The organism is Asaia sp. A2 (genome assembly GCF_057319415.1).
Window position 1 is genome coordinate 172,004 of record NZ_JBXWTO010000002.1, and the last position, 83,853, is coordinate 255,856.

Consider the following 83,853-nt stretch of genomic DNA (forward strand, 5'->3'; position numbering starts at 1 on the left):
CTCTTCACGACGCTCTCTCTGCCTGCGTGCCAACTGCTGCTCTGCGCATCAAATGGCCCAATGATATTCTGAGTGATGGGGCCAAGCTGGCTGGCGTACTGATCGAGCGTGGTGGCGTGGCAGATCATGAGTGGATTGTCATCGGCGTTGGCGCCAATCTGAAGACCGCGCCGGATATTGCAGGACGCCGCACGGTCGCACTCGCAGCGCTGGGAGGGCAGGTCGACCCTGCCGCTCTTGCCCGCCAGATACTGACGTGTTTCTCATTCTGGTTCGATCTCTGGCAGCGTCGTGGCTTTGCGCCCATTCGGCAGGCCTGGCTTGATCGGGCGCATGAGCCGGGTTCGCGGCTTGCGGTTCAGAGGGGTGGGGATTATATAGAGGGTTTCTTCGCGGGTCTCGATGAGTGCGGTCGGCTGGTCTTGCAGACCGACCAGAACGAGGTTCAGACGGTCGCGGCGGGGGATATTCTACTGCTTGGGTGAAGGACGGTCTGTGCTCCTCGTTGTCGACGCCGGTAACACGAACATTGTTTTTGCTGTCCATGACGGCAAGGAGTGGCGCGGGACCTGGCGTATATCGACAAATGACCAGCGGACCTCTGACGAATACGCCGTCTGGCTTCTTGGCCTGATCAAATTATCCAATCTCAATCATCGTGCGATATCGCGGGCGATCATTGGCACGGTTGTGCCTGCCGCCCTCTATCATCTGCGTCGTCTGTGCAGGGAATGGCTCGATATCGAGCCTCTGATCGCGAATAATGCGCTCGACTGGGGATGTCCCGTCAAGGTCGATACCCCGGCCGAAGTTGGCGTGGATCGGCGGCTCAACGGTCTGGCTGCACAGCATTTCTTCGGCGGCCCGCTTGTGGTGGTCGATTTCGGCACAGCGACGACTTTCGATGTGGTGGATAGCGAGGGCGCCTTTTGTGGAGGCGCGATTGCACCCGGTGTCAATCTCTCGCTCGAGGCCCTGCATCAGGCGGCAGCACGTCTGCCCCGCATCAGTGTCGGGCGTCCGTCTTCTGCTATCGGGCGCAGCACGACGGTTGCCATGCGTTCGGGTCTTTTCTGGGGTTATGTCGGTCTGGTGGAAGGGATTGTCTCGCGGATTGCGCTTGAGATGGCCACACCGATCAAGGTGATTGCCACAGGGGGACTGGCCCCGCTCTTCTCTGAGGGAACGGATCTGTTCCAGCACGTCGCACCAACTCTCACGCTGGATGGCCTGCGCTTGCTCGCTGCGCGCAATGCCATTGGCGAATTTATTCCGGCACCAGGATGAAGGTGTATTTTTTGTCTCTATCTAGGATTAATTTATGAGCATTACTGAAAAAGGTCTGGCCTTCCTGCCATTGGGTGGGACGGGCGAGATCGGAATGAACTTCAATCTCTATTGCCTTGACGGCAAGTGGCTTGCCATCGACTGCGGTATCGGTTTTTCGGGTAATGATACGCCCGAGGCCGAGATTCTCATGCCTGATCCGCTTTTCATTGCCGAGCGGTACAAGAGCCTGTGTGGCCTTGTGATCACGCATGCGCATGAAGACCATCTGGGCGCTGTGGCCCATCTCTGGCCGCAACTGCGCTGCCCGATCTACGCCACGCCTTTTGCCAGCGCCGTGCTTCGACGCAAGCTGGGGGAAGCGCATCTGCTTTCGCAGGTAACGATCCACACCATCCCGATGGGCGGGCATTTTACGGTTGGGCCGTTCGATCTTCAGTTCATCAATGTCACCCATTCGGTGCCCGAGGCGCAGTCGCTCGTTCTGCGCACGCCTTACGGAACGATCGTACACACCGGCGACCTCAAGCTCGATCGTGAGCCGGTGGTTGGCCCTCTGACGGATCTCGACGCCTTCAAGGCGGTGGGCGATGAGGGTGTTCTGGCCATGGTGTGTGACAGCACCAACGTCTTCCGTGACGGGATTTCCGGTACGGAAGGCCAGGTACGTGATTCCATGGCCGATCTGATCAAGACGTTGCACGGCCGTGTCGCCATTACCTGTTTTGCCAGCAACGTGGCACGTGTGGAGAGCATAGCGCGTGCGGCCAAGGCGGCCGGGCGCCAGGTCATGGTGGTCGGACGCTCGCTGCGCAATCTTGAGGTTGCGGCCCGCGAGTGCGGCTATCTGAGGGATATCCCGCCCTTCCTTGATGAGCGCGAAGCGAATGCGGTTCCGGATAACCGCCTGCTGATGATCATCACAGGCAGCCAGGGCGAACCCCGCTCGGCGCTGTCGCGCATTGCCTCGGATGTTCATCCGAACATTTCGCTGGGTGAGGGCGACACGGTCATCTATTCCTCACGCATGATCCCCGGCAACGAGCAGGCGGTCATGGCGGTGCAGGATAATCTCACCCGTCGCGGCGCTACTGTGCTGACCGACAAGGACCATCTGGTTCATGTGTCGGGCCATGCCACGGCAGATGATCTGCGTCATCTCTACAGCCTGGTACGTCCCAAGCTGAGCGTTCCGACGCACGGCGAATGGCGCCACCTGACGGCTCATGCAGCCCTCGCCCGTGAAACCGGGGCCGAGGCGATCCTGCTTGAGGATGGTGACCTGCTGCGCCTTGGCCCGGATCACGCCGAGGTGGTGGATACCGCCCCCACGGGTCGTCTCGCGCTCGATGGTGGGCGTCTGCTGCCCATGACCGGCGGCGTTCTGGCGGCGCGTCGCAAGATGCTGTTCAACGGCATGGTCATCGCGAGCTTCGCGGTTGACGATGAGGGCTATGTGATTGGCATGCCCAAGATCAGCGCGCCCGGTCTGCTGGAATCGGAAGATCCCGAGAGCACCCGCATTTCGGAAGAATTCGCCGATGCCATCGATGAGATCCCTGATGATCTGCGTCAGGATGACGATGCTTTCCGCGATGCGGCCAAGACGGCGCTGCGTCGCGCGCTGGGGCGCAAGTTGCAGAAGCGTCCTCTGGTCGATGTCCATCTGCTGCGGGTCTGATCCCGCAGCGTCTGCCACGAACGCGCCATAACAGGCGCGCCATTTTTCTTTTCTAGAACGGTCACACACGATGCGTCTGTCCCGCGGTTTCCTGCCCACCCTCAAAGAAGTCCCTGCCGAGGCCCAGATTGCCTCGCATCGACTGATGCTGCGCGCTGGTCTTGTGCGTCAGACGTCGGCGGGTATCTATGCCTGGCTGCCGGCTGGTCTGCGCGTGTTACGCAATATCGAGCAGATCGTGCGGGAAGAGCAGAATGCCATCGGCGCGCAGGAATTGCTGATGCCGACCGTCCAGTCTTCCGAGCTATGGAAGCGCTCTGGCCGTTATGACGCTTACGGCCCCGAAATGCTGCGCATCCGCGACCGTCAGGACCGCGAGTTGCTCTACGGACCGACCAATGAGGAAATGATCACTGATCTTTTCGGTCAGGTCATCAAATCCTACCGTGAGCTGCCTCAGGCGCTGTATCACGTGCAGTGGAAGTTCCGCGATGAGCTGCGTCCGCGCTTTGGCGTGATGCGCGGCCGTGAGTTCTTCATGAAGGACGCCTATTCCTTTGATGCGTCTTATGAGGACGCTGTTGCTGCCTATCGTCGCATGATGCTGGCCTATCTGCGCACCTTCCAGCGTCTGGGCGTGCGCGCGGTCCCCATGAAGGCCGATACCGGGCCGATCGGTGGCGATCTGAGCCATGAATTCCTCGTGCTGGCGCCGACAGGCGAGAGCGGGGTGTTCTTCGACGCAGCGCTTGAGGAGCAGGACTGGCTTCATGAGGCCGTCGATATTGCCGACCATGCCAGCCTTGAGTCGTTTTTCAGCGGCGTTACGAAGTTCTATGCCGCGACTGACGAGATGCATGACGAAAAGGCGTGGGAAGATGTGCCTGCCGATCGTCGCCGGGAAGGGCGCGGTATCGAAGTCGGACATATCTTCTATTTCGGCACCAAATATACCGAATCCATGGGCATCTCGGTCAGCGGTGCTGATGGCAACCAGTTCTTCCCGGAGATGGGGTCGTACGGCATCGGTGTGTCGCGCCTCGTCGGCGCCATTATCGAAGCCAGCCATGACGAGGCCGGTATCATCTGGCCGGACTCGGTCGCGCCCTATCGCGCTGCCATTCTGAGCCTCAAGCCCGGCGATGAAGCGGTGGATGCGCTGTGCGAGCAGCTCTATGCCGCAGCCCCCGACGCATTCCTTTATGACGATCGCGGCGAGCGCGCTGGCGTGAAGTTCAACGATGCCGATCTGATGGGCCATCCCTGGCAGATGATCGTCGGTCCGCGTGGTGCGAAGGAAGGCAAGGTCGAGCTCAAGCGCCGTGCGACAGGCGAGCGCTTCGAGCTGACAGTGGAAGAAGCGCTCGCGAAGGTGCTGGGCACTGATGCAGCAGGCAAAGGCGCTGCCTGATCATGTTCAACCGCTTCGAGCGCGTGGTGGCGGGGCGCTATCTGCGCGCCCGTCGCGGAGAACGCTTCGTTTCCATCATCGCGATTTTCTCGCTCATCGGTATCGCACTGGGGGTCGCCACCCTCATCATCGTCATGGCGGTGATGAACGGGTTTCGCGCTGATCTGATGGGCCGCGTGCTTGGGCTGAATGGCGATCTGAACATTTTCAGCGCAGGGCACAGCATCACCAATTATCAGGATGATGTTGTTGCCATACGTGAGGTCAAAAACGTCACCCGTGTCACGCCCATGACCGAGGGGACCGTGCTCATCGATGCCGGGAATTATTCGACGGGCGGCGTGGTACGCGGGATTTTGCCTTCCGACCTTCGCGATCTGCATGCCCTGAGCGATAATATCACCGACGGCAAGCTGGATGATTTCAAGGGTGACGATGCCATTGCGATCGGCACGACTCTGGCCGCACGTGCCGGATTGAGTGTGGGCAGCAAGCTGACGGTTGTTTCGTTGAATGGCCGTGCGACACCGTTCGGGAACATGCCGCGCGTCAAGGCCTATCATGTCGTCATGATTTTCGATGCGGGCGTCAACGACTACGATACCAGCGTTGTCCTCATGCCAATGGAAGCCTCACAGCGCTATCTGATGATGCCCGGCGCGGTATCGCTCATTCAGGTGGCGACCCGCGACCCGCTCGAGGTTACGCCTGTCACACGCGCCATTGCCCAGCGACTGGATGATCCCAGGCTGCGCGTGATGGACTGGACCCAGAGTAATAACGCGTTTCTGGGCGCTCTGACCGTGCAGCAGAACGTGATGTTCCTCATTCTCACGTTGATCATTCTGGTGGCCGCATTCAACGTCATTTCCTCCATGATCATGATGGTCAAGGACAAGACGCGCGACATCGCGGTGCTGCGTACGTTGGGCGCCAGCCGCGGTGCCGTCATGCGCATCTTCCTGATGTGCGGTGCCTCGGTCGGTGTGTCCGGCACGCTGATCGGTTTCGGAATCGGGGTCGTATTCTGCCTGAACATCGAGCGCATCCAGCACGGTGTGGAGCATCTGACCCATACCAGCCTGTTCAACCCGGAATTCTATTATCTCGAACATCTGCCAGCCAAGCTGATCTGGTCGCAGGTCATCGAGGTTATGGTCATGGCGCTTGCCCTGTCTTTTGTCGCAACGCTTTACCCGTCCTGGCGCGCGGCCAAGACCGATCCGATCGAGGCGCTGCGCCATGAGTGAGACACCCCCCCCAGCCGCTCCGGTCCTTTCCCTGACGGATGTCACGCGTCGTTTCCGCTCCGGCGAAGAGACGCTCGAAATCCTGAAGGGCGCGTCTTTCGATCTGTTCCCCGGAGAGATCGTGGCTCTTGTTGCGCCCAGCGGTACGGGCAAATCGACACTGCTTCATATTGCGGGTCTGCTGGAAGGCCCGCAGGAAGGCAGGGTGCGCATTGCCGGGCACGACACGGCCTTCCTGTCGGACACGGCACGCACGCAGATACGACGCGACGAAGTGGGTTTCGTCTATCAGTTCCATCATCTGCTGGCCGAATTCACGGCGCTGGAGAACGTGGTACTTCCCCAGCATATTGCAGGCGTTTCCCTCCGCGATGCGACAGCACGCGCGACCGATCTTCTGACGCGTTTCGGGCTGGCGCATCGGCTGCATAATTTGCCAGGCAAGCTCTCGGGTGGAGAGAAGCAGCGCGTGGCTATCGCTCGTGCTCTGGCCAACCGGCCGAAGCTTCTTCTGGCTGACGAACCGACTGGCAATCTGGATGTGCATACTTCCGATGCCGTGTTTGACGAGTTGCTGCATGCGGTTCGTAGCGAGAATGTGGGCGCGTTGATTGCAACCCATAACGAGGAGCTTGCATCGCGTATGGATCGTGTCGTGACCCTGCGTAATGGGCGCATCATCTCGCGATAAAGAAAGAGATGAAGGGGGCGTTCGGGTCTGATAAACCATGACCCATGTCCCATGCCCCCTTTGTTCATCTTCGTAATCACTCTGCCTATTCGCTGAGCCAGGGGGCGATACGCATACCCGATCTGGTGGCTCTGGCTGCTGAATCCGCCATGCCTGCCGTGGCGTTGACGGATACGGGCAATCTCTTCGGGGCGCTGGAATTCTCGCAGTACTGCACGGGCAAAGGCGTGCAGCCCATCATCGGCTGCCAGCTCGCATTGCCATCGCGCAGCGACAAGCCCGGCGCTCCATCAGAGCCCATGGTGGCGCTGGCCCGCAATGAGGCGGGGCTTGCCAATCTGCAGTTCCTCTCATCCGAGGGATTCCTCAAGGGCGATCCTTCCGACCCAGCCATTCTGCTTGAGACTCTCTGCGCTCATGCAGACGGGCTCTTTCTGCTGACCGGCGGGACGCGTGGGCCATTATTCCGCCTGCTTGCCGAGGGGCAGGAAGACCAGGCCATGACGCTGCTGCGCCGTTTGCAGGAGAGCTTCGGCGCTCATATGGCTGTCGAGCTGCATCGCCATGGTCTGCCTGAAGAGAAAGCCGTTGAGCCCGGCATGATCGCCGCTGCTGACCGTCTGGGGCTACCTTTGGTCGCCACCAATGAGTGCTTTTTCTCCAAACCGGCCATGCATGAGGCCCATGATGCGTTGCTCTGCATCGCGCAGGGACGCACCATGGCGGAGCAGGAGCGCTGGCGGGTTACGCCGGAGCACTGGTTCAAATCGCCCGATGCCATGCGTGCGCTTTTTGCCGATCTGCCGGAGGCCTGTGACAATACGCTCATGATCGCGCAGCGCTGCGCGGTGAAGGTCTCGACCCGTCCGCCGCTCTTGCCGGTCTGTCCCAAGGTCAATGAGGGAGCGACCGAGGAGGAAACCCTCCGCGCGATGTCAGAGGAGGGGCTACGCCAGCGCCTGTCCCGTATGGAGGTCGATGACGACACGCGCAGACGCTATGAGGAGCGTCTGGAAATGGAACTCGGCATCATCGGGCGTATGGGCTTTCCCGGTTACTTCCTGATTGTGGCCGACTTCATCCAATGGGCGAAGGAACATGATATCCCGGTCGGGCCGGGGCGTGGGTCGGGGGCAGGCTCTCTCGTGGCCTGGGCGCTCACCATCACCGATATCGATCCGCTGCCGTTCAACCTGCTCTTCGAGCGCTTTCTGAATCCCGAACGCGTCTCGATGCCTGACTTCGATATCGATTTCTGTCAGGACCGGCGCGACGAGGTGATCCGCTACGTGCGCACCGAATATGGTGGCGAGCGCGTGGCGCAGATCATCACCTTCGGTAAGCTTCAGGCGCGCGCCGCCGTGCGCGATGTGGGGCGCGTGCTCGGCCTGCCTTTTGGTATGGTCAACCGCGTGGCTGAGTTGATCCCGAACAACCCGGCCAAGCCTGTTACGCTCAAACAGGCGATCGATGGCGAGCCGCGCCTGCAGGAAATGCGCGAGAACGACGAGGCGCTGCGTCGCCTGATGGAAATCGCGTTGCAGCTCGAAGGGCTCTATCGCCACGCGTCAACTCACGCGGCGGGTGTGGTGATCGGCGATCGTGAACTGGTCGAGCTTGTGCCGCTCTATCGCGATCCCAAAAGCGATATGCTGGTCACGCAGTACAACATGAAATTCGTGGAGCAGGCCGGGTTGGTGAAGTTCGACTTCCTCGGCCTGACCACGCTCACCATTCTCAAGCGCGGGATCAATTTCATCGCGCAACAGGGCATCGAGGTCGATCTGGCCACCCTGCCTCTGGACGACGCGCCTACCTACGACATGCTGGCCCGTGGCGATGCGGGCGGCGTGTTCCAGTTTGAAGGCGCAGGCATGCGCGACGTGCTCAAGCAGATGCGCCCGACAAGGCTTGAGGACCTGATTGCGGCTGTGGCGCTCTACCGTCCGGGGCCGATGGCCAATATCCCCGATTACTGCGCGCGCAAGCACGGTGCTTCATGGGAGCCGCCCCATGAGGAAATTCGCGATATCCTGTCCGAGACCTATGGCATCATGGTCTATCAGGAACAGGTCATGCAGATCGCGCAGAAAATGGCCGGGTACAGCCTGGGCGGCGCTGATCTGCTGCGTCGCGCCATGGGCAAGAAAATCCGCGCCGAGATGGACACGCAGCGCGAGATCTTCGTCAAGGGTGCGACCGGACGCGGGATCACCCCTGAAAAGGCTGCCGAGGTGTTCGACCTCATGGCGCGTTTTGCCGATTACGGCTTCAACAAATCCCACGCCGCCGCCTATGCGCTTGTCTCGTATCAGACGGCTTGGATGAAGGCGAACCATCCGGTGGCGTTTCTTGCCGGATGCATGTCGCTCGCCCGCGAAAAGACGGACAAGCTGGCCTCGCTATGTCAGGAAGCGCGTCGGATGAAAATCAAGGTGCTTCCCGTCGACATCAATCGCTCGAAGGCTGATTTCTCGCTCGAAAAGCAGGAGGACGGAAGCTGGGCCATCCGCTACGCTTTGGCTGCCGTCAAGCGCGTCGGGTTCTCGGCCATGCAGGCCATTGTGGAGGCACGTGGCGACAAGCCTTTTGCCAGTCTTGCCGATCTGGCTGCACGTTGTGATGCCAAGCAGCTCAACAAGATCCAGATCGAAAATCTGGCCAAGGCGGGAGCTTTCGACTCCCTCGACAAGCCGCGTCATATCGTCTTTGCCAGCTCTGAAATCATCATGCGTCGTGCGCAATCCGACGCGCAGGAGGCGGCATCCGGCCAGATCGGCCTGTTCGGTGCCTCGGCCGAGCCCGAGGAGCTGCGCCTGGCCGAAGCCCCATACTGGCCCGAATTCGAACGTCTGGCCGCGGAGGCCGAGGCGATCGGATTCCACATGTCCGCGCACCCGCTGGATGCCTATCGCTCGGTCCTCAAGCGGGCCAATGTGCTGACGTCACAAAACCTCATGACCGCTGCCGAAAACGGGTCCTATCGCGTGCGTATTGCGGGCTGCGTGGTCGACAAGAAGGAGCGCCCTACCAAGAGCGGTAGCAAGATGGCGTGGGTACGCCTCTCCGATGCGACGGGTGGTTGCGAAGTGACCCTGTTCTCGGAAGTGCTGTCGCGTTGCCGCGACCTGCTGGTGGCCGGTCAGGCCGTGATGGTGACGGCTGATCTCAAGCTTGAGGGCGATGCACTACGCATAACGGCCAATGACGTGATGGATCTGGAAAAAGCAGCAGCGCAGGAAAGCTCGGAGATGCGCGTATGGATCAGCGAGGCTTCAGCGGTGACGAAAGTGCGCGACTTGCTAAGCAGCCAGGGCAGGGGGCGCGGCAAGATCGTGTTGGTGCCAGCCGTGGACGAGACCAAGGCTGTGGAGGTGACCCTGACCGGACACTTCCCGGTCACGCCACGACTGGGCGAACAATTGCGCACCATTCACGGGGTATCGCGTATCGATCATCTCTAGGGTAACGGTAAAAAGGCAGTTGTCATCCTATTGAAATCGATGCCTGATCTTGCTGGGGCAGGCACGAACTTTACACGAACTCGATATGGACATCTGGATTTGTTTGAAACGATAATATCCTTATCGTGAAATCTTTACTTCCAATCGATCTATTCGGTCTAAGTTTGCGATCATGACGGGGATATCAGAAGGGCCTGTTGGTCACTTTTCTGCAAAGAGGTTCGGCATTGTCTGAAAGATTGACCTACGAACAGGCGCGGGGTCTCGCGCATGAGCGGCTCACAAAACGCGTCCAACAAAGTGCCGAGATGAGAGGAAAAGAGGTCCTTCTGGATGAGTATTTCATTTCATCCGACCGATTTTGGGTCTTTTTCTGGAAAAAAGAAATCGAAGTTCCACCGGGCTTGCATTCTTTAGGCGCGGGATGCGGTTGCCTTATCAACGATCGGGGCGAGATGCGCGATGTCATTGATCTGCGATTGAGTCCCGACCGGTTCGAGCAGACCTTGCGTGATATGGCGGCCTGGGCTGGTCGGCCTGAGTGACAAGCAACACGACTCAATCGAGAATGGCGCGCCGGAGCTGAGTGTCGAATCTCCCGCTGGGGTCGGTCTGTTTCGCTAATCGCTTCTATAAATCGCCCACCCAACGGATCTGGATCACTGGTTGGAATTACCGATGCCGGTCAGGTGCCGGGATACAGATCATCTTGTTCCTTGCCTTTTGTGGCAAAAAAGGCGATACCGCGCCCGTCTGGCTTTTCTGACGGCGGTGTCGGCTGGGGAGTGAGGCAATTCGCACGTATGACGACAGACTCTCTGGTGCCCGTGAAAACGCGCAATGTCATACGGAGGCACAACCAGAAGAACAGGAATTTGCATCATGGCGATGCCTGAATTCACCATGCGTCAGCTGCTCGAAGCCGGCGTTCACTTTGGTCACCACACGCGTCGCTGGAACCCGGCGATGGCACCGTATCTGTTCGGTGTCCGCAACCAGGTTCACATCATCGACCTGCAGCAGACCGTTCCGATGCTCGATCGCGCCCTGCAGGCCGTTCGCAACACGGTGGCCGGTGGCGGTCGCGTGCTGTTCGTCGGCACCAAGCGCGCTGCTGCCGAGCATGTGGCTGAAGCTGCAACACGTTGCGGTCAGTACTACGTCAACCATCGCTGGCTCGGCGGTATGCTGACCAACTGGAAGACCATCACGGGTTCGATCAAGCGCCTGCGCCAGATCGACGAGATGCTCTCCGGCGACACGCATGGTCTGACGAAGAAGGAAATCCTCGACATCACCCGTGACCGCGAGAAGCTTGAGCGTTCGCTCGGCGGCATCAAGGAAATGGGCGGTCTGCCGGACATCCTGTTCGTGATCGACACGAACAAGGAGAAGCTGGCGGTTGAGGAAGCCAACAAGCTTGGCATTCCGGTTGTTGCCGTTCTCGACAGCAACTCCAACCCGGCTGGCGTGACCTACCCGATTCCGGGCAATGACGACGCCATCCGCGCCATCACCACCTATTGCGACCTCGTGTCGCAGGCCGTGCTCGATGGTATCTCGGCTGAAATGGCTGCTTCGGGTGCCGATTTCGGCGCGTCTGAAGAACTGCCGGTCGAGACGGTTGTTGAAGAGACCACGGCAGAAGCTCCGGCTGAAGCCTGAGATGCGTGCGGGAGATCGTGAGGTCTCCCCAGGCATTCGGAATTTCTGGCGTGCCCGGCTGAAAAGCTGCGGCGCGCCGTTTCGTTCCTAGAGCCTGCCCCGCGCTTTCGGGATGCGGGAAGGGGCTCAGGTTCTTTATTGTGGCGAGTATTGTCATCCGGTCAGCCGATCGGGTCTGACGGGACAATGCTCAAGAGGAGTTTTGAACATGGCGGAAATCACTGCTGCCCTCGTCCGTGACCTGCGCGAGAAGACTGGCGCTGGCATGATGGACTGCAAGAAGGCTCTCACGGAAGCTGCTGGCGACATGGATGCCGCCATCGACTGGCTGCGCGCCAAGGGTCTGTCGCAGGCTGCCAAGAAGTCGGGCCGCACCACGGCTGAAGGCCTCGTGGCCGTTGCTTCGGGCAAGAACAAGGCCGCCATGGTCGAAGTCAATGCCGAGACCGATTTCGTGGGTCGTAACGAAGCCTTCCAGGCATTCGTTGAGTCCGTGGCTCATGCTGCACTCGATGCCGGTGACGATCTCGACACCCTGTCGCAGGCCAAGCTGCCTACGGGCCGCACGGTTGCCGAAGAATTGACCCACCTGATCGCCACGATCGGTGAGAACATGTCGCTGCGTCGCGCCAAGGTTCTGACCGTTCCTTCGGGCATCGTTGCTTCCTACGTGCATGGCGCGCTGCGTCCGGGCGTTGGCAAGATCGGCGTTCTCGCTGCGGTTGAAGCCCCGTCGGAATCCGAAGCCCTGCTGACTCTGGGCCGCCAGATCGGCATGCATGTTGCCGCAACGCGTCCGGCTGCTCTGGAAGTTGCCAGCGTCGATCCGGAAGCTCTGGAGCGTGAGCGCCAGGTTCTGATCGAGCAGGCTCGTGAGTCCGGCAAGCCGGAGGCCATCATCGAGAAGATGATCGAAGGCCGTATCCGCAAGTTCTACGAAGAAGTCGTTCTTCTGGAGCAGGTCTGGGTGCATGACGGTGAAACCCGCGTGTCCAAGGTTGTCGAGAAGGCCGGCGCCAAACTGATCGCTTTCGAGCGCTTCCAGCTCGGCGAAGGCATTGAGAAGGAAACCAGCGACTTTGCTGCCGAAGTGGCCGCTGCCGCTGGCGCCTGATCGGTCATACGATCACGGGACTGGTTGCAGCACATGAATTTCGAATGTGCTGCAATCGTCCTCTCCGCCCGGCGCTACGGCGAGGGCGGCGCTGTGGTCCATCTCTTCACGGAAGAGTATGGACGCATTGCCGGTCTGGTGCGTGGCGGCTCGTCACGACGTCAGGCCGTGCTCTGGCAGCCGGGTAATCTGATACTTGCCCGTTATGCCTCCCGCCTGTCCGATCAGCTCGGGCATCTGAGCGGTGAAATGGTTCAGGAAACAGCCGTCAGGCTACTGGACCGCCCTCTGCAACTCGCTCTGGTTCAGTCAGCCGCCGAACTGGCCGATGCTGCCTTGCCGGACCGCGAGCCTCATCCGGATTTCTTTCTCCAGACCGTGCGCGATCTCGCGGCCTTCTGTGTGCTGTCCGATCCTGCCCCGGTGGTGGATTATGTGCGCTGGGAAACCGCGTTGCTTGCGACGCTAGGTTATGGACTGACGCTCGATTGCTGCGCGATCTCAGGTGCAACGACTGATCTCGCCTTTGTCTCACCGCGAACGGGACGCGCTGTAAGCCGCGATGCCGCCGGGCAGTGGGTCGATCGTCTCCTGCCATTGCCTCATTATCTGACCCCGCACGGGGTTGAGGATGATGGCGATGATCCCGCCCTCTGGGCTGAGGGACTGGCGCTGACGGGGCATTTTCTCTCACGCCATCTTTTCGGCTCCCAGCACAAACCTGTTCCCGGTGCGCGCGAGCGTTTGGAGATGCGTGTCAGGGCACTGGCCGATGCACGTGGGGCCGTGCAGAAAAATCCCCCGGCATAGGTATTCGCGCTTCGCTAAGCGCCGGGGCCCTTCCGATCAGATAATCGAATATCATGTGAGGCAGGGTCAAAGCGGCCAGAAGCTGGAAGGTCACAGCCACCAGTCTTGGCACCAACGGTCCTGTGTAGAACGGCACCATGACCGCCCCGATGCCCAGTGAGGCGAGTGTGAGTGGCAGGCTGCGATAGAGAGCGTCACACGGTGAACCGAGACGGCTCCAGCGATAATCTGCCACCAGTGAGGCGATATGCGCAGGCGCATGCTGGAACACGAAGTAGATCATGAACGCCTGCAGCGGTGGCAATATTGCGAATGGGGCAATCAGCCCGAGCAGCGACCACAAGCGTGTCATACGCATTGCGGGAGGGCTTGCACCCAGCCACGCACTCGCGCAGAGGGCCCAGACGGGAAACAGGACGATCAGCCATGATGGCGGCACAACGAGATGAACAGGCGGTGCCATGGCGTTCAGTAGCGCCGCCGTAGCTTCTGGCTGGAACACGCAGGGCAGGATCAGGGGGGCGCCCCCAAGAACAAAACCACTCAACAGCGAAGCACCGTCGTCACGCATCTCACTGCCAAAATGCCAGATGGACAGAGCCAGAAACAGATTGAGCGTGATGAAGGGCACGACATGCCAGGCGACGAGTACGAGCTCGACGAGCACGAGATAAGGTAACGCAAAAACGGGAAACCAGAGATACTGGAAACGGGGGCGCAGCGCTTGTCGTGCCATCTCTCCATCAAGTGCACCATGCGGCAGCCCAAAGATAATGATGGTGACGAGACCGACCAGCACATTGCCGGTGAGGAGCGCCGCAGCGGCGCTGAAGCCCGCACTGCCCCAATAGAACAGGGCAAAGAGATTGCGTGGCCCGGTCAGTGTCATGAGTGCCATGCCGGGCCAAGATCCATCAGATGGTGGTCAGTTTGCGATCATCAGACAGGCTAAGGAAGCCAAACCCGACCTTCGCCAGAACATCCGTAACCGCGATGATAAGCACGCTTGCCGAGTCCGGTACGATTCCAAGGCCATCAGGAGAAAGCGCGAGAATGATCGGATAGACCATCCAGAGCACCGAGAGGATTGTGGCGCTGCGGATGTAGGCCGTCTGCACCTCGGGCCGTTCGAGGCGGTTGGCCTGAAGCTGCGAGACCCAGATGACATAATATACACCGAGAAACGCCACGCAGGAGAGCACGAACCAGATCCAGCGGCTGACCACATTCTCCGAGGCACTGAAAGCAAACGCGGTGATGATCATGATGACATCCGCAGCGACCGCGCCCAGCAGCAGATCGCCACGTTTGCGTCCGCGGAACATGCCGAGAAACCCGAGTGCGACAAGCAGGAGCGGCGTAGTGAACACCCAGTCAATGTAGCGGCCGAACCAGAAAATACGGGTCGTGTTTGCGGCGCCGGCGAGTGTGGCGTCTGTCGGCAGAAGCATTGCCCCCTGACCTGTCGCCATGGCGACATACAGGCAGCCTGCGATGATGGGGACGATGCCGTGAGCAAGACTCATCACCCCTTCGGTTTCGGTGCGCCGCTTGCCAAGCAGCAATAGTGCCGTCCCACCGGCAAACATGATCAGGGCCGTCAGCCAGAGAACCGTCAGGGTCATTATCGCTGTCTTTCACGAGATGAGGAGAGCGATGAACGGTGCTTGACACATAAAGTTGTAATTCGTCTGCCTTGACAGCAATCTTTTTAAGATCCGACGGTGCCAGGACCTTTCCATGGGCAAATGAGACAGGGTGGCCACCCGACGGAACGGGTCAGGCGAGACCGGGAACAAAAACGGGGTATTTGTACTGGACAGGCTGCATCGCGCCGCCTTATCTGCCCTCAAACGAAAGGGCGTGGCATGAGTCAGGATCTGGCAGGACATATCGAGGATACCAAACTCGCAGACGCATTGAGCGAGCGCTATATCGCCTATGCCATGTCCACCATCATGGCGCGTTCGTTGCCCGATGTGCGCGATGGTATGAAGCCTGTGCATCGGCGCATCCTTTACGCCATGCAGCAGCTCAAGCTCGACCCGACGTCGGGTTTCAAGAAATGTGCCCGCGTCGTGGGTGATGTGATCGGTAAGTTCCATCCCCATGGCGACGCTGCCGTGTATGAGGCTCTGGTACGCCTCGCACAGGATTTCGCGGTGCGTTATCCGCTGGTCGAGGGACAGGGTAATTTCGGCTCGATCGACGGCGATAACGCGGCCGCCATGCGTTACACGGAATCCCGATTGACCGCTGTGGCCAAGGCCCTGCTGGAAGGCATCGAGGATGACGCGGTCGATTTTCGCCCGACCTATGACAATGAAGACGCCGAGCCCGTGGTCCTGCCCGGCGCTTTTCCGAACCTGCTGGCCAACGGTGCAGCTGGCATTGCGGTGGGCATGGCGACCAGCATTCCGCCGCATAACGCTGCCGAAATCTGCCGCGCTGCACGTCATCTGATCGAGAACCCACAGGCGCCCGTTGAGGCCTTGATGCAGTTCATGCCGGGACCGGACTTCCCCACAGGCGGCGTGCTGATTGAAGACCCTGCCAGCATGGTCACGGCTTACGAGACCGGACGCGGCAGTTTTCGTACCCGCGCACGATGGGAAGTCGAACAGGGGCGTTTTGGTACCTGGACCGTGATCGTGACCGAGATCCCCTATCAGGTGCAGAAATCACGCCTGATCGAGCAGATTGCGGAGTTGATGGAGCAAAAGAAACTACCGCTCCTTGCCGATATACGCGACGAAAGCACGACCGATATCCGCCTTGTCCTTGAGCCCAAGACCAAGGGGATCGAGCCGGAAGTGCTGATGGAAACACTCTTTCGTGTCACGCCGCTTGAAAGCCGGTTCAGCCTGAACATGAACGTGCTGGACGCTAATCGCGTGCCACGGGTCATGGGGCTGCGCGAGGTCATCCAGTCATGGCTGGACCATCGCGAGATCGTTCTCGTGCGCCGTTCGCAGCATCGTCTGAACGCGGTTGAGCGCCGTCTGGAAATCCTTGAAGGGTTTCTGGCCGTTTATCTCAATCTCGATGAAGTCATCCGTATCATTCGCGAAAGCGACGAGCCCAAGCCCGAATTGATGCGTGTGTTCAGCCTCACGGATCTGCAAGCCGAATATGTGCTCAATATGCGCCTGCGCTCGCTTCGTCGCCTTGAGGAAATCGAGATACGCAAGGAGCGTGACGCGCTTCTGAAGGAGAAATCCGGTCTTGAGGGTCTTCTTGGCAGTGAGCGCAAACGCTGGACCCGTATCGGCAAGGAACTCGACGCGACGGCGGCCAGTTTTGGCGACGGCGCTCTTGGTACCCGGCGTACCCGGATCGCGGCGCCGCCAGCGCCGATCGATCTGAGCGCCGCCATACAGGTTGATCGTGAGCCCCTGACGGTATTGCTCTCACGCGAAGGCTGGGTGAGGGCGGTCAAGGGTCACGGGATCGACCCCGACAGCCATAAATTCAAGGAAGGCGATGCGTTCGGGCTGGCGCTCGAGTGTCAGAGCACCGATCGTCTTTGCATTCTGGTCAGCGGTGGCCGTGCCTTTACGCTCAAGGCGGCTGACCTGCCGCGTGGGCGTGGCTTTGGGCAGCCCATTCGCGTTCTGGTCGATCTGCCTCAGGATGAGGATATTGTCTCTTTCTTCGTGATCGATGAGTCCGGTCGGCACGTTCTGGCCAGCGAAAGCGGACGTGGCATGATCGTGCGTGACGCCGATATGGCCGCTGAAAAACGGACGGGCAAACAGGTCCTGACGCTGCGTGACGGTGACCGCGCCGGGTTCTGTGTGGCCGTTACAGGTGATCAGATCATCACCATGGGCAGTAACCGCAAGGCGCTGTCCTTTGCTCTTGATGCCTTGCCCGAAATGACAAAGGGCATGGGTGTCACGATCCAGAAGCTCTCACCGGGTCAACGCCTTGTCGATCTGCGTGTCTTTGCCTCGGAAACAGGTCTGGTCTGGCATGAGGGGCAAAAGCCGCGCAGTGACGCCGATCTTGCGTCGATCGTTGGCAAGCGAGCGGATCAGGGCAAGGCTGCCCCGCAATGGATGACCAGAAAGCCCGCAACCCGGAGTTAAGTTCTCAGGCTGCACCGGCGGGAGGGGTGTCGGCTTTCTGGCTTGATACCGCGACTGCCGGGGTCGGGGATACCCCAGAGGGCGCGCCTGCCAGTCGGAGCCAGTGGCCGTTGCGAAGAATTTCCGCCGGGTTGAAGCGTGATTTATAGCCCATCTTTGTGCTGCCTGGCACCCAGTAGCCGAGATAGAGATAAGGCTTGTGGCGTCGGGCGGTTTCGGCAATCAGCCATAGAATGGATGCCGTGCCGTAGGAACGATGGCTTTCTGCCGGATCATAGAATGTATAGACTGCCGAGAGACCGTCAGAGAGCATATCGACAAGAGAGACACAGACCAGACGACCGTCGCGTGAGCGGAACTCGAACAGGCTGGTTTCGACCGGGCTGGTCTCAACCATGGACTGGTAATCATCAAGCCCCATCAGGGCCATATCACCATCGCCATGACGATGCGCCTGATAGGCTCGGAACAGGGCATATTGTTCCTCGGTTGCGACGATGGGACGTTCAGCCACAACGAGATCGGCGTGGTCCCGGCGCGCCCGGCGCATGGTGCGATCCGGCACGAATTCCGCGACAGGAAGCCGGATGGGGATACAGGACTGGCAACCATGACAGACAGGGGCATAGACAATGCCGTGGCTGCGCCTGAAACCGGCGCGGGACAGGCGATCGTGAAGCTGGTCGACATCACTGCCAGTCAGCTCGGTCATGACCTTGCGCTCTGTCCTGCCGGGGAGATACGGGCAGGGCGACGGCTCTGTCGTGTAGAAGAGCTGGGGACGATGAGCTGACATAACCATCCTTTCTCTCCTCTGCCTGAAAACGCTTCATGGTGACGCCCTCTCACGGAAAGGCCATCGATTGTATAAGCCTGACTTGCCTGACCGCCGGTTGCTCCCGTTGGACCCCGCAGGGCCGGTCCAATGCCACAGAGCGGTTCAGTCCCATGCGCAGAGCGCTGCATTGAGCTTGCCTCAGACCCTTGTCCAACCGGTATCCTGACCCGGCACGAAAGACCGTCCGTGAGAGCGCCGCGCGCCTGCCCGAGCGTGTCAGCAATGCGCCCTGCGGTTGGCGCCAAGCCCTACACGCCGAGTCCGGCCGGATCCGACTTGCGATCATCCTCCCATATTTTACGATGATTTTCCCGGTTGCAAGATGTCTCTCTTTGAATTCCGGACGAATACGCTAACGTTGTGTGAAATGAGCTGGCCCATTACCCTTCTTGACGTTTTCCTGATCCTGCTGCGGCTCTGTCTTGCTGTTGCGGTCACCTTGCATGTTCTGCGGACGAAACAGAACACGGCGGCCTGTGCAGGCTGGATCGGTGTGAGCTGGCTTATGCCGATTTTCGGCGCGCTGCTCTATCTGATGTTCGGTATCAATCGTGTCAGGCGTTTGGCCCGACGTCTGGTGAGTGACCATCACTGGCGGGGGCGGGGCCCCGCTTTTCGTACTCGTCACCGCATGGGGGGTGATTTTGCCCCCCTGGCGCGGATGATCGGCAAGTTGACCGAGCGGCCCCTGCTGGGCGGCAATTCCGTCGATTGCCTCCATGATGGCGACAACATCTATCCGCGCATGCTGCACGACATTGCTTCGGCACAGGTCTCGATTCTGCTGTGTTCCTACATTTTTAGGGCGGACAGGATTGGCGAGCAGTTTGTGGATGCCCTGGCGACCGCGCAGGCGCGGGGTGTCGCGGTTCGTGTGCTGGTTGACGGTATCGGGGGCGGGTATTTCCGCAGCGGTATTCACAAGGCCTTGCGCACGCGTGGCATCCCTTGTGAGCGGTTCATGCACTCGCTTCTTCCGTGGAAGATGCCATTCATCAATCTGCGCAATCACCGCAAGATCCTGGTTGTCGATGGGCATACCGGGTTTATGGGAGGGCTGAATATTGGTGAGGAAAACCTGCGTCGCCTGCGCACCAAGCATCCGGTGGCGGATACACATTTCCGGCTTGAAGGGCCGATTGTTCACCAGTTGACCGAAGCCTTTGCGCGTGACTGGTCCTTCACCTGCGGCGAAGAGCTTGACGGTGAAATCTGGTTTCCCGAGCTTGACCGGGCCGGTGATATCCCGATGCGTATTGTGACGTCGGGACCAGATAACGACCTTGAGAAGATCGAATTCTCCATGTTGCAGGCGATCGCCCTGTCACGCCGCTCGGTTCGCCTGATGACGCCATACTTTCTGCCCAATGAGCGACTAGTGTCGGAGCTCTGCCTCGCCGCCCTGCGTGGTGTGCAGATCGATATCATCCTGCCACGTCGCAGCAATCACAGACTGATCGATTATGCCCGCGATGCCAGCCTTGCACCGTTTCTGAAGGCAGGGTGCCATGTCTGGATGAACAGGCCGCCTTTCAATCACGCCAAGTTGCTTGTCGTTGATGAAGAATGGTCTTTCGTCGGCAGCAGCAATATCGATGCGCGCAGCCTGCGCCTGAATTTCGAGATCAATCTCGAAATCTATAGTGCGTCGGTGGCGCAGTCGCTCAATAGTTTCATGGAACGGCATAAGGCGGGTCGGCTCACGCATCATGCGCTTGACAGCCTGAGCGCCTGGCGCAAGACGCGTAATGCTGCAGTTAGATTGTTCATGCCCTATCTGTGAGCGCCCTGACCTGCCGGCGATCTGCCAGGCGCTGAAAGAAGGCGCGGTGCCTGTCGGGCGCATCGAGCCGCAGCGTTACCGTGATAGGGTGATGGTCCGAACTGCGATTGGGGAGAACCCCGGCATTGAGGGGCGTCATGCCACGCACGAGGCAACGGTCGATCCGTATCGGCAGCATGTCGGCCATGCGATGCGTGGCTGCCCTTGGGCCAACATCGCGGAAACCGGGGAGCAGGGTCGGCCCAACAAGATTGAAGTCGCCCATGACGAGCGCATGATGGCGCAGGATTGGTGCGATACGACGAAGCTGGCGGCGATTCAGGATCTGCCCGTGAGACAGGTGCACGTTTGCGATCGAAAACGACCCGAAATCGATGAGCTGTGCCGTGCGCTTGACCATCAGACCTGATGGCAGGGCGCAGGAGACTGGCGGTCGTGCGAAGGAAAAGCGGCTCCAGCACGCTGTGCCGTGGATACGGTCTGGCAGTGGGATTCTAGCGTAATGTCCACCCAGTATGGCGGGCAGCCTGTCGAAACTGCTCACGGCCTCCTGCATGAGAAAGATGTCGGGCTGGAAGGTGCGCGCCAGCTCGACGACCTCATCGAGGGGTGCCCCCACGGCACGAAGCAGGTTCCAGCTTAGAATAGTGAAGTTCTGGCCAATGCCGGGAACAGTGCGATCAGCTAACGGGGCGGACGGGGCGTCGTGGGTTGAAGACGAGTTCATTAAAGCATTTTCTTTTCTGTCTGATAGGCGCCACGTGCGAATTCAGTCGTCAGAGTATAGCCGACACCCAGCAGGACCGGACCCAGAAAAATACCTAGTCCGCCCAATGTGACCACGCCGCCCAGCACTCCCAGTACGGTCAGCAGATAGGGAAGCTGCGCCCCTCTGGCGATGAAAGCGGGCCGGATGATGTGATCGGCCCCCGAGATGAACACGATGCCGTAACCCGCGAGAAACAGGCCCCAGCCGAGATGATGATGAAGGGCCAGCCAGATGGCGGCAGGCGCCCATACCAGTGGGGCACCGATTGGAAAAACCGCCACAAAGGCCGCGACACCGCCGAGCAGCACCGGGGCGGGTACGCCTGAAATGAACAGGCCGATGGAGGTGAGCACACCCTGAACGATGGCGGTACCAAGAATGCCGTAGACCGTACCCCGTATGACGCTGCCGATGATGGTGATCAGACGATCGGCATAGGTGCCGGTAATGCGGGTCAGGACAGCCGTGATGATACGCCCCAGCGAATCACCACTGATCCAGAAAAACAGCGCGATAAAAAGCGCCATGACCAGTTCGGCCAGACCGCTTGCCATCTGCATCAGGGCCTTGAGAGCGTATCGGGCGATCTGTCCGGCGTACGGGTGAAGGGCCTCTCCCACGCCGCGGACGTCATGGCTCCAGTGCTGATAGGCGTTGGTCAGCTGTGGGCCTATGCCGGGTATCGTGGCCAGCCAGTCCGGCGCCGGATGCGTGCGACCAAGGGCTTCGATTTCAGTGTTGATACCACCGATGATCAGCGGGAGATCCGCGATGCCGGTCGAGGTCAGGAGCGCGAGCGGCATGACAATGGCAATGGCGCTGCCGACCATCATGACCACAGCGGCGAGAGGCGGGCGCATGTGGCGGCGCAGGCGCTTGAACAGGGGCCATGTCGTGAAGGTCAGAATCGCGCCCCACAGGATGGCGGAAAGGAAGGGCCACAGCACCACGCCGCAACCATAAGCGACCCCCAGGAGGAGCATTCCAAGCATGATGCGTTCGGTTGTCACATAATCTCCCCCGGCTGTGGCTGCCGCCAGTTGACCACGGGGTCATTCCGGCTGCTATCGTGCGGTTCCTGATCCGTTTCTGCGGTCCCCGTCAGGTCGGGCCATGCGTGATCCATCATGTTCCGGAGCGTGCCATCCATGACGACATCCCCTCTGATCGATGCACAAACCCTGATGTCGCTTCCTCCCGGCCGGTATCGCTATCTCGATGCCTCGACGCTCCTCCCCGGGCAGGACGGTGACCCGGAAGCAGATTTCCACAAATTAGCGCTTCCCGGGGCAAATCGTTTCCGTATCAACGACATATGTGATCGCCTGGACCTGCTTCCCCACACCGTGCCCGGTGCGGCCACATTTGCACAAGCCATGATGGCACTGGGCATAGGCTCTGATACGGGACTGGTTTTCTATGACCGCAGGGGGAGTATCGGCGCCTGTCGGGCGCACTGGATGGCCTCACTGTTCGGGCACGAGCCTGTGCATGTGCTTGATGGTGGCCTTGCAGCGCTTGAAGCCCTTGGTCTTGCGCCCGATGCCGCGCCAGCCCCGGCGGCACCCCGCGAGCAGCCTTATCGGCCGCGCACGCGCTATGCGCTCCTAGCAGGCAAGGGCGATGTGCTCGATGCGCTCGATGATCCTGACCGCGTGATCCTTGATGCACGCAGTGCAGCGCGGTTTCATGCCCAGGCCGCCGAGCCGCGGCCCAATATGCGTGGTGGGCATATGAGGGGCGCGGTAAACCTGCCCTTCACCGAGGTGCTCGACCCCCTGGGCTGCTTTCTGCAGCCTCAGGCGCTGGTCGAGCGTTTTGCTGGCTGTGCCATAGGCTCGCGTCGGGTCATTACCACTTGCGGGTCAGGTCTGACCGCCGCAACGCTGACCATGGCCCTGCGGGTGGCCGGGCTGGCGCCAGGGCAGCTTTATGATGGGTCATGGGCCGAGTGGGGAAGCGATCCTGCGACCCCCATCGAGACCTGACAGGAGAAACGAGAGAGTGGAAAACACCGCCAAACAGGTCACTTCCGGCTGGAAGCGCTTGTCATCCCTGCTGGTACAAGGCGGGCGACCGGAGCCTACCCCGCCCGAGGGGGCCTATGTCAATGCGCCGGTGACGAGGGGCTCGACCGTCCTTTTTCCCTCGCTGGACGCGATGCGGGAACAGGGGCTGCGCAGCCATGAGCACGAACTGATCTATGGGGCGATGGGTTCACCCGTTCAGCATGAGCTTGAAAAGCTTCTCGCGCTGATTGAAGGCGGGATCCATACGCAGGTCGTTTCCTCGGGGCTGGCGGCCTGCACCCTGCCTCTGCTCGCTTTCCTGAGTTCTGGTGATCACCTGCTTCTGCCAGACTCGGTCTATGGGCCCACACGCCGTTTCGCCGGCACCATGCTGGCGCGTATGGGGATCGAGACCACCTATTATGCGCCCCTTGCGGATGAAGAGACCCTGATCGGGCTGATGCGAGAGAATACGCGTGTCGTGTTTGCCGAGAGCCCGGGCAGCCACACATTCGAGGTGCAGGACGTCCCCATGCTGGCGCGTGTGGCCCATGAGCATGGCGCACTGCTTATGCTCGACAATACCTGGGGGATCGGCATTTTTCAGCCTTTCCGTCACGGGGTGGACGTCTCCATCCAGGCGCTGACGAAATATCCCGCCGGACATTCCGATGTGATTGCCGGCGCGATTACGGTGGCAGATGGCGTGCTCTGGAAGACACTGCGCGATTCCGCGATTCAGATTGGCCAGCTGGCCGGACCGGATGAATGCTGGCTGACCCTTCGCGGACTCCGGACGATAGCGGTGCGGCTCGAGCGTCAATCGGCCTCGGCTTTGCTGGTGGCGCAATGGCTGCGTGGCCGACCGGAAGTGGCGCGTGTGCTGCATCCGGCGTTCGAGGAATGTCCCGGCCATGAATTCTGGCGGCGCGATTTCGAGGGCGCAAGTTCGCTTTTCGGTGTGGAGTTGCGCGCCGATCTGTCTGTCGCGGCCATGCGGGACATGATTGATGCGCTGGCCCTGTTCGGCATCGGCGCGTCCTGGGGCGGATATGAAAGTCTCGTTTTGCCAACGACGGGGGGCGTACGTCGCTCGCTGCCCAACGCCATGCCTGAGGGGCCGAGCTTTAGACTGCATATCGGGCTTGAAGACCCCAACGACCTCATTGCGGATCTTGAAGGGGGGCTTGAAGTCCTCCGCGCTTCACTGGCGGGGTGAGGCGCGGCTCTAGCGCATTCTGAAACCGAGCGCCTCGCGCAGATGCGGGGCGCCGACATCTGTTGCGTGGTCCAGATCCGCAATACTGCGTGCAACGCGTAGCAGGCGTGTAAGCCCGCGCGCTGAAAGCCGCAGCCTGGTACCCGCCTCACTGACGAGATGGCGTGATTCTGGCGTCAGAACGATATTCTGAGCCCCCACCTGCGCGTTGGGGACCCCCTGACGCGCAATCTGGAATTGTCGTGCCTTCACGACGCGGGCGCGCACGGCAGCACTGTTCTCACCTGCCGGTGCGGTGATCATGTCGAGGGGCGAGACCGGGGTGACGAACAAGGATAGATCGATCCGGTCGAGCATGGGGCCGGACAGGCGGGCAAGATACTCCTCGCCGCATTGAGGGGCCTTTCGGCAGGCGCGCTCAGCATCGCCCAGATAGCCGCACCGACAGGGATTCATGGCCGCGACGAACTGAAAGCGCGAAGGATAAAGCACCGTCTGTCTTGCCCGTGCGACCGTGATCGCGCCCGTCTCCAGAGGTTGACGCAGGGATTCGAGGCAGCTTCGCGAAAACTCCGGCAGTTCGTCGAGAAAGAGAACGCCATTATGGGCAAGACTGACTTCGCCCGGGCGGGATCGTGAGCCCCCGCCGACAAGCGCAGGCAGGGTGGTCGAATGATGCGGCGCCCTGAAAGGCGGTTGGGTGATCAGGGTACTCCCGCTGGCCTGACCGCCCAGACTGTGAATCCGGCTGCACTCGAGTATCTGTTCATGCGTCAGATCGGGAAGGATAGAGGGCAGGCACTGCGCAAGCATGGATTTGCCAGCACCTGGCGGCCCTGACATCAGCAGGGAATGCGCCCCGCAGGCTGCGATCTCAAGGGCGCGTCGCCCCATATCCATGCCCTTGACCAAAGCAAGATCGTTCAGCGGTGCTGAGCGCGCCACGGGTTCGAGTTCGGGGGAGGGCAATACATGCTCGCCGTTGAAATGCGACAGGAGGGCGCGCAACGTGTCGGGGGCAAGAATATCGAGCGTGTCACTTGCCCATCGTGCCTCCTGTGCCTGGGGGCGGGGACAGATCAGGCCAAGTTGATGCCGAACTGTCTCGAGTGCGGCAGAGAGCACGCCGCCCGTCGCCTGCAAGCGTCCGTCAAGCGAGAGTTCGCCAATGGCGCTGTAGGCCGCCACGGCCTCATGCGACAGAATGCCCATGGCCGTCATGATGGCCAGAGCGATCGGCAGGTCGAAATGCGAGCCTTCCTTGGGCAGATCGGCCGGGACCAGATTGATCAGGATGCGTTTGGGGGGCAGCGCGAGTCCGAGTGCTGCCAGGGCAGCGCGGACGCGCTCGCGTGATTCACCGACTGTCTTGTCGGGTAGGCCTACGATAATGAAGGCGGGCAGGCCGGAGGCGACCTGGATTTCGACCGTGACCGGGATGGCATCGATGCCCGCAAAGGCAAAACTCTGGATTCGGGCAATGGAAGAGGATGAAGCGGTCACCGGCACCAACGAATAATCAGGAACAGGCGAATCTGTTCCTGATTATTATTAGTGCAGTGTTAATAATTCATCAAATTACTTTACCGCTGATAGATCAGACGCGCGCGCATCGTTCCTTTGAGCGCGCGGAGGCTGTTGAGCAGGCGGTTATCGAGTTCCGAGTCGGGGCTCGCATCGGTCTCGACCACAACATACCCGACCTCGCCATCGGTCTGTAGGTATTGCGCAACGATGTTGCAGTCTTCGCTGGAGAAGATCTCGTTGATCTGGCGCATGATACCGGGGCGGTTTTCATGCACATGCATGAAGCGGGTGCCACGCGGACGTTCGGGCAGCTGTACGGGCGGAAAATTGACAGCGCCCAGCGTCGAGCCGACATCGGAATATTCCACAAAGCGCTTGGCAACTTCCACGCCGATACGCTCCTGCGCTTCCATGGTCGAGCCACCGATATGCGGTGTGAGAATGACGTTGGGCAGTCCCTGGAGGGGGGAGGCAAAGCTCTCGCCTGCGCCTTTCGGCTCCTTGGGGAATACGTCCACACCGGCACCCATGAGGTGCCCGTCACGCAGTGCAGCAGCGAGGGCATCGATATCGACCACAGTGCCGCGTGCATTGTTGAGCAGGATGGAATTGGGCTTCATCGCGCGGATTTCGGCCTCGCCAATCATGTCCTTCGTCTGCTCCGTCTGCGGAACATGCAGGCTCACGATATCGGACTGAGCAAGAAGCTCTTTGAGCGTGGCAACCGGTGTGGCATTGCCATGCGGAAGCTTGTCCACTGTATCGTAATAGATCACGCGCAGGCCAAAAGCCTCGGCCAGCACTGAAAGCTGCGAGCCGATCGAGCCGTAGCCCACGATGCCGAGCGTCTTGCCGCGCACTTCCCACGCGTTCACAGCCGATTTGTCCCAGCCGCCTGCATGGCATTGCTCGGAGCGTGAGGGAATACGACGCAGCAGCATGACGATCTCGCCCATGACGAGTTCGGCCACAGAGCGCGTATTGCTGAAGGGAGCGTTGAAAACCGGAATACCTGCCATGCGTGCTGCGTTGAGATCGACCTGGTTGGTGCCAATGCAGAAGCAGCCGATTGCCATGAGCCGGTCGGCTGCCTCGATCACGGGGGCAGTGAGCTGTGTCCGTGAGCGGATGCCCACCATATGCACACCCTTGAGCGCTTCTGTCAGCGCCTCGCCCTCAAGCGCGGTCTTGAGGCACGTTACCTGCTTGTAGCCCTGCGCGGCGAGATGCTGGGCGGCACTTTCATGAATGCCTTCGAGCAGAAGGATGCGAATGCGGTCTTTGGGGAGAGAAAACGAGGCTTCCATGTCGGCTCCTGTCAGCAGCGCAAATCCGAAACGCGGTGCTAGCTCATACGTGGGTCAGGGGGAAGGGCGAAGGCTCGCGATGGCCTCGGGCAGGAGCGCCCTGTCACCACAGGCCAGAACCGTGCCATCGCTCTCAAGCGTAAGGGGAGCGCCTTGCCAATCCGTGACAATGCCGCCCGCACCATTTACGACAGGCACCAGAGCGGCCCAATCCCACGGCTTCATGGTACATTCAGCAATCAGGTCAATCTGCCCGAGTGCCAGCAGACCATAGCCATAGGCATCGCCACCCCAGCTTGTGCGACGTGCGGCTTTCTTGAGCTGTGCGAAACGCTGGTCAAAAGGGGCGATGAGCATATCGGGCGAGGTGCAGGACAGCTCGGCGGCGCCGAGCGTCGGGCAGTGCCGAGTGCCCGCAACGCCGGGAAGCGTGACGGATTCAAAGACGGTTTTACGTCCGGCAACCCCAACCCAGCGCTCACGGGTGAAGGGCTGATCAATCATGCCGAGCACAGGCGTACCCTTGTGGAACAGGGCAATGAGTGTCGCAAAACTCGGCCTGCCGGTGATGAAGGCGCGTGTGCCATCTATGGGGTCCAGTACCCATATGTAATCTCCCTCATCACCGGAGAAACCATATTCCTCGCCCAGAATGGCATGGTCGGGATGGGCCTGCCTGATGAGGTCGCGCATGGCAGATTCTGCCTCGCGATCGGCGCGTGTGACGGGGGATTCATCGCTCTTGTCATCCACGTCCAGACCAGCGCGGAAATGGGGTGTGACCGCCCGACCCGCACGATCGGCACAGAGCCGTGCTGTTTGCAGGCAGGCATCGAGATCGGGCGGAAGCGTCATGGCGGTAACTCACAATCCGTAAATCAGCCCCGAGCGGGCAGCGCAGCGTCGAACAATCTGAAGGCATATCCGGCAGTGCGGCCACGATCGCAAGGGCACATGAGGGCTGAACGACAGTATCGGACCGAAAAACAGAATTTTCAGCCATGATGGCGATGAATCGGTACGGGCTGACGCAATGAAAACGCGCAGCCTGCAAGGAAAGATTGACGCGTCATGGGGGGTGCGGCATGTCTGGCGTCGCGCTGCGGCCCTTCACAAGACAAGCGGAAAGCCTGCCTCATTCCCATGAATCCCATCATCGTCATTCCATCGCGTCTTGCCTCGACGCGCTTGCCAAACAAGCCGCTGGCAGAGATCGACGGCAAGCCCATGATTCTACAGGTGGCGTTACGGGCGCTCGCATCAGGCCTTGGCCCTGTGCTTGTTGCCTCTGGCGATCAGGCCATTCTCGATGCCCTGTCTGGCCATGATGTGGCAGGCGTCCTGACCGATCCGGCCCTGCCCAGCGGATCTGACCGCGTTCATGCTGCCCTGCAAAGCCATGATCCGGAGGGGCGTCATGATGTGGTGATCAATCTGCAGGGTGATCTGCCTCTGATTGCGCCGCACAGTCTGTCCGCCGCCTTGCGCCCAGTGGCTGAAGGTTTCGATATTGGTACGCTGGTTGCACCGGTGGAGACAGAGGAAGAGGCTCAACGGGCCTCCGTCGTCAAGGCTGCCTGCGCTTTCGCGTCGGGTGCAAGCGTAGCGCGTGCGCTTTATTTCTCCCGGCAGCCGATCCCCTGGGGTGACGGCCCGCTCTGGCATCATGTCGGGGTCTATGCCTGGCGACGTGAGGCGCTGGCGCGGTTTGTGGCGCTGGCGCCTTCGCCTCTCGAGCGTCGTGAGTCGCTTGAGCAATTGCGTGCGCTTGAAGCAGGTATGAGCATTGGCTGCGCTTCTATTGCCGAGGCACCGCTTGGCGTCGATACGCCCGAGGATCTTGTGCGCGTACGTCAGGTGCTTGCAGCATGACCCACATAATTGCTTTTCAGGGGCGTCCCGGCGCTTATTCCGATCTAGCCTGCCGCACGGCGCGACCAGGCTGGAAAACCTTGCCATGCTCCAGTTTTCAGGCGGCGATCGATGCTGTGCGCGAGGGACGGGCAACGCTTGGCATGCTGGCTTGCGAGAATTCGCTCGCGGGCCGTGTTCCTGAAATTCATGCCCTTCTGCCGGAAGCCGGTCTGCCGATCATTGGCGAGCATTTCCAGCGTGTGGAACACTGTCTGATTGCCTTGCCCGGTACCAGGATCGAGGAAGTCAGGCGGGTTCATACCCACCCTGTGGCACTCGGGCAGATCAGGAACCTGATCCAGGAACTCGGTGTCGAGGCCTGCTCGGCCTTCGACACGGCGGGGGCGGCCGAGATGGTCGTCAAATGGCAGTCCCGCGAGGACGCGGCCATTGCGTCATCACTGGCCGCCGAACTTAACGGCCTTGAGGTATTGCGGGCCAATGTCGAGGATGCCGCTCATAACACGACGCGGTTCTATCTGGTGGCGCGACAGGCTGCCTGGCCTTCGCCGCAGGATGAGCGCGTGATTACGACGCTTGTGTTCCGTGTGCTCAACCGGGCTGGGGCGCTTTACGAGGCTCTGGGTGGTTTTGCTGCAAACGGCGTCAACATGACGCGTCTCGAAAGCTATATGAGCCCCGGCACGCTGACTGCGACAGGCTTTCTGCTGGACGTGGAAGGGCATCCCGAGCAGGCGGCGCTAGGCAGGGCTCTGGCGGTATTGCGAGGATGCAGCGAGAAAATTGCCATACTCGGCGTTTATCCCGCGAGTCCCTCCCGTTATCCGGAGTAGCGCGCAGGGGCAGGGCTTCCACGCGATATCCATTTGACAGGGGCGGCAGGAGTTCTATTTAGCAGCAGGTTCTAAAAACGGGGCAGGTGAACAGGCATGGCACGGAACAAGGATTTCAAAGGGTCTCTGACCGCGCTGCTGACCCCGTTTCGTGAAGATGGCACGGCTGATCTCGCGGCTCTCGGTCGCTTTATCGACTGGCAGATCGATGAAGGGACGGCGGGACTTATCCCCGCCGGCACAACGGGCGAGAGCCCGACCCTGACACATGATGAACACGCGCTTGTCGTCGCCCATACCGTCAAGGTTTCAGGGGGGCGTGTACCAGTCATGGCCGGCGCGGGGTCGAACAGCACACACGAGGCCATCGGCATGGCACGTCACGCCAAGGCGGTCGGCGCGGACGCGCTGCTTGTGGTCGCACCCTATTACAACAAGCCGACCCAGGAAGGCCTGTACCAGCATTTCATGCTCGTTGCCGATGCGACCGATCTGCCGCTCTATGTCTATAATGTGCCTGGTCGCTCCGTGGTTGAAGTTCTGCCGGAAACGATGGCGCGCCTTGCGCAGCACCCGAATATCGTCGGGACCAAGGATGCAACGGCCAATTTGTCCCGCCCGCTTCAGCTTCGTGCCTTGCTTGGCGATGCGCCATTTACCCAGCTGACGGGCGACGACGGCACAACGGTCTCGTTCCTTGCTGCGGGCGGGACGGGTTGCATCAGCGTCACAGCCAACATTGCGCCGAAGCTTTGTGCCGCGATGCACGAGGCATGGCAGGCAGGTGACGTGACGAAGGCGATGCAGATCCAGCAACGTCTGACGCCGCTCCACGACGCGATGTTCTGCGAGAGCAATCCCGGACCGGTCAAATACGCTGCGTCACGTCTGGGGCTATGCACCCCGACCGTGCGTCTGCCCCTATGTGAACCCAGCGCGGCTTCCTGCGCTGTGATCGACGAGGCGTTGAAAAAAACCGGCCTGTCAGGATAAATTGTGGCTGAAAAAAAGAAATCCGGTCTGATCTCGCACGGTATTGCCGCGCAGAACAGAAAAGGCCGGTTCAATTATACAATCCTCGAAACCGTCGAGGCTGGCCTCGTCCTTAAGGGGCCGGAGGTGAAGAGTCTTCGTATGGGTCGCGCAGCGATCAACGAAGCCTATGCTGGCGAGCGGGACGGCGAGATCTGGCTGTTCAATTCCTATATCCCTGAATATCAGGGCGGAGTGCTCTCCCGCTTTGACACACGCGCGCCGCGTAAGCTGCTCTTGCACAAGAAGCAGGTTGCCCACTTGCTTGGCGCCGTCTCGCGGGCGGGGGCTTCGCTCGTTCCGCTGGACGTACACTTCAATGCGCGTGGTCGTGCCAAGCTGACACTTGGCCTTGGTCAGGGGCGCAAGAAAGAGGACAAGCGCCACGCTATTGCCGAGCGAGACTGGCAGCGTGACAAGGCCCGCTTGCTACGCAGCAAGGGTAAAGATTACTGATAAGCGCCTCGGCAGGAGATAATCCTGCCGCAAGCTGAGTCCGGGTGCCCCCACCGTTTGTCCTGCAATAAAGGCTTTTCCGGTGCCGATGCGCTTCTTCGCCAGAAAGTGCGGGTAGCGAAGTCTGGATAATTACAGACGATTACTGCTCACCATGTGATATGATTGTGCCGCAGGGAAGCAGTCCCATAGCCTGGAATGGGCTATGCTCGACCAAGTACAAAAAAACCCGGCGCGAGGCCGGGTTTTTTCTGGATCAGATGATCGCTCAGGCGATGTTGATGTCAGCTGCTTCCGGACCCTTTTGGCCCTGCACAACCTTCACATCGACTGCCTGGCCTTCGTTGAGGCCGGAAAGCCCCGAACGCTCAAGAGCCGAGGCGTGGATAAAGATATCCTTGCCACCGTTTTCCGGCGTGATGAAGCCAAAGCCCTTCGTGGCGTTATACCACTTCACGATGCCGCGCAGGTCTTGTGCGTGCGACAGGTCAGGCGCCGGACGGGCTGGACGACCGCCACCACCAAAAGCCGGGCGCGGGCCAGCCGGGTTGAAAGCAGCGCGGGGACGCGGTGCTTCGGCCGTGCTGGTGTCGACGGTGAGAACCTCAGCGACCTGACGGCCCTTGGGGCCCTGGCCAATGCGGACGTTCAGCGTCGTGCCGGGGTTTACGCTGGTATGGCCAGCGGTGGAGAGGGCGTTTGCGTGAAGGAAAACGTCGCCTGATCCATCAGCGAGCTCGACAAAGCCGAAACCCTTTTCGCTGTTGAACCACTTGACGCTGGCGCCCACTTCCGGGCCTGACGCCAGAACCTGTGGGCCGCCCGAAGGGGGACGACGGCTTTGCATCCCACCGCGGTCGCCGAAGGAGGAGGGTGCCATAAAATCGTCGTCGAATCCGCCGCGGCGCGGGGAACGTGGGCTGCGGTCGGTACGGTTGCTTCTCAACGGTCTAATCCCGAGATCTGTACGGTGATCCATCATACTGAGAATCACCAGTGGAGTAAGTCGAAACGGTGTGCACGAGCCTGCCGGCTGGTACGGAACGGGCAATGTCCACAAGGGGTTTCATCAAGACCCTAGCACGGTTTTTTCGGGTTATGCCACCAGAAAACGTGACCTGATTACCACGATCTTCTTCATATCGCGTTTTTATGAGAGGATAGTCCTGGTGTTCCGGGTGGTCACTGTTTCCTGTTACGTGAAATCGGCTATGGTGGGCGCCTGTTATTTCGGAAGGGGATGGATTTGCGCAGTTCGAAGTCGCGCTGGCAGGGTGCCAGAAAGGTCAGGGCCGGATCGCTTTCGGTTCTCGGTCTCGCTGTGATGGGTGCGACGGCTCACGCCACGCCCAAACAGGACCCTTATGGTACCTGGACGCTCCAGGGCGAGAATGACGCAGTATCGACCCTCAAGGGAACTTCCGACCAGTATTACACCTCTGGCCTGCGTTTCAACTGGACGTCGGGCACAGATAATCTGCCCAAGCCGTTTGCGGATGTGAATCGCTTTCTGCTGGGTAACGGCATGCAGCGCGTAAGCCTTGGCGTGCAGCAGCTTATTTATACCCCACGAGATACCCAGACAGCACAGCCGGCCTCGGGTGATCGTCCCTACTCCAGTCTGCTGCTCGGAACAGTCAATTTCATCAATGACACCGATCTTTCACGCAGCGTAGCCGGTATCCAGTTCGGTGTCATGGGACCAGCCGGGCTTGGGCGTCAGTTGCAGAATGGCTTCCACGGGGCCATTGGCGATACCAAAAATCGCGGTTGGCGTACGCAGTTGCAGAATCAGCCGGTCTTCCAGATCCAGGCGGGTCGTATCTGGCGGCTGCCCGTGGTCAATCTCTACGGAATCAGCGCCGATGTGCTGCCAGCCATTTCCGGCGCTGCCGGCGATTATCGTACCTATGCCGATGCCGCAGGAACCTTCCGTATAGGGCAGGGTCTAGACAGCGATTTCGGGAATGCGACGATTGGGCCGGGCCTTGACGGCACAGACGCTTTTGTTGCGACACGTCCGGTCGCCTGGTATCTCTATGGTGGTGTGGAAGGTCAGGCGGTAGCCTATGACTCAACGCTCCAGGGGAACACGCTGCGCGATAATTCGCCTCATGTCAGCAAGACCTGGGATGTAGGTATGATTCATGCTGGCGTTGCCGTGATGTGGCATGGCGTACGCCTGTCATACAGTCAGAACTGGCAGACCGCGCAGTTCAAGACGGCCAAGGCTGGCCTGTTCAATTATGGTTCGCTCAAGCTTTCGGTCAAGTTCTGACATTAAGGGCTTTGAAATGACCCGGTGCTTCCGGGTCGTCACGGCCTGACAAAAAAAGGGCCCGTGTCAGTTTGCTGCTGATACGGGCCTTCTTATTGTTTGGTGAAGCGATATGTCAGCAGCCCCGACCGATCAGAGGTAGTCGGGAGTAGGGATTCCGAGCAGATACCCCTGAACTTCTTCACAGCCATAGGAGTCGAGGAAGGCCATCTGACGCTCGGTCTCTACACCCTTGGCACAACAGGAAATGCCGAGTCGGCGCGCCATTTGGATGGTCTGGCCCATCACCTCATTCACGCGGCGATCATCGTTGAGACGCAGCATGAAAGAACGATCGAACTTGATCTGGTCTACGGGAAAATTCGCCAGTCTTTCCAGCGAGGAATACCCCGCGCCAAAATCATCGAGTGCAACGTGCACGCCAAGGGCGCGGAGTCGGGAGAGTTCCTGATAGGCAATATCACGCGGTCCGAAAGAACGTTTCTCCGAAAGTTCGATCTGGAGGCGCTCCGGGGCGAGGCCTGTTTCTTGCAGAACCGACTCTACCAGCCCTGAGAGCAGGCGCCGTGCGAGCCATGTCGGAGAAATGTTCACGCATACTCTTAGAGGGTGACGCCAGGTTGCGGCGGCTTCACAGGCTTTTTGAAGGCTCCATTGATCGATCTTTTCGATCATCCCGCCATTCTCGGCACATTGTATGAAGATATCTGGCGGAATCGGCCCTACACCGGGGCGTTCCCATCGTAGCAAAGCCTCCAGTGCCACGACGGTCTGGCTCCCGGAAGCGATAATGGGCATCCAGTTAAGGGAGAGTTCATCGCTGTCGACGGCCCTGATCAGATCGCGCTCAAGTCCTGATGAACCGAGCAGCGCTGCCGTACCGGATGGGGTGGCGCGCCTTTCATGGGCACCGCCATTTTTGCGGATGTCGTTCACCGCAGCATCAACAGCATGGAGGAGCGAAGCCGATGTCTCGCCATCCTGCGGAAACAAGGCCCAGCCTATCGAGAATGATGGGTTAATTTCACCACGATCGATCCGGATGATAGGCGAAAGGGCCTCGCGAATGCTGGCGATCAAGGTCCGTGAGGTCACAACGGACAGACCGGGCGGGGAGACAACCAGTATATTTCCACCGCCTGCATAGGCGAGGTAGGCGTGACCCGGAAGGATGGCCTTGATGCGCGTGATGCTCTCATCAATCACCCGGTTCGATGTTTCCCAGCCATAGCGCAAATTGAGCGTGTTAAGGTGATCAAGATCGATCCCGATCACCGAGAAACTGGCTTTGCGGCTTTCGCCTGACGTCGCCTCGACGAGTCTTGCGATATGGGCCGCACACAGGCCACGATCCGGCAGATCACGCCTGCGGGTCTGCAAGGTTTGATTGTTCAGAATCGTTCTCGCGCATACTGCGAGATAGGGCGCGAGTTCACGAAGTTCCGTCTCTGGTGTCGAGAGCGGAACATGAGCCATCAGGGTCAGGTCGCCATCAAGGGCTATGCCCATATCGAAGCAGGAGGCTTTTCTTTTCAGGTATAGCGCGTCAGTGGCGTTGGAAATGGCTTCAAGGCATTCGGATGTGATGTCGGCCGCGATGGCACCATCGCTGGCGATTTCTATGAGGTCTCCCGATCTGTCAAATCCACATATGCAGATGGATGAGGCGCCCAACAGCCTACGCGCGATTTCAAGTATCGCGAGATGGGGTTCGGGCTGATGGATCGGTGACATATCGCCTCTCTTTGACGGGATGACCTCGGTTATGGAATACGACGACGAATTGAGCAAGTCTGGTCTTGATCAGTAGTGGTGGCACATCAGTCAATATGTCAAAAGATTGAGCAAGTATTTCTGGGGGCGGCGGCTAATCTGTTTACCCTGCTCGATTTATCCTGTTTGGATCGTGGCGATCAAATAGAAGGAACAAGAACATAAAAATTGATTCAACTTCATTCTTGGCCGAAAAATTGTCCGTAATCAAACGCGTTTCATGGTGTGCCTCGCTCAGTAGTGATTCTGCATCGACACCTTCTGTAAGACGGAATGACGGCAGGCCTGACTGTCTGACTCCTGTCAGGTCGCCACCACCGCGTAACTTGAAATCACGTTCGGCGATGATAAAGCCATCCTCCGTCTCGCGTAGCAGGGCAAGGCGTTCCTTACCGGTGGCACCGGTCGCGCCATCATCATAGATCAGCAGGCAGAACGATGATGCCGCACCACGTCCGACGCGGCCGCGCAGCTGGTGCAGCTGGGCAAGCCCGAACCGCTCGGCGTGCTCAATCACCATGACAGAGGCATTGGGGATATCGACACCCACTTCGATGACCGTCGTTGCCACGAGCAATCGCGTCTCACCCAGCCGGAAACGGTCGAGCTCGGACTGTCTTTGAGCGATTTCCTGCCTGCCATGAGCCAGTCCAACCGGTGCGGTCAGGCGCTGCGAAAGATCGGCCCAACGTGCTTCGGCTGCGGCCACGTCGAGCACCTCACTTTCTTCAACCAGCGGGCAGACCCAGAAAACCTGCGCCCCTCGTTCGACAATGCGCCTGATCCCACCAATGACCTCATCAAGCGTTGAGAGGGGATGCAGCGATGTCTGGATGGGTTTGCGTCCGGGCGGTTTCTGATCCAGCCGGCTCACGCTGAGATCCCCCCATTGAGTGAGAAGCAGCGTGCGCGGGATGGGGGTCGCCGTCATGACCAGAATATCGGTGCAGTCGCCCTTTCCACCCAGCATGGCGCGCTGCTGCACACCAAAGCGATGTTGCTCATCGATGACGGCAAGACCCAGATCGTGAAACACCACGGCCTCCTGAAACAGGGCATGGGTGCCAATGACGAGTCGTGCCGTGCCGTCGGCGATAGCCCTGAGCGCAATAGAGCGCGCCTTGCCCTTTACGCTGCCGGACAGATAGACGCAGGTCACACCAGACAGACGCGACAAGGTCTCATAATGCTGGCTGGCCAGAATCTCGGTCGGGGCCATGAGGGCGGCTTGCGCCCCGGCCTCGACGGCACGGAGCATGGCCATCAGCGCCACGAGCGTCTTGCCCGCGCCAACGTCGCCTTGCAGCAGGCGCATCATGGGCACAGGTGCGGTCATATCTGCGTCGATCTCGGCCAGAGCCCGTGTCTGCGCGCCGGTCATGACATGGCCGAACCGGGCCAGAGCAGCCTCGCGAAGGGTGCCGTCGCCTGTCAGGGCGCGACCGGGCAGAATGCGTGCCTCCTGACGCGCGAGCGCGAAAGAAAGCTGATCGGCCAGACATTCATCGAATGCCAGCCGTTCGCGCGCCATCAGGGCCAGACGCGACCAGTGCCGGTCGGGCTCGGCTCTTGGCCGGTGGAGGGTTTCGAGCGCCGCGCAAAAGGGGGGCCAGTCATGGCGCGCCAGTACCGCTGGCGGAATCCACTCCGGTAAGATGGGCAGGAGATCGAGCGCCTTGTGCATGGCGCGACGCATGACGGAGGGAAACAGGCCGGCGGTCAGCGGCCAGACCGGGTCGATGGCGGGGATGGTGTCATGGCGCAGCCAGTTCACCATGTAATCCGGGTGCAGCATGGTGAGCGACAGACCGTACCGCTCGAGCTTGCCCGAAACCGCGAGTTCGTCACCCGGTGCGACGGAGCGGACGAACGCCTTATGAAAGAACAGAATCTCCACCTCATCAGTGTCATCGGTTGCACGGATGCGAAAGGGCTGGCGGGCACGACTGGGCTGGACGATGTCGAGCACGCGCAGCTTTGCAGTCAGCGTGGCGCCAGGCATCAGCTGCTCTCTGGCCTCACGCAGGGTCATGATCGTGCGTCGGTCGACGTAGCTGCTGGGCAGGGTGAAAAGAAGGTCCATGACCCTGTTGCCACCGGCAACCTTGCGCAGCAGCCCGTCATAGCGGGGGCCAATGCCGGGCAGGGTGGCGAGGGGCGCCAGAAGCGGGGTGATCGGCGATAGCTCTGGAGACATGACCTTCATGGAACATGGGCTGACATCGGGAGTTTCACAGGCTATAGGATAGAACCGTCATGGAACAAAACGAAACCATCGCCTGGCAGCACGCCTGCATTGTGGCGCGCGTGCTTTGGATTTCTGTATGACCGATACCCCCGACCGGCCGACCCTCTACGGCGTGCCGGAGGCCTATACGGCCTTTCTCCTGCGTCGCCGCCTGAGCGAGCATGACGGCCCGCTCATCCATGTGGCGCGTGACGATGCCGCTGTCGCCGCGCTGGCGGATATGCTGGCCTATGTCGAGCCCGGCGTGAGCGTGTTGCGCTTTCCCGCCTGGGATTGCCTTCCCTATGATCGTGTCTCGCCCAATCCGGCCCTGACAGCGGAGCGCGCCGCAACGCTGACGCGTTTGCTGGAACCGGCAGGGGCGACGCGACGCATCGTGCTGACCACGGTTCATGCCCTTGTTCAGCGCGTACCGCCACGCGATGCATTCCGGAACCAGGCCATTTCCGTGAAGAAGGGCGAGGCCCTCGATCAGGCCATGTTGATCGATCTGCTGGTCGCGAGCGGCTACACGCGCACCGATACGGTGATGGAGGCCGGTGAGTTTGCCACACGCGGGGGCATTTTCGACCTGTTCCCTGCCGGCGAGAGCGAGCCGATCCGCCTCGATCTGTTTGGCGATGAGGTCGATCACATCAGGCGCTTTGATGTGTCGAGCCAGCGCTCGACCGACACGCTGGACGCTTTCAACCTTCGTCCCGTCTCCGAATACGCGTTGAGCCCTGAGGCCATAAGCCGCTTCCGCTCCGCCTGGCGCGATCTTTTCGGGCCATCCTCAGCTTCGGATGTGCTGTACGAAAACGTCTCGGAAGGACGGCGTTTTCCGGGGCTCGAACACTACATCCCGCTTTTCCATGAGCATATGGACACGCTGGTCGATTATCTGCCCGATGCCTCGATCAGCATGGACCATCAGGTGCCGGATATTCTCTCAGCCCGTCTGGAAATGATTGCCGATCATTTCGAGGCCAGAAAGGCTCCCGCGCGCGAGGGAGAGGCCATCTATCGCGCATTGCCCTCGCACCTGCTTTATCTCAATCGCGCGGGCTGGGATGCCATGCTGGCCCGTGTGCCGAGCATTGCCCTTAATCCTTTTGCCAAGCCCGATACGGTTCAGGGTTTGGATGCCGGGGGCAGGCCGGGGCCCATTTTCGTCCGTGGCAAGGATGGCACACGCGAAGGGGCTTTCGATGCCCTGCGTACTCAGCTTGAGGCGTGGGAGAAGGCCGGACGGCGCTGTTATGTGACGGCATGGACCAAGGGCTCACGCGAGCGCATTGCCTCGCTGCTGAAGGAGCACAAGTTTATCACCGAGTCCCACGATAGCTGGGCTTCGGCAGCAGGAATCTCGCCGGGAACGGTCGGGCTCATTGTGCTTGGGCTCGAACGCGGTTTCGTGGCGGACCGCATGGCGTTCATCTCCGAGCAGGATCTGCTGGGTGAGCGGATCGCCCGTCCGCCCCGTCGCAAGCGTCGGGCCGAGCAGTTCATTACCGAGGCGTCCGAAATTGCCGAAGGTGATCTGGTTGTCCATGCCGATTATGGCATCGGGCGCTATGAGGGGCTGGAAACGGTCAGTGATGGCGTGGCGCCCCATGATTGCTTGCGTCTGCTCTATGACGGGGCGCAAAAGCTCTTTCTGCCGGTCGAGAATATCGAGCTTCTGAGCCGCTTTGGCTCGGAGCAGGGCGGTGTGGCGCTGGACAAGCTGGGCGGTCAGGCCTGGCAAGCCCGCAAGGCCAAGATGAAGGAGCGCATTCGCGACATGGCGGGCGAGCTGATACGCACCGCCGCGGGTCGCGCCATGAAGGAAGCGCCGTCGCTTATACCTGCCGAAGGGATGTGGGACGAGTTCTGTGCCCGCTTCCCTTTTGTCGAGACAGAGGACCAGTCACGCGCCATTGCCGATGTGCTTGAGGATCTGACCTCCGGGCGCCCCATGGACCGTCTGGTCTGCGGAGATGTCGGCTTTGGCAAGACGGAGGTTGCCCTGCGTGCGGCCTTCGTGGCGGCGCTGTCGGGTGTGCAGGTGGCCGTGGTCGTGCCCACCACGCTGCTCGCACGACAGCATTTCCGCAGTTTCTCGACCCGGTTCGAGGGCTTTCCTGTCCGTATTGCCCAGCTGTCCCGCCTCGTGACAGCCAAGGAGGCTGCCGAGACGCGACGTGCGCTGGAAGAAGGGCAGGTCGATATCGTGGTCGGCACGCATGCGCTGATCGCCAAATCAGTCAATTTCGCCAATCTGGGCCTGCTGATCATCGATGAGGAGCAGCATTTTGGCGTGGCGCACAAGGAGCGCCTCAAGTCCATGCGCGAGGATGTGCATGTGCTCACCCTTTCTGCCACGCCCTTGCCGCGCACCTTGCAGCTTTCGCTGACTGGCGTGCGCGAGATGAGTCTCATTGCCACGCCGCCAACGGACCGGCTTGCCGTACGGACCTTCATCACCCCGTTTGACAGTGTGATGATTCGCGAGGCGATCCAGCGCGAGCGTTTTCGTGGTGGACAGATTTTCTGCGTCGTGCCGCGTATCGAGGATATGGACCGCATGGCGGACCGCCTGCGCGACATCGTGCCCGATGCAAAAACCGTTCAGGCGCATGGGCGTCTGACCCCGGCAGAACTCGAGCGCGTCATGACGGAATTTTCTGACGGGCGCTACGATATCCTGCTCTCTACCAATATTGTGGAGAGTGGTCTGGACATGCCTGCGGTCAATACGCTGATCATCCATCGCGCCGACATGTTCGGCCTGGGCCAGCTCTACCAGCTTCGCGGGCGCGTGGGGCGCGGCAAGCAGCGAGGTTATGCCTATCTCACCTGGCCGCAGAGCCATCGTCTTTCTCCGGCATCCGAAAAGCGTCTTGAAATCATGCAGACGCTCGATACGCTGGGGGCGGGCTTTACCCTGGCGTCACATGATCTGGATCTGCGCGGCGCGGGGAATCTGCTGGGTGATGAGCAGTCGGGTCATATCAAGGAGGTCGGGATCGAGCTTTACCAGCAGATGCTGGAAGATGCCGTCACCACCATGCGCCTGCAGAAGGACCAGAAGCGCGCTGAGGACAAGGACTGGACGCCCAACATCATTCTGGGTCTGCCCGTGCTTATTCCCGAAACCTATGTGCGCGACCTTCCTGTGCGGCTTGGTCTCTATCGCCGTATTGCCGGGCTGGAAGGTGAGGCGGAGCTTGACGCAATGCGCGCCGAGCTGGTCGATCGTTTTGGTTCGCTGCCGCAGGAAGTGGAGAACCTGCTTGATGTGGTTGTCATCAAGCGTCTGTGCAGTGCGGCTGGCGTGGATCGGCTTGAGGCCGGCCCCAAGGGCATGGTCATCCAGTTCCGTAACCGGAAGTTCCGCAACCCTATGGGTCTGCTGAAATGGGTAGAGCGACACAAGGATCAGGGCGTGAAGCTACGTCCCGACCAGAAGCTTGCCGTCGTGCGCGAAATGACCAACGCGCAGAGAATCACCATGGCCCGCAAGGTAATGGGGGCGTTGAAGAAGCTGGCTGACAAGGCTGACGCCTGAGTCGTGCTTCGAGGTAAGAGCCGAGGGGAATGTTGGTTTTTGGGGGGAGGGCTCGAGTATTCCCCCTTTGTCTCACCCCGAGACCGGGGGATAATGAGCGGGGTGGAGGCAACTTAATTTGCTTTGGTTTGTTCGATTTGTATCGAATGAATGGAGACATATCATGCTTGCACTCGATCTTTCGGGAAAAAAGGCGCTGGTGACCGGTTCGACCAGCGGTATCGGCCTCGCGATTGCAAAGCGTCTGGCGGAAGCCGGAGCCCATGTGATCGTGAATGGTCGTGGCGAAACACGCACAACTGCGGCCATGGAGGCGATCCGTCGGGAGGTCAGCGATGCCTCTATGAGCGGATTTGCGGGTGACGTAGCGCAGCCTGAAATTATCGCCCAGTTGATTGCAGCGCATCCTGAAGTCGATGTGCTGGTCAACAATCTGGGTATTTTCGAGGAAGTCCCATTTGCCGAGATCAGCGATGCGGAGTGGCAGCGGTTTTTCGACATCAATGTCATGAGCGGGGTACGGCTCTCCCGTGCGTATCTTCCAAAAATGGTCGAGCGAAAGGATGGCCGGATTGTCTTTATCTCGAGTGAGTCGGGCCTCAATATCCCGGCAGAGATGATCCATTACGGGTTCAGCAAGGCGGCCCAGATTGCGATTGCCCGTGGCCTTGCCGAAAGCGTGGCCGGGACCGGCGTGACAATCAACAGTGTGCTGCCGGGCCCCACCCGTACCGAGGGTGTGATGAGCATGATCGACAAGGCTGCCGAAAAATCGGGGCGGACGGCGCAGGAAGTCGAAGCGTCTTTTCTGAAGGAAAACCGGCCGACCACGTTGATCAATCGCCTGGCCGATCCGCAAGAGGTCGCAAATATGGTGGCCTATATCTGCTCGCCGCTTGCCTCAGCAACGTCGGGTGCGGCGCTGCGTGTTGAAGGTGGCCTGCTGCGTCACCCCGGCTGATTGCTTTTCCCTTTGTGTTCGGGGAGGCGGGAAAGCCAGTTCTGGCCGGGTCATGACCCTGGACGGCCTCCCCGGCGGCAAGGCTGAGCATCGCTTGGAGGTGCTGCCCCTCAAAACCTTGCGGCCTGGCGTTCCTCCCCGAGAGCAGTCGTGACAGAAAGCCGCCCGCGGGCGCAAGCAAGATCAGATGGATTATTCTGCCCTACAGGTTGATCCTTCAAGAGACGCTTTCCTGACGGGGCAGAAATCGCGCTTCAGTTCACAGGAATGGGGATCGAGTTGACCTTGAGCACGCCACCGCCCAGCGTCAGGTCCCACAGAACCTGATTGCCATCGCGATGGCCCATGAACTGGGCCACAGCGAGCGCGGTTGATACGCCACCTGGCAGGACGGGGCGGATGGTCGCCAGCAGATCGCTCAGGTCGGTGATGGCGACATGCAGTTCGCCTGCACTTGTGGCCGTAGTCCGACCGGGGGTGATCCAGCCATGACCGTCGAGACGACCTTTCGCCCACAAGGCCTGGAGGGAGGAGATCGTGATCCTCCCTTCGGGTGATTTTGTGCTGTCGAGTATCTGCTCAGGAATGGTCAGGGTCGTGCTCAGCTTGCCGGGGAGGGCGGAGCCCCCAGGCGCACTGACACCGGAGGCTGCAAAGTTGATATCCACACTTCCCGGTGTCTGGCCTGACCGCAAGGTGACATTCACCCGATCAGCCGTGTAGCGGTTCTTGCCATCAGATAATGCGATGCCCGTCCAGACGAGTTCGGCTACGGCCCCCTGATGCAGGGCGTCGCGCAAGCTCTTGAGGGCAGGCCTGCCATCGACGCCACGGCACCCGGCGGGAGATCCGTTATGGACCAGTTTGAGCAGACCAAACGAGATCAGGGCATTGGCATCACGCAGGTTGGGCAGGGTCAGATGGCCTTGGCGGTCCTGCGCCATCACCTGACCGACCCCCAGTGTGGCGCCACCACCAGAAAGTGCGGCGCTGTAGCCAGACATTGTGAGGCTCGCCGCGCCCATTGCGCGCGATGCGGCCTGCGAGGCCATGCAGGATGCCGGGATGGCATCAGCATGCGCGTGACGGGCGGCCCCTCCCAGAGCGAGGAGGGCAAGAAGGGAGGCTGCGGCTTGTTTCATGGGGGCGAGGATGGGGCTGTTCATGCCCTCTTACAACCCGAATTTTGCGGCAGGAGTTGGGCGCAGGCTCGTAGCCCGCTAGAAGAGATCACCTGCCTGACAGGCGCAATGCAAACACGGATGAGGAATGGCGATGAGTGGACTGGACCCGCAGGACTGGACCGGGCTGCGTGCCCTTGCCCATCGTATGCTCGATGATGTCTTTGATCGGGCCGAGCAAATGGGGGAGGGGCCTGTCTGGCAGCCTATGCCAGCCGCACTGCGGGCCGGATTCCGGGCCGAATTGCCGCGCGAGGGGCAGGAGGCGCAGGCCCTTTATGACCGTTTCCTGAGTGAGATCCGCCCTTATTCAAATGGCAATCCGCATCCCGGTTTCATGGGATGGGTTCAGGGTGCGGGCACGCCAATCGGTATTCTTGCCGAGATGCTGGCTGCCAGCCTGAACGATAATTGCGGCGGTCGCGATCATGCTGCCATCGAAGTGGAGCGTCAGGTGATACGCTGGGCCGCCGAGATGGTGGGTATGCCGACCGCTTCGTCCGGTTGTCTCGTGACAGGGTCGTCGCTCGCGAACTTCATCGGAATCATCACCGCCAGCCGCGCTGCAATGCCGGGGCTACGTCAGACCGGGGTATCGGGCGCAAAGCTCGTTGGTTATGCCGCCGAAACCGCTCATGGCTGTGTAAGCCGCGCTTTCGACATGGCGGGGCTGGGTAGTGACGCCCTGCGCCTCATCCCGGTTGATGAGCTGTACCGCATGGATGACGTGGCTCTGTCACGACGCATCGCCGAGGATCGTGCAGCAGGGTATCAACCGTTCATCATCATCGGCACGGCGGGCAGTGTGGATTGCGGCGCGGTCGATCCGTTGGAGGCCCTTGCCGATATTGCCGCAAAAGAAAAATGCTGGTTTCACGTCGATGGTGCCTTCGGGGCGTTTGCCCGACTCTCCCCTGAGCACGCCATCATGCTTGATGGCATCGAAAGAGCCGACAGCCTTGCCCTCGATTTCCATAAATGGGGCCAGGTTCCTTACGATGCAGGGTGTATTCTGGTGCGGGATCCTGCCTTGCATGCGCAGGCATTCGCCCAGTCACTGAGCTATCTCACCCGGGCGGATCGCGGGCTCGCGGGTAATGCCCCCTGGCCCTGCGATTTCGGGCCGGATCTGTCACGCGGGTTTCGGGCACTCAAGGTGTGGATGACGATCGCCCATTATGGTGCCGACCGCCTGGGGGAAATGGTGGAGGAATGTTGCGCCGTCGCCCGTTATCTGGCTGAGGCCGTGGAGGCAGATGACCACTTTTTGCTTATGGCCCCGGTAGCCCTGAACATCGTTTGCTTTACAGTGGGTGGTCTCGATGATGAGGCGATCGATACGCTGGTGAAAGACCTGCACGAGAGCGGCGTGGCTGCGCCCTCGACAACGCGTATCGGCGAGCAGCTTGTCATACGCGCGGCAATCGTCAACCATCGCACAACACGTGGCACGATCGACGCAATGCTTTCCAAAATTCTTGAGTTGGCAGAGCGATAACCGCGGATATGAGGTATTGGACCCGCTATCTGAAGTGAGGCCGCCCATGGAGGGCGGTCCACGCCGGAACGGATGATCGGGTTATCGCGCCACGAACAGGTCAGAAAGCTGCTTGATCATGGTTCCGCCAAGCTCTTCCGCATTGGTGAGCGTAACCGAGTTACGGTAATAGCGGGTCACGTCATGCCCGATCCCGATGGCGAGAAGCTCCGTCTCGGGTGAGGCTTCGATACGCGCAATGACCGAGCGCAGATGGTCTTCCAGATAAGAGCTTGGATTGGTCGAGAACGTGCTGTCATCAACAGGCGCACCATCTGAAATCACCATCAGGATACGCCTGTGCTCAGGGCGGCGGCGCAGGCGCTTCCATGCCCAGAGCAACGCCTCGCCATCGATATTCTCCTTGAGTAACCCTTCGCGTAGCATCAACCCGAGATTGTTGCGGGCCCGGCGCAAGGGCGTGTCGGCATCCTTGTAGATGATGTGGCGCAGGTCATTCAGGCGACCCGGATCTGGTGGACGACCCGCTGCCACCCAGCGCTCTCGGCTCTGACCGCCTTTCCACGCACGCGTAGTAAAGCCAAGAACTTCCGTCTTGACACCACAGCGTTCGAGCGTACGGGCGAGAATGTCACCACACATGGCGGCAACCGAGATCGGACGACCACGCATCGACCCGGAATTATCGATCAGCAAGGTAACAACCGTGTCGCGAAACTCCGCCTGACGTTCCGTCTTGTAGGACAGCGACAGGGTCGGATTGGCCACGACGCGCGCCAGACGTGCCGCGTCCAGTATGCCTTCTTCCTGATCGAACGCCCAGGAACGCTGCTGCTGCGCCATCAGCTTGCGCTGCAATCGATGTGCCAGTCGCGACACGACGCCTTGCAGGCTGCTGAGGTGCTGGTCCAGCTGTTGCCTCAGCCGGGCCAGCTCATCCGGGTCGCACAGATCGGCAGCATCGGCTTCCTCGTCGAAAGCGTTGGTAAAGACCTTGTAGGCCGGGGGCGCTGCGCTGGCTTCGGCTTCCTTGCCATTTTCGTCTTCCAGAGTACCGGCAGGCTGTTCTGCGCCTTCGTCCTGCAGCTCCGAGTCACTGGCATCACGGCTGTCGGGCTGCTCGGTCGGCTCCGGCTGGAAGCCGTGCGTCTCGCTGTCATCCTGATCCTGCGGCGAAGGATCATCCTCGGGCTGATCGGATTCGGTCTGACTGTCATCATCCTGATCCGGGTCATCTGCCTGACTTTGATCGTCCGGCTCGGGCTCCTCGGTCAGGTCGAATGCCTTGAAAAGCCCGGAGCAGGCTTCGGCAAAGCGCTGCTGGTCCATCTGCGTCGAGGCAAGGCCCGAGAGCGCACGTTTGGCTTCGGGCGAGAGCGTTTCGCGCCATGCCTTGAGCGCCGGACCGGCCTGCGAGGGAGAGGGCAGTCCTGAGAGGGCTTCGCGCACAAGAAGGGGCAGGGCGACATTGGCAGGCATATCGTCGCGCGCGCTCATGCGGGCGTAGCCGTTCTCGCTGCAATCGAGGGCCAGTTTCTGGTTCAGATTGGCTCGTACGCCCGCCATGTGACGCGAGCCATAGACCTCGCAACGCACCTGCTCCAGCGCGTCGTACAAGGGGCGGGTCTCGGCGCTGTCCGCCTGCTGCGGCAGGGGGGACAGTTCTGAATTGTGGTGCTTCAGTCGCAAGGCAGCTGCGTCGGCAGCGCCACGGACGCGGGTCATTTCCTGAGGCGTGAGCGCCCGGGAGACATAGGGAAGCTGGACGCCCGTACCCGGTTTGGCACTGGCCGACGCCGCAAAGCTGATTTCGGTCTCGGGCTCGCCTGACATTGCCCGCAGCGCAGCGCTCGTGGCGCGGCGGAAGGCGTCCGTGCGCTCACTGCCCGGCAGGGCAAGGTCTGTCTGGTTCCTGTCCGGTGCCTTGGCTCTGGAGGTGGCCATGCGCTTGCCCCCGTCAGGCGTTCAGCGGCGACTGGTTGAAGCAGCGCTGATAGTATTCCGCGACAATGCCGCGCTCGGCCTCATCGCATTTATTGAGGAAGGTCAGGCGGAATGCAAAGGCCAGGTCACCAAAGATACGCTCGTTCTCAGCCCAGGTGATGACAGCACGGGGTGACATGACTGTAGAGATATCGCCCGCCATGAAACCGGCGCGGGTCAGGTTCGCGAGGGCGACCATGCTTTCGAGGCGCGTTGTAATGGCGGGCTCGTTACCAAGTCCCAGTTTGGCCCGCACGATTCCCACTTCCTGCTCTAGCGGCAGGTAGTTGAGCGATGCGACGATGTTCCAGCGATCCATCTGTCCCTGATTGATCTGCTGCGTGCCATGATACAACCCGGTCGTGTCGCCCAGACCCACCGTGTTCGCCGTGGCAAAGAGCCGGAAACCGGCATGGGGACGTATCACGCGATTCTGGTCCAGCAGGGTCAGGTGGCCTTCGGCTTCAAGCACACGCTGGATGACGAACATGACGTCCGGACGACCGGCATCGTACTCGTCGAAAATCAGGGCGACCGGGTGCTGCAGACACCACGGCAGGAGTCCCTCGCGAAACTCGGTGATCTGCTTGCCATCACGCAGAACGATGGCGTCCTTGCCGATCAGGTCGATGCGCGAGATATGGCTGTCGAGATTGATGCGGACTGTGGGCCAATTCAGCCGTGCCGCAATCTGCTCGATATGGGAAGATTTGCCCGTACCATGGAAGCCCTGCACCATGACGCGGCGGTTATTGGCAAAGCCCGCCAGAATGGCCCGGGTCGTGTCGCAGTCGAACTGGTAGCTCGGATCGATATCGGGCACATGCTCGGTCCGGATCGAGAAAGCTGGCACTTCCATGTCACATTCGATCTTGAACACGTCACGCGCTGAGACGATCCGATCCGGCGCGCCAAGAACATGAGTCGGCACCGCGTTCTGTTCGGCAGTGACAACCGTTTCCGGTGCATCGATGGAGGCGAGATCGCTCATGGTTTCAATCCGTCTTTCACTCAGTCATGTCAGGTTTCGGCCAAGGATATGGTCATGTTTCCTCTCAAGGCCAGAGGGAAACGCGCAATAATCGGGCCTACAGGCTGATGAGATGAGCGCGAATCGTGCTATAGGCCACGCTCACCGTCTTGAATCTGTCCTCTGCTGCGGGGTCTCCGGCATTGGCATCAGGATGATGCTTGCGAGCCAGTTCCTTGTAACGTGTCTTGAGAGCCTCGATCGTCACGGGCCAGTCCAGCGCCAGCGCGCGCAGATGATCGCGCAGGGGCGGGGGCGCGGCCTCACGGGCGGCATTGTGTCGCTGGCGGGCGGCCTGAGCACGCCGCGCGCGTGTGGAGGAAAGAATATCCAGCGGGTCGAGAACCTCTTCCTCATCGAAATTCTGTCCACCACGTGTGCCCAGTTTCCATGAGGGGCGCTGCCATGAGACGTCGGCTCGAAGCTGCGCCTCGATCTGGCCCGGTGTCATGCCTTTATAGAAGTCCCAGCGCGCATTGTACTGACGGACGTGCTCGAGGCAGAACCAGAAATATTGCCTGAGTTGCGTACGGTCCTTGGGCGCACGATATCCCGCATGCTCGGTGCAGCCGGGCATGTCACAATAACGTTCGGGCGCGTCGGGGTCCGGGTCGAAGGCCCTGTGTCGTGTGGATTTGCGCTGCATGATCGGGTTTATGTGCGTTGTAAGGCACATTGATGCAAGGAGGGAGTGGACATGACCGAGTTGAAGGAACGCGCAGCCCGCATGAGCCGGCAATTGCAGGACGCTTTGGCACCCGCTGAGTTGACCATTCGCGATGACAGCAAACGCCACGCCCATCACGCCGGGCGCAATGGAGTCGAGGGTGACGAGACCCATTTCACCATGACGATTGTCAGCAACCGCTTTGCGGGCATGAACCGCGTGGCACGGCATCGCCTCATCAATGAAATGCTCAAGCCGGAATTCGAGAGTGGCTTGCACGCACTGTCGCTCAAGCTGCACGCGCCGGAGGAGGTATGACGGTGCGGCGCGGCCTTGCGGCGACAGGCCTAGCGATTGCTCTGGCCGGATGCGCTGTCAGCGGGACTGATGGCCTGACGGCGCAGCAAAAGGCGCAGGTGAAGCGTGTCGAGGTCTGTCTGAACGATCCGACCCCGGTTGAGGGCAGCTTCATTCAACATGGACCGCAGCAGAATAGCGGGGCAGGGCATTTTCGCTACGCCCCGGGGTCGCTTGGGCTGGATTACACCGTTCCTCACGCCATGACGCTGCGTGCAAGTGGCGCCCATCTCGTTCTTGACGACTCGCAGACGGGTGCGGTGACGCGTCTCAACCTCTCACGCAACCCGCTCGGTCTGCTGCTCCATGTTCCCGTGCGTTTCGATGGCAAGATACGTGTCACGGACATCCAGACTGCGCCGGGGGCAAGCCAGATTTCGCTCGCCCAGGCAGATAATCCCTCTCAGGGGCTGCTGACTCTGCGCTTTATCGATCAGGACAATCGGCTGCAGCTCTCATCGCTCGATGGTGTCGATGCGCGCGGCAACCGGATCCTGATCCAGCTTTCCGATATCTCTCAGGGTAAAGGTGTGACGGGTCAATCAGTCAGCGTCGGAATCGCGCCGAAGAACTGAGGCCAACAGGTGAGCAGGGCCTGATCGAGATCCCCCATGGTCAGGTCATGATCGAAGCGTCTGATGCTCGTCACGCCAAACTCACGAATGCCGCATGGCACGATACCCGAGAAATCATCGAGGTCAGGGTCGAAATTGATGGCGACCCCGTGCCACGATACCCAGCGGCTCACCCTGATACCGAGTGCCGCAATCTTCGTTTCCTCACCTGTGATGGGGTCATTGGTCCATACCCCGATTCGCCCGCACTCGGTCCGACTCTTTATGCCGAGCCGGGCAAGGCTTGCGATAATCCAGCGCTCAAGGCTCTGGACGAATGCGCGAAGATCGCGCGCCGGGGTGGGGCCGTGTGGCTGTTGCAGATCCAGCATGGCGTAGATAATTCGCTGACCGGGGCCGTGATAGGTCCATTGTCCGCCGCGACCGGCCTCGAAGGTTGGAAGGCCCTCGGGATTGATAAGGTCGCTCGCCTTGGCCGAGGTACCGGCCGTGTAGAGGCGCGGATGCTCGAGAAACCACAGCAACTCGTTTGCCTCTCCGTTTCTTATGGCAGCGGCTCTCTGCTGCATGGTTTCGAGCGCGGTTTCATACGAAACCAGCTCTTTCTCGAATTTCGTCGAGATTTTCTCAAAAATCGTCTTGTGGACGATTGCCTGGTCATCAGTCATCGGCTATAGCCCCCTTCACACGAGCGGTATCGCCCAGAGCGGCCCGCTTGTCACGATGCGGTCGTGGCGGAATGGTAGACGCGCAAGCTTGAGGTGCTTGTGGGGGCAACCCCGTGGAAGTTCGAGTCTTCTCGACCGCACCAGATGAACTGGTAGCATCCCCTTCGGGGGATGCCAGTTCCCAAACAGATCCCCTACATTAACACATCGAAAAATCTTCGGTCACGAAGTGAACTTTCATTAATGTCTCGAATTATGCTTTGAGTATCATTTGTGAAATTTTGTGCGCGCCATCACTTTGCCGAACTTGCCTGTATAACCTCGTTCCACGCAGCCAGTCATCGTGTAGGCTGCATGGCAGTTCCGGGATCGTAAATTGTATCATTACCCTCAGGACATGCTGCGCACTCAAATAGATCTAAAGGTCGGATAACGTGATCAAGCCGCTCAGAAAAGCTGTACTGCCCGTCGCAGGTATGGGAACGCGCTTTCTTCCTGCCACCAAGGCGATGCCGAAGGAGATGCTTCCCGTCGTTGATCGCCCGCTCATTCAGTATGCCATTGATGAGGCGCGCAAGGCAGGGATCGATCAGTTCTGTTTGATCACGGGTCGTGGCAAGGACAGCCTGATCGATTATTTCGATGTGGCCTTCGAGCTCGAAACCACATTACGTGATCGCGGCAAGAATGACCTTCTAAAAACTTTGCAGCCCAGTTCGATTGAAGCCGGTTCGCTCGCCGCCGTGCGTCAGCAGGAGCCGATGGGGCTCGGTCACGCCATCTGGTGTGCTCGTTCATTCATTGGTGACGACCCGTTCGCGATCCTGCTGCCTGACGATATTGTTCAGGGTGAAAAAGGCTGCGTCGCCCAGCTGGTCGAGGTTTACAACCAGACTGGTGGAAACGTGGTTGCGGTCTCGGAAGTGCCTAAAGAGCATACCAACCGTTACGGCATCCTCGACGTTGGCAAGGATGACGGCAAGCTGGTCGAGGTCAAGGGCCTTGTCGAGAAGCCCAAGCCGGAAGATGCCCCGTCGAATCTGTCCATTATCGGCCGCTATGTGCTCCTGCCTGAAATCATGACGCATCTATCCAAACTGGAGCGTGGCGCGGGTGGCGAAGTGCAGCTGACTGACGCAATGGCCAAGATGGTTGGCAATGCCCCGTTCCATGGCCTGCGCTATGAAGGCACGCGTTATGACTGCGGAGACAAGGCCGGCTACCTTGAGGCTCAGATTGCTTTCGCTCTCGAGCGCCCGGACCTGCGTGATGCCATGCGTGGCTTCATCAAGAAATACGCCGATGCCTGATGGATACTCTGTTTCGACATGAGTTCCACCCCACGATCCTGCGTGAGTATGACATACGCGGGATCGTGGGAAAAACGCTCGATGAGGACGACGCCCGGGCTTTGGGCGTCGTTTTTGCATCTGGCCTGTGTGCGGATCGTTCGGCCACAATCCTGGTCGGTCATGACGGGCGGCTCACCTCTCCCACACTTGAGAAGGCGCTGGTCGAAGGATTGATCATGGGGGGTGCGACAGTACGTCGCATTGGCTGTTGCCCCACTCCTCAGCTCTACCACGCGTCATGCTGTCAAAAGGCCGACGGGGCGATCATGGTCACGGGCAGCCATAATCCGCTCGACTATAATGGCTTCAAGATCGTTCAGCGGAACCGCCCCGTTTTTGGGCAGGGTCTTCTCGTGCTCGCGAATTCACTACGAGCGGGCATCACCCCGAATGACGGTGCTGAGGGAGGACAGGCCGGGCTGGAAGCAGCGACAGCTTATGTCGATGCCCTGCGTGCCGGCCTGCGCACCGGCGGGCGTCCTCTCAAGGTAGTGTGGGATAACAGCCATTCCTCAGCGGGTGATATCCTTGCAGCGCTCATTCGGGCTCTACCGGGGCAGCACATCGTTCTGAACGGCGAAATTGATGGGCGCTTCCCGGCTCATCATCCGGACCCGACCCTGCCGGAGGCCATGGTGCAGCTACAGACTGCCGTGTGCGAGCAAGGTGCTGATCTTGGCGTTGCTTTTGATGGTGACGCGGACCGGCTCGGTGTGGTGGATGAGCAGGGTACGTTAATTGCTGCGGATCATTTGAGCTTGCTTCTGGCGCAATCCATCCTGCGTGACACGCCCGGAGCGACGGTTCTCGGCGACGTCAAAATGTCCCGCACCTTTTTTGAAAGTATCAAAACGGCAGGGGGTAAGGGCCTTATGTGTCCAAGCGGGCACTCACACGTCAAGAATGCATTGCGTGAGACGGGGGCCGTATTCGCTGGCGAAATGTCCGGACATTTCTTTTTCGCCGACCAGTGGCCCGGTTTCGATGACGGGCTCTACGCCGCGATACGCATGATCGACTTTCTGTCGCAGCAGACGGCCCCTTTGTCAGCACTCGTTGCGTCGCTCCCCCATGCCATCTCGACGCCCGAGATAAGGTTCGACTGTCCGGATGAGCAAAAATTCGATGTAATCAACGCCGTTATCGCCCAGGCCCGCGAGAGGGATATGCGGATGACACTTATTGATGGGGTCAGGGTGGATGAGGCCAGAGGCTGGTGGCTTCTGCGCGCCTCGAACACGCAGCCAGCCCTCGTTGCGCGTGCGGAAGGGGACGATGAGACGGCATGTCAGGCCATGATGGATATCCTGGCAGATATGCTTCTGCGATCAGGTGTCGCGGCCCCTGAAGTGTTGAAACAGGATATTGGGGGCGACACTGTTCATGGAACAGGCGGAGGGATGGCATGACCCCGAGCTTCAGCTTTTATGAGCCGGGTCAGTTTGTAACCCATCCCCAGTGTCCGGAGTGGGGCGTCGGGCAGATACAAAGTGTCGTCGGTCAGCGCGTGACGATCAATTTCGAGCATCAGGGGAAAGTCCTGGTGAATACGGCATTGATCGAACTGGTCGTCATCGAGTGAACGAATCGAGGAATAATCCTCCGGCTGGATGATGGTGTTGCGCTGAAGATTGCGTTTTTCCTGCCTCGGGCGCTTGATTTCGGATTGCCGCCGACATGCCTGTCATGCGGCGCTGAAACCATGGCCAGCGGTCTCCTGTGCACCTCGTGTTTCTGCGCGCTCACGCCGGTCGGGCACGCCTGTCGGCATTGCGCGCTTCCGGTCCCATCTGCAGCGTATCTCGAAGCGGATGGCCGCTGCGCGCAATGTGCTCATACGCCATTCCCGTGGAAGACGGCACGGGCCGCCTATGTGTATGATGGGACGGCGCGCCGGCTGGTCCTTCAGTGCAAATATGGCGACCGTCTGGATATTGCGCCCTTTATGGCTCGCAGCATGGCAGGCATGATGGAGGACGAGAGCGCTCAACACAGGTTGTTCATTCCTGTCCCCTTGCACCGTCATCGTTTCTGGAAACGGCGTTTCAATCAGGCGGCCCTGTTGGCAAGACATATCATCCGGTCGTCGCCACAATGGCACCTTATACCCGATGCGCTTGTGCGGCACCGCGCCACAGCCACGTTGGCGCGGCTTGCCCCCGAAGCACGCGAGCGAGCGCTGGATGCGGCCTTTCATGTGCGGGACAGGGTAAGGCGATCGATCGAGGGTCAGCATGTCGTTCTGGTTGATGACATCTTGACCACCGGCGCAACCGCCTCCATCTGCGCAAGACAACTGCTCGGCGCAGGGGCGCAGCGTGTCGACCTTCTGGTGGCAACGCGTACCGTGAAACTGGCCAGCGATTATGATCATCACGGTGGCACTCAGGAGTAAATATGTCCAACGTAGAAATCTATACCCAGCCTGGTTGCCCTTACTGCGTGCGCGCTGTGCAGATCCTGCAATCGAAGAATGTGCCATTTCGCGAGATCAATGCCCCTCACGGCACGCAGGAGCGTGAAGAGGCGATCAGACGCTCGGGTGGCGGACGGACTGTACCTCAGATTTTTGTGGACGATCAGTGCCTTGGCGGTTGCACGGACATTATGCAGCTTGATGCATCCGGTAAACTGGATGGGCTGCTCGGTCTGGCATGATATGCTTTCGTCTGCATTGCGCATCGGGCCATGAGTTTGAAGGCTGGTTTCCCGACGGCGCCGGATTTGAAAGACAGAAAGAGGCTGGTTTTATCACATGTCCGCAATGTGGTCTCAACACGGTTGAGAAAAGCCTGATGGCCCCCGCCGTGGCACGTCGCGCGAAGCGAAAGGCTTCATCTGCGCCGTCAGTGCCGGGGCTGCAGGTGACACAGCAGGACCAGCTACACATGGCGCTCAAACGGCTGAGACATGAAATCGAGGCGCGTTGCGACGATGTAGGTGATCGATTTGCCGAAGAGGCGCTGAGGCGTCATGATGAACGTGACAACGAGGACAGCCAGACCGGTCGTGGCATTTACGGCACGATGAGCGACTCTGACAGGGAAAGGCTCGAAGATGAAGGCGTGGATTTTTCCCCGGTACCCTGGCTTGACCGCACAGAATCCTGAGCGTGCCGGAGTGCCGGGTGCAGCAGGATCCAGGCGAGGCAGCTTCTCCTTCAGGCGTCTCCCTGCCATGCTGGCGATGGCTTCGTTGATGCTCATGACAAGCCTCCCTGGACAGGCTCAGACACGAGGCGATCCGCCTGTGCCCGAAGAGGGGCTATGGCTTGCACAGGATCACGATGGCGTGTTTCTGATCGGCCATTGCGGCGATGCGCTCTGCGGCAGGTTGATCGGCATGCAATATGACGGCCCTGTTCCCAAGGATGTGTGGGGACGATCACAATGTGGGCTGGTCATGCTGACCGATTTCCGATTAATCAGTGATGAGAACGTGTGGCGGGGGCATATCCTCGACCCGGAGACAGGGCGTACCTATGACGCTCGCATCCATGCCGAATCACCGGAGGTGCTGAAGCTGCGCGGTTTCATTCTGGGTATCCCCCTTTTCGGCAAGACGCAGACATGGACCCGTTATCGCGGCAAGATCGGTCCTGAATGCAAACTGCCTTGAGCCGAATGGTCGCTTGAGGAGCTTGAGAGCATAATATGAAAACGACGATTTCCCGCCGCAGCTTTGCGTTGGGTACCCTTGGCCTGCTCGGTTGCGGCACGGCCATGGCGCAGGATGCTGCTGATCAGGCCGCGGCTGCGCCGCCACCACCGCCCAAGGCGGTTTCCAAGACCATCTGTTTTGTCGGGGGGTACACCAAGCATGCGCCTCCGGGTGGTGCCGGTAATGGTGAGGGTATTGCCGTTTTCGAAATGGACCGTCAGAGCGGCGTCCTGACGCCTGTTACCACCTTCACTGATATCGCCAGCCCGTCCTTCATCACGCTGTCGCATGACAAGCGCTTTCTGTATGCGCTGAGCGAGATCGACGATTTCAACAAGGATGGCGACGGCTCGGTGACCGCTTTCGCGGTGGATCGCAAGACAGGCTCGCTCAAGAAACTCAATGCCGTCAGCTCCGGCGGGGCTGTGCCAGCGCATCTGAGCGTGCATCACTCAGGGCGTTATGTCCTCGTAGCCAACTATATGGGGGGCTCTGTGGCTGTGATACCCATCCGGCCTGACGGGTCGCTCGGTCCGGCGACGGATGTCGTGCACAATACCGGGCCACGCCAGCCCGAGCGTGCGGCAGATAATCCCCAAGGAAATTTCGCGGTATCCGATCACTCGGGGTCGCATCCGCACATGATCCAGAGCGATCCGAGCGGCAAGTTCGTGATCGCCGATGATGCCGGCCTTGATCGTGTGTATGTCTGGACGCTTAACTTGCAGACGGGAAAGCTCGTCCCGGCCAAGACGCCTTATTACGACATGACGCCAGGCAGCGCGCCGCGTCATTTCCAGTTCAATCGCTCCGGCAAGCTCATGTACAATCTGTGTGAGCAGGACTCGAAAATTGTCGTCAGCGCTTTTGACCCGCAGACAGGGGCAATCAACAATCTGCAATCGGTCAGCACTGTCACATCGCATTTCCGTGGCAGCACGCTCGCAGCTGAAATCCTGATTTCGGCCGATGACCGCTTTGTCTATGCCTCGAACCGTTTGGGTGATTCCCTTGCCGTGTTCAAGGTGGGCGATGACGGCACCCTGACCTTGCAGGATGAAGCCTGGATGCATGCCGATTACGGTCGCGCCATGATGTTCGACCCGTCGGGCAGCTTCCTGTTCTGTGCCAATCAGCGTAGTGATGCCGTGACGTCATTCAGGATCGACAAGGCGAGCGGTCAGCTCGGCTTTACCGAAAACTTTACCCCGGTCGGAAGCCCCACCACTTTCGCCTTCATGGATACGGAAGTCTGATCCAACCGGCGGGTGCAAACTCTTTCTGCCCTCGGACCCAAAAGGAGCGGGGCGGAGATGAGGTGGCGCTCGCGGGCGGAGCGACTTTGGCTGATGCAGGGCTGATAAGGCCTCGCTCAGGCGCTGGAAAGTCACGGCACCGATGAATTCAGTGCCTTTCTGGCCCGCCGTGCTTACGGCCTAGGACCGGATTACGATACGCCCACTTAACAGGGCGAAAAGCCTGACAGCCTATAGTCTGTCAGGCCGTTGCTCTCAGTCTCGTACAAACATCGTGATGTAGTTGATGCTCGTGTCACGCGTGATGCGCCAGTGCATCGGCCGGTAGCTCATGCCGGCAACATCGATCATACGCAGGCCAACGGCCCGCCCCATTCTGTGCAGTTCCTCAGGTTTGATGAATTTCTGCCAGTCATGCGTACCGACAGGCAGCAGGCGCGCAATGTATTCGGCTCCGATCTTTGCGACAGCCAGCGAGAGCAGGGTGCGGTTGAGCGTCGATACCGCAACAAGGCCACCCGGCTTGGTCAGGGAATGGAGCAGCGCGAGGAATTCCTGTGGGTCATTGACGTGCTCGATCACCTCCAATGCAGAGATGGCATCGAAGCTCTGCCCTTCGCGGACGAGCGTCTCGGCGCTGCCATTGCGATAGACCAGCGGGCCAGTATTGTCCGGCAAGGGATGATCTGCCAGATGGGCCTGCGCCGCCCGTATGCCCTCGGGCGAGGCGTCGAGGCCCAGAACGTCATGGCCCATACGGGCATAGGCCTCGCTGGCAAGCCCGGCTCCGCAGCCAATATCGAGAAGGGAGAGCCTGCCGCCGCGCGACCCCTGCAGGCGTTTGAGATGCGCATTGACCCATTCGGTGCGCATGGGGTTCATGTCGTGCAGGGGCTTCATGGGTCCTTTCGGGTCCCACCAGGTCGCGGCAAGCTGGTCGAAATGGGCGATCTCGCGATCTGAGACGGAAGAAGCTGCGTGATCCGGCATGTTGTTTCCAGGCATACAGAAATGGGTCCGTTGTTCCAGAGTATCTGGACGGCGCGATCTGGACTTAGTATGTGACCCGCCTTTCCTTGCGCAACATCGCAGGCTGGAAAATCCGTTCCCGGCACGCTGTGATTGAACGCTTTCTGCTACGTACGGAGCCAGGTGCACAATTATGACGTCTTCAGACCAGTGCCCAACCCGGATCGTCATGAAGTTCGGCGGAACCTCAGTGGCCGATCTCGATCGTATTCGCGCGGTGGCCGAACGTGTGCGTAAGGAACGGGAAAAAGGCCATCAGGTTGCCGTCGTGGTTTCCGCCATGGCTGGCGTGACCAACCAGATGGTCGGGTATGTCAGTGCGCTCGATCCCATGGCCGACGCACGCGAATATGATGCTGTGGTGGCCAGTGGCGAGCAGGTCACGAGTGGGCTGACAGCCATCGCACTACAGGCGCTCGGTGTGCCAGCACGGTCCTGGCAGGGCTGGCAGATTCCGTTTCGTACTGATGATGCCCACGGTAAGGCGCGTATTGGCGATGTTGAAGGCGCTGCGCTGATTGCCTGCTTGGAGCAGGGTGAAGTGCCGGTCATTGCCGGGTTCCAGGGCGTCGCGCCGGGAGAGCGGATCAGCACACTGGGTCGGGGTGGCTCTGACACCTCGGCGGTGGCCGTTGCCGCTGCCATCAAGGCGGATCGCTGTGATATCTATACCGATGTCGATGGTATCTACACCACCGACCCGCGTATCGTGAAAAAGGCCAGGAAGCTGGATCGCATCACCTTCGAGGAGATGCTTGAGCTCGCTTCGGTCGGGGCCAAGGTACTCCAGACCCGCTCTGTCGGGCTGGCCATGAAAGAAAAAGTGCGCGTGCGCGTGTTGTCGAGTTTTGAACCCGAGACAGAGCTTTCGGGATCGCTGGTGGTGGATGAGGACGAGATGATGGAAAAGGAACTGGTCACGGGGATCGCCTATTCTCTGGACGAGGCAAAGATCTCGGTGAGCCGAATCCCGGACCGTCCGGGTATTGCCGCTGCCATTTTCAGCCCGTTGACCGAGGCGCGGGTGAATGTGGACATGATCGTACAAAGCGTCGGCTCTGACGGCTCGACCAACATGACCTTCACCGTACCCAAGGGTGATCAGGCGCGCGCGCTCGCCGCACTTGAGGCCGCACGGGCCGACATCCAGTATGGCGAGATCCATACAGCCAATGACGTCGTCAAGATCAGCGTCGTCGGCATCGGCATGCGCTCACATTCGGGTATGGCCAGCACCATGTTCCAGACCCTCGCGGATCGCGGGATCAATGTGCAGGTCATCTCCACCAGTGAAATCAAGATCTCGGTGCTGATCGACGCCGAATATATGGAACTCGCCATGCGCGCCCTGCACACGGCTTATGGTCTGGACGGGGAATGAGCATGACCGACACCAGCATCGATCCTGCCCGCCAGAAAGCCCGTGCCACGCTTGACCGGCTATGGGCCCCGGGTTGCCAGTTCCTTGGCACGCCAACCGCCATTCTGGGCGGTGCAATGTCCTGGGTGAGCGAGCGCAATCTCGTTTCGGCCATTTCCAATGCCGGCGGGTTTGGCGTGATTGCCTGCGGGGCCATGACGCCCGACCGTCTGGCCGAAGAAATTGCGGCCACGCAGGCTCTGACAGACAAGCCGTTTGGCGTGAACCTCATCACGATGCACCCTGAGCTCGACAAGCTGGTCGATGTCTGCATCGCAGCGAAGGTCGGGCATGTCGTGCTGGCTGGTGGTGTGCCGAGCGGGGCCACCATCAAGCAGGTGCGTGATGGTGGTGCTCGGGCAATCGGGTTTGCGCCGGCTCTGGCGCTGGGCAAGCGTCTGGTCAAGCAGGGGATCGAGGCGCTGGTCATTGAGGGTTCAGAGGCGGGCGGTCATGTCGGGCCGGTGTCCCTGAATGTTCTGGCTCAGGAAATTCTGCCCCATATTCATGACGTACCTGTTTTCGTCGCAGGTGGCCTGGCGCGTGGGGATGCCGTTCTGGGTTATCTGGAGCAGGGCGCATCCGGTGCGCAGCTGGGCACGCTTTTTGCTGCCAGCAGCGAGAGCATCGCGCATGAGGCCTTCAAGAAGGCCTTTGTGCGAGCGGCGGCACGTGATGCCGTAACATCCAACCAGATTGACGAACGCTTTCCGGTCATTCCGGTGCGCGGGCTGAATAATGCTGGCACGCGCCGTTTCATGGCCCATCAGGCGGCGACGCTGGGCCGGTTCACCTCGGGCGAACTGACCAAGGAAGAAGCCCAGCTTGAAATCGAGCACTTCTGGGCCGGTGCGCTGCGCCGCGCCGTGATCGAAGGCGATGTGGAGGAAGGCTCGGTGATGGCCGGGCAGTCCGTTGGCATGGTCAAGGCCATTCGCCCGGTTGCCGAGATTCTGCATGATCTGGTTGAGCAGGCGGTTGACGCGCTGGTTGCAAGAGACGCCCGTACAGGGCATCCTGCGCCCTCAGAGTTTGCAGTCGGGTAATCATGCCAGATAAGACCACAGACCGTATTCCCGGATGGCAGGGCAGCGCGGGCGAGGGGGCACGCGGGGTCGGGGTTGATCTGCGCGCCCGACGTGAGGAGCTCGGATGGGCCCTGCCTGACGTGGCCGGGTGGTTGCGTATCCGCGAGAGTTATCTGCTGGCCCTCGAAGAGGGGAACATGGCGGTCTTTCCGGGCAGCGCCTACGCCTTGGGTTTTCTGAGGACCTACGCCCAGGCCGTGGGCATGGATCCCGATCAGGCCGTTGCACGGTTTCGCCACGATACCCGCGGTGCCTTTGACCGCAAGACCGAACTGAGTTTCCCCGAGCCTGTCTCGGAGCGCGGGGTGCCTGTGGGTCTCTGGGTGGGGGCAGGACTGGCCGTTCTGGTCGGGACCTATATCGGCTATTATCATTTCTTCGGCTCGGAGCCCGCGCCGACGCATCAGATGCCGCCGGTGGCAGAGATCATGCCCGGTGTGACGCAACATGGCACGACGTCGCCGCAGATTGCAGCCGTCATGCCAGAGCAAGGGCTTGCGCCATCGCCTCAGACGCCGTCATCCCGGATGGCCGGCGCTGTGCCAACAGCACCTTCAGCCGCGACGTCGCAACCGCCCGTCGGCAATAGTGTGCAGCAGGGGGCAAACGGTCAGCCCCCTGTTTCCAGCGCGCCTATGACAGGGCAAATGCCGTCTGCCCTTGGCCCCGGCCCTCAGGGCGCAACACCCGGAACGCAGTCCGGACAGGCCAGTTCAGGGCAGTCCGCTTCGGCTGGTTCTGTTCCCACGCCGGGCCAGATCGGCCCTGGGTCGAACACAAACGCCCAGACGGTGGCTGATCAAGGCACGACAGGGCAGGGTAGCTCGACGCAGAACGCTGCTTCGACCGCAGTACCCTTGCCGGGTGGTGCGGTGACGCCAATTTCGAGCGTGGCTGCCAACATGATCGGACTTCATGCCGCCGCCGATGCGTGGGTGTCGATACGTGACAGGAATGGCGCGACCGTTTTCAGCCGGGTGCTCAAATCCGGTGAAACCTGGCAGGGCCCCGCCGATGCCGGGCCTTATCGCATGACGCTCGGCAATGCGGGTGGCCTTACGCTTTCGGCCGGTGATGTCACAACATCCGCCCTTGGGCGTGTCGGGGCGGTACGGCGTAACCTCGTCGTGACGGCTGACGCGATCCGTGATGGGCAGCTCGGGCAGGATAGCAGTGGCATCGCCGCAAGCACTGCGCCTGTGGCCCCGGTAACGCATAATGATGGCAACGATGTCGTCAGTGCCACGGCGGACTTGAAAAACACTGCTGCGACCCCAAAAGTTACGGCACCGGTGCATCGCGCGAGCCCGCCCGCCAGTACGTCGCATGAGTCGGAAACTGACCGCCTCAACGCGCGACAACTGGAACAGACGGCTCAGCCGCGCTAAAGCACCACCACCGATGCCTGTCGGGCATGAGGTTCTCCTCCTTTCCGACACGCATTGCTGCAGAAGACTATGGACGACTAACGAGGCCTGACGCCGTAAAATGCGGACGGTGCTCACAGGAGACGGGCAGAAAGCGATGCCTCAGGGCGTCTTGTTCTGGCCAGCATGACACAGACACGGGGCGGCGTTCTGGAACAGGGTTCCGGCGAAGCCCCCGGTTGACACCGCCCACCGGGGACCGTCAACCGATACGGAGACGAGATTATGAGCGGATATCGCCCCTACCAGTATATCGAACGTCGCAAGTCCCGTCAGATTCATGTTGGCAAGGTCGCTGTCGGCGGTGATGCGCCGATATCGGTCCAGACAATGACCAACACGCTTACTTCGGACGCCAAGGCAACGATCGAGCAGATCCGTCTGTCGGAAATTGCCGGCGTGGATATCGTTCGTGTGTCGTGCCCCGATGAGGAGAGCACCGCCGCCCTGGCCGAGATCGTGCGCGAAGTGAACGTGCCGATCGTGGCGGATATTCACTTCCATTATAAGCGCGCGATTGAAGCAGCCAAGGCCGGAGCGGCCTGCCTGCGTATCAATCCGGGTAATATCGGTAGCGCCGAGCGTGTGCGGGAGGTCGTGAATGCTGCACGCGACTATGGCTGTTCCATCCGTATCGGCGTCAATGCCGGGTCGCTTGAGAAGCACCTGCTCGAGAAATACGGTGAGCCCAACCCCGACGCACTGGTCGAGAGTGCGCTTGAGCATGCCAAGATCCTTCAGGACCATGACTTTCACGAATTCAAGATCAGCGTGAAGGCATCTGATGTGTTCATGGCGGTTGCGGCTTATCAGCAGCTTGCCGAAGTGTGCGATCACCCGCTGCATATCGGCATCACGGAAGCCGGATCGAAGCGCGCGGGTACCGTGAAATCCTCCATCGGTCTGGGCAATCTGCTCTGGGCAGGCGTGGGTGACACGATGCGCGTCTCGCTTTCTGCGCCTCCGGAAGAGGAAGTGCTCGTTGGCTGGGATATTCTCAAGTCGCTCGGTCTGCGCCATCGTGGCGTGAAGATCATTTCCTGCCCGTCCTGTGCGCGTCAGGGTTTCAACGTGGTCGAGACGGTGCAGACCCTCGAAGACCGCTTGCAGCACATCAAGACGCCGCTGACGCTCTCCATCATCGGCTGTGTCGTGAACGGCCCCGGTGAGGCGCTGATGACCGATCTGGGCGTGACCGGTGGTGGCGCTGGCCGTCACATGGTCTATTCGGCGGGCAAGCAGGATCATCGCCTGAACGAAGGTCAGGACATGATCGAACATATCGTCGACCTCGTGGAAGAACGCGTGGCGAAGATTGAAGCTGAAAAAGCCGCGCAGGAAGAGGTCGAAAAGGCCGAGGCCGCGCTGGCGGGCGCCTGAATCATGAGTCAGTTGCAGCCTGTTCGCGGCACACATGACCTGATTGGCGATGCCGCGCGCCGCCACGCCCACGTGGTGGATACGGCGCGTGAGGTCACACGTCGCTATGGCTACGAAGAGTGGTCGACGCCGATTTTCGAGGATACGCGCGTGTTTTCCCGCACGCTGGGCGATACCTCGGATGTCGTGACCAAGGAAATGTACACCTTCGAGGATCGCGGCGGCGACAGCCTGACCCTGCGCCCTGAAGGAACAGCGGCGATCTGCCGTGCCTTCGTGACCAATGGTCTGACGCAGGCTCTGCCGCAGCGCGTGTTCTATAACGGGCCGATGTTTCGCTACGAGCGCCCGCAGAAGGGACGCTTCCGCCAGTTCCATCAGATAGGGGCCGAGCTTCTCGGCGCCACTGATCCGCTGATGGACGCCGAAACCATCGCTATGGCGCACGCCATACTCAAGGCGCTGGGTCTGGGCGATGCCGTGACGCTTGAAATCAATACGCTGGGTGATCTCGATAGCCGACAGGCCTGGCGTGAGGCCCTCGTGGCCTATTTCAAGGCCCATGAGAGCGCGCTTTCGGATGAGAGCCGCGCCCGCCTCGAAGCCAATCCACTGCGTATCCTCGACAGTAAATCAGCGCAGGACCGGGCGCTTCTGGAGGAGGCTCCGAAATTTGGTGCCTATCTGAACGAGGCATCGCGCGTTTTCTGGGATGATCTGCGTCGTAAGCTTGATCTGTTTGGCGTCGGTTTTGTCGAGAACCCGCATATTGTGCGCGGGCTCGATTATTACAGCCATACGGCCTTCGAGTTCGTCACCGATCGTCTGGGCGCGCAGGGCACTGTTCTGGCTGGCGGGCGCTATGAAGGGCTGGTCGCGCAGATGGGCGGTCCTGCCACACCGGCTATCGGCTGGGCAGGTGGAATCGAACGTCTGGCGCTGCTGATCGAGGCCGCCCCTGTTCAGCCGCGTCCTGTCGCGGTGCTCCCCACCGGTGAGGCAACGCTTGCTGCCGCCATCACAGCCGCACAAACTCTCCGCAATGCCGGTCTCGCTGCCGAGATCGAGACTCGTTCCTCGCTGAAAAAGCGCATGGAGCGTGTGGTGAAGTCTGGCGCGGCTCATATGGTGTTGGTGGGCGAGGACGAGTTGGCACGTGGTGCCGTGACCGTGCGCGATCTGGGCAAGCGTGAGCAGACCGAGATTGCGCTCGACGCCCTCGCGGATCATTTCCTGAAAGCGCAGTAATCGTGGCACTGGATGACAGGCTGGAGCGTATCGTCGCCCGGTCGGATGAATTGCAGGCCCTCATGTCGAGCGGCGAGATACAGGGTGAGGAATTCGTGCGGGCCTCGCGCGAGTTTGCCGAACTTGAGCCCGTCGTGTCATCCATCCTCGCCTATCGTCGTGCGGAAAGCGCCCACAAGGACGCTCAGGCCATGCTGGACGACCCCGAGATGCGTGAACTTGCGCAAGGCGAGATCATGGAGATCGAGGGTCAGCTGGAGGGGCTGCACCAGCAGGTACGGCTTGCGCTGCTGCCGCGTGACGAGGCCGATGAACGCAGTGCCATTCTCGAAATTCGCCCGGCGGCGGGTGGAGACGAGGCGGCGCTTTTCGCGGCCGAGCTTTTCGGAGCCTATAAACGGTTTTCGGATCTGCATGGCTGGCGCTTCGAGGTCATGGAATATGACGAGAGCGACCTGTCGGGCCTGCGTGAAGGCGTCGCTACCATTTCGGGGCGATCGGTATTTGCCCGCCTGAAATACGAGTCCGGCGTGCATCGTGTGCAGCGTGTTCCGGCCACGGAAAGTCAGGGCCGTATTCATACTTCCACCGTGACTGTGGCGATCATGCCGGAGGCGGAAGAGGTGGACGTGGCCATTGATGAGGGTGATCTGCGTATCGATGTCTATCGCGCTTCAGGCGCCGGTGGGCAGCATGTCAACAAGACCGAGAGCGCGGTGCGTATCACCCACATGCCTAGCGGTATTGTGGTGGCCATGCAGGAAGAGAAAAGCCAGCACAAGAACAAGGCCAAAGCCATGAAGATCCTTCGGGCGCGCCTTTACGAAATGCAGCGTGCCCAAGCGCATGCCAGCCGTGCGGCCGATCGTAAATCCCAGGTTGGCACCGGTGATCGCTCGGAGCGCATCCGGACCTATAATTTCCCCCAGGGCCGGGTGACGGATCATCGCATCAATCTGACCCTGCACAAGATAGACCGGGTTATGCTGGGCGAGTTTGACGAGATTGTTGATGCCCTGACGCAGGAAGAGCAGACAGCCCTTCTGGCGGCGGAAGGGCTCAACTGAAGTAAGAGAGAGACGCTGGCTGCAGCCTCAGCTTACAGGCGAAGCGCAGATATCGGCGTGACCGGGGTGATGTTTGGCAATCTCGGGATCATTCGGCTCGCGCAGGAAAAAATCAGTGAAGTTTTCATCGCCCAGGGCGAGCAGGTGATGCCCCTCGGGGTGATGAAGCGTTCCCTGACTGCTGACCTGATGGGTTTCCGATCGTCCTTCGGCGTTGATAACCGTGATCTGGCCGCAAAGGGCATAGTCATGATTGACGCGGCCCAGAGGGATTTCGATCTTTTTTGTCAGGCTTGGTGTCTTGTCATCGAGGCGGAAGGTCGCGGCGAGTGACCCGTCGATATAGAGGCGTGAAACCTCAGACACTTCTATGGGCGCGCGGTCATCTGTAACAGTGAAGCTCTCGGCCAGTGCGACGGTTGGGCTTAGCATGACGAAGACGGTCAGCAGGGGCATGATCTTTCTCATCCCCGTATCATAAGCCGTTTCAGGAGTAGGCAGTGAGCGGTAATCCATCACTTCTCAGACAAGTTCTTGATGAGACCGCCAGGCGGCTGGACAGCGCCGGGATTGAGGCGGCACGGATGGAGGCGCGTCGGCTCGTATGCTGGGCGCTTGCCTGTGATGCCTCTGCGCTCCTGACACGAGACGTCGTACCGGTCTCCGCAATGGCCAGACTGGAATCGGGCGTCACGCGCCGTTGCGCGCGGGTGCCTATGGCGCTGATCGAGGAAGAGGCCGGGTTCTGGAACCTGACCCTGGACGTGTCGCCCCATACGCTTATCCCGCGTGGTGACAGCGAGACGCTGATCGAGGCCTTGCTCGATTTGAGACCCGACCGGGACAAGCCGCAGCATGTGCTTGACCTCGGTACAGGCACCGGATGTCTGCTTCTGGCGGCGCTGAGTGAATATACGGCCTCTTTTGGTGTCGGGGTGGATCTGTCTCCGGATGCTGCCGCCCTGGCACAGCGCAACGCCATCAGGAACGGGTTGGTGCAACGCAGCGCCTTTCTGGCTGGCAGCTGGACCGATGCACTGACGGGCCGTTTTGAGATCATCCTCAGCAATCCGCCTTATATTCCGGCGGCCGATATTGCCGGATTGATGCCAGAGGTGCGTGATCATGAGCCCATGCGCGCTCTTGTGGGCGGCGATGATGGGCTGGAGGCGTATCGGGCGATCATGCGTCAGATGTCGCGCCATCTTGCACCGGGTGGGTTGCTTGTTCTGGAAATTGGGCAAGGACAGGAGGATGACGTCACAGCGCTTGGGGCAGGGCAGGGACTGTCGCTGCGTGAGGCGAGACGAGATCTTGGGGGGATCATTCGTGCCCTTTGCTTCGAGCCTGTATGATCTCTCTGGCGGGTTTGCAGGAAAAACCATTGGCAGTGTGTTCCAAACTTGCTAGCTTGCGTTGATCGGTCTGTTGAGATCACCGGTGTACTCATCGGCAGAACAGGCCGTTTTCCGCGATTTCGCAATGATCCTCGTGATCGGGCTGTGCGGAGTAGTGGCCTGATCCTGTAATCCGGCCTGCAATAGACAAACCAAGGGTCATTCATTCCCTGCAATCACGCCGAACCTGTGCTCTGCCGGGTCGGGATTGCGAATACGAAAGTGCTACGCGGATCCATGAATATGAAACGTATGAGAAGCCGTCACCATCGTCCGAGCGGTGGCGGGTCGCGTCATTCAAATGGCCAGACGCCCCTGAACCGTAACCACGTGTTCGACAGCAATGGCCCCGATATGCGTGTGCGCGGTACGGCCCAGCAGCTTTTCGAGAAGTATCTCCAACTTGGTCGTGATGCGACGGGCACGGGTGACCGTATCCTGGCAGAAGCCTACTTCCAGCATGCCGAGCATTATTTCCGTATTCTCAACGCCATGACCCAGGCGGCGCAGCAGAGCCAGATGGAGCGCCAGGAGCGTCACCAGCAGCGCGCCCGCGCCCAGCAGGATCAGGATGACCGCCGTCAGGGCGATGAGTCCGGTGCTGAAGGTGAATCTGAGGAAGTCGTTGAGGAAACGGCTGAGTAATTCTGGCTCGATCCGTTTAGAACAGGCCCCTGAACCTTTCGGGCAGGGGCCATAGACGATCGCCCGACAGGCTCAGGTCGATAGGGTAGGGGTCGTGAACTCGATCCGGTGCCTCACGATTGATTCTCTCTCGCCACGTAAGCAGGGTGGGGTCATTGCTTTCGAGCGTTGAGCCCTCTTCTGTTAACCCGGCCATGGAGGCCAGCATGGTCTTCCAGGCATTATCCGCCATACGTTGGTGGCTCCCCGCATTGTCGCTGCACCAGGGTTGGGTACGGGTGCGACGCAGTCGGTCCAGCCCGGCATTCAGATCGCTGTAGCGCAGATGAAACAGCATCAACGCCGGATCGGGGCTAGGGAGGCTTTCCTGTACGCTGTGAAAGCCCGGAGACCATGTCACGGGGGATCTGATCAGGCACGGCTTGCACATGGCGGCTGAGAAGCGCAGCAGGCGACGTTGCTCTGAAATAGGGCGTGTAAAGTCGACTGATGGTTCCATGTCGGCCTTGTGCAGGACATCGAACCCCGTAGCGGTCAGACATGGGGCCTGACGGGCTTCTGACAGGTCCATAAGAGAGCCGAAACAGGCGGGATCTGCCACGACCATCTCGTCGACATCGCAATACAGAACTGTATCATACCATTCGAGCAGCCCGGCGCAGACAGCGCTGATGGCGCGCGCACGTCTGGCATCATCCTGCGCAGAGCGAGGGATTTGCAGGCGATTGGCACCGATCGAGGTTGTAGAGCCATCATCCGACCCATGGTCGATAACATAGCAGCGCTGCAAGCCAACCATGTTGCCATAATGGCGTAGCCAGACCGGAAGAAAAACCGGTTCGTTATAAACCATCGTGACCGCTGCAAGTGGCGCTTTCATAAGCGTCATTTAGGCAGGAAGGCGATGGATGTCCATGTAGGGAATTACCGGTCGGATGGTAGCGGCGGACGGATTTGAACCGCCGACCAAGGGATTATGATTCCCCTGCTCTACCGCTGAGCTACGCCGCCATCGCGACCGGTGGGCGTGGAATTAAAAGGGTTGGGCGGATGTGTCAACACTCTGCCGGGAGGTTTTTGCGCGGATCGTGTTTTTACCCGGTGGGCAGTCTGTGGCATGGTATGTCAACGGGTTGCCCCACGGTGCCGGGGCGGCTGGCTCGGCGCTCCTCATCCCTCTCAAGGATCTGGATATCCACTTTGAAGCAGCAGTTTTTAAGCTCTCTTTTCGCCCTGCGCGCCTATTTCGACTGGTTGCCGGCGCAGCTTGTCTCCGTTCTCATGCTCGTGGTGCTGGCCACCGTGGCGTTTTATGCCAGCAAGCTCGTTTCAGTCGTTATCCTGCGTATCTTTGGCCATCGCGAAGAGGCGGTGCTGCGCAAAATCATTCTGGCCATGCGTCGTCCCGTGCGTGTGATGGTCGTGTTGGCGGTTCTGCTCTCGGCTCTGCCTGCGGCTTCGGGATTCACCTGGGAGACGACACAGCTTCTGCAGAAGCTGCTTCTCTTTATTGGCATCCTGATGGTGGGTTATGCTGCCATTGTCGCCTTCCGTATCATGACCGAGGCTTATCTTCAGAAAATCACGGCGCGGGATCATGTCGATGACATCATGATCCGTACGCATCAGACGCAGATCAGGGTCTTGCGCCGCCTGGCCGAAATTCTGGTGGGTATCGTGACGGTCGCCACAGCGTTGATGACCTTCGATTCGGTCCGTCAGTATGGCGTCTCATTGTTTGCTTCGGCGGGCGCCGCCTCACTGGTCGTTGGTCTTTCGGCCCGCGGCCTGCTGACGAATTTGCTTGCCGGCGTACAGATTGCCATCACCCAGCCCATTCGTATGGAAGATCTGATTATCATCAATGGCGACTGGGCGTGGGTGGAGGAGATTACCTCGACCTATGTCGTACTGCGTGTATGGGACTGGCGACGTCACATCGTGCCGATCTCCTATTTTCTCGAAAACCGGTTCGAGAACTGGACCCACAACTCCGCTGCCATCATTGGTGTCGTCTTTCTCTACGTGGATTATGAAGCCCCCATTGAGACGATAAGGGGCTTTCTCGCTGAGATCATCAAGACCTGTCCGCTGTGGGACGGAAAGGTGTTTGATTGTCAGGTAGCGGATTGCGATGCGCAGACACTGAAGATTCGCATCATCGCCAGTGCACGCAATGCGCTGCAAAGCTGGGATCTGCGCTGTGATATCCGCGAGAAGATCATTCTGCGCATGAGAGCCGAGTGTCCCGAAGCGCTGCCCCGCTCGCGCTTTGCGATGGTCCCCCCGCGTCCGGGTGAGGAGGCCTGGCCCAGCGCCGAGGCCATATCCCCGCCGATCGACCGCCCGCCGCCGGGCTCTTATATGGGTCCAGGCAGCGTCATGCCCCGCGGAGGTGCAGATCTTTCGTGAAAAGCCCCCGTAGCCAGGCTTTGACGCTTTGCCAGTAGTGCTCGAAAATCGTCATTGAACTTACTCCTCAATGCTGCACACATACGTTAAACACGGCAGTGTTGTGGCAAATATTTCACGTAACTGTCATGATTTTGTGAGGGAAGGGTTACTGTTCCCCGAAAATGACGTAGAGGCCGGCTTGCTCCCGGTCCGCAACGCAAGGACATCTGTAGATTGACTACCTATATCGTCGCCTATGAGCGTTTGCCGGGTCAGGATTACGCAGCGCTTGAACAGAAGCTGGCGAGCTTCAGCGAGGGATTTCACGAGATCGACAATTTCTGGCTCGTCACGTCAAACCTGATCATCGCCGATTTGCGCGATGTACTGGCCAAGCTGTTGCCAGAAGGCGCCAAACTAATGGTCATGAAATATGTGCCCCACAACAGCATGGAAATGGGTGCCGCCGCATGGCACGGCTTCACCCTTCCGCAGGAAGGCTGGTTGGCGCAAAACCTGTGACGTCTTCCTCCCCGACCCTTCGCAGGGTCGGGGATAATGATCGGCAGTAGCGTTATTGACCGCGGTTGCTGTCCAGATAGCGGGCGTAGAGGGCCCCGATCGCAGCGGAGGCCAGTCTCGCCGTTGCATCATCTGCCCGACTCGTCAGCAGGACCGGTACCCTGGCGCCCATGACGATGCCCGATGTCGCCGATTTGCCGAGGAACGCAAGACTTTTGACGAGGATGTTCCCTGACTCCAGATCGGGGGCAACGAGAACTTGCGCCTGACCGGCCACCTCAGACACCACGCCCTTGATCTTGGCTGAATCACTGCTGACTGCGACATCCATGGCCAGCGGGCCATCGAGCACACCTCCCGTGATTTCCTTGCGGTCTGCCATCTTGCAGAGGCTTGCCGCGTCGAGGGTCCCCTGGATTTTTGTATTGATGGTCTCGACCGCAGATAGCAGGGCAACGCGCGGCGTGCCGAGACCAAGTGCGTGATGCAGATCGATGGCATTCTGTACGATGTCACGCTTGGTGATCAGATCCGGAGCAATATTGATCGCGGCATCGGAAACAAGAAGCAGGTCAGGATAATCAGGCACGTTGATGCAAAACACATGGCTCATGCGCCGCTTCGTGCGCAGGCCGCTCTCCTGCCTGATGATGCCCGCCATGAAGGTATCGGTATGGAGGCTTCCCTTGGTGAGGCCGTGGGCCTCGCCAGCATGAACCAGGGCAATTGCCTGCGTTACAGCGCTGGCCTCATCACCCGCCTGCTCGATCCGCAGGCCGGTGATATCCAGGTCGGTCTTGCGCGCTACGCTCTCGATTTCGGCGCGATCCCCGACCAGGAGCGGGGTGATGATACGATGACGTGCTGCCTCAACGGCGCCGCGCAGAGCATGGCCGCTGCATGGCCAGACAATGGCATAAGGTACCGGACCGAGCTCCGATGCCTTGGAGACGAGAGCGCGCATCAGAGCGTGATGATCGGGGAAAATATCGTGAAGCGACATGTTCCTCGTTTTGTTTTCACGATGAGGGACGTAGCTGGACATGGGCAGTGGGAACTCCATAGTCAATCAGACCCGCTTCGGCCGCCTGCGTAGCGCGTAACAGATTCGCCGCTACGGCCAGGCGGTGCGGCCTCGTTTCATCGACGGGACTGCGGAGATCTCCGGTGGGAACACGCCTGCTGAGTCTATTTCCGTCGTTCTGCGAGGTGTGACAATGGTTTAGCGCATGTCACGCGGTCTGGCTTGAGCCAACGCAAAACTGTCGGGTCTGCCGTGATCAGGTTTTCTTGAGGCGCTGAGGCACGCCACGAGATCACTCACGCCCCGTCTCGGCCTGGACCCTATGCAAGCCGAGGCAGGAGGACGGGTTAGCTCTGCCTCGTATGACCTATGGTGCTACGTGTATTCACACTGTGGCGATAGGAATTGAGTGCCAGGCGCACGAACATCAGCAGGATACCAACAGTGAAGAGCGCTTCCCCAATCATGTCCAGACCATCGGTCAAAGAGGCAAGATTGGGCATACCCAGTGCCACGATGAGGGATGAGGTTGCCCAGGCTATGAGCGCAGACAGAATGACGAACGAGTTTTTCAGCATGGGACCTGCTTGATGGGTGTTATTATTATTGAGGTAAGACGCTTCGGTTATTAACGAACTTTGACGATCGGACTGCAAGCCTTTTTTAGTAGGAGAAAGATTAAATTTTTATCTTGCGTCGCAGCCGGTGAGGCAATTCGCTCTTTCCATCACACGAAATTTTTTTCATCTAAGTGTGGTAAATGGTGAGTCAGTTTATGCTGACGCGTTGATAATACATTGCATACCCAGAACGTTAACTGTCTGATGACGGTTGAGGTGCTGCAATGCATTGTTGACCCTGGGAGATATGAGGAGAAAAAATCGGACCTGTTCGTCGTCTGGTGATCGCTATACTGCCGTATGTGATGCGCACATCCATCGATGTCTGACGATTTCATGATCCGGCTGAACCTATCGCGATAAGGAAAGGTCTCCCGGAAGCAGGAGGCACATTCTGCGGCCGTATCTTACGCACTCTTCTGGTCTGGAATGTGGATCATTAGGGCAGGTTGAGCGCTACCCGCGGGAGGCATCCTGGTGCGTTCGTCCAGATTTTTCCGCCCTGACAACAGGGCTTACGTCCGGGACGAATTGATGATCGACAGCTTTTATCTCAGGGTGCAGCATATGGCGGCTCGTCTGCGCCTCGAAGGCCAGGCACATGGCCTTATGACCACGGCTTTGTCATGTCGCATGTGCAACCGCTCGGTCCCTGATCGGCAATCTACGTCAGGACAACAATCGTGTTAGGCAAATGCTGGTTGGGCGTTTGAACGCCCCCTCCATCTTGGCGACAAAGAGTCGAAAAGCGCCAATTCCGCACCATGACGCCTGCATTCACCGACGGCATAAAGTCGAGGCGATGTTTGGTCACCGAAAGAAGAAATTGCCGACAATTGCCTTTCTTTGAGGCGACAAGTGCAATTCCTGCGACTGAATCCTGAAATTACCGAGTTCTGTCGCTATCTGTTCTGGCTTTCAGCCTGATATCCAGGATGAACGACATATTCGGTGCCGGCAGGGGGAGTCATCGTAGCAAGAGCGCGCTGTTTGGGGCATCCCGGCAAGGCTACTTTTGTGGGCACAGGCTCGCCTGTTGATTATTTCTACGCTCTGCCGCAGATCGAGCATAAGCGAGGACGCAGGAGCGTCTGGCAGCGCTCATCCTGTATGAGTATGCCGTCCAGAGCTGATCTGTAAATTGCTTGATCTGCTCACAGAATAAATAGCTTATTTTAGGAGATAATCAACGGACCGGATGGTGGGCGCAACAGGGATTGAACCTGTGACCCCTACCATGTCAAGGTAGTGCTCTACCGCTGAGCTATGCGCCCATCCGGTCCGTGAGCGGCCTTTTAGCGGACGTTGACGGGGCTGGCAAGATGGGTTTTCTAAAAAAATCACCGTAGCGGAAAAAAAATGATCCAGAGCGCGTCATGGGAGCCAGAGCTCTGTCTTTCCAACAGTTTTTTGCTTCATGATGTGGCCGAGCCCGTGGCGCCACTCATTCTGGCGTCGCCCCATTCCGGTCGTGCTTATCCTCAGAGCTTTCTCAGGCAGTCCCGCCTGGATCTTGTCTCCCTGCGCCGCAGTGAGGATGCGTATGTCGATCTGCTGTTTGAGGCCGCTCCATCATGGGGAATACCGTTGCTCTGTGCCCAGTTTCCCCGGGCGTATTGCGATGTAAATCGCTACGCCTGGGAGCTCGATCCCGGCATGTTTCGCGAGCGTCTGCCCGAGGGGAGTGTGACAAACACAGCCAAGGTGCGTAGTGGGCTCGGTATGATGGCGCGTATCGCGGGGCCGGGGCGGGGGATCTATCGTTATCAGCTGCCGGTGTCCGAGGCGACGCAGCGAATCGCTTCGTGCTGGTTGCCCTACCACGAGGCGCTTGAGGGCATGACTCAACGGTGCGTGAGCCGGTTCGGGACTTGTGTCCTGCTGGACCTTCACTCGATGCCGACCATTCCCCACCTCCGCCTGCCGGACATCATTCTGGGCGACCTGCATGGCACGAGTTGTGCGGCTGAAATTGTCGAGGGGCTCGCGCATCGGTTGGGTTCGCAGGGGTTCTCTGTTGGCCGGAACCGGCCTTATGCCGGAGGGTACATCACTGAGCGCTATGGCACGCCTGATCGGCAGGTCCATGTGGTTCAGGTCGAGATCAGCCGTCGTCTTTATCTTGATGAGCCCACCATACGTCCATCCCCGGACTTTGCGTCGCTCAGAGCCCGGTTGGAAAATGCGCTCTCGGGGATCATTCAGCTTGTCAGCGCGTTCAGGGCGTATCGCAAATCATGTGATAATCGTTGTATCGGCTGATCAACTCCGGCTGATCCGGCCCCCGGGGGCTCGATTGATGCTATCAAGCTGTGTTTGAAGAGCATTCGCACTCTGCTGTCAGGTTGAAAGCCTGGCGTGGATGTGCCTGATACGTCGTCACAAGACTGGAAGAGCTGCCTCATGTCCCAGACCTGCCAAGAACGCCCCGATATCGTCCTGATCGGTGCCGGTGTCATGAGCGCGAGCTTCGCAGCCCTCATCCGGTCGCTTGACCCAAGCCTGACGATCAGCGTTTTCGAGGCGCTCGATTCATGCGCCAAGGAGAGTTCCGAAGCATGGAATAATGCGGGGACGGGTCATGCTGCCTATTGCGAACTGAACTACACCACGCGTCGCCCCGATGGCAGTATCGACATGGCCAAGGCGCTGGACGTGAACACGGAGTTCGATCTGTCCCGTCAGCTCTGGACGCATCTGGTAGAGAAAGGCTGGATCACTGATCCGTCGTCGTTCATCCGGCGTTGTCCGCATATGAGCTTCGTGCGTGGCGAGGAGAATGTTGCCTTCCTGCGCGCGCGGTACGAGACCATGGTGCGTCATCATTGCTTCGACACCATGGCCTATAGCGAGGATGCGGCTCAGATAGCGGAGTGGGCGCCGCTCATGATGGCACGACGGCGTCCCGGCGAAACGCTGGCAGCAACACGTGTGGAACAGGGTACCGATGTCGATTTCGGCACACTGACACGCACCCTTTTCGATAATTTGCGCAACGAGCCGGGCATAGATGTTCATTACCGCCACAAGGTGACCGCGCTTGACTGCGAGGGGCGCGGGACAGGTGGCAACCCGCGCTGGCGTGTCAGTGTGCAGAATACCGAGACGGGCGAGACGCGCACGGTCTCGGCCGGATTCGTCTTTGTTGGGGCAGGGGGGGCTGCGCTCGAACTGCTCAAGGGTGCCGATCTGCCCGAGGCACATGGTTATGCGGGCTTCCCGGTAAGCGGGCTATTCCTGCACGCTGATAATCTTGACCTGTGCCAGCGTCACACGGCCAAGGTTTATGGCAAGGCCGCCGTGGGCTCTCCCCCCATGTCTGTGCCGCATCTGGATACGCGCATCATCGGCGGGCGACCCTATCTGCTGTTTGGCCCCTATGCCGGGTTCACGACCAAATTCCTCAAATCCGGCCGCTGGACGGATCTGCCGCGCTCGATCACGACTGACAATGCGCGCGCCATGTTCGACGTGATGGTCGATAACCGCGATCTTGTGCGGTATCTCATCGGGCAGGTTCTGCAAAAACCCTCTTCGCGCTTCGCAGCACTGCAGGATTTCTACCCGTCAGCCCGACAGCATGACTGGCGCGTCGCCGTGGCGGGACAGCGTGTACAGATCATCAAGCGCGAGAACGGGCGTGGGACACTGAAATTCGGCACGGAAGTGTTGAGCGCGCAGGACCACAGCCTTGCTGCGGTTCTTGGAGCCTCTCCCGGCGCCTCCATTGCGGCTTCTGTAGCCCTGAAGGTGGTCCAGCAGAATTTCGCTTCCCGCCTGCCGGAATGGCGCACGCGCCTGGAGGCCATCATACCGAGCTACGGTCTCGATTTGCGCAAGGATGAATCCGCCTGCCGCCGGATACGCGAACAGACGGGATGCGTACTGGGGATCTGAAACAGAAACGTGCCCCGGGGGTGCCTTTGCACGAGGCACGCCTCTGCTCACCAGTCAGTCGAATTCAGGTTGTGGAGCCGTAGCATCCAGCCAGGATTGGAGCGTGTAGGCTGCGGCCATTTTGTCCACCACTTCCGCCCGGCGTTTTCGTGTCATATCGGCTTCCTGGATAAGGAAACGATTGACCGCGCTGGAGGAAAGCCGCTCATCCCAGCAGCAGCCCGGCAAATCGAGCCGGGTGGAGAGCTCCGTCATCCAGTCCTGTGCGGAGCGGGCCGCTGGGCCGAACGACCCATCGAGCGAAAGCGGCAGCCCGCATATCAACCCCCCAATGCCTTCCTTGCGCACAATGCGGCCGATCTCTTCGGCGGTCTCGCCAAATTTGCGGCGCTTCAGGCTTAGATAGGGCGAGGCGAGCATGAGCGTCACATCGCTCAGGGCCAGCCCGATTGTCTTCTGGCCGGGATCGAGCCCCAGCAGCCGGGAGCCGGGGGGGAGGGCATCGCGCAGGGCGTATGGATTGAACAGACTCATGGGAAGGCGTTATGATCTCGCAAAATTCTGGACCATCGGGATTATCCGCTCACTTTCAGGAAAGTCGATCCTTTATGTCGTTGGAAACGCGCACAGTCAGGCGCATAGCAAAACTGGCCAGAATTGGCCTGAGTGATCAGGAATGCGAAGCCATGCGCCAGGAGCTGAGTGGCATCCTGGGCTGGGTCGAGCAACTGAACGAAGTCGACATTACCGATGTGCCCCCAATGATTGGCACCGGTCTGGCCATGCCGCGCCTGCGTGAAGACGCTGTGACCGATGGCGACAAGCGCGACGCTGTGCTGTCCAATGCGCCCGACTCTGTCGGTCCCTATTTCACTGTTCCCAAGGTTGTTGAGTGATGCATGATCTGACCCTCGCCTCTGCGCGAAAGGCTCTCAGGGAGCGTCGCCTGTCTGCCGTCGAACTGACCGATCATTTCCTGAACGCGATCGACAAGCTTGACGGTGAAATCAACAGCTTTGTTACCGTTACAGCAGATCAGGCCCGCGCGTCGGCCCGTGCTGCCGATGCCTTGCTGGCCACGGGCAATGCGCCCTCACTTTGTGGCCTGCCGCTGGGCATCAAGGATCTGTTCTGCACCAATGGTGTGCGCACCACGGCTTCGAGCAATATCCTGCGTAATTTCGTGCCGCCCTATGAAAGCACGGTCACGTCAAACCTTCTGGCCGACGGGGCGATCTTCGTTGGCAAGACCAATCTCGACGAGTTCGCGATGGGGTCGACCAACATGACGTCGGCTTTCGGCCCGGTGGTCAATCCGTGGCGCCGCAAGGGCTCTGACGACAAGCTGGTTCCCGGCGGGTCTTCCGGCGGGTCTGCTGCTGCCGTTGCCGCTGGCCTTGTGCTTGGCACGACGGGCACGGATACGGGTGGTTCCATTCGTCAGCCCGCAGCCTATTGCGGTATTACGGGCATCAAGCCGACCTATGGTCGCTGCTCGCGCTTTGGCACGATTGCCTTTGCCAGCTCGCTCGATCAGGCCGGGCCGATGGCGCGCACGATGGAAGATTGCGCCATCATGCTGGAATCCATGGCTGGGTTCGATGCGAAGGACAGCACCTCCGTCGATCGCCCTGTGCCGCGTTATGAGGATGCGCTCGAGCGTGGTGTGAAGGGTCTCAGGGTTGGTATTCCGCGCGAGTATCGCCCGGATACGCTGCCTGCGGACATTCAGGCTCTGTGGGATCAGGGTATCGCCTGGCTGCGTGATGCAGGCGCCGAGATTGTCGATGTCTCGCTTCCTCACACGAAATACGGCCTGCCGACCTATTATATCGTGGCACTGGCCGAAGCTTCCTCGAACCTGGCACGCTATGACGGCGTCCGTTTCGGCGAGCGCGTTGACGCTGGTACACTCGATGAACTTTACGAAGCCACGCGTCACGCTGGCTTTGGTGAGGAGGTCCGCCGTCGTATCCTGATGGGCACCTATGTGCTCTCTTCTGGCTATTACGACGCGTATTACCTGCGTGCGCAGAAGGTGCGTACGCTCATCCAGCGCGACTTCCTCAGCGCGTTCGAGAACGTCGATGTGCTGTTGACGCCAACCGCGCCTTCGGCTGCTTTTGCCCACTCCGAACGTCCGACCGATCCGGTGCAGATTTATCTGAACGACATCTTCACCGTTCCAGCCAGCATGGCGGGCGTGCCTGCGCTGTCTCTGCCGGCCGGGCTGGACCATGATGGTCTGCCGCTCGGCTTGCAGCTGATCGGCCGCTATTTCGAGGAAGAGACATTGTTCGCCGCCGGGCGTGTCATGGAAAAGGCAGCGGGCTTCACGCACAGGCCTGCTTTGCATGCGGGAGCAATCGCATGAGCGGCTATATCATTGAAGGCACAACAGGCCCCTGGGAGATCGTGGTCGGGCTCGAAGTCCATGCCCAGGTCATCAGCCATGCCAAGCTGTTCTCCGGTGCCTCGGCCGAATATGGCGGCGAGCCCAACACCCATGTCAGCCTGATCGACGCGGGCTTTCCCGGCATGCTGCCGGTCATCAACCAGGAATGTGTGGCTCAGGCCGTGCGGACAGGGCTGGGGCTGAATGCACAGATCCATCTGATGAGCCGGTTTGATCGCAAGAACTATTTCTATGCCGATCTGCCGCAGGGTTATCAGATCAGCCAGTTCGCTCACCCGATTGTGGGTGAGGGGAAGGTTGAGATTGAACTTGCCGATGGCTCTGTGCGCCATATCGGTGTCACGCGCCTGCATCTCGAGCAGGACGCCGGCAAGTCGATGCACGATCAGGACCCTACGCGCTCTTTCATCGACCTGAACCGTGCCGGCGTGGCGCTCATGGAGATTGTGAGCGAGCCCGATATCCGGTCGCCGGAAGAGGCAGGGGCGTATCTGCGCAAGCTGCGCCAGATCCTGCGTTATCTCGGCACCTGTGACGGCAACATGGAAGAAGGCTCGATGCGTGCCGACGTGAACGTCTCGGTACGCAAGGCGGGCGAGGAATATCGCACGCGCTGCGAGATCAAGAACGTGAACTCGATCCGCTATGTCATGCAGGCGATCGAAGTCGAGGCGGCGCGACAGGTCGAGATCTGGGAAGCCGGTGGCACTGTCGATCAGGAAACACGACTGTTCGATCACGTGCGTAGTGAGACGCGCTCACTCCGTTCAAAGGAAGACGCGCATGATTATCGCTACTTCCCAGATCCGGACCTTTTGCCGCTTCTTATCGAGCGCGACTGGGTTGAGAGCCTTCGCGCTGCTCTTCCCGAACTGCCCGAGGCCAAGCGCGAGCGCTTGGAAAAAACCTATGGCATTTCACGCTATGAGTCGGGCGTTCTGACGGTAGAGCAGGGGATTGCCGATTTCTACGAGACCGTGGCCAAGGGCAGTGACCCGCGTTTGGCGGTCACGTGGATGCTGGGCGATTTCTTTGCAGCACTGAACCGGACGGGTGCGACGATCGAAACAAGCCCGGTCAAGGCTGAGGGGCTCATGGAGCTTCTGGCGCTGATCACGGATTCGACGATCAACGGCAAGATCGCGAAGGAAGTGCTTGAGGACATGTTCGAGACCGGCGATTCGGCTTCGGTCATCGTCGAGCGCAAGGGGCTGCGTCAGGTTACCGACACCGGGGCTATCGAGGCCGAGATTCGTGGTATCCTTCAGACCCATGCCGACAAGCTTGCAGAGTACAAGAGCGGCAAGGACAAGCTGTTCGGATTCTTCGTCGGGCAGACCATGAAAGCCATGAAGGGCAAGGCCAATCCGGCCATGGTGAACGAGCTGCTGGTCAAGCTGCTCGCAGAGTAAAAAATCTGCCAAAGGGGGGTTTGACGTGAAGAGCAAATCCCCCTAGAAGCAGTTCTGCAAACGCCGTGAAAACTGCGTCCCTCTAGGCGGAGGGGTGGCCGAGAGGCTGAAGGCGGCGGTTTGCTAAACCGTTGTACGGTGTCAAGCCGTACCGTGGGTTCGAATCCCATCCCCTCCGCCACTTTTCCCTAATGCCGAAATCTTTAAGTAATCACGAAGCTGTTGCCTCGGCATTAATACCGTTGGCGTAATCGTAACTTACTTGCGGGTTATCGTTCATGAGCGATACGCAAAGCCATGCTCGCAACAGCGATATGTTGCACGACACATATCTTTTGCAATTTGTTGCATGGCCTTACGTAGTGGGACGAATTGTGTCAGTATCAGCGTCAAATATTGACGCATGAGGATTTCATGGGCTTGCACCCGATCGACCTACATTCTGCTCTGAAAGATGATTACTACATCACTCATCCAGGCCCTTGGGCAGGTCATATACCTTTTGCGCACTGGCTCGTAGCGACGGTCAGACCGGAAACACTTGTGGAGTTAGGAACCTACCGTGGGAATTCCTACTTCAATTTCTGTCAGGCAATCAAAGATAATCATATTAGTACAAAAGCCTTCGCTATCGATACTTGGCAGGGCGACACCCATAGTGGTTTCTACGGGGATCATATCTACGCCGAAGTTCAGGATTACAATCGTAAGAATTTTGCTAAATTTTCGAATTTGATAAGAGGAACTTTCGATAGTTCTATCGATAAGTTTAGCAATGGTACTATAGATATTTTGCATATTGACGGCCTGCACACTTATGACGCGGTAAAGCAGGATTTCACTAAGTGGTTGCCGAAGCTTTCCAGTCGCGGCGTAGTGCTTTTGCATGACATCACGGTCTACGAGGGCGATTTTGGGGTCTGGAAATTTTTCGACGAGATAAAACTGCAATACCCTTCATTCTGGTTTAATCACAGCAATGGGTTGGGCATTGTACTGGTCGGCGAAAACGTCTCAGAGATGCTTTTGAGGCTGGATGCGACCAAGCGTGAGAACCCAGACTATGATTATGCAGCTACTGCATTTGCGCGTCTTGGTTATTTCTGCGAGCGGGAAAGCGACGCAATCGGGAGTTTGTTCGCTGAGCGTTCGGACAATGCTGCGCGGCTCGAAGAACTTCAAAAACAGAATCGCGAGGAAATTGCTGCGATACTGCAAGATGCAAAAGCAAGGCAGGCTGAGTTAGAGGCAAGGGTCGCCAATCAGCAAAACGGTCTCATCGAGAAAGACGTGGCGCTGGAAGCAATGTTAAACGAGAGCCGTTTACGTAAGGCTCAGATCGCAGGACTTTTGAAGGATGCGCTTCTTGTCCAAGAAAATTTCGCTCTGTTCAGACGAGAGGTCGAGGGATTCAAGCAGCGAATTCATCATCTGGATGACGAACTAAGGCGGAAAAATGTCGCCATCGACAGACAAAACGCCCACATCCAGTACCTCGATCAGCATGTTGCTAACCTGGATCATACAATCCAGGCAAAGGATGCAGAGATCAGTACGATACATGATTCGACCAGCTGGCGTAGTACAGCGCCACTGCGCGGTGTAAAACTATTCTTGAGAAAAAGCAGGACGTTGGCAGGGCTGTTGAGTTCCGGAGAAATTGGAAAGATATACACAATCCTGCGTCGCAAACACTCGGCCATTGCCCAGATCGGGCAGCATTCGGCTCATGAAGCGGCTAACGCCGTAGGCGGCAGCAGAAACGACATCGTCATTATCGCAACCCCGCATACCCTGTTCGTCGCCTACTCCCTCGCCGCATCGTTGATGTCGTACGGGTTTGATGTCAGCATCACGACTGACACCCCCCAGTCCATGGATGCCTCGCTCTATTTCGTTGTTTGCGCGCAAATGTTCGAGACCTTACCGCCTGCAGATCGGCGTATCTGCGTGCAACTCGAGCAAACGGTGATGTCGCGGTGGTTTACGGATCGTTACAATAACGTTCTGAGAGAATCCCTTGCTGTTCTCGAATACACTCAGAACGGTATCAAGTTTCTGGATGGCCTGGGGATCAGTTATCCCAAGGTCTATCACATGCCCATCGGGGCCATGGCTGATTATACAAACTACTTGCGTACCAAAGGGCAGCATTTAATCGCGTCAGAGCCCGAGTATGACGTGGTATTTTACGGTGATATTAACAATACGCGACGCCGTTTCTTCATCGAGGAGATAAAAAAGCATTTCAATGTCAAGATAATTGGAAATTGTTTCGGTATCGATCTCTACAATGAGCTTGTAAAAGCTAAGGTGTGTGTCAATATTCACTATTATGAGAATGCTGCCCTTGAAAGTACGAGGATCTTTGAGGTCCTTTCTTTAAGGATACCTGTTGTTTCTGAATTCTCTCATGACCAGACAGATTATGACTTTTCAGCATATGGAGACAGTATCCGGTTCACCGAGGCTGGTAATGTGGATGCTATGGTCGAAGCTGTGACGGCTGTTCTCGAGAGCAATGATGAAGTGCCGGTCAAGGCCAACAGACAGTCTGCGAGCGACTTCCACTTCCACGTTGGGCGGCTCCTGTTGGGACTGGATAAAATCAACTTCCGGCGCTTCTACAGCCAATGTGATCGAAGTGACATCATGGCCAGCAAGGTTGTACTGAGCCTCCCGGAAACATTTGAGCGTCGAGCTGTCGTAAAGGCCGCGTCGGCCGATGGTACGTATTGCTTCCCGGGTTTGCGGGCCCGACCGGGCTGGATCGGAGCTGCCTACAGCTTTAAATATTTGGCCAAAAAATTGCTGGAGTCAGGCAGTGAGTTTGTCCTGATACATGAGGACGACGCGGTATTCTCAGATATGAGCCCTCAGGATATACTTGAATTCGCCATAAAGGTTTATGAAAACAATTATAAATGGGATGTATTTTCTGCATTTATTTCTGATCTGCATACTGACGCGCAAATATCAGACGTTTTTACCGTGGATGGTATAGAATGTGTCTTGACAGATCGCACCGTAGGGATGGTTTGCAACGTATATAATCGAAAAAGTCTCGAAATCATCGCCCAGTGGGACGAGAGCGATCTGAATGTACATACCAATACAATAGATCGTTATCTCGAAAACATCGAAGATCTCAAGGTGGTGACCACAATTCCATTTTTGGCCGAACATAATGAAATGGCCAATTCCAGCATGTGGGGCGTTAAAAATTATACAATGCGCAACATGATCAACAACAGTAGAACGCTGCTCTTCGAAAAAGTCTGGGCAGCGAAGGCGATCGAGGCGATTGCTATCTACGAAGACGCGAAGTGATATTTATCGACAAGGTCATCGACTGTTTGCTTGCCTTGAGAGTCTTGTAGATTCAGGGGCGAAGGTGGGAGACACCGCGTAACAGGGCCGAGGAACGCTCTTTCTACGGTGCCATAGCGATTGGCCAGGCGCCGTAACGGCTCAAGGATGTTGGGCACCTGCGGACATAACAGTCAGTGTGATTGCCCTGCTGAGAGGGGGGCGATCACTCATGCGGCCCAGATCAACCGGCGTTCCAAATGGGGCATTTCCAACGTCACGCTGCACCGATTGGCAAATAGGCCAGTGAAAACTAAGGTAAATATTATTGTATACTTGCATACCCGCAACGGACAATTAGAGTGTTTTCCTCTCAATATGGCTCGTAGCCAGCGGCGGTGAAGAAGTTGGCGCATTCTGTTGGTGAGACCTGATCGATCAATGTGCTGATCCTGTCCCACAAGGCGTCGCGTGTGCGTTCAGTAGCTTTAAGGAGTTGAACCTTGAGCTCGGGGAAGGCTTTTTCGATGGGATAAAAGTTCGGGCTGTAAGGCGGGAGATAGCACACGGCGCGGCACCTGCGGCTTCGATAGCGGCCTGAGCGCCGGGACCTTTATGGGGGGGGCAGATTGTCCATGATGGCAATGTCACCGGGTCGCAGGCCGGGTACGAGGATATGGTCTACATAGGCCTGGAAGCTGCGGCCGCTGATCGGACCGTCAAGCACCATGGGCGCTACGATGCCGGTCGATCGCAACCCGACGATGAATGTCGTTGTTTTCCGGTAACCGTGTGGCACAGCGGAACGCAGCCTCTGGCCGCGCAGACGCCGCCCTTAACGGCACGCCATGTTGGTAGAGGCCCCGGTTTTATCAAAGAAGACCAGTCTTGTCGGGTCGAGATCCGGCTTGGCATTGAAGCTCTCCTGTCGTCCCGTCAGGACGTCGGGGTGATCTTACGCCACCGCGTGAGCGGTCTTTTTTCTCAGGCAATCTTATGACGAGCAGAGAAACGCTACAACGCTACAACGTGCCAACTGCGAAGTGATAGCCGTCCTCAGCCAGTTGGGCGTGGATCTCGACAAGGGTTAGATCGTCTTTCTCGCTAGAGCGTTTTCTTTGCTGATTGAATCATTTGGGATTCCCAATCTGTGTGTGATCTGATTCAAGATGACGGCCGGGATGGAGGCCGGCGCTGGATGTCGTCACGCACCCTGTCTCTGGATCTACGTGCCCGCGTTGTCGCGGCGGTTTCAAAGGGCCTGTCCCGCCGGCAGGCTGCCGAGCGCTTTGGCGTCAGTCCGGCGAGTGCGGTTCGCTGGTGTGCCCTGGCCGCGTCGACTGGCAGCCCCGCAGCAAAACCACGCGGTGGGGATCGACTGTCACACAGGATCGAAGCACAGGCCGACCGGATCCATGCCCTGATCG

Annotated in this window: 73 protein-coding genes and 4 tRNA genes (1 of these 77 running past the window's edge); 52 read left to right on the forward strand and 25 right to left on the reverse strand. The window is 59.4% G+C overall.

Annotation, left to right across the window (positions count from 1 at the left end; genetic code table 11):
* The 11 genes from ACWNRM_RS03100 to recO form a co-directional block, all read left to right on the forward strand.
* Nucleotides 1–485: the 3' portion of a biotin--[acetyl-CoA-carboxylase] ligase gene (locus ACWNRM_RS03100; protein ID WP_485169444.1), read on the forward strand. The gene continues 256 nt to the left of window position 1, outside the view; only the last 485 of its 741 coding nucleotides appear in the window; its start codon lies off the left edge, out of view; its stop codon occupies nucleotides 483–485.
* A gap of 10 nt (nucleotides 486–495) precedes the next feature.
* Nucleotides 496–1,287, forward strand: a complete 792-nt coding sequence (locus tag ACWNRM_RS03105; protein ID WP_485169445.1) for a type III pantothenate kinase — start codon at nucleotides 496–498, stop codon at nucleotides 1,285–1,287.
* A 34-nt stretch (nucleotides 1,288–1,321) separates the two neighbouring features.
* Nucleotides 1,322–2,968, forward strand: a complete 1,647-nt coding sequence (locus ACWNRM_RS03110; protein WP_485169446.1) for a ribonuclease J — start codon at nucleotides 1,322–1,324, stop codon at nucleotides 2,966–2,968.
* 70 nt (nucleotides 2,969–3,038) lie between these two features.
* Nucleotides 3,039–4,379, forward strand: a complete 1,341-nt coding sequence (gene proS / locus ACWNRM_RS03115; RefSeq protein WP_485169447.1) for a proline--tRNA ligase — start codon at nucleotides 3,039–3,041, stop codon at nucleotides 4,377–4,379.
* Nucleotides 4,380–4,381: 2 nt separating this feature from the next.
* Nucleotides 4,382–5,629 (forward strand): lipoprotein-releasing ABC transporter permease subunit, encoded by a 1,248-nt coding sequence (locus ACWNRM_RS03120; RefSeq protein WP_264815008.1) that lies wholly within the window; start codon nucleotides 4,382–4,384, stop codon nucleotides 5,627–5,629.
* A complete protein-coding gene (locus tag ACWNRM_RS03125; protein ID WP_485169448.1) occupies nucleotides 5,622–6,320 on the forward strand; it encodes an ABC transporter ATP-binding protein in 699 nt (232 codons plus the stop codon). The genes ACWNRM_RS03120 and ACWNRM_RS03125 overlap by 8 nt, the downstream gene beginning before the upstream one ends.
* A gap of 44 nt (nucleotides 6,321–6,364) precedes the next feature.
* Nucleotides 6,365–9,784 carry a DNA polymerase III subunit alpha gene (dnaE, locus tag ACWNRM_RS03130; RefSeq protein WP_485169449.1) on the forward strand — a complete coding sequence of 1,140 codons (3,420 nt, stop codon included), beginning with the start codon at nucleotides 6,365–6,367 and terminating at the stop codon, nucleotides 9,782–9,784.
* A 227-nt stretch (nucleotides 9,785–10,011) separates the two neighbouring features.
* The gene (locus tag ACWNRM_RS03135) at nucleotides 10,012–10,329 is read left to right on the forward strand and encodes a hypothetical protein (protein WP_485172147.1); all 318 of its coding nucleotides are present in this window, start codon (nucleotides 10,012–10,014) and stop codon (nucleotides 10,327–10,329) included.
* 337 nt (nucleotides 10,330–10,666) lie between these two features.
* Nucleotides 10,667–11,449, forward strand: coding sequence for a 30S ribosomal protein S2 (rpsB, locus tag ACWNRM_RS03140; protein ID WP_035439212.1), 783 nt, complete (start codon nucleotides 10,667–10,669; stop codon nucleotides 11,447–11,449).
* 208 nt (nucleotides 11,450–11,657) lie between these two features.
* Complete coding sequence (gene tsf / locus ACWNRM_RS03145) at nucleotides 11,658–12,563, forward strand: translation elongation factor Ts (RefSeq protein WP_023977481.1); 906 nt, start codon at nucleotides 11,658–11,660, stop codon at nucleotides 12,561–12,563.
* A gap of 33 nt (nucleotides 12,564–12,596) precedes the next feature.
* Nucleotides 12,597–13,373 (forward strand): DNA repair protein RecO, encoded by a 777-nt coding sequence (gene recO, locus ACWNRM_RS03150; RefSeq protein ID WP_485169451.1) that lies wholly within the window; start codon nucleotides 12,597–12,599, stop codon nucleotides 13,371–13,373.
* Here the strand turns inward: recO and ACWNRM_RS03155 are convergent.
* The gene (locus ACWNRM_RS03155) at nucleotides 13,321–14,271 is read right to left on the reverse strand and encodes a Brp/Blh family beta-carotene 15,15'-dioxygenase (RefSeq protein ID WP_485169452.1); all 951 of its coding nucleotides are present in this window, start codon (nucleotides 14,269–14,271) and stop codon (nucleotides 13,321–13,323) included. The genes recO and ACWNRM_RS03155 overlap by 53 nt on opposite strands.
* A 16-nt stretch (nucleotides 14,272–14,287) precedes the next feature.
* A complete protein-coding gene (locus ACWNRM_RS03160) occupies nucleotides 14,288–14,998 on the reverse strand; it encodes a bacteriorhodopsin (RefSeq protein WP_485169453.1) in 711 nt (236 codons plus the stop codon).
* Between the two features lie 243 nt (nucleotides 14,999–15,241).
* On the opposite strand from ACWNRM_RS03160, the gene parC reads away from it, so the two are divergent.
* On the forward strand, nucleotides 15,242–17,464 hold the full coding sequence (parC, locus tag ACWNRM_RS03165) for a DNA topoisomerase IV subunit A (protein ID WP_485169454.1): 2,223 nt from the start codon (nucleotides 15,242–15,244) through the stop codon (nucleotides 17,462–17,464).
* 4 nt (nucleotides 17,465–17,468) lie between these two features.
* Here the strand turns inward: parC and ACWNRM_RS03170 are convergent, their stop codons facing one another.
* Nucleotides 17,469–18,260 (reverse strand): arginyltransferase, encoded by a 792-nt coding sequence (locus ACWNRM_RS03170; RefSeq protein ID WP_485169455.1) that lies wholly within the window; start codon nucleotides 18,258–18,260, stop codon nucleotides 17,469–17,471.
* 409 nt (nucleotides 18,261–18,669) lie between these two features.
* Here ACWNRM_RS03170 and cls point away from each other — a divergent pair, with 409 nt between their 5' ends.
* A complete protein-coding gene (cls, locus tag ACWNRM_RS03175; protein WP_485169456.1) occupies nucleotides 18,670–20,085 on the forward strand; it encodes a cardiolipin synthase in 1,416 nt (471 codons plus the stop codon).
* Here the strand turns inward: cls and ACWNRM_RS03180 are convergent.
* Both ACWNRM_RS03180 and ACWNRM_RS03185 read right to left on the reverse strand, forming a co-directional pair.
* Nucleotides 20,069–20,812 carry an endonuclease/exonuclease/phosphatase family protein gene (locus tag ACWNRM_RS03180; RefSeq protein WP_485169457.1) on the reverse strand — a complete coding sequence of 248 codons (744 nt, stop codon included), beginning with the start codon at nucleotides 20,810–20,812 and terminating at the stop codon, nucleotides 20,069–20,071. The two genes, cls and ACWNRM_RS03180, sit on opposite strands and share 17 nt — an antisense overlap.
* On the reverse strand, nucleotides 20,812–21,864 hold the full coding sequence (locus ACWNRM_RS03185; protein ID WP_485172148.1) for an AI-2E family transporter: 1,053 nt from the start codon (nucleotides 21,862–21,864) through the stop codon (nucleotides 20,812–20,814). The genes ACWNRM_RS03180 and ACWNRM_RS03185 overlap by 1 nt, the downstream gene beginning before the upstream one ends.
* Nucleotides 21,865–22,002: 138 nt before the next feature.
* Between ACWNRM_RS03185 and ACWNRM_RS03190 the strand changes: the two genes are divergently transcribed.
* Nucleotides 22,003–22,842 carry a sulfurtransferase gene (locus ACWNRM_RS03190; protein WP_485169459.1) on the forward strand — a complete coding sequence of 280 codons (840 nt, stop codon included), beginning with the start codon at nucleotides 22,003–22,005 and terminating at the stop codon, nucleotides 22,840–22,842.
* Nucleotides 22,843–22,858: 16 nt separating this feature from the next.
* A complete protein-coding gene (gene metC / locus ACWNRM_RS03195; RefSeq protein ID WP_485169460.1) occupies nucleotides 22,859–24,082 on the forward strand; it encodes a cystathionine beta-lyase in 1,224 nt (407 codons plus the stop codon).
* 9 nt (nucleotides 24,083–24,091) lie between these two features.
* Here metC and ACWNRM_RS03200 read toward each other — a convergent pair whose 3' ends face one another.
* From ACWNRM_RS03200 to ACWNRM_RS03210, 3 genes are all read right to left on the reverse strand, one after another.
* The gene (locus ACWNRM_RS03200; RefSeq protein ID WP_485172149.1) at nucleotides 24,092–25,594 is read right to left on the reverse strand and encodes a YifB family Mg chelatase-like AAA ATPase; all 1,503 of its coding nucleotides are present in this window, start codon (nucleotides 25,592–25,594) and stop codon (nucleotides 24,092–24,094) included.
* Nucleotides 25,595–25,665: 71 nt separating this feature from the next.
* Nucleotides 25,666–26,916, reverse strand: a complete 1,251-nt coding sequence (gene serA / locus ACWNRM_RS03205; RefSeq protein ID WP_485169462.1) for a phosphoglycerate dehydrogenase — start codon at nucleotides 26,914–26,916, stop codon at nucleotides 25,666–25,668.
* A 54-nt stretch (nucleotides 26,917–26,970) separates the two neighbouring features.
* Nucleotides 26,971–27,771, reverse strand: a complete 801-nt coding sequence (locus tag ACWNRM_RS03210; RefSeq protein WP_485169463.1) for an inositol monophosphatase family protein — start codon at nucleotides 27,769–27,771, stop codon at nucleotides 26,971–26,973.
* A gap of 288 nt (nucleotides 27,772–28,059) precedes the next feature.
* On the opposite strand from ACWNRM_RS03210, the gene ACWNRM_RS03215 reads away from it, so the two are divergent.
* The 4 genes from ACWNRM_RS03215 to smpB all read left to right on the forward strand — a co-directional run bounded on the left by ACWNRM_RS03215 (nucleotide 28,060) and on the right by smpB (nucleotide 31,112).
* Complete coding sequence (locus tag ACWNRM_RS03215) at nucleotides 28,060–28,788, forward strand: 3-deoxy-manno-octulosonate cytidylyltransferase (protein ID WP_485169464.1); 729 nt, start codon at nucleotides 28,060–28,062, stop codon at nucleotides 28,786–28,788.
* Entirely contained in the window at nucleotides 28,785–29,624 is an 840-nt protein-coding gene (locus tag ACWNRM_RS03220; protein ID WP_485169465.1) for a prephenate dehydratase, read from the forward strand. Before ACWNRM_RS03215 ends, ACWNRM_RS03220 begins: the two co-directional genes overlap by 4 nt.
* A gap of 96 nt (nucleotides 29,625–29,720) precedes the next feature.
* On the forward strand, nucleotides 29,721–30,617 hold the full coding sequence (gene dapA, locus ACWNRM_RS03225) for a 4-hydroxy-tetrahydrodipicolinate synthase (protein WP_485169466.1): 897 nt from the start codon (nucleotides 29,721–29,723) through the stop codon (nucleotides 30,615–30,617).
* Nucleotides 30,618–31,112 (forward strand): SsrA-binding protein SmpB, encoded by a 495-nt coding sequence (gene smpB / locus ACWNRM_RS03230; protein WP_062164382.1) that lies wholly within the window; start codon nucleotides 30,618–30,620, stop codon nucleotides 31,110–31,112. It begins immediately after the preceding gene.
* Between the two features lie 268 nt (nucleotides 31,113–31,380).
* Here the strand turns inward: smpB and ACWNRM_RS03235 are convergent, their stop codons facing one another.
* The gene (locus tag ACWNRM_RS03235; protein WP_485169467.1) at nucleotides 31,381–32,058 is read right to left on the reverse strand and encodes a cold-shock protein; all 678 of its coding nucleotides are present in this window, start codon (nucleotides 32,056–32,058) and stop codon (nucleotides 31,381–31,383) included.
* A 378-nt stretch (nucleotides 32,059–32,436) separates the two neighbouring features.
* On the opposite strand from ACWNRM_RS03235, the gene ACWNRM_RS03240 reads away from it, so the two are divergent.
* A complete protein-coding gene (locus ACWNRM_RS03240; RefSeq protein ID WP_485169513.1) occupies nucleotides 32,437–33,390 on the forward strand; it encodes a lipid A deacylase LpxR family protein in 954 nt (317 codons plus the stop codon).
* Between the two features lie 132 nt (nucleotides 33,391–33,522).
* Here ACWNRM_RS03240 and ACWNRM_RS03245 read toward each other — a convergent pair whose 3' ends face one another.
* Nucleotides 33,523–35,124, reverse strand: coding sequence for an EAL domain-containing protein (locus tag ACWNRM_RS03245; protein WP_485169468.1), 1,602 nt, complete (start codon nucleotides 35,122–35,124; stop codon nucleotides 33,523–33,525).
* Nucleotides 35,125–35,266: 142 nt separating this feature from the next.
* Nucleotides 35,267–37,369, reverse strand: a complete 2,103-nt coding sequence (gene recG / locus ACWNRM_RS03250; RefSeq protein WP_485169469.1) for an ATP-dependent DNA helicase RecG — start codon at nucleotides 37,367–37,369, stop codon at nucleotides 35,267–35,269.
* Nucleotides 37,370–37,487: 118 nt separating this feature from the next.
* On the opposite strand from recG, the gene mfd reads away from it, so the two are divergent.
* Together mfd and ACWNRM_RS03260 are read left to right on the forward strand one after the other, a co-directional pair.
* Nucleotides 37,488–40,943: a transcription-repair coupling factor gene (gene mfd, locus ACWNRM_RS03255; RefSeq protein ID WP_485169470.1), complete on the forward strand. Its 3,456-nt coding sequence runs from the start codon at nucleotides 37,488–37,490 to the stop codon at nucleotides 40,941–40,943.
* Nucleotides 40,944–41,106: 163 nt separating this feature from the next.
* Nucleotides 41,107–41,904, forward strand: coding sequence for an SDR family NAD(P)-dependent oxidoreductase (locus ACWNRM_RS03260; protein ID WP_485169471.1), 798 nt, complete (start codon nucleotides 41,107–41,109; stop codon nucleotides 41,902–41,904).
* A gap of 254 nt (nucleotides 41,905–42,158) precedes the next feature.
* Here the strand turns inward: ACWNRM_RS03260 and ACWNRM_RS03265 are convergent, their stop codons facing one another.
* A complete protein-coding gene (locus tag ACWNRM_RS03265; RefSeq protein WP_485169472.1) occupies nucleotides 42,159–43,070 on the reverse strand; it encodes a hypothetical protein in 912 nt (303 codons plus the stop codon).
* A 109-nt stretch (nucleotides 43,071–43,179) separates the two neighbouring features.
* On the opposite strand from ACWNRM_RS03265, the gene ACWNRM_RS03270 reads away from it, so the two are divergent.
* On the forward strand, nucleotides 43,180–44,583 hold the full coding sequence (locus ACWNRM_RS03270; RefSeq protein ID WP_485169473.1) for a pyridoxal phosphate-dependent decarboxylase family protein: 1,404 nt from the start codon (nucleotides 43,180–43,182) through the stop codon (nucleotides 44,581–44,583).
* A gap of 81 nt (nucleotides 44,584–44,664) precedes the next feature.
* Here ACWNRM_RS03270 and ACWNRM_RS03275 read toward each other — a convergent pair whose 3' ends face one another.
* The 3 genes from ACWNRM_RS03275 to ACWNRM_RS03285 all read right to left on the reverse strand — a co-directional run bounded on the left by ACWNRM_RS03275 (nucleotide 44,665) and on the right by ACWNRM_RS03285 (nucleotide 48,242).
* Complete coding sequence (locus tag ACWNRM_RS03275) at nucleotides 44,665–46,527, reverse strand: cobaltochelatase CobT-related protein (protein WP_485169474.1); 1,863 nt, start codon at nucleotides 46,525–46,527, stop codon at nucleotides 44,665–44,667.
* 13 nt (nucleotides 46,528–46,540) lie between these two features.
* Nucleotides 46,541–47,557, reverse strand: a complete 1,017-nt coding sequence (locus ACWNRM_RS03280) for an AAA family ATPase (protein WP_023977453.1) — start codon at nucleotides 47,555–47,557, stop codon at nucleotides 46,541–46,543.
* Nucleotides 47,558–47,654: 97 nt separating this feature from the next.
* Nucleotides 47,655–48,242 (reverse strand): DnaJ domain-containing protein, encoded by a 588-nt coding sequence (locus tag ACWNRM_RS03285; protein ID WP_485169475.1) that lies wholly within the window; start codon nucleotides 48,240–48,242, stop codon nucleotides 47,655–47,657.
* 51 nt (nucleotides 48,243–48,293) lie between these two features.
* Here ACWNRM_RS03285 and ACWNRM_RS03290 point away from each other — a divergent pair, with 51 nt between their 5' ends.
* Together ACWNRM_RS03290 and ACWNRM_RS03295 are read left to right on the forward strand one after the other, a co-directional pair.
* The gene (locus ACWNRM_RS03290) at nucleotides 48,294–48,581 is read left to right on the forward strand and encodes a BolA family protein (RefSeq protein ID WP_485169476.1); all 288 of its coding nucleotides are present in this window, start codon (nucleotides 48,294–48,296) and stop codon (nucleotides 48,579–48,581) included.
* Nucleotides 48,578–49,195, forward strand: coding sequence for a LolA family protein (locus ACWNRM_RS03295; protein WP_485169477.1), 618 nt, complete (start codon nucleotides 48,578–48,580; stop codon nucleotides 49,193–49,195). The genes ACWNRM_RS03290 and ACWNRM_RS03295 overlap by 4 nt, the downstream gene beginning before the upstream one ends.
* On the opposite strand, the gene lipB is transcribed toward ACWNRM_RS03295, so the two are convergent.
* Entirely contained in the window at nucleotides 49,159–49,863 is a 705-nt protein-coding gene (gene lipB / locus ACWNRM_RS03300; protein ID WP_485169478.1) for a lipoyl(octanoyl) transferase LipB, read from the reverse strand. The two genes, ACWNRM_RS03295 and lipB, sit on opposite strands and share 37 nt — an antisense overlap.
* Before the next feature lie 57 nt (nucleotides 49,864–49,920).
* Between lipB and ACWNRM_RS03305 the strand changes: the two genes are divergently transcribed.
* The 9 genes from ACWNRM_RS03305 to ACWNRM_RS03345 all read left to right on the forward strand — a co-directional run bounded on the left by ACWNRM_RS03305 (nucleotide 49,921) and on the right by ACWNRM_RS03345 (nucleotide 56,131).
* Nucleotides 49,921–50,006, forward strand: a tRNA-Leu gene (locus ACWNRM_RS03305).
* A gap of 291 nt (nucleotides 50,007–50,297) precedes the next feature.
* The gene (gene galU, locus ACWNRM_RS03310) at nucleotides 50,298–51,173 is read left to right on the forward strand and encodes a UTP--glucose-1-phosphate uridylyltransferase GalU (protein ID WP_485169479.1); all 876 of its coding nucleotides are present in this window, start codon (nucleotides 50,298–50,300) and stop codon (nucleotides 51,171–51,173) included.
* The gene (locus ACWNRM_RS03315; RefSeq protein ID WP_485169480.1) at nucleotides 51,173–52,624 is read left to right on the forward strand and encodes a phosphomannomutase/phosphoglucomutase; all 1,452 of its coding nucleotides are present in this window, start codon (nucleotides 51,173–51,175) and stop codon (nucleotides 52,622–52,624) included. The genes galU and ACWNRM_RS03315 overlap by 1 nt, the downstream gene beginning before the upstream one ends.
* The gene (locus tag ACWNRM_RS03320) at nucleotides 52,621–52,797 is read left to right on the forward strand and encodes a DUF3553 domain-containing protein (RefSeq protein ID WP_485169481.1); all 177 of its coding nucleotides are present in this window, start codon (nucleotides 52,621–52,623) and stop codon (nucleotides 52,795–52,797) included. The genes ACWNRM_RS03315 and ACWNRM_RS03320 overlap by 4 nt, the downstream gene beginning before the upstream one ends.
* A gap of 84 nt (nucleotides 52,798–52,881) precedes the next feature.
* Nucleotides 52,882–53,610 (forward strand): double zinc ribbon domain-containing protein, encoded by a 729-nt coding sequence (locus tag ACWNRM_RS03325; protein ID WP_485169482.1) that lies wholly within the window; start codon nucleotides 52,882–52,884, stop codon nucleotides 53,608–53,610.
* A gap of 2 nt (nucleotides 53,611–53,612) precedes the next feature.
* Nucleotides 53,613–53,873, forward strand: a complete 261-nt coding sequence (gene grxC, locus ACWNRM_RS03330; RefSeq protein ID WP_485169483.1) for a glutaredoxin 3 — start codon at nucleotides 53,613–53,615, stop codon at nucleotides 53,871–53,873.
* Nucleotides 53,870–54,325, forward strand: coding sequence for a DUF1178 family protein (locus tag ACWNRM_RS03335; protein ID WP_485169484.1), 456 nt, complete (start codon nucleotides 53,870–53,872; stop codon nucleotides 54,323–54,325). The genes grxC and ACWNRM_RS03335 overlap by 4 nt, the downstream gene beginning before the upstream one ends.
* A 94-nt stretch (nucleotides 54,326–54,419) precedes the next feature.
* Nucleotides 54,420–54,833 carry a DUF2147 domain-containing protein gene (locus tag ACWNRM_RS03340; RefSeq protein ID WP_485169514.1) on the forward strand — a complete coding sequence of 138 codons (414 nt, stop codon included), beginning with the start codon at nucleotides 54,420–54,422 and terminating at the stop codon, nucleotides 54,831–54,833.
* A 35-nt stretch (nucleotides 54,834–54,868) separates the two neighbouring features.
* On the forward strand, nucleotides 54,869–56,131 hold the full coding sequence (locus ACWNRM_RS03345) for a lactonase family protein (protein WP_485169485.1): 1,263 nt from the start codon (nucleotides 54,869–54,871) through the stop codon (nucleotides 56,129–56,131).
* A 255-nt stretch (nucleotides 56,132–56,386) separates the two neighbouring features.
* Here the strand turns inward: ACWNRM_RS03345 and ubiG are convergent, their stop codons facing one another.
* Entirely contained in the window at nucleotides 56,387–57,136 is a 750-nt protein-coding gene (ubiG, locus tag ACWNRM_RS03350; RefSeq protein WP_062164397.1) for a bifunctional 2-polyprenyl-6-hydroxyphenol methylase/3-demethylubiquinol 3-O-methyltransferase UbiG, read from the reverse strand.
* Between the two features lie 157 nt (nucleotides 57,137–57,293).
* Between ubiG and ACWNRM_RS03355 the strand changes: the two genes are divergently transcribed.
* From ACWNRM_RS03355 to prfA, 6 genes are all read left to right on the forward strand, one after another.
* Nucleotides 57,294–58,541 (forward strand): aspartate kinase, encoded by a 1,248-nt coding sequence (locus ACWNRM_RS03355; protein WP_485169486.1) that lies wholly within the window; start codon nucleotides 57,294–57,296, stop codon nucleotides 58,539–58,541.
* 2 nt (nucleotides 58,542–58,543) lie between these two features.
* Nucleotides 58,544–59,626: an NAD(P)H-dependent flavin oxidoreductase gene (locus ACWNRM_RS03360; protein ID WP_485169487.1), complete on the forward strand. Its 1,083-nt coding sequence runs from the start codon at nucleotides 58,544–58,546 to the stop codon at nucleotides 59,624–59,626.
* 2 nt (nucleotides 59,627–59,628) lie between these two features.
* Nucleotides 59,629–61,056 (forward strand): helix-turn-helix domain-containing protein, encoded by a 1,428-nt coding sequence (locus tag ACWNRM_RS03365; protein ID WP_485169488.1) that lies wholly within the window; start codon nucleotides 59,629–59,631, stop codon nucleotides 61,054–61,056.
* 264 nt (nucleotides 61,057–61,320) lie between these two features.
* Entirely contained in the window at nucleotides 61,321–62,475 is a 1,155-nt protein-coding gene (gene ispG / locus ACWNRM_RS03370; RefSeq protein ID WP_485169489.1) for a flavodoxin-dependent (E)-4-hydroxy-3-methylbut-2-enyl-diphosphate synthase, read from the forward strand.
* Between the two features lie 3 nt (nucleotides 62,476–62,478).
* Nucleotides 62,479–63,723, forward strand: a complete 1,245-nt coding sequence (gene hisS, locus ACWNRM_RS03375; RefSeq protein WP_485169490.1) for a histidine--tRNA ligase — start codon at nucleotides 62,479–62,481, stop codon at nucleotides 63,721–63,723.
* A gap of 2 nt (nucleotides 63,724–63,725) precedes the next feature.
* Nucleotides 63,726–64,790, forward strand: coding sequence for a peptide chain release factor 1 (gene prfA / locus ACWNRM_RS03380; RefSeq protein WP_023977434.1), 1,065 nt, complete (start codon nucleotides 63,726–63,728; stop codon nucleotides 64,788–64,790).
* A gap of 27 nt (nucleotides 64,791–64,817) precedes the next feature.
* Here the strand turns inward: prfA and ACWNRM_RS03385 are convergent, their stop codons facing one another.
* Nucleotides 64,818–65,246, reverse strand: coding sequence for a hypothetical protein (locus ACWNRM_RS03385; protein ID WP_485169491.1), 429 nt, complete (start codon nucleotides 65,244–65,246; stop codon nucleotides 64,818–64,820).
* Between the two features lie 44 nt (nucleotides 65,247–65,290).
* Here ACWNRM_RS03385 and prmC point away from each other — a divergent pair, with 44 nt between their 5' ends.
* Together prmC and ACWNRM_RS03395 are read left to right on the forward strand one after the other, a co-directional pair.
* The gene (prmC, locus tag ACWNRM_RS03390) at nucleotides 65,291–66,145 is read left to right on the forward strand and encodes a peptide chain release factor N(5)-glutamine methyltransferase (protein ID WP_485169492.1); all 855 of its coding nucleotides are present in this window, start codon (nucleotides 65,291–65,293) and stop codon (nucleotides 66,143–66,145) included.
* Between the two features lie 285 nt (nucleotides 66,146–66,430).
* On the forward strand, nucleotides 66,431–66,832 hold the full coding sequence (locus ACWNRM_RS03395) for a DUF4167 domain-containing protein (protein WP_485169493.1): 402 nt from the start codon (nucleotides 66,431–66,433) through the stop codon (nucleotides 66,830–66,832).
* A gap of 16 nt (nucleotides 66,833–66,848) precedes the next feature.
* Here the strand turns inward: ACWNRM_RS03395 and ACWNRM_RS03400 are convergent, their stop codons facing one another.
* Both ACWNRM_RS03400 and ACWNRM_RS03405 read right to left on the reverse strand, forming a co-directional pair.
* Nucleotides 66,849–67,712: a glycosyltransferase family 2 protein gene (locus ACWNRM_RS03400; protein ID WP_485172150.1), complete on the reverse strand. Its 864-nt coding sequence runs from the start codon at nucleotides 67,710–67,712 to the stop codon at nucleotides 66,849–66,851.
* Nucleotides 67,713–67,768: 56 nt separating this feature from the next.
* Nucleotides 67,769–67,843 (reverse strand) — tRNA-Met (locus ACWNRM_RS03405).
* Between the two features lie 189 nt (nucleotides 67,844–68,032).
* Here ACWNRM_RS03405 and ACWNRM_RS03410 point away from each other — a divergent pair.
* Nucleotides 68,033–69,244, forward strand: a complete 1,212-nt coding sequence (locus tag ACWNRM_RS03410; protein ID WP_485169495.1) for a mechanosensitive ion channel family protein — start codon at nucleotides 68,033–68,035, stop codon at nucleotides 69,242–69,244.
* A gap of 216 nt (nucleotides 69,245–69,460) precedes the next feature.
* Nucleotides 69,461–69,748, forward strand: coding sequence for a hypothetical protein (locus tag ACWNRM_RS03415; protein ID WP_485169496.1), 288 nt, complete (start codon nucleotides 69,461–69,463; stop codon nucleotides 69,746–69,748).
* Between the two features lie 52 nt (nucleotides 69,749–69,800).
* Here ACWNRM_RS03415 and ACWNRM_RS03420 read toward each other — a convergent pair whose 3' ends face one another.
* The 3 genes from ACWNRM_RS03420 to ACWNRM_RS03430 all read right to left on the reverse strand — a co-directional run bounded on the left by ACWNRM_RS03420 (nucleotide 69,801) and on the right by ACWNRM_RS03430 (nucleotide 72,666).
* Nucleotides 69,801–70,811, reverse strand: a complete 1,011-nt coding sequence (locus tag ACWNRM_RS03420; RefSeq protein WP_485169515.1) for a bifunctional enoyl-CoA hydratase/phosphate acetyltransferase — start codon at nucleotides 70,809–70,811, stop codon at nucleotides 69,801–69,803.
* A 308-nt stretch (nucleotides 70,812–71,119) separates the two neighbouring features.
* Entirely contained in the window at nucleotides 71,120–71,350 is a 231-nt protein-coding gene (locus tag ACWNRM_RS03425) for a hypothetical protein (RefSeq protein ID WP_485169497.1), read from the reverse strand.
* Between the two features lie 1,241 nt (nucleotides 71,351–72,591).
* Nucleotides 72,592–72,666 (reverse strand) — tRNA-Val (locus ACWNRM_RS03430).
* An 85-nt stretch (nucleotides 72,667–72,751) separates the two neighbouring features.
* Between ACWNRM_RS03430 and ACWNRM_RS03435 the strand changes: the two genes are divergently transcribed.
* Both ACWNRM_RS03435 and mqo read left to right on the forward strand, forming a co-directional pair.
* A complete protein-coding gene (locus tag ACWNRM_RS03435) occupies nucleotides 72,752–73,654 on the forward strand; it encodes an N-formylglutamate amidohydrolase (protein WP_485169498.1) in 903 nt (300 codons plus the stop codon).
* Between the two features lie 141 nt (nucleotides 73,655–73,795).
* The gene (gene mqo, locus ACWNRM_RS03440) at nucleotides 73,796–75,289 is read left to right on the forward strand and encodes a malate dehydrogenase (quinone) (protein ID WP_485169499.1); all 1,494 of its coding nucleotides are present in this window, start codon (nucleotides 73,796–73,798) and stop codon (nucleotides 75,287–75,289) included.
* Nucleotides 75,290–75,343: 54 nt separating this feature from the next.
* On the opposite strand, the gene ruvX is transcribed toward mqo, so the two are convergent.
* Nucleotides 75,344–75,823 (reverse strand): Holliday junction resolvase RuvX, encoded by a 480-nt coding sequence (gene ruvX / locus ACWNRM_RS03445; protein ID WP_485169500.1) that lies wholly within the window; start codon nucleotides 75,821–75,823, stop codon nucleotides 75,344–75,346.
* Between the two features lie 74 nt (nucleotides 75,824–75,897).
* On the opposite strand from ruvX, the gene gatC reads away from it, so the two are divergent.
* From gatC to ACWNRM_RS03470, 5 genes are all read left to right on the forward strand, one after another.
* On the forward strand, nucleotides 75,898–76,185 hold the full coding sequence (gene gatC / locus ACWNRM_RS03450; RefSeq protein WP_023977422.1) for an Asp-tRNA(Asn)/Glu-tRNA(Gln) amidotransferase subunit GatC: 288 nt from the start codon (nucleotides 75,898–75,900) through the stop codon (nucleotides 76,183–76,185).
* The gene (gatA, locus tag ACWNRM_RS03455; RefSeq protein WP_485169501.1) at nucleotides 76,185–77,663 is read left to right on the forward strand and encodes an Asp-tRNA(Asn)/Glu-tRNA(Gln) amidotransferase subunit GatA; all 1,479 of its coding nucleotides are present in this window, start codon (nucleotides 76,185–76,187) and stop codon (nucleotides 77,661–77,663) included. The genes gatC and gatA overlap by 1 nt, the downstream gene beginning before the upstream one ends.
* Complete coding sequence (gene gatB, locus ACWNRM_RS03460) at nucleotides 77,660–79,117, forward strand: Asp-tRNA(Asn)/Glu-tRNA(Gln) amidotransferase subunit GatB (protein ID WP_023977420.1); 1,458 nt, start codon at nucleotides 77,660–77,662, stop codon at nucleotides 79,115–79,117. The genes gatA and gatB overlap by 4 nt, the downstream gene beginning before the upstream one ends.
* A gap of 88 nt (nucleotides 79,118–79,205) precedes the next feature.
* Nucleotides 79,206–79,298: transfer RNA gene (locus ACWNRM_RS03465), tRNA-Ser, on the forward strand.
* 233 nt (nucleotides 79,299–79,531) lie between these two features.
* Nucleotides 79,532–82,447 carry a class I SAM-dependent methyltransferase gene (locus tag ACWNRM_RS03470; protein ID WP_485169502.1) on the forward strand — a complete coding sequence of 972 codons (2,916 nt, stop codon included), beginning with the start codon at nucleotides 79,532–79,534 and terminating at the stop codon, nucleotides 82,445–82,447.
* 592 nt (nucleotides 82,448–83,039) lie between these two features.
* On the opposite strand, the gene ACWNRM_RS03475 is transcribed toward ACWNRM_RS03470, so the two are convergent.
* Nucleotides 83,040–83,225 (reverse strand): hypothetical protein, encoded by a 186-nt coding sequence (locus tag ACWNRM_RS03475; RefSeq protein ID WP_485169503.1) that lies wholly within the window; start codon nucleotides 83,223–83,225, stop codon nucleotides 83,040–83,042.
* A 399-nt stretch (nucleotides 83,226–83,624) separates the two neighbouring features.
* Here ACWNRM_RS03475 and ACWNRM_RS03480 point away from each other — a divergent pair.
* The coding region (locus ACWNRM_RS03480; protein WP_485171510.1) for a helix-turn-helix domain-containing protein at nucleotides 83,625–83,853 on the forward strand (229 nt) is incomplete at its 3' end.

Bases quoted from the DNA above. Each gene is read 5' to 3' on its own strand.
- ACWNRM_RS03275 (WP_485169474.1), bottom strand. From the start codon at position 46,527: ATGGCCACCTCCAGAGCCAAGGCACCGGACAGGAACCAGACAGACCTT.
- lipB (WP_485169478.1), bottom strand. From the start codon at position 49,863: ATGACTGATGACCAGGCAATCGTCCACAAGACGATTTTTGAGAAAATC.
- mfd (WP_485169470.1), top strand. From the start codon at position 37,488: ATGACCGATACCCCCGACCGGCCGACCCTCTACGGCGTGCCGGAGGCC.
- ACWNRM_RS03270 (WP_485169473.1), top strand. From the start codon at position 43,180: ATGAGTGGACTGGACCCGCAGGACTGGACCGGGCTGCGTGCCCTTGCC.
- recG (WP_485169469.1), bottom strand. From the start codon at position 37,369: ATGAAGGTCATGTCTCCAGAGCTATCGCCGATCACCCCGCTTCTGGCG.
- ACWNRM_RS03125 (WP_485169448.1), top strand. From the start codon at position 5,622: ATGAGTGAGACACCCCCCCCAGCCGCTCCGGTCCTTTCCCTGACGGAT.
- ACWNRM_RS03155 (WP_485169452.1), bottom strand. From the start codon at position 14,271: ATGGCACTCATGACACTGACCGGGCCACGCAATCTCTTTGCCCTGTTC.
- gatA (WP_485169501.1), top strand. From the start codon at position 76,185: ATGCATGATCTGACCCTCGCCTCTGCGCGAAAGGCTCTCAGGGAGCGT.
- ACWNRM_RS03120 (WP_264815008.1), top strand. From the start codon at position 4,382: ATGTTCAACCGCTTCGAGCGCGTGGTGGCGGGGCGCTATCTGCGCGCC.
- ACWNRM_RS03420 (WP_485169515.1), bottom strand. From the start codon at position 70,811: ATGGAGTTCCCACTGCCCATGTCCAGCTACGTCCCTCATCGTGAAAAC.
- ruvX (WP_485169500.1), bottom strand. From the start codon at position 75,823: ATGAGTCTGTTCAATCCATACGCCCTGCGCGATGCCCTCCCCCCCGGC.
- ACWNRM_RS03345 (WP_485169485.1), top strand. From the start codon at position 54,869: ATGAAAACGACGATTTCCCGCCGCAGCTTTGCGTTGGGTACCCTTGGC.
- gatB (WP_023977420.1), top strand. From the start codon at position 77,660: ATGAGCGGCTATATCATTGAAGGCACAACAGGCCCCTGGGAGATCGTG.
- proS (WP_485169447.1), top strand. From the start codon at position 3,039: ATGCGTCTGTCCCGCGGTTTCCTGCCCACCCTCAAAGAAGTCCCTGCC.
- dapA (WP_485169466.1), top strand. From the start codon at position 29,721: ATGGCACGGAACAAGGATTTCAAAGGGTCTCTGACCGCGCTGCTGACC.
- serA (WP_485169462.1), bottom strand. From the start codon at position 26,916: ATGGAAGCCTCGTTTTCTCTCCCCAAAGACCGCATTCGCATCCTTCTG.
- ACWNRM_RS03210 (WP_485169463.1), bottom strand. From the start codon at position 27,771: ATGACGCTTCCGCCCGATCTCGATGCCTGCCTGCAAACAGCACGGCTC.
- ACWNRM_RS03355 (WP_485169486.1), top strand. From the start codon at position 57,294: ATGACGTCTTCAGACCAGTGCCCAACCCGGATCGTCATGAAGTTCGGC.
- grxC (WP_485169483.1), top strand. From the start codon at position 53,613: ATGTCCAACGTAGAAATCTATACCCAGCCTGGTTGCCCTTACTGCGTG.
- ACWNRM_RS03290 (WP_485169476.1), top strand. From the start codon at position 48,294: ATGACCGAGTTGAAGGAACGCGCAGCCCGCATGAGCCGGCAATTGCAG.
- ACWNRM_RS03110 (WP_485169446.1), top strand. From the start codon at position 1,322: ATGAGCATTACTGAAAAAGGTCTGGCCTTCCTGCCATTGGGTGGGACG.
- cls (WP_485169456.1), top strand. From the start codon at position 18,670: ATGAGCTGGCCCATTACCCTTCTTGACGTTTTCCTGATCCTGCTGCGG.
- tsf (WP_023977481.1), top strand. From the start codon at position 11,658: ATGGCGGAAATCACTGCTGCCCTCGTCCGTGACCTGCGCGAGAAGACT.
- ACWNRM_RS03215 (WP_485169464.1), top strand. From the start codon at position 28,060: ATGAATCCCATCATCGTCATTCCATCGCGTCTTGCCTCGACGCGCTTG.
- ACWNRM_RS03265 (WP_485169472.1), bottom strand. From the start codon at position 43,070: ATGAACAGCCCCATCCTCGCCCCCATGAAACAAGCCGCAGCCTCCCTT.
- hisS (WP_485169490.1), top strand. From the start codon at position 62,479: ATGAGTCAGTTGCAGCCTGTTCGCGGCACACATGACCTGATTGGCGAT.
- ACWNRM_RS03315 (WP_485169480.1), top strand. From the start codon at position 51,173: ATGGATACTCTGTTTCGACATGAGTTCCACCCCACGATCCTGCGTGAG.
- ACWNRM_RS03190 (WP_485169459.1), top strand. From the start codon at position 22,003: ATGACGACATCCCCTCTGATCGATGCACAAACCCTGATGTCGCTTCCT.
- ACWNRM_RS03470 (WP_485169502.1), top strand. From the start codon at position 79,532: ATGGGCTTGCACCCGATCGACCTACATTCTGCTCTGAAAGATGATTAC.
- dnaE (WP_485169449.1), top strand. From the start codon at position 6,365: ATGTCCCATGCCCCCTTTGTTCATCTTCGTAATCACTCTGCCTATTCG.
- ACWNRM_RS03385 (WP_485169491.1), bottom strand. From the start codon at position 65,246: ATGCCCCTGCTGACCGTCTTCGTCATGCTAAGCCCAACCGTCGCACTG.
- ACWNRM_RS03240 (WP_485169513.1), top strand. From the start codon at position 32,437: ATGGGTGCGACGGCTCACGCCACGCCCAAACAGGACCCTTATGGTACC.
- ACWNRM_RS03435 (WP_485169498.1), top strand. From the start codon at position 72,752: ATGATCCAGAGCGCGTCATGGGAGCCAGAGCTCTGTCTTTCCAACAGT.
- recO (WP_485169451.1), top strand. From the start codon at position 12,597: ATGAATTTCGAATGTGCTGCAATCGTCCTCTCCGCCCGGCGCTACGGC.
- ACWNRM_RS03260 (WP_485169471.1), top strand. From the start codon at position 41,107: ATGCTTGCACTCGATCTTTCGGGAAAAAAGGCGCTGGTGACCGGTTCG.
- ACWNRM_RS03245 (WP_485169468.1), bottom strand. From the start codon at position 35,124: ATGTCACCGATCCATCAGCCCGAACCCCATCTCGCGATACTTGAAATC.
- ACWNRM_RS03340 (WP_485169514.1), top strand. From the start codon at position 54,420: ATGACAAGCCTCCCTGGACAGGCTCAGACACGAGGCGATCCGCCTGTG.
- ubiG (WP_062164397.1), bottom strand. From the start codon at position 57,136: ATGCCTGGAAACAACATGCCGGATCACGCAGCTTCTTCCGTCTCAGAT.
- ACWNRM_RS03160 (WP_485169453.1), bottom strand. From the start codon at position 14,998: ATGACCCTGACGGTTCTCTGGCTGACGGCCCTGATCATGTTTGCCGGT.
- gatC (WP_023977422.1), top strand. From the start codon at position 75,898: ATGTCGTTGGAAACGCGCACAGTCAGGCGCATAGCAAAACTGGCCAGA.
- ACWNRM_RS03360 (WP_485169487.1), top strand. From the start codon at position 58,544: ATGACCGACACCAGCATCGATCCTGCCCGCCAGAAAGCCCGTGCCACG.
- mqo (WP_485169499.1), top strand. From the start codon at position 73,796: ATGTCCCAGACCTGCCAAGAACGCCCCGATATCGTCCTGATCGGTGCC.
- rpsB (WP_035439212.1), top strand. From the start codon at position 10,667: ATGGCGATGCCTGAATTCACCATGCGTCAGCTGCTCGAAGCCGGCGTT.
- ACWNRM_RS03220 (WP_485169465.1), top strand. From the start codon at position 28,785: ATGACCCACATAATTGCTTTTCAGGGGCGTCCCGGCGCTTATTCCGAT.
- ACWNRM_RS03295 (WP_485169477.1), top strand. From the start codon at position 48,578: ATGACGGTGCGGCGCGGCCTTGCGGCGACAGGCCTAGCGATTGCTCTG.
- ACWNRM_RS03280 (WP_023977453.1), bottom strand. From the start codon at position 47,557: ATGAGCGATCTCGCCTCCATCGATGCACCGGAAACGGTTGTCACTGCC.
- ACWNRM_RS03365 (WP_485169488.1), top strand. From the start codon at position 59,629: ATGCCAGATAAGACCACAGACCGTATTCCCGGATGGCAGGGCAGCGCG.
- ACWNRM_RS03180 (WP_485169457.1), bottom strand. From the start codon at position 20,812: ATGAACTCGTCTTCAACCCACGACGCCCCGTCCGCCCCGTTAGCTGAT.
- ACWNRM_RS03335 (WP_485169484.1), top strand. From the start codon at position 53,870: ATGATATGCTTTCGTCTGCATTGCGCATCGGGCCATGAGTTTGAAGGC.
- ACWNRM_RS03395 (WP_485169493.1), top strand. From the start codon at position 66,431: ATGAAACGTATGAGAAGCCGTCACCATCGTCCGAGCGGTGGCGGGTCG.
- ACWNRM_RS03170 (WP_485169455.1), bottom strand. From the start codon at position 18,260: ATGTCAGCTCATCGTCCCCAGCTCTTCTACACGACAGAGCCGTCGCCC.
- ACWNRM_RS03285 (WP_485169475.1), bottom strand. From the start codon at position 48,242: ATGCAGCGCAAATCCACACGACACAGGGCCTTCGACCCGGACCCCGAC.
- ACWNRM_RS03425 (WP_485169497.1), bottom strand. From the start codon at position 71,350: ATGCTGAAAAACTCGTTCGTCATTCTGTCTGCGCTCATAGCCTGGGCA.
- ACWNRM_RS03320 (WP_485169481.1), top strand. From the start codon at position 52,621: ATGACCCCGAGCTTCAGCTTTTATGAGCCGGGTCAGTTTGTAACCCAT.
- ACWNRM_RS03400 (WP_485172150.1), bottom strand. From the start codon at position 67,712: ATGAAAGCGCCACTTGCAGCGGTCACGATGGTTTATAACGAACCGGTT.
- parC (WP_485169454.1), top strand. From the start codon at position 15,242: ATGAGTCAGGATCTGGCAGGACATATCGAGGATACCAAACTCGCAGAC.
- ispG (WP_485169489.1), top strand. From the start codon at position 61,321: ATGAGCGGATATCGCCCCTACCAGTATATCGAACGTCGCAAGTCCCGT.